The 106951-nt window shown below is 39.3% G+C and carries 96 protein-coding genes and 1 pseudogene (1 of these 97 only partly in view); 49 read left to right on the top strand and 48 right to left on the bottom strand.

Annotation, left to right across the window (positions count from 1 at the left end; genetic code table 11):
• The 4 genes and pseudogenes from QNI22_RS13175 to QNI22_RS13160 form a co-directional block, all read left to right on the top strand.
• Positions 1-315: pseudogene (locus QNI22_RS13175) on the top strand (integrase core domain-containing protein); the annotation flags it as partial.
• 568 nt (positions 316-883) lie between these two features.
• Entirely contained in the window at positions 884-1741 is an 858-nt protein-coding gene (locus QNI22_RS13170; RefSeq protein WP_314511142.1) for a hypothetical protein, read from the top strand.
• Between the two features lie 377 nt (positions 1742-2118).
• Entirely contained in the window at positions 2119-2481 is a 363-nt protein-coding gene (locus QNI22_RS13165) for a hypothetical protein (protein ID WP_314511141.1), read from the top strand.
• A 62-nt stretch (positions 2482-2543) separates the two neighbouring features.
• Entirely contained in the window at positions 2544-2717 is a 174-nt protein-coding gene (locus QNI22_RS13160; RefSeq protein ID WP_314511139.1) for a hypothetical protein, read from the top strand.
• 19 nt (positions 2718-2736) lie between these two features.
• On the opposite strand, the gene QNI22_RS13155 is transcribed toward QNI22_RS13160, so the two are convergent.
• Both QNI22_RS13155 and QNI22_RS13150 read right to left on the bottom strand, forming a co-directional pair.
• A complete protein-coding gene (locus QNI22_RS13155) occupies positions 2737-3753 on the bottom strand; it encodes a sensor histidine kinase (protein WP_314511138.1) in 1017 nt (338 codons plus the stop codon).
• The gene (locus QNI22_RS13150) at positions 3735-4652 is read right to left on the bottom strand and encodes a tetratricopeptide repeat protein (protein WP_314511137.1); all 918 of its coding nucleotides are present in this window, start codon (positions 4650-4652) and stop codon (positions 3735-3737) included. Before QNI22_RS13150 ends, QNI22_RS13155 begins: the two co-directional genes overlap by 19 nt.
• 621 nt (positions 4653-5273) lie before the next feature.
• Between QNI22_RS13150 and QNI22_RS13145 the strand changes: the two genes are divergently transcribed.
• Entirely contained in the window at positions 5274-6203 is a 930-nt protein-coding gene (locus QNI22_RS13145) for an amidohydrolase family protein (RefSeq protein ID WP_314511153.1), read from the top strand.
• 81 nt (positions 6204-6284) lie between these two features.
• Here QNI22_RS13145 and QNI22_RS13140 read toward each other — a convergent pair whose 3' ends face one another.
• Entirely contained in the window at positions 6285-6500 is a 216-nt protein-coding gene (locus QNI22_RS13140) for a peptidoglycan recognition protein family protein (RefSeq protein WP_314511135.1), read from the bottom strand.
• 440 nt (positions 6501-6940) lie between these two features.
• Between QNI22_RS13140 and QNI22_RS13135 the strand changes: the two genes are divergently transcribed.
• Positions 6941-8611, top strand: coding sequence for a sensor histidine kinase (locus QNI22_RS13135; RefSeq protein ID WP_314511134.1), 1671 nt, complete (start codon positions 6941-6943; stop codon positions 8609-8611).
• A gap of 474 nt (positions 8612-9085) precedes the next feature.
• Here QNI22_RS13135 and QNI22_RS13130 read toward each other — a convergent pair whose 3' ends face one another.
• The 4 genes from QNI22_RS13130 to QNI22_RS13115 all read right to left on the bottom strand — a co-directional run bounded on the left by QNI22_RS13130 (position 9086) and on the right by QNI22_RS13115 (position 13982).
• On the bottom strand, positions 9086-9400 hold the full coding sequence (locus QNI22_RS13130; protein ID WP_314511131.1) for a hypothetical protein: 315 nt from the start codon (positions 9398-9400) through the stop codon (positions 9086-9088).
• Positions 9401-9823: 423 nt separating this feature from the next.
• Positions 9824-11839: a sigma 54-interacting transcriptional regulator gene (locus QNI22_RS13125; protein WP_314511129.1), complete on the bottom strand. Its 2016-nt coding sequence runs from the start codon at positions 11837-11839 to the stop codon at positions 9824-9826.
• A complete protein-coding gene (locus QNI22_RS13120; protein ID WP_314511127.1) occupies positions 11820-12968 on the bottom strand; it encodes a sensor histidine kinase in 1149 nt (382 codons plus the stop codon). The genes QNI22_RS13125 and QNI22_RS13120 overlap by 20 nt, the downstream gene beginning before the upstream one ends.
• 135 nt (positions 12969-13103) lie before the next feature.
• Positions 13104-13982 carry a tetratricopeptide repeat protein gene (locus tag QNI22_RS13115; RefSeq protein ID WP_314511125.1) on the bottom strand — a complete coding sequence of 293 codons (879 nt, stop codon included), beginning with the start codon at positions 13980-13982 and terminating at the stop codon, positions 13104-13106.
• Positions 13983-14617: 635 nt separating this feature from the next.
• Here QNI22_RS13115 and QNI22_RS13110 point away from each other — a divergent pair.
• Positions 14618-16435, top strand: a complete 1818-nt coding sequence (locus tag QNI22_RS13110; protein ID WP_314511123.1) for a M61 family metallopeptidase — start codon at positions 14618-14620, stop codon at positions 16433-16435.
• Between the two features lie 272 nt (positions 16436-16707).
• Here the strand turns inward: QNI22_RS13110 and QNI22_RS13105 are convergent, their stop codons facing one another.
• The 6 genes from QNI22_RS13105 to QNI22_RS13080 all read right to left on the bottom strand — a co-directional run bounded on the left by QNI22_RS13105 (position 16708) and on the right by QNI22_RS13080 (position 21898).
• Positions 16708-17118: a cupin domain-containing protein gene (locus QNI22_RS13105; protein ID WP_314511120.1), complete on the bottom strand. Its 411-nt coding sequence runs from the start codon at positions 17116-17118 to the stop codon at positions 16708-16710.
• A 256-nt stretch (positions 17119-17374) separates the two neighbouring features.
• Complete coding sequence (locus QNI22_RS13100; RefSeq protein ID WP_314511119.1) at positions 17375-17887, bottom strand: RidA family protein; 513 nt, start codon at positions 17885-17887, stop codon at positions 17375-17377.
• Positions 17888-17959: 72 nt separating this feature from the next.
• On the bottom strand, positions 17960-18940 hold the full coding sequence (locus QNI22_RS13095; RefSeq protein ID WP_314511118.1) for an alpha/beta fold hydrolase: 981 nt from the start codon (positions 18938-18940) through the stop codon (positions 17960-17962).
• A gap of 175 nt (positions 18941-19115) precedes the next feature.
• The gene (locus QNI22_RS13090) at positions 19116-19991 is read right to left on the bottom strand and encodes an alpha/beta fold hydrolase (protein ID WP_314511117.1); all 876 of its coding nucleotides are present in this window, start codon (positions 19989-19991) and stop codon (positions 19116-19118) included.
• 446 nt (positions 19992-20437) lie between these two features.
• Complete coding sequence (locus tag QNI22_RS13085; RefSeq protein ID WP_314511116.1) at positions 20438-20668, bottom strand: hypothetical protein; 231 nt, start codon at positions 20666-20668, stop codon at positions 20438-20440.
• A gap of 102 nt (positions 20669-20770) precedes the next feature.
• On the bottom strand, positions 20771-21898 hold the full coding sequence (locus QNI22_RS13080) for a PAS domain-containing sensor histidine kinase (protein ID WP_314511114.1): 1128 nt from the start codon (positions 21896-21898) through the stop codon (positions 20771-20773).
• 262 nt (positions 21899-22160) lie between these two features.
• On the opposite strand from QNI22_RS13080, the gene QNI22_RS13075 reads away from it, so the two are divergent.
• Together QNI22_RS13075 and QNI22_RS13070 are read left to right on the top strand one after the other, a co-directional pair.
• On the top strand, positions 22161-22481 hold the full coding sequence (locus QNI22_RS13075) for a hypothetical protein (protein WP_314511112.1): 321 nt from the start codon (positions 22161-22163) through the stop codon (positions 22479-22481).
• A gap of 402 nt (positions 22482-22883) precedes the next feature.
• Complete coding sequence (locus tag QNI22_RS13070; protein ID WP_314511111.1) at positions 22884-27281, top strand: PAS domain-containing protein; 4398 nt, start codon at positions 22884-22886, stop codon at positions 27279-27281.
• Between the two features lie 70 nt (positions 27282-27351).
• Here QNI22_RS13070 and QNI22_RS13065 read toward each other — a convergent pair whose 3' ends face one another.
• The 4 genes from QNI22_RS13065 to QNI22_RS13050 all read right to left on the bottom strand — a co-directional run bounded on the left by QNI22_RS13065 (position 27352) and on the right by QNI22_RS13050 (position 29208).
• The gene (locus QNI22_RS13065) at positions 27352-27834 is read right to left on the bottom strand and encodes a hypothetical protein (RefSeq protein ID WP_314511110.1); all 483 of its coding nucleotides are present in this window, start codon (positions 27832-27834) and stop codon (positions 27352-27354) included.
• Positions 27835-28144: 310 nt separating this feature from the next.
• Positions 28145-28447, bottom strand: a complete 303-nt coding sequence (locus QNI22_RS13060; RefSeq protein ID WP_313977814.1) for a hypothetical protein — start codon at positions 28445-28447, stop codon at positions 28145-28147.
• A 54-nt stretch (positions 28448-28501) separates the two neighbouring features.
• Positions 28502-28918: a hypothetical protein gene (locus QNI22_RS13055; protein WP_314511107.1), complete on the bottom strand. Its 417-nt coding sequence runs from the start codon at positions 28916-28918 to the stop codon at positions 28502-28504.
• A gap of 98 nt (positions 28919-29016) precedes the next feature.
• On the bottom strand, positions 29017-29208 hold the full coding sequence (locus QNI22_RS13050; RefSeq protein WP_314511106.1) for a cold-shock protein: 192 nt from the start codon (positions 29206-29208) through the stop codon (positions 29017-29019).
• Between the two features lie 381 nt (positions 29209-29589).
• On the opposite strand from QNI22_RS13050, the gene QNI22_RS13045 reads away from it, so the two are divergent.
• Complete coding sequence (locus tag QNI22_RS13045) at positions 29590-30042, top strand: cold-shock protein (protein ID WP_314511104.1); 453 nt, start codon at positions 29590-29592, stop codon at positions 30040-30042.
• Between the two features lie 44 nt (positions 30043-30086).
• Here QNI22_RS13045 and QNI22_RS13040 read toward each other — a convergent pair whose 3' ends face one another.
• Positions 30087-31280, bottom strand: a complete 1194-nt coding sequence (locus QNI22_RS13040) for a 3-oxoacyl-ACP synthase III family protein (RefSeq protein WP_314511102.1) — start codon at positions 31278-31280, stop codon at positions 30087-30089.
• 285 nt (positions 31281-31565) lie between these two features.
• Positions 31566-31757, bottom strand: a complete 192-nt coding sequence (locus QNI22_RS13035; protein WP_314511100.1) for a cold-shock protein — start codon at positions 31755-31757, stop codon at positions 31566-31568.
• Between the two features lie 246 nt (positions 31758-32003).
• Here QNI22_RS13035 and QNI22_RS13030 point away from each other — a divergent pair, with 246 nt between their 5' ends.
• The 3 genes from QNI22_RS13030 to QNI22_RS13020 all read left to right on the top strand — a co-directional run bounded on the left by QNI22_RS13030 (position 32004) and on the right by QNI22_RS13020 (position 33912).
• Positions 32004-32372 (top strand): hypothetical protein, encoded by a 369-nt coding sequence (locus tag QNI22_RS13030; RefSeq protein ID WP_314511098.1) that lies wholly within the window; start codon positions 32004-32006, stop codon positions 32370-32372.
• A 1044-nt stretch (positions 32373-33416) separates the two neighbouring features.
• Positions 33417-33593, top strand: a complete 177-nt coding sequence (locus tag QNI22_RS13025; protein WP_314511097.1) for a hypothetical protein — start codon at positions 33417-33419, stop codon at positions 33591-33593.
• Between the two features lie 61 nt (positions 33594-33654).
• The gene (locus tag QNI22_RS13020) at positions 33655-33912 is read left to right on the top strand and encodes a hypothetical protein (RefSeq protein WP_314511095.1); all 258 of its coding nucleotides are present in this window, start codon (positions 33655-33657) and stop codon (positions 33910-33912) included.
• A 203-nt stretch (positions 33913-34115) separates the two neighbouring features.
• Here the strand turns inward: QNI22_RS13020 and QNI22_RS13015 are convergent, their stop codons facing one another.
• On the bottom strand, positions 34116-34322 hold the full coding sequence (locus tag QNI22_RS13015) for a hypothetical protein (protein WP_314511094.1): 207 nt from the start codon (positions 34320-34322) through the stop codon (positions 34116-34118).
• Positions 34323-34624: 302 nt separating this feature from the next.
• Here QNI22_RS13015 and QNI22_RS13010 point away from each other — a divergent pair, with 302 nt between their 5' ends.
• From QNI22_RS13010 to QNI22_RS12980, 7 genes are all read left to right on the top strand, one after another.
• Complete coding sequence (locus QNI22_RS13010) at positions 34625-36124, top strand: acyl-CoA dehydrogenase family protein (RefSeq protein ID WP_314511092.1); 1500 nt, start codon at positions 34625-34627, stop codon at positions 36122-36124.
• Positions 36125-36296: 172 nt separating this feature from the next.
• On the top strand, positions 36297-37640 hold the full coding sequence (locus tag QNI22_RS13005; RefSeq protein ID WP_314511090.1) for a hypothetical protein: 1344 nt from the start codon (positions 36297-36299) through the stop codon (positions 37638-37640).
• Between the two features lie 88 nt (positions 37641-37728).
• The gene (locus QNI22_RS13000; RefSeq protein ID WP_314511088.1) at positions 37729-38439 is read left to right on the top strand and encodes a hypothetical protein; all 711 of its coding nucleotides are present in this window, start codon (positions 37729-37731) and stop codon (positions 38437-38439) included.
• A gap of 41 nt (positions 38440-38480) precedes the next feature.
• Positions 38481-39362, top strand: a complete 882-nt coding sequence (locus QNI22_RS12995; RefSeq protein WP_314511087.1) for an alpha/beta hydrolase — start codon at positions 38481-38483, stop codon at positions 39360-39362.
• Positions 39363-39634: 272 nt separating this feature from the next.
• Positions 39635-40033 (top strand): hypothetical protein, encoded by a 399-nt coding sequence (locus tag QNI22_RS12990; RefSeq protein ID WP_314511086.1) that lies wholly within the window; start codon positions 39635-39637, stop codon positions 40031-40033.
• A 40-nt stretch (positions 40034-40073) separates the two neighbouring features.
• Positions 40074-40292, top strand: coding sequence for a hypothetical protein (locus tag QNI22_RS12985; protein ID WP_313977837.1), 219 nt, complete (start codon positions 40074-40076; stop codon positions 40290-40292).
• A gap of 153 nt (positions 40293-40445) precedes the next feature.
• Positions 40446-40820: a hypothetical protein gene (locus QNI22_RS12980; RefSeq protein WP_314511084.1), complete on the top strand. Its 375-nt coding sequence runs from the start codon at positions 40446-40448 to the stop codon at positions 40818-40820.
• 271 nt (positions 40821-41091) lie between these two features.
• Here QNI22_RS12980 and mreB read toward each other — a convergent pair whose 3' ends face one another.
• The gene (gene mreB / locus QNI22_RS12975; RefSeq protein WP_314511083.1) at positions 41092-42114 is read right to left on the bottom strand and encodes a rod shape-determining protein; all 1023 of its coding nucleotides are present in this window, start codon (positions 42112-42114) and stop codon (positions 41092-41094) included.
• A 318-nt stretch (positions 42115-42432) separates the two neighbouring features.
• Entirely contained in the window at positions 42433-42675 is a 243-nt protein-coding gene (locus QNI22_RS12970) for a hypothetical protein (protein ID WP_314511081.1), read from the bottom strand.
• A 621-nt stretch (positions 42676-43296) separates the two neighbouring features.
• Between QNI22_RS12970 and QNI22_RS12965 the strand changes: the two genes are divergently transcribed.
• The 5 genes from QNI22_RS12965 to QNI22_RS12945 all read left to right on the top strand — a co-directional run bounded on the left by QNI22_RS12965 (position 43297) and on the right by QNI22_RS12945 (position 46783).
• Positions 43297-43857, top strand: coding sequence for a helix-turn-helix domain-containing protein (locus QNI22_RS12965; protein WP_314511080.1), 561 nt, complete (start codon positions 43297-43299; stop codon positions 43855-43857).
• Between the two features lie 612 nt (positions 43858-44469).
• Entirely contained in the window at positions 44470-44802 is a 333-nt protein-coding gene (locus QNI22_RS12960; RefSeq protein WP_314511078.1) for a hypothetical protein, read from the top strand.
• A gap of 82 nt (positions 44803-44884) precedes the next feature.
• Complete coding sequence (locus QNI22_RS12955; protein WP_314511076.1) at positions 44885-45214, top strand: hypothetical protein; 330 nt, start codon at positions 44885-44887, stop codon at positions 45212-45214.
• Positions 45215-45280: 66 nt separating this feature from the next.
• Positions 45281-45589 carry a hypothetical protein gene (locus tag QNI22_RS12950; protein ID WP_314511073.1) on the top strand — a complete coding sequence of 103 codons (309 nt, stop codon included), beginning with the start codon at positions 45281-45283 and terminating at the stop codon, positions 45587-45589.
• A gap of 324 nt (positions 45590-45913) precedes the next feature.
• The gene (locus QNI22_RS12945) at positions 45914-46783 is read left to right on the top strand and encodes an STAS domain-containing protein (protein ID WP_314511071.1); all 870 of its coding nucleotides are present in this window, start codon (positions 45914-45916) and stop codon (positions 46781-46783) included.
• A gap of 70 nt (positions 46784-46853) precedes the next feature.
• Here QNI22_RS12945 and QNI22_RS12940 read toward each other — a convergent pair whose 3' ends face one another.
• From QNI22_RS12940 to QNI22_RS12880, 13 genes are all read right to left on the bottom strand, one after another.
• Positions 46854-47093 carry a hypothetical protein gene (locus tag QNI22_RS12940; RefSeq protein WP_314511070.1) on the bottom strand — a complete coding sequence of 80 codons (240 nt, stop codon included), beginning with the start codon at positions 47091-47093 and terminating at the stop codon, positions 46854-46856.
• 42 nt (positions 47094-47135) lie between these two features.
• The gene (locus QNI22_RS12935; RefSeq protein WP_314511068.1) at positions 47136-47399 is read right to left on the bottom strand and encodes a hypothetical protein; all 264 of its coding nucleotides are present in this window, start codon (positions 47397-47399) and stop codon (positions 47136-47138) included.
• Positions 47400-47565: 166 nt separating this feature from the next.
• Positions 47566-49152: a WGR domain-containing protein gene (locus QNI22_RS12930; protein ID WP_314511066.1), complete on the bottom strand. Its 1587-nt coding sequence runs from the start codon at positions 49150-49152 to the stop codon at positions 47566-47568.
• Positions 49153-49201: 49 nt separating this feature from the next.
• Positions 49202-50287 carry an ATP-dependent DNA ligase gene (locus tag QNI22_RS12925; protein ID WP_314511065.1) on the bottom strand — a complete coding sequence of 362 codons (1086 nt, stop codon included), beginning with the start codon at positions 50285-50287 and terminating at the stop codon, positions 49202-49204.
• 211 nt (positions 50288-50498) lie between these two features.
• Positions 50499-50624 carry a hypothetical protein gene (locus QNI22_RS12920; RefSeq protein ID WP_314511064.1) on the bottom strand — a complete coding sequence of 42 codons (126 nt, stop codon included), beginning with the start codon at positions 50622-50624 and terminating at the stop codon, positions 50499-50501.
• A 55-nt stretch (positions 50625-50679) separates the two neighbouring features.
• Positions 50680-51480 carry a lipoyl domain-containing protein gene (locus QNI22_RS12915; RefSeq protein ID WP_314511063.1) on the bottom strand — a complete coding sequence of 267 codons (801 nt, stop codon included), beginning with the start codon at positions 51478-51480 and terminating at the stop codon, positions 50680-50682.
• Between the two features lie 342 nt (positions 51481-51822).
• On the bottom strand, positions 51823-53214 hold the full coding sequence (locus tag QNI22_RS12910; RefSeq protein WP_314511062.1) for a hypothetical protein: 1392 nt from the start codon (positions 53212-53214) through the stop codon (positions 51823-51825).
• A gap of 144 nt (positions 53215-53358) precedes the next feature.
• Positions 53359-53997: a hypothetical protein gene (locus tag QNI22_RS12905; protein WP_314511060.1), complete on the bottom strand. Its 639-nt coding sequence runs from the start codon at positions 53995-53997 to the stop codon at positions 53359-53361.
• A 193-nt stretch (positions 53998-54190) separates the two neighbouring features.
• Complete coding sequence (locus QNI22_RS12900) at positions 54191-57181, bottom strand: DUF4132 domain-containing protein (RefSeq protein WP_314511059.1); 2991 nt, start codon at positions 57179-57181, stop codon at positions 54191-54193.
• Positions 57182-57930: 749 nt separating this feature from the next.
• Positions 57931-58305 carry a hypothetical protein gene (locus QNI22_RS12895; protein ID WP_314511057.1) on the bottom strand — a complete coding sequence of 125 codons (375 nt, stop codon included), beginning with the start codon at positions 58303-58305 and terminating at the stop codon, positions 57931-57933.
• Positions 58306-58400: 95 nt separating this feature from the next.
• Positions 58401-59081, bottom strand: coding sequence for a response regulator transcription factor (locus QNI22_RS12890; RefSeq protein WP_314511055.1), 681 nt, complete (start codon positions 59079-59081; stop codon positions 58401-58403).
• A gap of 116 nt (positions 59082-59197) precedes the next feature.
• Positions 59198-59428, bottom strand: a complete 231-nt coding sequence (locus QNI22_RS12885; RefSeq protein WP_313982265.1) for a hypothetical protein — start codon at positions 59426-59428, stop codon at positions 59198-59200.
• A 108-nt stretch (positions 59429-59536) separates the two neighbouring features.
• Positions 59537-60910 (bottom strand): HAMP domain-containing sensor histidine kinase, encoded by a 1374-nt coding sequence (locus tag QNI22_RS12880; protein ID WP_314511053.1) that lies wholly within the window; start codon positions 60908-60910, stop codon positions 59537-59539.
• 276 nt (positions 60911-61186) lie between these two features.
• Here QNI22_RS12880 and QNI22_RS12875 point away from each other — a divergent pair, with 276 nt between their 5' ends.
• From QNI22_RS12875 to QNI22_RS12860, 4 genes are all read left to right on the top strand, one after another.
• The gene (locus QNI22_RS12875) at positions 61187-61873 is read left to right on the top strand and encodes a hypothetical protein (RefSeq protein ID WP_314511051.1); all 687 of its coding nucleotides are present in this window, start codon (positions 61187-61189) and stop codon (positions 61871-61873) included.
• A gap of 123 nt (positions 61874-61996) precedes the next feature.
• On the top strand, positions 61997-63439 hold the full coding sequence (locus QNI22_RS12870; RefSeq protein WP_314511050.1) for a hypothetical protein: 1443 nt from the start codon (positions 61997-61999) through the stop codon (positions 63437-63439).
• Positions 63440-63787: 348 nt separating this feature from the next.
• Positions 63788-64588: a DUF5684 domain-containing protein gene (locus QNI22_RS12865; protein WP_314511048.1), complete on the top strand. Its 801-nt coding sequence runs from the start codon at positions 63788-63790 to the stop codon at positions 64586-64588.
• Between the two features lie 42 nt (positions 64589-64630).
• A complete protein-coding gene (locus QNI22_RS12860) occupies positions 64631-65170 on the top strand; it encodes a hypothetical protein (protein ID WP_314511047.1) in 540 nt (179 codons plus the stop codon).
• Between the two features lies 1 nt (position 65171).
• Here QNI22_RS12860 and QNI22_RS12855 read toward each other — a convergent pair whose 3' ends face one another.
• From QNI22_RS12855 to QNI22_RS12845, 3 genes are all read right to left on the bottom strand, one after another.
• Positions 65172-65717, bottom strand: coding sequence for a hypothetical protein (locus QNI22_RS12855; RefSeq protein ID WP_314511046.1), 546 nt, complete (start codon positions 65715-65717; stop codon positions 65172-65174).
• 396 nt (positions 65718-66113) lie between these two features.
• Positions 66114-66986 carry an NAD(P)-dependent oxidoreductase gene (locus QNI22_RS12850; RefSeq protein WP_314511044.1) on the bottom strand — a complete coding sequence of 291 codons (873 nt, stop codon included), beginning with the start codon at positions 66984-66986 and terminating at the stop codon, positions 66114-66116.
• 255 nt (positions 66987-67241) lie between these two features.
• Positions 67242-69623 carry a T9SS type A sorting domain-containing protein gene (locus QNI22_RS12845; RefSeq protein WP_314511043.1) on the bottom strand — a complete coding sequence of 794 codons (2382 nt, stop codon included), beginning with the start codon at positions 69621-69623 and terminating at the stop codon, positions 67242-67244.
• 833 nt (positions 69624-70456) lie between these two features.
• Between QNI22_RS12845 and QNI22_RS12840 the strand changes: the two genes are divergently transcribed.
• From QNI22_RS12840 to QNI22_RS12800, 9 genes are all read left to right on the top strand, one after another.
• A complete protein-coding gene (locus QNI22_RS12840; protein WP_314511041.1) occupies positions 70457-71344 on the top strand; it encodes an NAD(P)H-binding protein in 888 nt (295 codons plus the stop codon).
• Between the two features lie 78 nt (positions 71345-71422).
• A complete protein-coding gene (locus tag QNI22_RS12835) occupies positions 71423-72337 on the top strand; it encodes a helix-turn-helix domain-containing protein (protein ID WP_314511039.1) in 915 nt (304 codons plus the stop codon).
• Between the two features lie 148 nt (positions 72338-72485).
• Positions 72486-73064, top strand: a complete 579-nt coding sequence (locus tag QNI22_RS12830) for a Crp/Fnr family transcriptional regulator (protein ID WP_313982280.1) — start codon at positions 72486-72488, stop codon at positions 73062-73064.
• A gap of 174 nt (positions 73065-73238) precedes the next feature.
• Positions 73239-74096 (top strand): SDR family oxidoreductase, encoded by an 858-nt coding sequence (locus QNI22_RS12825; protein ID WP_314511037.1) that lies wholly within the window; start codon positions 73239-73241, stop codon positions 74094-74096.
• 29 nt (positions 74097-74125) lie between these two features.
• On the top strand, positions 74126-74491 hold the full coding sequence (locus QNI22_RS12820; protein WP_314511035.1) for a nuclear transport factor 2 family protein: 366 nt from the start codon (positions 74126-74128) through the stop codon (positions 74489-74491).
• A 333-nt stretch (positions 74492-74824) separates the two neighbouring features.
• Positions 74825-75196, top strand: coding sequence for a VOC family protein (locus QNI22_RS12815; RefSeq protein ID WP_314511033.1), 372 nt, complete (start codon positions 74825-74827; stop codon positions 75194-75196).
• A gap of 131 nt (positions 75197-75327) precedes the next feature.
• On the top strand, positions 75328-76143 hold the full coding sequence (locus QNI22_RS12810) for an SDR family oxidoreductase (protein WP_314511032.1): 816 nt from the start codon (positions 75328-75330) through the stop codon (positions 76141-76143).
• Between the two features lie 97 nt (positions 76144-76240).
• Positions 76241-77143: a helix-turn-helix domain-containing protein gene (locus QNI22_RS12805; protein ID WP_314511031.1), complete on the top strand. Its 903-nt coding sequence runs from the start codon at positions 76241-76243 to the stop codon at positions 77141-77143.
• A gap of 152 nt (positions 77144-77295) precedes the next feature.
• Positions 77296-80586 carry a S41 family peptidase gene (locus QNI22_RS12800; RefSeq protein ID WP_314511029.1) on the top strand — a complete coding sequence of 1097 codons (3291 nt, stop codon included), beginning with the start codon at positions 77296-77298 and terminating at the stop codon, positions 80584-80586.
• 85 nt (positions 80587-80671) lie between these two features.
• On the opposite strand, the gene QNI22_RS12795 is transcribed toward QNI22_RS12800, so the two are convergent.
• Complete coding sequence (locus tag QNI22_RS12795; protein ID WP_314511027.1) at positions 80672-81400, bottom strand: hypothetical protein; 729 nt, start codon at positions 81398-81400, stop codon at positions 80672-80674.
• 200 nt (positions 81401-81600) lie between these two features.
• Here QNI22_RS12795 and QNI22_RS12790 point away from each other — a divergent pair, with 200 nt between their 5' ends.
• The 3 genes from QNI22_RS12790 to QNI22_RS12780 all read left to right on the top strand — a co-directional run bounded on the left by QNI22_RS12790 (position 81601) and on the right by QNI22_RS12780 (position 85341).
• On the top strand, positions 81601-83592 hold the full coding sequence (locus QNI22_RS12790; RefSeq protein WP_314511024.1) for an amidohydrolase family protein: 1992 nt from the start codon (positions 81601-81603) through the stop codon (positions 83590-83592).
• A 57-nt stretch (positions 83593-83649) separates the two neighbouring features.
• Complete coding sequence (locus QNI22_RS12785) at positions 83650-84519, top strand: AraC family transcriptional regulator (protein ID WP_314511022.1); 870 nt, start codon at positions 83650-83652, stop codon at positions 84517-84519.
• A 102-nt stretch (positions 84520-84621) separates the two neighbouring features.
• A complete protein-coding gene (locus QNI22_RS12780; protein ID WP_314511020.1) occupies positions 84622-85341 on the top strand; it encodes a siderophore-interacting protein in 720 nt (239 codons plus the stop codon).
• A 250-nt stretch (positions 85342-85591) separates the two neighbouring features.
• Here QNI22_RS12780 and QNI22_RS12775 read toward each other — a convergent pair whose 3' ends face one another.
• Positions 85592-86662, bottom strand: coding sequence for an alpha/beta fold hydrolase (locus QNI22_RS12775; RefSeq protein WP_314511018.1), 1071 nt, complete (start codon positions 86660-86662; stop codon positions 85592-85594).
• A gap of 198 nt (positions 86663-86860) precedes the next feature.
• On the opposite strand from QNI22_RS12775, the gene QNI22_RS12770 reads away from it, so the two are divergent.
• The gene (locus QNI22_RS12770) at positions 86861-87580 is read left to right on the top strand and encodes a GNAT family N-acetyltransferase (protein ID WP_314511017.1); all 720 of its coding nucleotides are present in this window, start codon (positions 86861-86863) and stop codon (positions 87578-87580) included.
• A 107-nt stretch (positions 87581-87687) separates the two neighbouring features.
• Here the strand turns inward: QNI22_RS12770 and QNI22_RS12765 are convergent, their stop codons facing one another.
• Positions 87688-88494 carry an alpha/beta hydrolase gene (locus QNI22_RS12765; RefSeq protein ID WP_314511016.1) on the bottom strand — a complete coding sequence of 269 codons (807 nt, stop codon included), beginning with the start codon at positions 88492-88494 and terminating at the stop codon, positions 87688-87690.
• 361 nt (positions 88495-88855) lie between these two features.
• Here QNI22_RS12765 and QNI22_RS12760 point away from each other — a divergent pair, with 361 nt between their 5' ends.
• On the top strand, positions 88856-91000 hold the full coding sequence (locus QNI22_RS12760) for a glycoside hydrolase family 43 protein (RefSeq protein WP_314511015.1): 2145 nt from the start codon (positions 88856-88858) through the stop codon (positions 90998-91000).
• A gap of 80 nt (positions 91001-91080) precedes the next feature.
• Complete coding sequence (locus QNI22_RS12755; RefSeq protein WP_314511014.1) at positions 91081-91758, top strand: acyl carrier protein; 678 nt, start codon at positions 91081-91083, stop codon at positions 91756-91758.
• Between the two features lie 13 nt (positions 91759-91771).
• On the opposite strand, the gene QNI22_RS12750 is transcribed toward QNI22_RS12755, so the two are convergent.
• From QNI22_RS12750 to QNI22_RS12735, 4 genes are all read right to left on the bottom strand, one after another.
• Positions 91772-91987, bottom strand: coding sequence for a hypothetical protein (locus QNI22_RS12750; RefSeq protein ID WP_314511013.1), 216 nt, complete (start codon positions 91985-91987; stop codon positions 91772-91774).
• Between the two features lie 56 nt (positions 91988-92043).
• Positions 92044-92958 (bottom strand): helix-turn-helix domain-containing protein, encoded by a 915-nt coding sequence (locus QNI22_RS12745; RefSeq protein WP_314511012.1) that lies wholly within the window; start codon positions 92956-92958, stop codon positions 92044-92046.
• A 91-nt stretch (positions 92959-93049) separates the two neighbouring features.
• Positions 93050-94129 carry an aldo/keto reductase gene (locus QNI22_RS12740; RefSeq protein ID WP_314511011.1) on the bottom strand — a complete coding sequence of 360 codons (1080 nt, stop codon included), beginning with the start codon at positions 94127-94129 and terminating at the stop codon, positions 93050-93052.
• Between the two features lie 158 nt (positions 94130-94287).
• Complete coding sequence (locus tag QNI22_RS12735; RefSeq protein ID WP_314511010.1) at positions 94288-94506, bottom strand: hypothetical protein; 219 nt, start codon at positions 94504-94506, stop codon at positions 94288-94290.
• A gap of 397 nt (positions 94507-94903) precedes the next feature.
• Between QNI22_RS12735 and QNI22_RS12730 the strand changes: the two genes are divergently transcribed.
• Positions 94904-95077, top strand: a complete 174-nt coding sequence (locus QNI22_RS12730) for a hypothetical protein (RefSeq protein WP_314511009.1) — start codon at positions 94904-94906, stop codon at positions 95075-95077.
• A 14-nt stretch (positions 95078-95091) separates the two neighbouring features.
• Here the strand turns inward: QNI22_RS12730 and QNI22_RS12725 are convergent, their stop codons facing one another.
• The gene (locus QNI22_RS12725) at positions 95092-95697 is read right to left on the bottom strand and encodes a hypothetical protein (protein ID WP_314511008.1); all 606 of its coding nucleotides are present in this window, start codon (positions 95695-95697) and stop codon (positions 95092-95094) included.
• Positions 95698-95751: 54 nt separating this feature from the next.
• Here QNI22_RS12725 and QNI22_RS12720 point away from each other — a divergent pair, with 54 nt between their 5' ends.
• Positions 95752-97146: a hypothetical protein gene (locus QNI22_RS12720; protein ID WP_314511007.1), complete on the top strand. Its 1395-nt coding sequence runs from the start codon at positions 95752-95754 to the stop codon at positions 97144-97146.
• Positions 97147-97630: 484 nt separating this feature from the next.
• Here the strand turns inward: QNI22_RS12720 and QNI22_RS12715 are convergent, their stop codons facing one another.
• Positions 97631-100546, bottom strand: coding sequence for a M1 family metallopeptidase (locus tag QNI22_RS12715; RefSeq protein ID WP_314511006.1), 2916 nt, complete (start codon positions 100544-100546; stop codon positions 97631-97633).
• 81 nt (positions 100547-100627) lie between these two features.
• Positions 100628-101818, bottom strand: coding sequence for an AraC family transcriptional regulator (locus tag QNI22_RS12710; protein WP_314511005.1), 1191 nt, complete (start codon positions 101816-101818; stop codon positions 100628-100630).
• Between the two features lie 227 nt (positions 101819-102045).
• Here QNI22_RS12710 and QNI22_RS12705 point away from each other — a divergent pair, with 227 nt between their 5' ends.
• The 3 genes from QNI22_RS12705 to QNI22_RS12695 all read left to right on the top strand — a co-directional run.
• Positions 102046-103182, top strand: coding sequence for a WD40 repeat domain-containing protein (locus QNI22_RS12705; RefSeq protein WP_314511004.1), 1137 nt, complete (start codon positions 102046-102048; stop codon positions 103180-103182).
• An 827-nt stretch (positions 103183-104009) separates the two neighbouring features.
• Positions 104010-105053, top strand: a complete 1044-nt coding sequence (locus tag QNI22_RS12700) for a LacI family DNA-binding transcriptional regulator (protein WP_314511002.1) — start codon at positions 104010-104012, stop codon at positions 105051-105053.
• Between the two features lie 133 nt (positions 105054-105186).
• Positions 105187-106951 carry the 5' portion of a SusC/RagA family TonB-linked outer membrane protein gene (locus tag QNI22_RS12695; RefSeq protein WP_314511001.1) on the top strand. Its footprint extends 1265 nt past the window's final position, so the window shows 1765 of its 3030 coding nt (coding positions 1-1765); its start codon is at positions 105187-105189; the stop codon falls past the right edge of the window.

The following is a 106951-nucleotide window of genomic DNA, read 5'->3' as shown; positions in this document are numbered from 1 at the left end:
TAATCCGTGTATTGGAACGTATCATTGAGGCGTATGGCAAACCAGAAAAACTTCGTTGTGACAACGGTCCAGAATTTATTAGTACCAAATTAAATGAATGGTGTGAGGCTCAAAAAATTGAATTATTGTTTATTCAGCCAGGAAAGCCAACTCAAAATGCTACTGGATCTGAGATGATGAATTGAACGGTTTAATGGCACGTTTCGCAGGGAGTTTTTAGATGCTTATTTATTTTCAAGTTTAAGACAAGTCAGAGTGCTATCTGAACAATGGCGGTTGGAATACAACACCTTGCGTCCCCATCAAAGTTTAGGGTTTGTAGCTCCTGTTGAGTTTGCCAATGCCAGCTAGGCTCTAATTATGACTGGCTCACTTTATAGGGAAGCTTACAGGTGCTCATATTTAAACTGATACCAGACCCATCCTCATCAATTGCGAAAAATTTATGGATTTTATTATAGGAACACATATAGCCATACTTCTCTATTATTCTTTGTACCTCTGAGGGATTTGCTTCTCTGAAAAAGTTTTTGTGGGAATGTTTTTCAAAAAGGGAATCAAACCTGTTTTTAAAGTCTATTTTTACTAAAGTTCTTTTTAACCTTTCGTTCATATGGTCTTCTTCTGTTTTAAACCTTACTCTACTACTTTGGCTAGTAGCTAAATGAATGTATGCATCTGATCTGAACCCACTTAAAGCCGGAAAGGTATTAAATTAAACCAATACTACTATGCAAAATCATTGTATGTGACCAGATCTACAGTATATTTTAAGTAGGATACACAAAAGCTTTACTAATATGCAATAAGGCTTTTTATCTTACTATAGGTAACTTTGAGGAAAAATATTCCTCAAACATAGTCCTGTAACTTATATAGTAGAATGATACAAATAGATGACAAGCTGCAAAATATCACTTTCGCTACCGCTTTTCTTTACTTTCTTGCCCTTTTAAGATTAACAGTTTACTATAAGTTTTTTGGATTAGATATTATTCCTTTCTTAACAGTGTATGAAGTAATCAAATCTATTTTTAATGCAAATCTGTTTATTGCAAGCCTCTTGTTGTTTGGCCTATATCTTGGGGTCAGATTTGTCCTTGCTGGAAATAAGAAGAAGGAAGAAAATAGGCCAGAGGAAAATTCTAACCTATCTGAAAGCGGCTTCCCCAAGCCCTCCCAAACAACCTTAAAAGATCTAAAAAGTAAACTACAACATTTGGTATATGCATGTATAGTAAATGTTGTGTGTTTTTGGGCTTTGTTCACCTTTGGAGATTTTCCTATAAAGCTCTTTGGACAGGATATTCGCATACTTACATTCACCGCATCTATGGTAGGACTTTTGGTGTATCTATTGAATAGTACCTCCAAAGTATCTAAACGAGATGTTGCGTACTATGCGCATATGGGATATAATTTTACGATGATATCAAATATAATGTATATCATATTTCTGGTGAATTTAACCACTGTTATTGCTTTTTATGAAGCTGAGTTTGTAAAGAAAGAAGAAAAAAATGCTATCAGTTTTAAAATAGATAATACTACAATTTCAAGTAATACAACGAATAGATTTATTGGGGTTACAGAAAATTATATTATACTATATAATCTGAAAGAGCATAAAACAACCTTGTATTTCAGAGAAGAAGTAAAGGAGCTGGAGTTTACAACTGCTGATTTACGACCTGCAACTAAAAAGGAAGAATCTGTAGACAGCATGCATCATCCACACTAGATGTGCTACATTACCAGAAGAAAATCAAAAAGCCCTCTATAAAATAGGGGGCCTTTAGTGAGTTAACCACTGAGCAGGTATTTCCTGCTTATTTTTTACGTATTTCTAAAAAAATAATACCTAGTATCGGAAATTACCGTCAGAATAAATACGCATTTTGCAAAACAGGTATTTATTCTCTTCTGTAAAGAGTATTTATTTCATAACTTTGTCCTAAAGCTTAGCCAGAAAACATAGTTCCACTTAGAGCCATTAAAAGCTCTTATTCAATTTACTATAGCTCCTATATACAATTGCCAGCTATTCCATTAATCCGCTGATTAGTTTTCTAGTTTGCATCTTTACCTATATACCGAGCAATATTCTCCTTGATGAAAATGAAAACTGGCTACCCGCTTGCTTGTGGCAGACTGTATGAGGTCTTTATACGGTGTGTATATTCAGATAATCCTGAATTGCTCAGAAATCACAATTCAGGTCGGATGATGGATTTGATTGTTGCGGAACAATGGACAGAAGAGAAAAAGCTTTCGGATGCCTTGCTCTCTGTTGTCAAACGAGATGTAGACAAAGCGTTGAATTATTTACTGGCTTATTTCCACAACAAGGACTCTTCAAAATTCAAATTGCAGGAGTTACAATCCAAAACGACTCAGGCTACCAACTATAATGAGATTATGCCTATTGTTTTAACTGCATTTGGGCTAATTTGTGAAGCTCAAGAGGTTGAAGAAAGATAAGGTATTTTAAAACCTTTCTGACATCTTAGTCTGTCCCGGACAATGGCTATCATATAAAAACAATGTCACCAGTTATACAATCCAGGATGTTTCCGGCTATTGCTATGCAGCTACTTTACTTGCTACCAGCCTTGTTTCGACTTACAACGCTGGCCCTTACGGATTCACATATTTCTATCAATAATGCTATGTCAGGTGGTTTTCAACTATGTGTAAACCACCTGATTTGTATTTAGGTGCTTCTGAAGCAGCATCTCAGGCAGATATTTTGAAGCTGAGTGTAATTTTCGTTCCCTGACCTACCTGCGAATCGATGGTAAGCTTTCCACCCAGTTCATGGGCTCTGGTTTGCATGTTATTTAACCCATTGCCTCTTTTAACTTTGACTTGGTCAAAGCCTATTCCATCATCGGCAATCTCCATATGAATCCAACCTTTGCTTTCACGCAACTGAACCGTTACTGAGGTAGCCTGTGCATATTTGGCGATGTTATTGATCGCTTCCTTAAAGATCAGGTATAAGAACTTACGAATGTTCATATCCAGTTGCAGATTTGCTAATGCATGATCAGCCCCAAATACAAAAACAATGTTGCGTGATTCCAGAAGCGGGTAGGCAAACTCTTTCATTCTCACAAGTGTATGTCCGAGGGCAGCATTGTCAGGTTTGATAGTCCAGATCAGATCATTAATGGAAGAAATGCTAGTATGAGCCTGTTGGCTAATGTTTGTCAGAATAGGCAAGGTTCGTTCTTTTTCTGCATTATGGTTGTTGAGTAACAAGTCTGAATACAAAGCAATGCTACTTAGATTGGCACCCAACTCGTCATGAAAGTCAGCCGCAATACGATTCCGAATCCGTTCCATTTCCAGTCGTTTATGGAGTCTGTATCTTCGATAGCCTACTATGACTGCTATACCAGTCAACAACAAACCGGCAATCAGCAGAAATACATTGCGACGCTGTACAGCCAGTTCCAGCGATTGTGAACGATTTTTCTCGTTAAGTAAAGCAATTTCCTGCTGGCGTTTTTCGGATTCATACTGAGCCAGTAGCTGCTGGCTTGTTTCAGCCAGTTGTAAGTGAAAGGTAGAGTCTTTGGCTTTTGCCGCCTCTTCCATAAACTGGACAGACTTCTCAAACTTTCCCATATTGCTATACAACTCAGCCAGAGCCTGATTGGATTTATACAATTCATCAAAGTCATTGCTTTTCTGAGCCATCGCCAAACCTTCCAGATAATACTTTTCGGCTAAATCAAACTTCTGCATTTCCCGGTACATTCCGCCTGATTATGCAGGTTTATCCGCAAAGCTATCGGAGCTTCCAGTTCACGAGATAGCTTTTCTCCCCGTTTCAGATAGATTTCTGCCTGTGTATAGTTTTTGTTGTTGATCAACATACGACCCAGATTGACTAACAAATCGGTTTGCAGCAAAGCATAGTCACATTGTTCTGCATGGAGTAATCCGCGTCGGTAGTAAACAATCGCAGTATCTGCCTGATTGATGTTATCATACAGATTGCCTATCAGATTTTCTGTAATTGCCATGCTTTTTACATCTTTGTCTCGTTGGCCAATTTTTAAGGCACGCTGGTAGTAGGGCAATGCCCGGTCATATTGCCGATAGGATGAGAGGATATTGCCTATACTCTGGTATTCACTTGCACTTTCCTGATGGTATTTTTCCTGAAGTTTAATCGCCTTCAGGCTATATTTCATAGACATATCCAGTTTATCGAGCCGTCTATACGCAGCGGCAATATTGCCTGGAGCAGCTATTTTAAACATGGGGTCAAACTTTGTCGGATTTTGTTCAATTACCTTTTCCGCTTTCAGGTAATACGCCAGAGTCGCAGCCTTATCACTTTTATGATAGGCCATTGTCCCTTTGAGAAAAAACAGGCAATAGTCAATAAATGCTTTTTGGGCTGACTGTTCTTGTTTTAGCTTGTATAATATATTGATTAACGAGTCTGCCCGGTTATATTCTCCCCGGATCATATATTGAAAGCCGCAATTTTTTATTGAGAGTATATATAGTGAATCCTTGGGTTGGGTATGCAGAAACCACTCTAACGAATCCAGAGACTTTGGAACATAACGGGTACGCTGGGCTTGAGAAGGATAAGTTAAACTAAGAAGGCAAAGAAGTAAGAGATATCTCACTGTTTTCTTTTTGTAGGTAAACTATTTATAAACATTTTAAATGTATCGAAGCTGAGGCAATGGCATTTGTATCGTATGTATAACTAGTCACAGAATAATGCATAGTCTATCTGTGAAAATAAAACTATTATGCGGTTTTTTCAGCTTTTAGTAAAGGATCCTATATAAAAGTAAGCACATTTACCTTTTCTTTCTAAGGCATACCTTATCAGGAAAATCTATAAATCCCTGATTTATATCCTACGCTATTCAATGCATTGTGATAATATGCGATAGTTGGGAAGCTACTCATTGCTCGGTTTTTCACGTATAGTATAAAGGTTTGATTTTAAGAATAGAAAAAAGTAATGAGATACAATCAATTGGCTATACTTGCTCACTAACAATCAAATAGAATTGCAAAACATGCACAAAAGAACTATTTTTAGTTCTTGCCCTGATTTGACAAATTGCTCGTATAGATGTCTCGGTTTAATGGAACCGAACTTGATAAGTGTTTTTTAGACAGCCTTCCTCTTTATCGTAAATCTTCCTATAACAAAAGGCATTTTTCTGCTCCTGTTTTTACTAACGGGACTGTCTTGTTTTGCTCAAACTAAAAAAACTTTACCTGTGATTGACATGCATTTGCATGCTATTGGTGCCAATGATCAGGGACCACCGCCTTTGAAAATGGGCGTACCATTTGATAATTTTGGTTACCATAACCCAAAAAATGAATATGGTTCTACCTTTATGGAGGCTCTGAAAACAGGCAAATGGGCCAAACGGTCAACCTCTTCACCACTCACTGATGACTCACTGCAAGTCCAGACATTACGAGCTCTCAGAGCCAATAATGTATATGCAGTAACGAGTGGCGATATGGGCACAGTTCGAAAATGGCATACTCAGGAGCCAAAACGAATTATGAAAGGGGTATACTGGGACTTCAGATCGGTGAAAAAGAATGGATTAACTGTTGACTCCTTACGAAAACTTTTTCAATCGGGTGAGTTTGTCGTATTTAGTGAAGTAGCCATTCAATATGAGGGTGTCTCGCCAAGCGACACCGCTTTTGAACCTTATTTAAAGATGGTCGAGGAACTGGATGTTGTAGGTATTCATGTGGGGCCAGGTCCTCCGGGGGGTATCTATCTGGGGGCACAAAAGTATAGAGCTTCTCTTCACAGTGCGCTTGTGTTGGAAAATGCTCTTGTTAAACACCCAAAATTAAGACTATATGCCATGCATACAGGCTGGCCTATGATAGATGATATGTTGGCCGCCTTATATGCACATCCGCAATTATATGTCGACTTAGGATTGATTAGTTATCACATTTCTGATAGAGAGTTTTATTTCTATCTGGAACGATTGGTCAATGCCGGATTTGGTAAACGAATTATTTTTGGCTCTGATAATATGGTTTGGCCACAGACAATAAAAATTGGAATTGACAGGATAAAAAATGCAACTTTTTTGAGTGAGGAGCAAAAGAGAGACATTTTATTTAATAATGCCACCCGTTTTTTGAGACTGACCCCTGAACAAATCAAAGCGATGTACTAATCCATTGTTAACAGAAGAATATCTATCACCATCAGATAGCTCAATAAAGCCGATCTTGTACAAGATCGGCTTTTGTATGTATTACCTTTTCCTCGCCTGTTTGAAATACCGTTTATACTCAAATGGATCACGCCACTCGATGTTATGCTTGGGTATGCCTAGCTGCTTGAGCCATGCTGGGACAAAGAAGCTCGGACAACCTTTGTTGTCAAACTGGTTATGTCCGGCAATCTTGACATTGGGCGCATAGCCTAATAGTTCACTGTAATTAGTGCATACTATCTTCAACTTTCCCAAATAAATTTGCTATTACGCTTTTATCCTTTCAGGAAAATCTCATGTATATCGAATCCGATTTTGTATGCTGTAAGTTTAAAGACTTCCATCTCCAGATTGACCAGAACAGTTATATTCAGATCCCACCTTTTGTTAATATATCAGAGGTATACTTTTTTTACAGATAATTATACAAGCAATAGACATAAACCAGATAATCTATCGAACCAGAAAAAATATGTCATACTTTTCTCCAGTCTGAGAGTATTTATTGTTCGTAGGGCACTACTGCCTTATTTGTAACACAATACGTTAATAAGGCACTATCAGATATCCCTGTATAGTGGGAAGATGTGGATGTCATTTATAACGGGGAACTATCCATCAAGGTGATTCAGATAATAGAAACACATTTGAGCTTATAGAAATTACTACCTTATCGTTTAACTCTTCTGTGCTATATGGAAAATGCCGAGCAGACCGGAGAAGAACAAAACGTTTTCCCACTGAATGTTGCTTCAGAGAGCATTCCTTCACGAAACGAATCAGCGCGGGTTGAGCAATTGGAAAGACTGCTTGCACAGAGTTATACCCGTTTTGCACTCATTGCTAAGGCTACCCGTCAGGCAATCTGGGACTGGAACCTTGTCACCAATCAGGTTTGGAGAAATGAAGGTTTTGCTACCTTATTTGGCTATACAAGCCAAGATATTGGCCCTGATATAGAATGGTGGTTTGCCCATATCCATCCTTATGACAGAGCCCGTATCAGAGACAGTATTACTGCTGTAATAGCCAGTAAAGGGCATCAGTGGATAGAACGCTACCGTTTTTTTGATAAAACAGGCATCTATCACTTTATTCTTGATCGGGGGTATATCGTATACAATGAAAAAGGTGAGTCTTATCAGATGCTTGGCTGTATGGAGGATATTACCAAGCAAAAAAAGGCTAAGGATGAACTGCTGGAAAGTCAGCACAAGTTTAAGCTGCTTTCCGAAACTATTCCGCAACTGATCTGGACAGCAACACCGGATGGACTGGTAGACTATGTCAATTGCCGATGGATAGAGTATACAGGATTAAGCATGGAACAATCTAAAAACTATGGATGGGCAACGGCTTTCCATCCTGATGATTTACCCACTTTACAAGAACACTGGCAGAAAACCCTGTATACTACCAATCCCCATCAGGTCGAAGCCCGAATCCGGAATGCAGAGGGTATTTATCGCTGGTTTTTGATTCGGGCAATGCCTCTGAAAGACTCCCATGGGCAGGTCATTGAATGGTTTGGCACCAATACCGACATTGAAGAACAGAAAAGACTCGCTGAACAGTTACAGACGCTTACCGAGCAGCTTTCTGTTGCCAATGACACGTTGCAGCTTACCAATGATCGCTTGAGCAGAACCAATGAAGAACTGGATCAGTATGTGTATAAGGTATCGCATGATATCCGTTCTCCAATAGCTTCTATTGTGGGTCTGTTATCACTACTCGAACAGGAAGAGCTTTACGGACAGGCACGAGTCTATGTAGATTTAATCCGGAACCGGATTGGACGTCTGGACGAGTTTATCCGGTCTGTACTGACCCATTCGCGCAGTGTCAATACCGCAGTGACAGCAAAGCCGATTGACTTTAACCAGATTATCGAGCAGTGTCTGGAGGAGATCTCGTATATGCCGGATATGGATAAAGTAGAAATCTATCGGCAATTGCCTGCATCACGTAGTTTTTATGGAGATGAACTTAGAATCAGCATTGTCCTGAAAAACCTGATAGCAAATGCGATTAAATACCGCAGAGAAGAGGTCAGATGTATAATCAGTATTCGTGTGTGCCTGCAGGGAAGGGAAGCTGTTATTGAAGTAGAAGATAACGGACAGGGGATTGAAGAAATCTACCAGCAGAAGGTATTTACTATGTTTTTTCGAGCCAATGAGAAAGCAGAGGGATCAGGATTAGGACTGTATATTGTTAAACAGGCTGTAGAACGTATGGGTGGGAGCATTACACTGAAAAGCCATCTGAAAAAAGGCTCTCTTTTCACTATTACATTACCCAACTTACAGGAAGATGATAATACTCAGGTAAGTGATAAAACGGATGAATGCAATGTAGAATGAACGTAGTATGAAATCTACATTGCATTTGTTACTAGGTGCAAAGGCATCAATGGAAAGACAGTTTTTTATCACTCTGCTTACAGTCTCACTACATTTAATTTTATACAGGCATCAATCACTATATATGCCTGATTGCTAATATCATACATATCATAGAGTCTATCAGATGTAGTACTTTCATAGTCTGCAATAGCTTTTTGGCTCGTTGTAGACCTAAAAGTAATCTTTTCGTATAAATGGAGTTAATACTTGTAATAGCCGCTTGTTCTTTATGAATGATAGCAAGCAACGCTTTCGTATCTGCCTTTACAGGTAGATTGTATTCTATCTGTATAAAATCCAAAGAAGCTTTGTGAGAAGTAATTGGTTTTCTGAATCCAATATATGAGAGTTTTATTGGTACAATTAGTTGGCAGGTTATTGATATAATCTTGCTTCTAGGCCTTTATACCTAAATTGGAAAATAGCGAGATACTACACTTCTTTACTAAGAAATCTGGACATAAATAATTCAAGGATTACATATACTGGATTTGTTATATCTATTAGATTACTATGTATGGTTGGATTATTCTGATAGTATACCATCTTCTCTTTTATCTTTGAAAGATCATATAAAAATCTATCTCTTATAGCTTCCTGATCATTCGTTTCAATTAGGATCTGTACATTTTCAATAATCTCCAACATACCTTCGGGATCTGTCTCTCTCACTTCAATACTCTCAATTTTTCTAAGTAGCTCTTTTATAAAGAGCTTTGTGCTATGGTTATTAGTATCCAGTAACATTTTGACTTATTTTAGATAAAGACCTTTTAATTTTTTAGACTGCGGGCAAATTCTATCTTATTCTATAACATCGTACACCCTTATTGCTAGTTATACTAGCTGTTAGCCAATTTTTTGACTTAAATTGAAGAATGACTGCTTTTGTTTTGATTCGCTCCCTATTTTTGTCGATAGGAAGAAGTAAATCCTTCAACAACGTACAGGTTGGGATTTTTTCAATGAGAATAGGCTAATAAAACCAAAGAAGTATAAGCATATTTTGGCCTCCATTAAAAATCTGGTTCAAAACCTGTCAAGCCAACGGCATGAGTTGATTTTAAAAGAGATAGCTCACTGATTGATAGAGAATTGAATGCTTTTTACTCAATCACCATTTTGAGTAAATCCTTCAAATTAAATTGGATAATTCATTTAATGAAAGCCTCAGATGTCTACTTTACGGATACCCAGTTTTTCCATACGTGATTCCAGCGTGGTTGGTTTTAAGTTGAGTAGTTCAACCGCTCCGTTTTTCCCACGTATACGGCCGTTAGTTTTCTTGAGAACAGATAAAATATACTCTCTTTCTGTTTCCTGCTGCAACAGCTTTACATCAGATAGGGTCTTAGGCGCCCCAAAAGCAGGTAATATGCCCTGCTCAGGAATGGAGATCTTATTGATCAGTGGACGTCCCAGGTCTAATGGGCTTTGTCCGTCATTGATGATAACTGCCTGTTCAATTATATTTTCCAGTTCCCGAATATTTCCCGGCCATTGATAGTGTAAAAGTTCACCCATTGCCTTTTCTGTGATTCCATAGAATTGTTTACCAATTTTCTTACAAAGCTTCTGAGCAAAAAAGCTGGCTAATAAAGGGATATCCTCGCTCCGGTCGCGGAGAGCAGGCAATGCTATAGGAAATACATTCAGACGATAATATAGATCCAGCCGGAACCGACCTTCTGCTACTTCTTTTTCAAGATTGCGGTTGGTTGCCGCAATGATTCGTACATCAGTTTTAATGGGACCTCTTCCTCCCAGACGTTCTATTTCTTTTTCTTGTAATACCCGTAGTAGCTTGGCCTGTAGTTCCAGAGGCATTTCTCCAATTTCATCCAGAAAGATGCTTCCCTGATGGGCTAGTTCAAACTTACCGATCCGCTTATCAATAGCACCGGTAAACGCGCCTTTCTCATGTCCAAACAACTCTGATTCAATTAGGTGAGCTGGCAGAGCTGCGCAATTTACTTTCACCAGTAACTTGCTTTTACGTGAAGATAGATTGTGAATAGAACGGGCAATCAGTTCTTTTCCGGTGCCGCTTTCTCCCAGAATCAGCACCGACGTATCGGTACAAGCCACTTGTGTAACCTGATCGAATACCGAACGCAGAGAGTGGCTTGCTCCTACCATCTCCTCAAAATTGGCAGAAGTTTTTACCTGTTCCTGTAAATAGTGATTTTCCTGTTCCAGTTTTTCTTTTAGCTTTTCTATCTGCTCAAAGGCTAGTAAGCGATCCAGTGTAAGTGTTAATGGATTTTTTAAGTGTTCGAGTAAAGAAAGATGTCCGGAACTGAATACATGGGCTTGACGGCTAAAGAAAGAGAAGATAAAAATGCCTCTCTGAGTCAGTTGCAAGGGCAGTATCAGATTTGATTCCAGTCGGAATGTTTTGGCCAGTAGTTGAGTAAAGGAGCAGCTTTGGCTTAGTGCCCTGAAAGCATCTCCGTTATACAGGCCAGCGGCCATGTGGGGGTAGCTAGCCAACAGAGCGTTAATTTTCTCCAGAGAAAATCCGCTCATTTGGGATAGCTCACTCATACCTATGCACTGATATTCTTCAAAACCGATTCGGAAGAAACCACTTAACGGGTAGGCTTCCTGATCAGTGATTATCCCGGCCAGTAGAAAATCAAAGGGAATGAATGTCTGGAAGAGTTGGGCAGCCTGCAGAAATTTCTGTTTCCATTCGCCTGATAAAGAAAAGGTATCGGAAAGAGCAATTTGGAGCGTCTGTTCCTTACGCAGATACGTTTCCACACTGTGTGCATGCCGGTAAAGAGCCATCTGTAGAGTTATTAATACATCTTTTTCACGAAAAGGCTTCACCAGAAATCCATACGGATGGGTGGCTTTAGCTGCCTCTACTATGCTTTGGTTGGAGTTGGCAGAAAGATAAATAAAAGGGATACTCATCATACTCAGTTGCGCAGCTAAATCAATTCCTGTTTGCTGTCCTTGCAATACAATATCAAGTAAGACAACATCGGGTTTCTGTGTGGCAATCAGCTCCACGGCTTCTTGTACCGAAGATGCAATTCCGGTAACCTGATATTCCGCTTTTTCGAGGATAATCTCCAGATCATTGGCTACTACAAATTCATCTTCCACAATGAGAACATTCCGTCCTATATGAGTAGCCAATAAAGAAAAGTCTGTTTTATTTTGCCTGGATGCCATAGGAATGCGAGAGTGAAGAATGGGTGAAGAGTACACTAATTTTTAAACCGTCTGTATTTTCAAGAGTAAGGATTCCGCCTAACTGTTTGCTTAAACCTTTCATTAGCTTCATGCCCAGAGAGCGAGTAGGAAAGATATCGGCAGTATTTACCAGACCAACTCCATTATCAGCAAGAGTAAGCAGATAATTTGACGGGCTAACCGCACGTAAAGAAAGATAAACTATACCCTCTCTATCCTGAGGAAAGGCATATTTAAGGCAATTGGTAACTGCTTCGTTTATCAGCAAGCCCAAGGGAACCGCAATAACTACATCCACTTCGATGGGGATAATTTCTAACCGAAACCGGATACGTCCATGCAGGCTATACGAATCACCCAGATTCTCTACAAGTTCCTTTATATACTCCTCCATAGCTATTGTAGCAATTTTATCAGACTGATAGAGCTTCTGGTGAATAAGTGACATAGCACGTACCCGATGCTGACTATCTACAATGGCAGATAACGCTTTATCATCTTCCAGATAGGCCGCTTGGGAGTTGAGCAGACTCATTACTATCTGCAGGTTGTTTTTTACTCGGTGGTGTATTTCTTTCAGCAACCATTCTTTTTCTTCCAGTAACTCATCTTTATTGATCAGTAAACTTTCTTTTTCGGCCAGAAGCTGGCTCAGCGACTCGTTTTTCTGATTGATTTCTTGTTGTTTGCTCTCCAGAAGTTTATTACTTTGCTGCTTGATATGATAACGGCTATAGACAAGTACAAGCAAGAGAAGTAAAAGGAGTGAGCCAATAATAAAAACGGCTTGCTGAAAGTCTTTCTGCTTTAGCATGGCCTGCTGTATTTCATTCTTTTTGGTCAACAATTCGATGTGCTGCACCTTTGCCTGGGTTTCATATTGAATCTGCAGACTGGCAATCTGTTTGCTTTTCGCTTCGTTAAAGATAGAATCATTTAACAGTTTATAGTGCTGGTAGTGTCTGAGTGCTTCTTTAAAATTGCCCTGGGTAGAATCCAGCTTAAATAATAATAGCTGATGAAGTACAGCTTCGTTTAAGTAGTTAACCTGCGCATTGACCTGAACCATTTTAGTGAAATAATACCTGGACTTTGTGTATTCTTGCATAGACAGATATAATTCACCAGCCACCTGGTAGACTCCCATTTTGTAAGAATCATTAAAAAAAACAGGATCTTTACTTTTGTCTATTTCCTGTAAATACTGCTCAGCTAATAGAATATATTTTCTGGCTACTAAATACTATTTCAAAGCACTATAACACTGTGCTTTGAAAAGAGTAACCATTGCAACACTTTTGAGGGAAGCTGGTGGTGTATCTTTGGTAATCTTCTCAATATACAGCAGGGCATCTTTTGATTTTTGCTCTTCCAGCAGAACATTGACAGCCAACGATAATGTATTGAATACATCCGACTCTCTGTTGGACTTCTGAACATGTAGGAGTGCTTTTTCACAACTTTGTAAAGCCTCATCCGGTTGCTTTAGATCGTGATACAAATAGCCTAGCTGGATGTAATAAAAAGAGAGGCGTGTAGTATCCTTTGTCTGCAAGGAATTTTCCAAGGCAGCTAATCCATACCGTAAGGCCTCCGGATAATTTCCTAATGTTCTGTATACACCCGAAAGCAAAGCGTATGTCGGGTGAACAGAGCTGTGATGGATAGAGCGAAAGAGGGTAAGCGTATGCTCTAGCTCTGCAATTGCCAGTTTATGATTTCCTTGCTGATGGTGCATTGCTGCAATTGCTTGTAATGTACTGGCTTGCTTTTCTGTGTTACCTGCCTTCCGATAGAAAACAAATGCCTGCCTGTAATATTTAATTTTTGAGTTTAACTCCACACCTGAGTTCGCATAGATATTACCTTTTTTCTGAAAGGCCTCTGCTGTTTGATTCGCGTTAAACTGTTCTAATTTACGTACCTGATTTTCGCTTCTGAGAGAGTGCTTCTGAACTGGATGTGGATCGGTTTTTCTTTGTGCGTGACTTCGCCTTAGGCTAGCGGTTAAAGTCTGGCTTGAGGCTACAGGTTTTAATAGTATAAAGAAATTTACCTGTATAAGGAAAATAGATAGCATCCCTGCGAGAAACAGACAAATGGTGGAAAAATAAGAGTTCATGGATAAACTAAAATCATTGGAATATTACTAGAAGGAAGTTTGGATTTGAATTTTCTCAAGTATACAAACAGGGAAAGGTTTGAATGAATACGAATACATTGGTTTTTATTTTCAAAAAGAATTTTGTTATCCATGTATCCACATCAAAAGCAATACCTTAAAAACATACTGAACTTTTGAAAATCATAAGAGAGAGCAACTGCTATCACTCTCTGCGAAAAACTAGTAAACCTGCACACTTAGCCCTTATTCGGAATGCACTTTATGAGAGTCAGCAAAAAGTATTGATTTGGAAAAAAAACAGTAGACTCCAACAAACTCTGATGGATTCGTATTAAAGTCCGAAAATATCGGAGTTTTTTGGATTTCTCCAATCATTTATTTTAAAAGCATTAATATTTAGTCAATCAATACATCCCTAATACATCCATTTATAGCTTTTTAAAAGAAAACAAAAGTAGATCCTGACTTTAGTAATCTTGGCATTCTGGTTGATTATAGGAGCTAAAGGTTTTTAACATCTTGATTTCTCTTTGATTTTGCTTTCTTATTATTCTACTACATAAAACAGTCTGTTTAGCTTACTATTTATACTAGTTGCTATAGGTTATATAAAGCATTTCTATGATAGCCTTATGAAAAATATTTTTTTGGTTTTACTATTTACCCTTTTTATCTCAAAATTATACCTTGCCTTTGCCGCACCAATACATCCACTTGTGTATGAGGTTAATTTGAATGACAGGGCCGATGACTTATTTAAGGTGACCTTACAGGTAAAAGGGTTAACAAAAGCCAATGCAATTTATCAATTTGCAGTAACGGCTCCGGGCACGTATCAGATTATGGATATGGGGAGATATATTCGTTCATTCCACTCGTTTGATAAAGATGGCCGAGAGTTGAAGGCTGTCCGACTTTCGACCAATCAATGGCAATTGTCACAGCCAGAGAAAGTTCGTCAAATTCAATACACGATAGCAGAAACCTGGGATAAGCCAGTAACAGATCACCAGATATTTACTATGTGTGGCACTTCTTTAGAAGAAGACCATGTGTTGTTAAATGGACAGGCTGTTTTTGGCTTTCCTACAGGAATGCAGACTCTTCCCATCCTTCTGAAACTACACTACCCAAGCGATTGGAACGTTGGAACTGCACTAGAAAAAAATGCAGGGGGGTATTATATGGCCCATAATTATGATCATCTGGCTGATTCTCCCATTTTAGCAGGAAATTTGTCTACAGCTTCTTTAGTAGTTGCAGGTACACAGGTGGATTTGTATGCATATTCACAGACGGGAAAGATTCAAGCTGGTCAATTGCTTCATAGTATGGAGACAATGCTACAGGCTGCCAGACATTTTCTCAGGCAGCTACCCGTTAATCGGTATACCTTTCTGTTCCATTTTGGGGATCAGAACGGTGGTGGTTGGGAGCACAACTATAGTTCAGGCTATGTGATCAAAGAAGAAATGTTTACAAACGCCTTTGCCGAACGGATCACCTATCTGGCAACGCATGAGTTTCTGCATATTGTAACTCCTCTTCATATTCATAGTGAGGTAATTGCCCCCTTTAATTTTGTTATCCCTACACCTTCCCAACATCTGTGGCTTTATGAGGGCGTAACCGAATGGGCTAGTCACATGATGCCATTAAGAGGAGAGATGATAGATCTGGATACATACCTGAACAGATTATCAAAAAAGGTTGAGGTAGACAAAAGCCTGGATACAACCATGAGTCTGAGTAAAATCAGTTTGGCTTGTTATCTTCCTCAAGGCCAGCAACAAAGTTGGAATGTATATAACCGGGGCGCACTGCTGGCTGGGCTACTGGATATACGTCTACTGGAACTCTCCGGAGGCAGAAGAGGGTTACGGGAAGTCATCACCGAACTAATTAAAAAGTATGGACGAGACAAACCTTTTCCGGAAAATGAATTTTTTACCTTACTTGTCGAAATGACCTATCCGGAAATAGCAGATTTTTTAAATCGCTACGTGAGAAATGCAGAACCTCTGCCATTCACAGACTACTATTCGAGGTTAGGGATTTGTTACATTCCAGCGCTGGCTACTGGTAGGAAGACTTCTTTTCTAGGTGTGAAATTTGAGATTGTCGCGGGTAAGTTACTTGTATCCAACCTAAGTAAAGCTTTACAGCAGGCTGGATTACAGGTACAGGATCAGGTAGTTAAGCTAAATAATATTCCATTGGATCTGGCTACACCACAGGGAATAGCGTACTATAACAGTCTAATGGATCAACTAAAAAAACGGATAGCCGGACAGACTTACTATCTGACCATTCGGAGAAATAATAAAGAAGAAACGATTGTCTGTCCGATACTTGAGCAAGAAGAGATTAAAAACTATGTATTTCAGATTAGCTCACATCCTACCCCTGAGCAGCTACATTTACGCAGTATCTGGCTCAAAAATTTATGATCGTTGGCAAAACTCTTATTTGGAGTACTCACACGTATACCTATCAGAAAGTAAGGAGTTTATTTGGCGTTGAGTAATTTTTGATCCGTCTCACAATGCTTTTCCAAGCTGAATTCTATTCCAAAGTAAAGCCATTATATAGTGATATGATCTGACCCATACGACTATATAATGGCTATATACTAACACATATATCCGGATGGATAGGCTAAGCCAGACCTTCAGCGACAGGTTAGAAAGCCCTTTATCCATCATATCACTCTCCTGAACCCTTATTTGACCAGATCCACCAGAGGTTTGCCTTTTTCTACAATATAGGTTGCCAGCTCTGCTCCGTTACCACTACCCACATTCCTGGCCGAATGGATCGTTCCTGCCGGAATAAATAATGTCTCACCAGCCTTCAACTTCACAGGTGGCTTGCCTTCCACCTGATATTCCAATGTACCTTCAAGAACATAGATCATCTCTTCACCGGGATGTTTGTGTCGGGCAAACGATGTTCCCGGAGCAAAGTCGATACGCACCTGAATAGCTTCCCATCCAGGGTGGCTCAGATCATACCGTTGAAGCTCTGTGCGTTTAATGCCAGGTTGCTGTCCCAGAGCTGAATCGCAAATAATCAGTGTAGTTAGTACAGTCAGCACCAGTGTCATAGCCAGGCTATTTTTTATCTTGTTCATTTATGTAATTCGTAAAAGGTTAACGTATAAATTAAAAAAGAATGAAGTACTTTTGAATAGGTATCAAAATAAGATTGCCTTTTTGCTTTTCACAATCAGATTTTATTCAAGGCCGAAATATCTAAGGCTGAGATGGACATTTTGAGGTCTGTATCATACAACAGGAGGAGGTTATATAAAGCTGTTTTGGATATACGTTTACAACGCAAATACCTGCACTAGTACAAGATGTATTATCTTCCTTACTGGAAAGGCCTTATTCTACCTCTACAATCATTTCTACTTCCACTGCCATATTTAAGGGCAAAGCAGCTACACCCAGTGCAGTTCGGGCATGTTTGCCTTTTTCTCCAAAAACCTGTACCAGTAAATCGAAAAAACCATCCATTACTTTTGGATGATCATAGAAACTACCTTCACTGTTGACAAACCCGTTCACTTTGATAATTCTTTTTACCCGACGAAGATCCCCTAACTCATTTTTCAGAACTGCTAGTTGGTTAATTGCCGTTAAGCGGGCAGCCTGATAGCCGCTTTCAATAGAAAGATCTTTCCCCAATTTTCCTTTTATATATTGTCCATTAGTCTGAATCGGCCCTTTACCTGACAAGTAAAGTAAATGATCTACCTTAACCACAGCCACATAACTAGCCAGAGGTGTTTGTAGGGAAGGCAGTTCAATACCTAGTTTCTGCAAATTGGCTTCAGGAGCTTGAGCCAGGCAATGAAGAGGTAACAAGAGTATAAGCCGTAGCAGAATACTTTTCATGATTGGTTGAAAGAAGTTAGTTTAGAAAAACAACAGGTAGGCTTTTGCCTACCTGCTCAAGCATGTGTTTTATTAGTTTTTATGTACAACAGCCTGACTTTCCAGAAACTTAATCAACTCACTGTTAAACTTTTCCCGTTCCTCAATGAATAAGGCATGTCCACTTTTTTCCAAAGGAACCAGTTTTGAATTAGCCAGAAGTTTATGTGTCTGCTCTGCCAGATCATACGAACAAATTTTGTCCTGAGTACCATGCAGAATCAGAGTAGGTACTTTGATCTTTTTTAGATCTGGCCTTAAATCACCATCTCTGAGTGTAGCCAGACATTGTCCCATAGCATAAGCGGATGCTTGCCAGTTAATTCCACCTAACCAGGCTGCCATACCCGAAGAAACAGTTGTTTCATTGGCAGCGAAAATCTTTCCAAAGTTCTCCAGCAGTTGTGGCCGATTGGTATTGTTTAGAGTGATGAGTCCGTTAACATCTTCTTTTGACCAAAGTCCATACGGAAAGTCGTCTCTTTTTGTCCAGACAGGAGCTGCAGCGCCAAATAAAGCCATTTTATCTATGTGGGCAGCATTGTACTTAGCAACATAATGAATCACAGTAGCACCTCCCATGGAAAATCCACCAATAGTGGCATGCTCAACTCCTAGTTTGTCAAGTACCACTTTAATATCATCGGCGAATACATCATAATTATATTTTCCATATGGTTTATCTGACTGCCCAAATCCACGTAATGTAATCCCAATTACCCGGTATCCTTTCTGGATTAACTCGGCATATTGATATTCATACATAGCATCACTTAAAGGCCAGCCATGAATCAGTACAACAGGTTTGCCTTCGCCTAAATCGGTGATGTGGAGTTTTACATTCTTTTCTACTTCTATAAATTCAGCTCGTCCTGCCGAAGCCCGAACAGTCTGAGCATTAGTATTTAAGGAAAGAGCGATAAATACAATCAGAAAAGCTACTTTTTTCACGTTTTTAAAAATGGTTTGGTTTATCATATGGGTTTTGGGTTGAAGATTAACTGGTGTTTTCATTATAAGGACCAGCGTTTTTTATTAAGAGTTTATTTTAATAAGAGTTTAACTTTAAAGTCTGAAAGATGTAACAGACTATATCATTTGGCTATTACTTTTGTGTACTACATAGGTCTATATATGTCTGCGAATAGCAAGTGCCAGCCTATTGAATGAAAGAATACAACCAGGTTTACTACCGGGTTTCCAGGAATGTAATTAGCTCCTGGTTGAATTTCTCCCGTTCTTCGACAAACAATCCATGTCCACTGTTTTCAAACCGGACTAAGTATGCGTTTTCAAAGAGTTGTTGAGCTTGTTCTCCAATGGAAAAAGGTACAATCTTATCCTGTACCCCGTGAAAAATAGCAACAGGTACTTTGATAGCTGATAGCTCAGCACGCTGATCCCCATCCCTGAGTGCAATCAAGCACTGAGTTACTGCATATGGGGAGGCTTCCCATTGAATGGTAACCAGCCACCTGTCCAATCCGGCAGGCAAAGAGGTTTCAGTGGCTGCGAAAATACTGCCAAACGTAGTATATAAAGCGGCTCGGTTTGTCTGGCTTTGTTCAATCATTGCATTTACCTCTTCCTGAGTAAAACCAAAGGGATAGTTCTCTCCGCTTGTCCATTTCGGAGTTGCTGCCCCAAATAGCGCAAGCTTGCGGATGTGTTCACCGTTGTGCCGTACCATATAGCGGGTAGCAATCGCGCCTCCCATAGAGAAACCTCCCAATACAGCGTCCTGAATGCCCAGTTCTTCCAAAGTTACTTTGATATCATCTGCAAAAATGTCAAAGTTATACTGCCCATATGGTTTATCTGATTTGCCGAATCCACGTAATGTAATCCCAATTACCCGGTATCCTTTCTGGATTAACTCGGCATATTGATATTCATACATAGCATCACTTAAAGGCCAGCCATGAATCAGTACAACAGGTTTGCCTTCGCCTAAATCGGTGATGTGGAGTTTTACATTCTTTTCTACTTCTATAAATTCTTTACGACTAGTGGAATCTCTTGATCTGGCCTGAGAAAGAGAGGAAAATTGATGAACGGTTGTCATATTTGAAATGAGTTAAATGAAAGATTCATCAGTTTGCTACCAATGGTTTTTAAAGCCAGCAGCAATTGAATTATAAATCTGAGTAGAAATATTTCTATTTTGGTGCCAGAGCCAGTAGGGTATCTTAAAAAAGCACATGAGGGCTTTTGGAGGCTGCCAGCAAGATCTTCAGGCTTAGATATAAGTAATGCTAGGCAATCATTTCTCTGATATTTTCGGAGAAATCAGAAGTTTCTCCGAAAATATCGGAGACTATGCTATATATGAGGAAAGTTTTCGCTTATCGGATGATGAACCTATTTATGCTAGGCTACCAATACAAAAAAGTCTAGAAATCAATTGCAGTATGCTCTAGGTTTCAAGTGGCAAAAGGTAGATCAGGAATAAGAAATTGACATAGTTTCAATAGCAGCACTAAAAAATCCGGATAGGTACAAGTAGTTCGGCTAGGCTTCAGTTTCAAGTTTTTGTATCTGGAAGTACAACAACGTTTTTTGCATTTCCAGTAAAACTATATACTTTTCCATTGTTTTTATCCACCGATAATGCAAATCGGGTTGGTGTGATTCTGAAAGTGTATTTTCTTTCAATTGATTCAACTGCCTGAGTTCGTTGGCTATCTTTTCATCCAATTCTCCGATTTGCCTTTCTATATCGAGTACAAGTTTTTTTTCCATCGGTCATAGGGCTGTTCTCTCATTAGTAGTTGCTACTCCATTCTGTAAACATCTCTTGCCACTTTTTACGACAACAAGCTACCCTATAGCTATCGTAAAATACTATTTGTGAGAGGCTCCATAGCGTGGAATTTCCACAAAAAACGTAGTTCCTGTATTCTCCTTACTTTCAAACCAGATTTTTCCCTGATGCCACTCCACAATGGTTTTGATAATAGACATACCCAGCCCAACCGTTACTTCCTTTCGCAAGCCAGGTCGGCGTGCTTTGGTAAACTTATCAAACAATGAAGCATGATACTTTTCAGGAATGCCAATTCCATTGTCTTTGAATGTGAGCAGGATAGTATCGGTTTGTTCGTTATCGTCGATAGAGACCGTAATGACCCCATCATCATGGGTAAACTTGATGGCATTGGAAAGTAGGTTATTAATAATCTGCACAAACTTCACTTCGTCAATCACTGCATAAATAGTCGGGTCAGAATGGTTAAAATGAAACGTTTTCTGCATGTATTGCTCAGATCGCTGCATTTCTTCCAGCATCTGTCCCACAATTTCCACCAGATTCACTCGGGTCTTCACCAGATCCACCTCTGCTGATTCCAGAAATTCCTGCTCCATAAAATCCCGGATTATCTTAATACTACGTTTACTAGTCTGGGTAATCAGGTCGATTAACCTGCTAATGTCTTCATTCTTATACGGTTGAATAGCCGTGGCTATAAGCGAAGAGAGCGACTGAATGGTAGCCAGTGGACCTGCCAGATCATGCGAAAGGATTTGCAGAATGGCATTCTTCTTATTGGCATGTCGGGTTTCCAGCTCTGCATAGTGTCGCCTGGCGGTAACATCTTCAGCAGTTCCTCCGATCAGGGTTCTATTGTGCTCATCGGTAATCAACACAGGTTTTACCTGTATCCATTTGGCCGTTTCATCAGATAGCATAATCTGGAACTCAAGATACTTATTCGCATCACCTGTTGGATTATCTTCTCCTGAAAGTAACTTTTGATAGGCCTCTTTCAGATATGATTGGTCATCAGCATCAATAAAAGGAAGTAGATCTGTATACGAAAGGCCTTCAGGAGTCCGGTCAAAAATCTGCTCAAATGCGGGGCTTAGGTAAAGGAATTGCTGTGTGGCTGGTTCAAAAATGAAAACCACCAGATCATTCTGCTCTGCAAGCTGATACAGCGCATTGCCTATTGAGGAATTATGAGACTTCATATACAATCTTTGATTTGTATCCCAGTTCACTTTATTCCAATAGCATACACTATAAGAGTAGAGGACGGGAGTGTTACCTGGCAACATGGCCTTTTCATAATCAGTTCATACCAAATGGTTAAAACTACGCTATTCGGATGTCTAACGCCGCTACCTGCTGTGTAATGACTTGCAAACGGATATAGTCGGGTAAGCAGTCACCTTATACAGTCAGCCAGGGTATGATATTTTACATCAGCATTATAGAGATTTTCCCTGACATATGTTTGAAAACGAAATTGATAAAATAGCAAAACAGTTGCAACTATTTTTGTTAAGTGATACACTTCGTCCTCTTTTTTGTTCTTACCTTCAATACCAGATTGAATACAACTCCATTGTGCAAGGCCAGCAGACTTCTCTGTCTGTAGAAAGGCGTCTGGATATTGAACGGCAACTCCATACTATCAAGCCTATCTTGCAGCATGCACTACTGCAGGTAGATCTGACAGCTGCAAAAAGCAGCGTTATTTCTTCTCTTTCTGATTGGCCGGATCTGCACTTAATCGCACTCTGGCAATTATTCAAAGAGGTAACACCCTAACTATTCACTACCTAACCAAAAAACCGGTTGGAAACCATGCACAAACAAACGGTAGATACTGGCTATGTATGAAACACTCAATTATGAAAATGGGTATTTCACGCATAGCTACATTTTCTTTGCTGGCAGAAAGTACATAGAGCTTATAGAAAAAAATACAAAATTTACCTGACTACAGATATTTTATAACTCTCCCTGAAGGGGGATATAGTTGCAGCCAGCTATCTCTGGCAGGTTTTAAGGCTGCATAGAAATATTTATCCAGTGCAGATACCGCCTGAATCTATAAACCGAAAAGTTATATTCTTTCTCTTACTTACCCAATGAGTAGTTAACGCAATTTATTTACCGGAAAAGAGTTCTTTTGTACAGCGTTAGGATATTACTTTATTTTCAATAAATTTGTATATAATCTTACTGAAATACAGCCCGGTGTATGATTGTCCAGGTATACCGCTCTCCGGTAAACCATCTATTTCGAAAGGTCATTCGGTCTCACAACGCAATCTGTCTCTCCGTCCTTCCTCTCGCTTTGACCGTTCCTTTACTTTTTACTTTTTTATTATGTATTCACAAGCTGGCCTTCCTGAAAGTAATGCGGATTTCACCCGTCTTATACAAGCCGAACAAATTCTCAACACCTTACCTATTGGGTGTTATGAGCTCAATGTGCAAAACCAATTTATCTATATAAATCATCAGGCGGAAGTTTTCTTTTCGCTTACCAAAGAAAAGATGCTGCAAAAAAACATATGGGAGGTATTCCCACAACTGGTACCAACTCCTTGTTTTTCAGCTATTCAAAAAGCCTTAACTCAGAAAGAAATATTTACCTGTGAGTCTGTTTCTCTTCTGAACAGACCACCCGTTACACTGAAGGCAACTCCCAGCGAACAGGGCGTTATCGTTTCTTTTGAAGAAACACAGGAAACAGCATACAAACAATCAAAAACTCGTAGCGGACAACATCGTTTGCAAATAATTCAACGTCTGAGCCGTATTGGGTATTTTGAACATTCTGTTCCAGAGATGTCCTGGTATTGGAGTGAAGAGTTATATCGCATGCATGGGATGGCTCCACAAAGTGAATGGATTACGCAGGAAAAACTTTTATCTCTGATTGATCTTTCACTGATTCACCCACAGGATCAATCACATTTTCGTCAACTGTTGGCGGAGATCCATAAACCTGAATTTGCCGAAATGCAGTACCGTATCCTTCAGCGTAATGGAGAAGAAAGAGTGTTGCACTGGCAAAGCGAACTGGCAACTGCTACGCCCGAAGAAAATATTTATTACTGTGGCATTGTGCAGGATATCACCCAGCAGAAAAGAGCCGAAGCAGAACAAAGTCAGCAATCTAACCTTATCCGGCAGATAGCAGATGCCGTACCCGGTACCGTTAGCATTTATGATCTGGTTACCAAACGTATTGTATACAAAAACCGGAAGCAGTTTACCCGTCTGGGATACTCCGAAGAAGAGCTTGAACAAATGGATAATATGCAATGGGTTAATACCATTGTGCATCCTGACGATGTACCTTTACTCAGACAGTTGTTAGATACAGTGGCTGATTCTGACACAGATAAACTACAATGCCTTGACTACCGCATTCAGCACAAAGATGGGACCCTTGAGTGGCGCAGGATCCGGGCCAAGCCCTTCAAACGGGATCAATCCGGAAAGCCACTCCAATACATCAGCCTGATTCATAATACTACTATCGAAAAAAAGGCACAGCAACACCTACAGGAAAACAAAGATCTGCTCCAGTCTGTCTTTGATTCTTCCAGCAATGGCATCAGTGTGCTAAAGGCAGTACGGAATGCGGAAGATGCCATCATAGACTTTGACTATCTGCTGGTAAACAAAACTATCGAAAACTTTCATAACCGATATGATCTGGCTGGAAAGCCCTACTCAAGCATTCATAAAGGATTTCAACGAACAAAATTTTTTAGTGCACTCAAAAGTGTGGTGGATTCGGGTACACTACAGAAAGTAGAACTCTTTACCCGGCAGCAGCGTATGCATCGCTGGTTTAGTATTACCGCTGTCAGATTTGAAGATGGCGCTGTCGTGTCTTTTGAGGATATTACCGAGCGCAAGCAGGCTGAACAAAAACTAAGAGCACAATACGAACAACTCAGTGAAGCCGAGTCTATTGGACGCATTGGCAGCTTTCAGTACTACACGGCCCATGATAAGGTTATCTGGAGCCAGCAGATGTATGAGATTATGGGGGTGGATCAGGGAGAGGAAATGAATTTTGAGAAAGCGATCTCTTTTTACACAGAAGAAAGCCAGACACAATTGAAACAACTGTCTGCAAAGGCCCTGCAAACCAAACAGGGATTTGAAATGGAGGGTATATTGATCCGTGACAACGACCAGCAACTCAGGCATGTACTGATTCGGGCACAGGTCATGCATAGTCCATTATCTGGTGTCACTGGCCTAAGGGGAGTAGTACAGGATATTACTCAGCAAATACAGAAAGAGCAGGCACTAGCCGAGAGCCGGGATCTGTTGCAATCAGTATTTGATACCAATCTGATGAGTATGTCAGTAATGAAGGCTATTCGGGATGAAGGGGGAAACATCCTCGATTTCCGGATTCAAATGGCAAATAAAGAGCTTAAGCGGGAAACAGGCCGTACAGATCTGGAAGGTAGTTTATATGCACAGGCCTATCCGGGCATTAAACAAACCGGAATTTTTGACCTGATGCTTCGGGTAATGGAGACAGGCAAAGCCGAAGGCATGGAATACTACTATCCGTATGACGGATTTACTAAGTGGTTCTCGTGTATGTTTGTGAAACTAGAGGATGGTGTGGTGGCTACCAATCTGGATATAACCAAACGCAAGCAAGCCGAACAGCGACAGGCTTTTGTACTAAATTTGACTGATGCGTTAAGATCCTTAACAGATACGGCTCAGATTATGGCTACAGTTAGTGAATCTGTTGGATCTCATTTTAAGGTTAGCCGCTGCGGGTACGCCCAGCTTCCGCCACCTTATGACCATTTGGTAGTAGAGCGAGACTGGACCAAGGGTGTGATGCAAAATTTGCAGGGAATAGATCCTCTTTCCGGTTTCGGAGATCAGATCCTAAGAGAGTGCCGTAGTGGGAAAACCATTGTGGTGGAAGATATCTTGGAAGATCTTCGGACTAAGGAAAAGGAAGAAGGAATTAAAGCTCTGGGGAATATTCGCTCCACCCTATCGGTCCAACTGATGAAAAAAGGAATTTGGGTGGCTTCATTCTATATTCAGGATATGGTCAAACGTATCTGGAGACAAGACGAAGTGGACTTGATGGAAGAAATTGCTGAGCTTACCTGGGCAGCCGTAGAAAGAGCAAAAGCAGAAGAAGCATTGCGAGAGTCGCAAAAACGCTTCCAATCGATTGCCAACCTGGTGCCCGACCTGCTTTGGGATAGCGAACCGGATGGCTCAACCAACTGGTATAACCAGCGTTGGCTGGAATATACCGGACAGAGTCTCGAACAGGCTATCGGCTGGGGCTGGACAGATGCCATTCACCCTGACGACAAAGAAGGTTCTGCACAGAGCTATGGTGAGGCAGTTGAAACTGGCAAGCCTTTGCAACAGGAGCACCGGATACGGCGCTACGACGGCGAGTATCGCTGGTTTGTTATCAGTGCGTTGCCACTCAAAGATGAGAACGGCCATGTGTTCAAAATGTACGGTGCCGCTACTGACATTCACGACCGAAAGCAAGCCGAAATTCAGTTTAAAAAACAGCTTACTATTTTGCAGCAATCCGAACAGGTAGCCTCAATAGGAAGCTGGGAATATGAATTAACAACTGAAGAATTTCAATGGTCAGAGGGTATGTATCGTTTGTTTAGCTTGCCACTCAATAGTCACATTAGGCCTGAAGTGTATCTGGACTATGTTAGTGAGCAAGACTATCCGATGGCAGAGAAAGTAGTGGAATACATCCGAAGTGGCAAAGGACCGTTTGAGGAAACATTGCATTTTGTGATCAATCAAAGGCTGGTAGCCCTTAAGGTCAAAGGTGTACTTATGTATGATATATGGGAAAAACCCATAAGGGTAGTAGGGGTGGATCTGGATCTATCAGAGATTAAACGGCTGGAAGAAGAAAACATTAGCATCCGGGTAGAGCAGCAAAATCAGCTACTGCTGGCTATTCTGGAAGCGCAGGAAGAAGAACGCCGGCGTATATCGGAGTCGTTGCACAATGGTGTAGGCCAGATCTTGTATGCAACACAACTGAACCTGAATCTACTTACCCACCTATTAGCACAACCTGAATACCAAAATAGCTCTATACAGGAAGCTCTGAAAAGTACCGAATCTATGTTAACCCAAGGCATAACTGAAACGCGCAGGGTATCGCATGAAATGGTGCCGGTTCTGTTAAAAGAGTATGGATTAAACTATGCGATTGCCGACATTTGCCGACGCTTTCAAAACAGTGGCATTGCTTTTACCTGTCACAGCATAGAAGAACGGTTAAAACCCTATCAGGAAACAGCTATCTTCCGGATTGTACAGGAACTTGTCAACAATATTGTCAGACATTCAAAGGCTACCCGTGCCCGTATCGAAGTAACCAAAGAACAAAACAATATCTATATCGAAGCTCAGGACGATGGCAAGGGAATGGCTGAAAGCCAGACATCTACTGGCATTGGTATGAAGTCGATCCGGGACAGGTTAGCCCTGCTCAGAGGAACGATAGAAATTGAGTCAACACCTGGTAAAGGGACGTTGATTATTATCTGTTTTCCTGTTCATTAATAGTATCATTATCATCGGAAGGTAACCCGGCAAAAAGCTCAGTAGGCCATTGCCACATCCGCTTTGTTGTTCAACTGCTGAGCTTTAGTTTTTTCAACGAAGCAAATGCGTTACTCGTATTTATATCAGGTATTATCTCCAGTTCAAGAATCTGTACATTCGTTAGGTCTACCTGATAAACTTCAAGCTGGTTTGTAGTATGTGGTGGACTAAAGGTATATTGCTGAAGGACAATATTGTGAAAGGACTCTTTTCCAGCAGACAAATAGCGCAGAACAAACTCTTGTGTGCGGGCCTGAACGTTTTCTTCAAAAAGCAGGAAAATCTTGTGAATAGTTTGTGGTGTATCAAATACAATACGAATGGATTGCTTACCAGGCAAAGCAGAACGCCATCCTTTTCCTCCTTCTACTTCCAGAGCCTCTTCAATAGGATACTCCGGTGATTCGGACGAAAACTCTACCTGTGCTAGTGTATTCAGATTCAGCCACTCAAGCTGAGCAGCAGCCTGACTGTCCTGCGATGTATCCAGGATTTGTTTTTTGCGCATCATTTGTTTCCTTTTCTAATTTAAATAACCCAATGCAATAACTCTCTTTAGTAGCTGATGAGATAGATAAGCAATATAGATAAGCTCTTACTAAATGTATCTCTCAGTATAAGGCAATCCGGCATAGCCGTAAAAAGTACGCAACAGGCATAAAGAGAAATGCCTTATCTGTGTATTTAATCTGGGAGAGTAGTGTAGGAAGTGAAATTTCTGGTATGGATGAATAGTCTACAACGCCACTGCCTGAGTATGATACTTTAAGCAAGGCAGGAAGTTCAGCATGGATTATTGCCTGTGTTGAGCAAGAATGTAATTAATTGTCTTTAAAGATTACAAAAGGCCCGTCATTTTTCAGAACGAAAGCCGCGCCTCGTGTCATATCTTCCATCTTTACAATATAAAACAATCCACTATATCTGCCTGTAACTTTGACCCGCATGGATTGACGGGCCTGGAGACATTTACTCATTTTGTCCCAGGTATGGTGATCTTCCACTACTACCCATAAGGTCAGTTTGCGTTCATAAGGTTGCGTGCCCAGATCTGCATGTGTTGTCAGGCCCATATAGGTTTCGCCATCTATGCGTATTGTGGTTTGTTGGGTGAGGGTTTCCATTTTTAGTTGAGATAAAAGGTTGTTGGTATGAGACGTATATTACTGATAGATAGATTACCGAAGGGAAGCAAAAATAGATAGTTCCTGTCCGGTAATAGCAAAAAAGACATTCTGTAACTGATGAAAGTATTCAATGCGATAGTTGACTACAAACACTGGGACTGACGGGGAACTAATAGGCTGAAGCTGCGCATTCAGGTATAAGCACTGGGCGCCCTGCCGTAAAATAAAATAGTGGGTAAGTGACAAATGGCTATGCTTTTCCATGGTAAATCCAAAGTTTTCCAGCAACGGACTTGTCATTGTAATAGGTTGTAAGATCCGATAGGAGGCAATCCTTGATTCAGCTTTAACCGTTGGCGAAACAGAACATTCTTCCGAATATAATTCCAGTACATTAAAAAACTGATTTTCCCATAGCTCCGGAACCAGTACCAGATTGCCAATTCGTAATTCACGGGATACTATCATGAGACACCTGGTTTAATTGGAAGACAGGACACTATTAAAAGCACAAAAGTCTCTTTGGCAGAGACTTTTGTTTAAAGGGATTATATATACCAGATATATTAAACCAACTGAACATTAACCGCATTCAGACCTTTTTTACCTTTTTCTACTTCAAAAGTTACCTGATCATTTTCACTGATTTGGTCAATCAGGCCTGAAACGTGAACAAAAATATCTTCGTTTGAAGAGTTGGATTTAATGAATCCGAACCCTTTCGCTTCATTAAAAAACTTTACTGTACCTTGTTGCATTAAATTATTTTTTTAAGATGTTTTATAAAGGTAGCCCTATTTAATGAGAATAAAAAATATAATCCAATAAATATTTCATAATCAGGTAAATATATTTTATAATCTCTATTCTGGAGCTATGTAAGCTGTTTTGCAGGAAAAAATAATAAAGAGAATTTTTATCAGGAATTTATCGTAACTTGCTCCCCGTTTTACCGGGCTTTTAGCGCTACTCAATCAATACCCTCTGCTTGCGTATCCTCTTTTCTAATCCCTCTAAAATGCAGTATAGCAGGTAGTCCGGAATATACTTTTATAGGGTAAAAAGTTTCTCTGTGCATTCTTATCGTAACAGCGTTTTCAACGCCTGCCTGTTATTTTCTCACCTAAACCCATTATCTTATGGCAAGATCCAGTGAAACATTCAGTAAAAAAGAGAACATAGCTAAAAAGCTAAGGAGAAAAAAAGAAAAAGCGGAAAGAAAGGCTGAGCGAAAAACACACTCCGACAAAGGGAAAGATATGGAGGCAATGTTTGCCTATGTAGATGCAGATGGCTACCTTTCTTCTACACCACCAGATCCCAAACAAAAAAAAGTGATCAAAAATGAAGAGATCAGCATTGGGGTAAGTCGTCAAAGTACTAATCCGCAAGACAATATCCGTACAGGCAAGGTTACTTTCTATAATGAAACCAAAGGGTATGGATTTATCAAAGATTTACAAAGTCAGCAAAGTATCTTTGTCCATGCTAATGGATTGTCACAACCCATCCGGGAAAATGACAAAGTTACCTTCCTGATTGAGAAAAATGAAAAAGGACCTAGCGCCATACGGGTAAAGCTGGCAAGTTAGATCAGTGCTGACACCCACCCACATGCCCTAGCTTATCAGATAAATTAAAACTGATAAACCAGGGCATTGATATTCATACCAGCCCCCACAGAGGCCATAACCACTTTATCTCCAGGCAGAAACTGCTGACCTTCCATATGTCCCTTATAGATCTGGTCAAGTAAAGTAGGTATAGTGGCTACAGATGAATTACCCAAAGTAGCAATGGTCATAGGCATCAGATCTTCCAGAGACGCATGGTCTGGCTGAGGCATTTCATAGAGTTGAAACAACCGTTGCACAATGGCGGTATCCATTTTTTCATTGGCCTGGTGGATCAAAACTTTTCTGATCTGTGAGAGATGGAGTCCTGCTTTGTGCAGGGTGGTTTCAATAACCCTAGGCACATGAGTAATGGCAAACTCGTATAATTTACGTCCATTCATTTTTAGAAAAACATCTTCCTGTCCGGTATAGTCCGGATTATAGGAGTGGTCCATTTGTAAGAGTTGAGCATATTCATGAGCATAGGTTTGTGTTTTATGGCTGATAATACCTGAACCATTACAAGGAGAGGCACTTAAGATAACCGCTCCACTTCCATCCCCAAACAACATCGAATTTCGGTCGTGTGGATCGATTACACGAGACAACGTCTCAGTACCAACCACCAGACAGTGGCGCGCCTCTCCCGATTGAAGGTAATAATGTGCCTGAATCAAGGCCTGTAACCATCCCGGACATCCAAATGCTATATCATAAGCAACACAATCCGGGTTGATAATTGCCAGTTGTTGCTTGATCTGTGAGGCAAGTGAGGGAACCATCCGGCTGCGATTGCTTTGGTAGGTAATATCCCCAAAATTGTGAGCAACAATAATATAATCCAGTGTTTCTTTATCAATACCCGAACTATTAAGGGCATCTGCAGCTGCCAGATAACCTAAATCCGAAGCTTTCTGTTCTGGCTGAGCATACCTGCGCTCACCAATACCTGTGATTTCTTTAAACTTATTGATAACACGGCTATTTTCGTTCTGCAAACTTTTGCCTTCTTTCTCAAAGAAGGTATGGCTGAGAAAATAGTTATTGGCAATCTGGATAGAGGGAATGTAAGAACCTGTCGCTGACAGAGTAGATGAGAAAGCAGAAGTCATGGTATAAGAATGGGTTAATGAGTTTTTATCAAAACTCAGCGTTGTATGGCAGCGGTAAAACGTATATATAGAAGAGATGATGGCATTCAATTTGAGTACCATCTTAGCTAGTATAATAGCAGATGAGAGTAAAGGCTTTTGCTACTCTTTTATAGAGATAAGGGATACTAGATTAGCGACATGATGTCTTATATCAGAAGCGTACGGAGGTAGGATCGTAAGACTGATTAAACAGTTCCTGTGGGTAAACCTGTGTCTTTAAAAACTATAATGAGATACTCTTACTTACAATCCATTAGTGAGCCAAATCTATGAAAATAAATACTAAAAGCACAAAGCCCACTGCAAAGGGGCTTTGTTTAGAGTAAGACTACCTGAATAATACAATTAGGCTAACTGAACATTAATAGCATTTAAACCTTTTTTACCTTTTTGTACTTCAAAAGTTACCTGGTCGCCCTCTTTGATTTTATCAATCAGGCCTGAAACGTGAACAAAAATATCTTCATTGGAAGAGTTGGATTTAATGAATCCAAAGCCTTTTGTTTCATTAAAAAATTTTACTGTACCTTCTTGCATTAAATTAATTTTTAAAGTGACTTTCTAAAGTTAGATAGAGGAATTGAGTATAAAAAGCTTTTGCCTGGAAATATGTGAAATTAGCCATTTATCCCTTATATTCTTTTCAAAAGTGTAAATAAGGAAAGGTTTACATTACAAAAAACAGCAGGTGACTACAAAGAAGTTTTTATGATTGAACGAATTGTCAGGTAATACTATTACCTTTAAGAAGTAGGCGTGCTACATTCACCAAACAGATATAGAATGGGGGGATATGATTCAGTCAGAGAGTTTAAATGTGAACTAGCTTCCCTGCGCACAAAGCTTCTGCTTTGTAGAGGGCAAACCTATGGACAACAAGACCTTGCTTCCATTCAGGTTGGTGAGCACATTCTCAATTGTCTTCAGTATTATGAAAGGCCACAATCTGAGCTTTTCCTGTATCAGCTTCAAATTCATAGTTGTATAGAACAAATCGATGACAATCTGATTTGGGCCAGATGTCAGTTGCTATACATCATCGATTTTGATAGTTCTCCCAATAGCACAAATATGTATCGGAATGATTGCAACGAGGAACTCATTCAATGCAACCGTAAAGTGCTTCTGAACCTGTCTGAGACTATTCTTTGACATCAGATGTAGTATCCTTTGGTTAGTAAGCAGCATATATGTGAATAATATAACAAATCAGTAGACATATGTAATAGTTGCAGCAAACATTCTTTATACCTTTACCTGACGCTGATTAGTGTTTATGGATGAGTAAAGCAGTATGGTACTGATGACAAAAAATAGAAGCTAAGAGAGGGTATGATCATAAGACAATTGGTTGATAGATGTTCAGTATATTTATGTTTATGTGAAAAGGTGCAGTGCAATTTTTAAACGCTAGATATTCTATAATAAAAAATAAAACAGAGCCTGCTACTCATACCTGGTGTATTAGTAAGAATGGTATCCTGTTTATAGAAAATCTTTTTTTAGTTGCACATGCTAACTAGGTTTCCGCAAAACACAGGCAGATTTTCTGTCTGTGTTTTTTTGTATCAACTAAACTCAAACCCGGTAAATCAAAAAGCCTGGTTAAATTAGCCAGGCTTTAAACAGCTTTCATATACATATGTGTCTCTGGTCAACTGCGCACCAGATAACACGGCATTTCATATTCTGAGACTAAATACAAAATACTAGTTCAATCAGGAATTATCTTTGTAGGCTGTTTTCTCTGGAATGCTTTTTCTACTGTATAGTAACCTTTATCAAATTCCTGACTCGTATTCAGCCAAGATACACTTGATGCAGCCATGAATTGATGTAGCCACGACTTTGCCCTAAAGCGTCATTCTATAGTAGCAACAAGACTTATTGTTTTTCACAAAGCTTGCTTCTTTTGCAGGATAAAGTTTTACATATTTTTAAAAAAAGTTATATAAATCACACATTTTATCAACGTATAAATCCTTCTGTAAACGAATACATACCTAATGAAGCGCAGCCCAAAGTTTTAATAAATGCCCATTCCGTGCCTGTAAGCCACAAAATGCTATATGGAGGTAAGCGTAAAGTCGAGGGGAAGTCAATTTGGTTAAAAATATGAAACAGAGCAGAGAAAAATATAGTCAGAACGAATCCGGGATAATACTGTTATAGAGTATACAGATAAACCCTACCCATATGACAATCGAACGCTATATTTCCACACGCATGTCCTGGGCCTTGGTTGATCTGGAGAAACAAGACTTTCAAATGAACCGGCTTGCCTCACAATATGGTGTGACAAAGGAGTATATTGTAAATCTTATTCATCTGACGCTTACTTCACGAAAAAGAGACGACAATCTCCCTGAGTAGAGCGTTTATCATGGCTATACCTTTTCACTAGAGAAGGATTCATTTTTTACCCTCACTAATTATGCAAAATCGCCTCACAACTAAGATGTTGGATTGGGTTCATACACAAATCATTTCCTTGACAAGACAACGAATAGCTGCCATCCAAATCCGGATAGATTTTCTGGAAAATCAACTCAGGGCAGGAAGAAAAGACATACTTACACCTTATCACGGAAAAAAGGCAGAGCAACGTTTGTCGAACATGGAAGAGAAAATCTGTTCTTTAGAAGCTTTGCTAGCCCGTGAGTATTATCTTATAGAAGAATTTGGTGAATAACCCATCCGGTTATGTAGCAATATGCTAACAGATTGCTGAAACTAATTGCCCCTGCCTTTTATAATCAATCCTTTCTTTAGTCTATTAACGCCGCTGGAGCAAAATAGCTTGTCAGCTTGTAGTATAGATGCAATTCTTTGTGTTTGCTTCTATCTTCCATAAACTACCTGTTTGCTCTTACTGCCATTGCTCAATTACATGAGTCATCCCGAATTTGAAGGAATAGATGTTATTGAGAGAATAATAACAAACTTCACAAAGAGAGCAAAGATAACTTCAATCGTGTGTGGGAGTGTAGGTGCGTTGGCAATCTTTTGCTCGCGAGGTTGACCTTTGGCCTGTGGCAGAAGGATCGGGAAAAAGGGTCCTTTTTTGCGGCTGGCACACATCTTGGCCCAATAAATTCTCATTTGTTGTCCTCTTCTGGACAAGCAAAAAATGAAGAGGTGTGTGAAAGAGCAAAGAGAGGGACAATACATAAATGTAGGCAGAGTGATTCTCAAGAATTAGCTAAAGCCCACACTTTCAAAAACATAGGATTGGATTTTATTAAAATCCAAAATATGGGATGACTCATGAGATTACCCAAATAGAGAACTATCTGATACTACTCACTTACCTGCAAGTTGATTTTTTCTTTTTGTAGTTAACCCAGGAAACAATCAGATACTGAGAATAATATTATTAATCAACTTATAAATTTAGCTCATGCATGGACGTAGCAATCAACCACATTGAGTTTGATAGTTTTATAAAAGACTTCAAACTAACTTTACAACAGCTTTTTCGGGGAAAAGAAAGCGATGCTGTTTCCAATAGAGATCTATCGGCAGAGCTGGTGCATACTGTACTGACTGAAAATCCCCTGGCGGTTGCCATTCCAGAGCAATTTGGAGGAAGAGGTGTCATTACAAAAGAGTGTCTGTCACTTCTGGCTGCAGCTTCTTATGAATCGTTGTCTCTTTCGCTAATCTTCGGAATCAATATTGCCCTCTTTCTGCAGCCTGTTACAAAATATGCAAATGAGCAGGTTAAAGAGGAAATCTTTGATCGGTTTCTCCAGCACCAAAATATGGGAGGACTTATGATTACCGAACCTGCCTATGGCAGTGATGCCTTAAATATGAAAACCCGCTATACAGAGCGGGAGGAAGGATACCATATTACAGGAACCAAACATTGGCAGGGACTAACAGGCCTGGCCAACTATTGGCTGATTGCCTGCAAGAAAGAAACACAAACAGGTGATTTGGGCAGAGATATTGACTTTTTTATTTGTGATACTACTCAGCCCAAGCAGCATATCCGCGTAAAAGAATATTATGACAATCTGGGACTTTCTCTCATTCCATATGGCCTCAATATATTAGACCTACAAGTGCCTTCAAATTATAGGTTACAGCCTCAGTCTACAGGCATACAGATGATGCTGGACATTCTGCATCGCAGCCGGATGCAGTTTCCTGGTATGGCGATGGGATTTATACAACGGATGCTGGATGAAGCCACCAGCCATTGCACTACCCGCAAAGTAGGAGCAGGTAGCCTTCTCTTAATGGATCAGATTCAGTTTCAGATCGGGCGGATTCAATCGGCATATACATTATGTTCTGCTATGTGTGTACGAAGCAGCCGCATCAGTGGGATAGATCAGGATCTGGCATCCGAAGGCCTGGAAGCGAACAGTATCAAAACAGTAGTTACGGATTTGATGCAGGAGTCTGCTCAGGTGCTGGTTCAGCTTTCAGGGGCAAGGGGATATCGTACCAGTCATATTGGCGGAAGTGGCATTATTGACAGCCGTGCCTTTCAGATTTTTGAAGGAGCTAACGAGATGTTGTATTCACAGATCGGAGAAAGTATTATCCGAATGATGAAAAAGCAAAAACAAGAGAATTTATTTGACTTTCTGAAAGACTTCCCACCAACAGCTATTGCCTGTCTATATTTCAAAAAAGAATTAAGCTTTCAGATCCATTGTACCTTATCACAACGGAAACAGGTAGAGCTTGGCAAGATTCTGGCCAGAATTATCTGCATGGGATATGTAATTGATCTGGGTGAGGATGGATTCAGAAAAGAACTGGCAGAGAATTGCTTATGTATGGTACAACAGGAAGTATCGGCTTTGTTTTGCTCTTTTCGGTTTGAAAATAAAGTAAAAGCCGTTGAGGAATATTCAGATGAAAGTTCCTGGATGAATTTTGTGTAAGGAAAATGGATGAGTACCACTTTTACATTCTCGCCAAGCCTTTGATAATCTGAAAGTTTCAGCAGATTGTTAAAGGTTAGGTACATTTTTTTTTAGAGTTCTCAACGTATAGGCAGGTATAGCAGTGAGAAGGATAGTATAGTCAAAATAGTATAGTCAAAGTGGATAAGGTATGGTGATAGAAAAAAAGACAGTTAAGCAAGATGCTTCTCCGAAGACAACTTCAGAGAAGGCGATTCCTTTGCAGGAAACTTCAAAGGATTTCTGGTTGCGGTTGGATAATGCGGCTAAGATTTATCCAGCTATTCAAAGCAGAGAGCTAACGACTGTCTTTCGTCTATCAGCAGTTCTGAAAGAGAGAGTGAAAATCAAGCCGTTTCTAGAGGCTGTACAGCGTCTGGAAGAACGGTTTCCCTATTATAAGATGAAGCCTAAAAAAGGGTTTTTCTGGTATTATCTTCAATACTATAATGAGAAGATGACTGTCAGACCGGATTTGGGACTGCTCTGTCGTTCGTTTGAAAAGAATGAGCTTATTTTCCGTATTCTGCTCAAAGAAAATAAAGTTAGTGTTGAGTTTTCGCACATTCTTACAGACGGAAAAGGAGCATTTGAGTTTTTAAAATCACTCTTGCTGACCTATTTTGAGGTATGCTGTCTGATTGATACAGATGAGCTGTCCTATTTGAAACCTGGAGAGACTCCATCTGCGGAAGAATTTGAAGATGCCTTTTCTACTCATTTCCAGGAACGTTTACCCTTCCCACTAAAGATTCCTACAGCTTTCCATTTACCGTTTTCACTTAAACCTCCGCCCCGATTTGAAGTACTCTCTTTTTCTATTCCTGCAAAGGAAATAATAGCTATTGTCCGAAAATATAATGTAACTCTTACTGTTTATCTGGTTGGAGTCTATTTGTCTGCGCTTCAAACCATCTATAATCGACTTTCACCAACTAAAAAACGCAGAAGCAGAAAGGTTTTCCGTATACAGGTACCGATTAATCTACGAAAGCTTTACCACTCAAAAACAATGAGGAACTTTTCTCTGTTTGTGACTCCGGAGATTGATTTACGTCTGGGGAAATATACATTCGAAGAGATTCTGAAAACGGTTCATCATCTGATGCAGCTGGAAACAGATGTAAAGCTGATCAATAAAATTATTTCAAGAAATGTAGGAGCAGAGCGAAATGTATTGCTGAAGAATACACCTCTTTTTATCAAGTCGCTCATCTTATATTTTACCTATAGCATTGAAGGAACCCGCAAATACAGCGGGGTGATAACGAATCTGGGAAAGGTATCGTTTAGTCCGCAGGCTGATCGGCTTATTGAGTATTTTCAGTTTATTCCTCCGCCACCCAACAAAGTGCTGAAAGTAAATTGTGGCGTTATTGGATTCGAAGATAAACTGATACTCAGTTTTGGCAATATCACAACTTCTCATCAGCTGGAACGAGAGTTTGTTTCCATACTCATAGGAGAGGGTATCCCCGTAAAAGTCATTAGCTAGGATCTATCAGAAAAGTATGAGGGTGATTGAGTGAAGATGATGAGTTATAAAGGTATGAGTAAGAACAAAACAACCCAACCAAGGCCCTATGATTAGTTGCAAACAATGTGGTGTGGAACTGGAAACCCAGATGAAAAGCTGTCCGCTTTGTGGTACAGTGGTGGGAGAAGCAGGGTATAAAGGAAGCACTGCTACCGAACTTAGCCTGACCAATGTATTGCAGTTACCTGCAGAAGATAAATATGTGCTGAAACACCTTTTGTGGCAAATTGTTGCGATTCTTTTATTCTCAGGTATAGTGGCTACTTTACTCATTGATCTGATGATCAATCAACATGTTACGTGGGCTGTGTATCCGCTATGCTTCTGTACTATTTTACTTTCATATGCGGCATTACTTGCTTTCTGGCATAAAAAAACCATGTATCAGATTCTGGTAGGCTGGTTGGCATCCACATTGGTCCTGTGGCTGTTATATTATTTGTTTCCTTTTGCCGGATGGCTTTTGTATCTAGGGATACCCATCCTGTTTTCTGTTAATTTTATCTTGCTTGCTCTTATGAGCTTATTTCACCTTACAGGCCAAAAAGGACTGTACCTGTTGGCATACATCTTTGTTGCGATAGCTCTTCTGGGTTTGTTGCTGGAAGGAATTATATCTTATTATGTGAGTCGCCAGATACATTTAAGCTGGAGTGTGATTGTTGCCGCCTGTTTATTTCCGGTTATTACAGCATTGTTCTTTATGTTTTACCGGATGAAGAATCAACCTGTTTTTCAAAAAATCTTTCATACCTGACTTTCTGAGGTTGGCCATGATCGTTTAACCCTTTCCATTCTATGGCCAGTATAAAAAGCAAAGCTTTTATTATCTTTCTAAGACTTATCCGTAAGAAAAGTTTCTTAAAGATGCAGTTTGACTTTGGGAAATTCGATTTCTATCAGTGTCCCAAACCTCCTAAGAAAATATATGATATCTGTTTGGTAGAACAAAGCTTTATACAGGGACGTCCTGTTTTTACATTACATCCCAAACACCGTCGGTCAGGCAAACACATTTTATACCTTCACGGTGGAGCCTATGTACAGAACTTTGTGAGACAACACTGGACTTTTATGGCATTCCTGGTGCAAAATCTTCAATGCAGCATTACCACTCCTGATTACCCACTTGCTCCCGGTTTCACTTACAAGGATGCCTTTCAAATGGTGATTCCATTGTATAAAGAACTACTTGATCATGTACCTGCTCACAATTTGATTCTTATGGGAGATTCTGCTGGTGGAGGATTTGCCCTGGCACTCTGTCAGCAACTGCAACAGGAAAAAGTTACCCAACCCAGGCAACTTTTTCTCTTATCTCCCTGGCTGGATATCTCTCTGACCAACCCTGCCATACAGGCTATAGATCCGCTGGACCCGTTTCTAGGCATTGAAGGATTGCAAAAAGCAGGTATTAGTTACGCAGGAGATACAGATGTGCATAATCCTATGGTTAGCCCTATCAATGGCCCTTTAAAAGGACTGCCGTCTATGTATCTATTTATTGGATCACGGGATATATTGGCCGCAGATGCGCGCAAATTGATGGTTCTGATGCAGAAAGAGAAATCAGCTATCCATTACTACGAGTATGCGGAGATGGTGCATGTATGGATGCTTATGAACTTTCCCGAATCACGTAAAGCAAGAGACCAGATTATATCCCTGATAAAACAGTAGAAGGATACTGTCTGGAATCAATACCCTGTTATTTATAGTAGAGTCTCTCTTTGCTCTAACTGTGATATATGTAAACTTACTTGAGACATATATAACACATCGTAGAATAAATGGCAGTACATTTATAGTCTATCCATTACTAGTTTTAAGAAATATAGTTATTTAGTTATTCAAAAAGACGATGAACAATAGCCTGACTCATCAATGAACAGAGTAGAACCTGTTAAGTAAATAAGAGGGAAAAAAATTAAAACATATTAAACCGAGAAAGAATGGTAGTGGAGAATACAGTCAATGGATTTAAATCTGAGCTGGCTTTCTTAAGCTCCAGACTTATTCACTGTAGGAATCAAACCTGGGACCAGGGAATTGAGCCTATCTTTGTCTGTGAACAGATTCTTGTCTTTCTGCTCAATTCAGAGCTTCTTTCTTATCAGCTTCAGATCCACACCTGTATCGAACAAATCGATGAAACTATAGTCTGGACCAGATCTCAACTGATTGGGATGCCTCAAAAACCTGACTTTATGCATCCGGATAAAACAAGCACTATCTATAAGCTACTTTATAAAAAATCGACTAATGAGTTGATCAATAATACACTAAAAGCAATGATGGAATTATACGATTCCATACCGGCAGACTCTTTGGATACACCTGCCAAAAGATAATTCAGGATCTCATGTCGGCAAGAATAGTAACAGGACAAAAATGGATGAGTGGAAAAAATACACAGGAAAGTGCGGAAACCAGTTTTATGATCTGAAACTAAAAAGTGGTAGAGTTATCATTCATTGCTGGCCCTGGAAAGGAAACTTTAATCTTGTAGATGGGGTGAGCAATACCTGTATCGAAGGAGACTACGTAGATTTTATCCGTGTTTGTCACCAGCAATGGGACTGGGATCAATCTGCTATTATCTTTAACTAAACGTTATGTTTATAAAAAGCAGTTTCAATACTTTTTCTGTTTCATCTTTCACTCTCTCCTATTATACAGTAGGGAATTATCATTTTTCCTGCACACGTTCAAAAACGTATTACCATCGAAACAGATACACCTTTAAGATATATCACTATTAAAATGGAAACGAATAATTTTAAGCATGGCCTACAGTTGCTGAAGTCTCAATTGTTGTTGCATCAGGGAAGGCCAGAAGGAGATATTTACTCTTCTATGCAGATTTGTGAGCAGATACTAGGGTATCTACAAAATACAAAGCTTCTTCTGTATAATTCTCAGATACTACTCTGTATTGAGCAGATAGATGATAATCTGAAGTGGCTGGAAGGAGAGTTGGTTCATACCTGCTATAGAGAACAATCTTTTCCAGGCAATTACTCAGTTACGAATACAGTTCCTTTTTCATATGGATCGATGTCAAACGGATCATTAAATGAAAACCTGCTTTATACCAGTGTGACATCTGTGGAAAGGTTGCTTGAGTCTATTCCATAATATTTACTTTAATATTTACTTTCTTTATTCATACATCTGTCTATTTAACTTCATTTCTATGATTTACTTCAAAAATCTGAGCACAACACATTTAGCAGCGACAAACGGAGTCGAGTTAGCCAATACTATTACTGACTTCCTCAGCTCTCATACGCACTATATTCTGGTGGATATCAAATTCGTTTCTGATACCTCGGCTTTTATTATTTATCAGATAATCTAATAAACCAGCAGAAAAAGATAGGATTTGATAGTTGTTTGCCAGGATGTCTTACTTCATTAAAAAGGAAAAGTTTTTACTATTTTTTAAGGCTATTGAAGTTCCTTTCATCACTACCCGTAATGGGTCATCTACCACATGTACTGGCAAATGAGTTTTGGCAGCAATTCTCTGATCTAAGCCCCGCAGCATAGCTCCACCACCAGTCAGGTAAATACCTGACTGATAAATGTCAGAAGACAGTTCAGGGGGGATATTTTCCAACACCCTCATGATAGCCTCTTCGATCTTTGAAATTGATTTTTCAAGGCAATGAGCTATTTCCTGGTAACCAACCTGTACCTGCTGTGGCATTCCTGTGAATGAATTACGGCCTTTTACACTAAAATCGGGCGGAGGGGTCTTTAGATCATAGCCAACAGCTCCCACAGCAACTTTAATTTGTTCAGCCGTAAATCTTCCAATCAACAGGTTATGTTTTGTTCGCATGTGATCAATAATATCTTCATCAAAATTCTCCCCAGCAACCCGTAAAGATTCGTCACAGACAATTCCACCCAGTGAAATTACAGCAATCTCTGTAGTACCTCCTCCAATATCGATAATCATATGTCCTGTTGCCCCTTTTACATCCAGTCCGATTCCGATAGCAGCCGCCATAGGTTCATGAATCAGATATAATTCTTTGGCACCTGAATATTCTGCTGAATCCTGCACAGCCCTTTTCTCTACTTCTGTAATACCGGAAGGAATACAAATGGCCATACGAAAGCTGGGAGTTGCCCATCTGTTTTTCAGAGGAATCATCCGTAGCATTCCTTTGATCATCTGCTCGGCAGCTTTGAAATCAGCTATAACGCCACCCCGAAGCGGACGTATTGTTCGAATTGATTCATGGGTCTTTCCCTCCATTAAATAAGCCTGATGTCCAAACGCAATCATTTGATTGGTGCGACTATCTACTGCTATGATTGAGGGTTGCTCTACTACTATTTTCTCATTTTGCTCGATTAAAAAATTGGCAGTACCTAAGTCAATTGCTATCTCCTGTGTAAAAAAATTAAGAAACCCCATTGTATACAATTCAGTTGAAAAAAGAGAAAAATCAGATCCATTACATTGCTGTCCGCTTTAGTGTAAACGTTTTTAAAAAAGTATTAGTATGTAGCATACTGCGGATAAATATGTTACAATGAGATAGTTATGTTGTGCCGGTTTTCTGTCTTATTTCTACTTTTTCTTCTTTCAGAGATACTATTACCAAAAGAACTTTTACATGAAACAATACCTGTTATGTGAATGTACAGCCTCAGCGGGTATAAAAGCGATGAAGTTTTGATCAGTTATATATTGCTACTAAAAGATTCTATGGAGGGGGGAAACAGTTTCCTGTTAAATTACTCTCTTTACTTGTCCTTTTCGAATGATCTCTATTACTTCTATCCGTTCCTTATTGAGACGGTTCATTACTCTTGCAAGCAGGAGCTCTTCTTTGCCTGTTTGAAAATGCAGGTCAGCATTGGTCAGTTGCGGAAATATTTCCTGTAGTTTTTTTAGCTGATAATTCCAGTCACCAATAATTTTAAAAGATTCGGTTAAGGTCCTGGAGTGTTTGTTTTGGTATGGATTGTTCATAAAGTTGAGTAAAATGAATGATAAAGATGAGAACATCTGAGCTATAAAACGTTACATACAATTCCTGCAGCCTTATATATTTCACAGGTGTTGAATCAATCAGGCTTGATTGAAATGCCTGTTACTTGTTTTATAGAATTTGCGTCATGGAGAGTTCTTCTACATACACCCATCTGTTGGCTTGTTGCTATCTTTAAAAGATACTAATCAATTTCATAGTAAATCTTAGAATTTGTCTGTATATTCAAGGAATAGTTTTTTCAGAGGATATACTATCTGGTAAAGGTGGGTTTTCTTCTTCGGGAAAGCATTACATAGTTCTGAAAATTTCTTATATCTTTCACTGATTAGTCTGGCAGATATACTACAAACAGATACAAAAAACAGGATAAGCTGTAAATAGTGGTGATAAATTAACAAGGTGAGTCATCACTATGTGTAACGATCCGTCAGAAAGAAAGAGGTATTCAACTACTCATTATTACCCACCATCCTGATCCCCACTCTTTCAGCACAGTTAGTTTCCTTCGTTTACAGATCCTGATTTATATGGAGGAAGGCGATACAAGACAAAGAAGCAGGAGAGTATAAACACTAACGGCAGGAGTTACAGAGAAACATATGAGACTTTATATTAAATACATGGTCAGTTTGCGGTGTAAACTGATTGTAAAGGAAGAACTCCGGAAATTAGGGCTTGACTACACTGCACTTGAATTGGGTATGGTCGAAATCAGGGAAGATCTTTCTGCTAAACAACACGATCAGCTAAAGAGAAATTTGTTTCGGTCAGGACTGGAATTAATGGATGACAAAAAGAGTATTCTGATTGAGAAAATCAAAAATCTTATTACCGAAATGATTCACTATTCAGTGAAGTTGCCTACCATAAATTATTCAGACTATATCAGTGAAAAATTGGGGTATGATTATACCTATCTTTCAAATATCTTCTCACAGGTAAAAGGAATAACCATTCAGCAATTTATTATTCTGCATAAAATTGAAAAAGTGAAAGAGCTCCTACTCTATAACGAGCTTACTCTTACTGAAATTTCCTACCAGTTGCATTACAGCAGTGTAGCACATTTATCAAATCAGTTTAAGAAAATAACGGGATTCTCTCCATCTTTCTACAAAAGACTTAAGCAAAAACGAAAAAGTAATCTGGAAGATTTGTAGTTACTACCAGCATTGGTATGATACACATACTGCCTATCAGTGTCAGTGGTGTTACCCTATTTTTGCTATTCATTTTACTACCATCTGCAAATATTTTTTGTGTTTTGTGTTCTTATTGTATTTTTTTAAGTTACATTTGACATTACTAAACAAAAGCATGTGACAAAGAAGCCTTAAAAAATCAAAAATGACCTCAGATGAGTCATTGGCTGTCATAACTTTTACGATACAATATCAAAAGAATTACCCGCCAAGTAGAACACCCGATAGTGAGCATCTCTGATAGCCATTATCCACCTCCTTTTAGAAAATAAAACTCTCTGAACAGGATCAGTAAAAGCATGGAAAGAATACCTGCTAGTTTCCACTTTATCATTGAGTGCTCAAGGTAGAGAAACACGTAAGGACAACAGGAATGAGCTTGATCAGATAGTGATCCGTTTGAGTATGCATACATACATAAATTCATGGCGAAAGTCTATACATTAAGCTATGCCTCTTCTCTTGCAAAGAACCATAAAAAAGTAGTCTGCCAGTTGCAGATTCAATGACTAGTACATAAGCAATAGCATTTTAGCGACTTCTAATTTAATGTAGGTAATCGAAAGCAACATGGCTAATGGAAAAGCAAGTAGTGTTCTCAGGTCAGAATTGATTACATCACTAAAAGAAATTGAAGGACTAATTGATAAGGATGAAAGCTACCATACCTGTATTTTATATTTAAAAACGATTATTGAGCATGTAGTAGAAGCGATCAGTCAATCAGAAGCAGGCAAGAATGAATCTGTAATTGCATTGAAACTAAATACGCTGACCACTCTACATACTATACTGGAAAATATCGAAACCGAGAAACCCTCCACAGACAGTGCTTCTCTTTTCTTTATCTACCTCTCAGCTAAAGCCTATACCACAATTGTGAGTTTTACCAGGGCTATTTAATATTTTATATGCCTTCTAAATCAAACAGCCACTTTGCTTATTGAATCAAAGGAAGTTACCATTAAAAAGGAGGAACCGTCAAATGCCGAAAGAGGAAAGATTCAGTACACCCAGAGCAGAGCTTGTTGAGTTACTACCCGAAGTGAAAAGTCTGATTCATAGAGCCGATGATGCTTCTGTCTGTGATGAATTGCGAATGATTATGATGCATGCAACCTTATTGATTAAAGCTCTGGAAATGGACGAAAGAGGTGCGGCTCACATACTGAAAACTAAGGCATTGTCTTTCTTTGATACTGTCGAAACAGGACTTTCTTCCTATGAAAACGAACCGAATAAAGACCCCGTATTTTTGGTAGAGATGATAGCCAGAGTGTATGCCTCTATTGAAAGTTTTACTCTGAGTATCTAAAACCAAGTATCTAACTATACCATCAACCATCGAGAATAATAAATGTTCAGTATATGTATTTGAGCTGTGCTACATTCGACAACCCATGAAAAAAGAATTCTTTTAGAAGCGATTCTTACAGAAATAGAGAGTATTGAAACAGGCACAATCGATTCAGATTCTATGTTTGATATTATCAACAGGGCGCAAATTGTAATTGCTAGTGCGACTTCTCCATTGCTTAGGGAACGTGCAATAGAGAATCTTTCACGAACAAAAGAAAAGATGCTTAATTATCAGAAAAGCAAGTCTTCAAGTAATCCGGATCTGCTGGAAATAACCAGCTCAGCCTATGTAACGATTGAAGCTTTTCTGTGGATGAGTCCTTTTGGTTGAAACCTATAGGTTTGTATGAGTCTAAACCCTGTACGTTTGGGAATGTTACGAAAAGAATGACTGTATGTGTCTGATGTAAAATATACCATCTGACTCCGGGCAAATCTGTCAACACCTTCGCCAGTTCCTCTGGTGTAGCCATCGTATTGGGTTAATGCTGTAAGAAATCTGCGTGTGGGAACATGTCGTAAAATACAGCGATTTTTCGACTTTGGCACCTGCTATATTCCTGTTACTGCGCTTAATTTTTATTTAATTAGTGATAGCTGTTTTTTTTCAGTACGTTTATAGCCTTCTGATCCATTTAACTTTATACCCATTTACATGAAATTGGATATTTCCAGATTCTTCCAGAAAAAAAAGAAACAAATCCTCGAGCAATGGATGAATGCTCAACTAACAGACGAAGGCTTGCGGGAAGATCTGATAAACAATGAAGAACTGAGAAACCAATCTGTAGAACTGGTAGAGTTATTAGGCAAAACGATTTCCGATCAGAGTCTTACTGACCTGGAGTCACCTGTGTTCAACCCAGTCTTAGAGTTGCTTGCAGATATTTCCTATTCACGTGCTCTGCAAGGATTTTCACCCAGAGAGACAGGCGTCTATATCTTTAGCCTGAAAGATTCTATACTACAGACATTGCAACAGGAAATCAGTGAAGATCCGACTGCTTTGTATGAATATAGCCTGAAACTAAGTAAACTCATTGATTCTTTTGGGATTAGCACCTTCGAAACTTTCATCAAGGGACGGGAAGAAGTGATTCTGCGCCAAGCGGATGAAATGACGGAAATATCTACTCCTGTTATCAAAGTTTGGGATGGGATTCTGGCTTTGCCCATCATTGGCACCCTGGACAGTTCCCGGACACAGATAGTGATGGAAAGTCTGCTGGAGCAGATTTTAGCCACAGGTAGTACTATAACTATTCTGGATATATCCGGTGTCCCGTCTGTAGACTCTCTGGTAGCACACCATCTGATGAAAACTGTCAGTGCAACACGCCTGATGGGGACCGAATGCATCATTAGTGGCATTCGGCCTGAAATAGCCCAGACTGTAGTACAGTTGGGCATTGATTTTTCACATATCATAACTAAAGCTACTCTGGCAAGTGCCTTAAAGTATGCTTTCACCATATTACAACTGGAAGTGAAAAAAACAGTAAAAGGTAATCAGGGCTTCTACTAATACTATGGTACTTTTCAATAGATTATGGATTGTATTCTGATTGTATAGATGGGCATGTTTCTGCTGGTAACTATACCGGTAGATCTGTATGACCAGCTTGCATACAGCCTGGAAGCTGGTGACAATAGTGCTGGTATTTTTCTTCGCTTATTCCAAGTCGCTTTAGCCAGTTAGCAAAGTAAATTGTTAACTCCTCAGATCGTGCATGGGATTGTTGATGATAGCGTTCAAAATCTTTTCGATTCTGTATTTTATCAGCTATCAGCATCTGATTCACTTCATTCAGCGGGCTGAGTCTGATCTCTTCCAACTAGGTAATAATGTGGGTAGAAAGGTATTGATTGGCAATATTTCAGTATTCCATTACCAGCAGAATAGCTCTGTTTTCCAGATTGTCTAACGAAACGTTTTTATAGTTTTCCAGTAGTGAGTCATCTCCCTGAAATATCGGATGCAGACAATACGCACGCTGAATAGTTAACTCCGCCTGTTCCCATACCAGAATCTGTATACCTTCGTCAATGTGATTTAGTAACGGTACCTGACTTCTGGTTGCTTTTCGGTCTCCATATATAGTTTTAATGAGTTGGTATTCGGGTGTTTCCTGTATTTGCATAGGATTAAATAACTCTTTCTTTTATCGAATAGTATTTTCCAGTCTGGTAAAACAAGTAACTCACAATGGCCTTCCAGGTGTTGTAAAATACCTGCATTTCTTTTTATCTTCTGGAGTAAAGGAGTATCAGTTGGATACTAGTTGGTTTTATCTGCAAGCAAAGCACTTATATCTTCAATATCGCTTTCAATGGGGGATAGGCGCGAAACTCCGCAAACATGGCAAGTGTCTGTATCTGGTTTTTCATGCTTTTGATGTTGTTATACAGGTGATCAATGGCATGTTGTACACACTCTGTTGCTTTATCCAGTTGATTCATCTCTACATACAGGCAGGCTGCATTAAAAAAGATAGCTGGATTGTTAGGGCCATATGGCAAACATTTGGCTAGAAACTTCTCATTTAACTCATGGTTAACAGGCAAGCCCGTATTGTCGTTTTGCAATACCCATAAGGCATTACAGAACATTTCCAGACGATTGGTGCACGGTTGAGGAGGCTGGATGTCCAGAGCAATCTCATACATACGTTGTGACTCTCTATACGTTGGCTTTCTTTGTAAGGAAAATGCAAATCCACCAATATTATTCATCACGTCACAGGATATACAGTCGCCACTAAAAGTATGGAAACCAGCAGATAATTCGGCCGATTGCTGATTGGAGAGTCGCTGTATCAGATGGTCAATCAATCCTTGATTATTTACTTTCAGTGCAGCATATAAAATCTTTCCAACCTTGGATGTGATAAAGTGATAATCTTCCATGATCGTATCCAAGACCTGTTCGGCTAGTTGATTGACTTTTGCGTAATTCTTTTCCTCAATCAGATTTTCCAGTACCTCCTTGCAAGCCTTAAGTATACCTTCATTTTCTTTATGCTGCTGATAATAGGCAATTGCTTCTGAAAGGTCTTCATTGGCAAATAACCGCTTCAATTTTACATCAGGAAAGATATAGTCACCCAGCTTTTCAGAAGGAGTATCAGGCTCTACGTTGCCAAAATTAAAAATACCCAATACTGCATACTTAAACAGATTCTTCTCTTTTTCGGATTGGGTGTAGGTATCCGGGTCTTGTTCCCATTGCTCAAGCAGTTCCGGAATAGACTCCAGACTGATCCGATGCCAGGCAGATAAGGTAGAACCACCTGCTTCCCAGTCTTCCCTTCTGAAAACAAACTCAATGGGACAGAACTGATGAATTTCGAGCAACCAGCGTTCAATGTCCTGTTCGAAAGCATCCAATGCGCGTGGTGTAGCTGAATACAGCTCACTTTTGTCTGTGTAAGGTATTGCTTCTCCTGGAGTAATGTCTTCTATTTTAAACGGTGATCCTTCGTATGCTGCCTGAATATACATATTCACAAACTGTTCACTGGCAGCATGTAACATGCGTCCAGTAAAGTCTTCTCTGGTAGGCTTGATTGGAGCAGGAGCCGACTGCATGATCTTTTCTGTTTGTTCATAAGTGGGTTGAGTAGTAAAACGCACTAGTATCTCTGCCCATTCAAAATAACGTCCATGCCCAGCACCAAAGAAAGGAAATGGAAAGTCCCGAAGCTCATACCCTTCCTTTATCTTTTTCTGGCGGATTTTTTCAAACTGTGCCAATGTGGTTTTCTCATCAGTGAACTGTTTAACAGTAGCCCGACCCCGTGTTCCGATGCGACCACTGATAGTCGTAAGAATAGTGGCAATTTGTCGGATCTCGTAAAATTTTGTGTGTTCTGGTAATTCCAGATAAGCAATCATACTAAAAAATGTTTGTAGATAGTGAAATAGTAGAAACGACCTCTGTATTTTACTCCTCTTCCTGATCTGCTTTGTACTTGAGTTGAGAAACGATACAATCATCATAGTCTAGATCAACACGCTTACCCAGATAAACGGGCTGGTACACAGAGCCTGACTCTTTGAATGCATACAGATAGCGTACTTCTACAATATCACCTTCTTCGGGAATATCAAAGTTGATCGAAATGGTTACGTTTCCTGCTTTTACCAGTGTACCCTCTTTGTACAAGCCCAGAGCTACACTGCGTTTATTATTGACTGCTGCGACTACAAATGACGCCGTTGCATAAAACTTATGCTTAAGTTGCGTCCCTCCGGATGCTGGTCTACCAGGAGTATAGACTGATGATTTCAGCTTGAAAATAATTCCTTCTTTTTTCTGCGTATGCAGTTTGTCATACAGACTTTTCTTAGAGGCCAGATCCTGAGCAGAAGCGGTTTCAACCAGGAATGGAGCCTGCAAGTCTTTCTGCAAGGTTGTTAGCTTCTCCAATCGGCTGGAGAGTGGCAGAGGCCGAATGTCTTCATTATTTAGTTCCAGCAGGTCAAAGGCATAAAACGTTTCGCCAATGGCTTCTCCATCCAAAATAAAGTCTGTTGAGTGAGATAGCAAGCCTTGAAATACTGCCGGAAAGCCAACAGATAATCCTTTGCGGTTAATAGCAATCAGTTCTCCATTGCGTTTGGCAAGTAGCAACCGTTTACCATCGTGTTTTTCCTGTGCCAGGTACAAGTCATCTTGTATATATCTGTCTACATCCTCTATCTCAATAGAGTTTAGTAACTGACAATAAATACCTGTATCATTTTGTTCACGGTCAGTGCGTTGGTAGGCTGCTACAGGTGCTGAAAGATCACCCGCATCAACTACCTCCTTGTATCCTTTGGCAGTCTTTTCCTTGACCAGTTTATCAAAGATCTTCTGGGCTGCTGGTAAATCTACTGGCGTCTGAGTTTTAGTTCCAGTTTGAAGAGTTGTACCTCTTCGCCCAAAGGCAAAATTAACCAGATAGCCTGTGCCATCTGGTTCTAGTGTAACCTGATATATTTTGTCAGAAGAACCCTCCCGATAATGAAGTGAAATAGACTGCATAATTTTTTAGTAGGATAGAATGGTGTAGTATTTGAAATTGAGTTACTTGAATTTTTATTGAGCCACTTCTTCTTTTAGTACAATCTGCTCCAGTTCACTAAGCACCTCTGAGTACAGAGGGACCTGTCCTAATGGTATATGAGGTTCTTCATACTATTCGCCTGAAAGTTTCAGGAAATAGAGATTACCAAATTCAGCTTCTCCACTATCTTTATACCCCTTCGTCCAATACTGGATAGTGGTATTGTTTTGTTTGATCACTTGTGTAGGGATAGGTCTGTATTTGGTGATGAACCTGATTTGCCGTCTGCTCAAGTTGTTGCCGGGTAAATGCCATAGTTGAATATAGACTGATTGGTATAGTAAAAAATAAATGACGGGGTTTGTATATTTTAGAGATCGCTTGCTATAAGTGCTATGCATTGATCTGACTGAGCAATCGTACCTTCAGGAAGTAGCCATACAAGCTTACCTGTTGTTGCCGACCGAATTTCTATCATTACTTTGTCTGTGGATAGTTCGCAGAGAAGTTCAGTTTCGCGTATATTCTCTCCAATGTCTTTAAACCATCTGTCAATGATTGCTTTATAGCCCGGTTCTAGAGGGCTTTCCGGATAGATAGGTGTGGCTTGTGGAAACTTCAAACGGGCTATTTCATAGGAATGCAGATTTAACCGAGGTTTTCGCAGGATTGGGTCCCCATAAGGGTTATGAATAGGTACGTATCCTTCCATTAGCTTTTGTTCTATAGCCGCCTGCCGCGCTTTCTCAGCTTCTTCTTTTTCTTGTTTGCGTTTCAAAGCCAGCTGGTCAAGAAAATCAGTATCACCATTCATGATATCGGTTGCGTAGTTTTCCAGATAGTGAGCATACCCATAAAGTTGTTCAGTCTGACTTCCTGTTACAGGTACTGTGGGTATACGCAGCCTGCAGATATATTCAATGTTGAACCACTCTGTGTCTGAAGTGTTTTTGCCTACACATACATTTGCATTCATTCCCCAATGAATGCCTTCTGCTAAAATTCGGATCTGAGGAGATTCAAACTGGATTTGGAAGGGATTCTGGTATTCTTCCGGTGAGTAGTCTGTTTCTTTAAAACCGAAGTTAAGGCAGATGTGAGCGAAGGCTTTTCTGGCTTCGGTTTTAAAGTGATTTATTGCTTCTATATGTTCTTTGTGAAAGTTTTCCATAGCGGTGGTTGAAAGATCATTGGGGGTATTTCTATTGTATCTGGTTGTGCATAGTTATTCAAAATATGGTATTGTTATGTTTGAATGTAAGAAGTTGGGTTATATTTATCTGTCGTATTGCTACTACTTTCTATGTTTATTTATTTGTTCTTCATACAATCCCTCAAAGATTTTTTTCTTTCCTGTCCTTCTGAAAGAATCTTGTGACAAATAGAGTGATCTGTGTTTTGGAGAGAAAGACTATTCTCCAGTCGGAAAAGCCGCCGGTTTTGTCACAAGTTCCTTTCAGAAGGACAAAAAGGGAGTGCTCTCCAGAGGGAGGACAAAATGTCTATCATTATCTTACCAGACAAGGGGTGGATTTTCTTTCCAGAATAGGTAGCGTTTGATGTCTTTGTAACAGGTGTTGGTAATGGCGAAGTCATCTTTACGTCTTTCCTGACGGTTGGCTTCATCCCGGAACAGGTCTTCATTTTCCTGGAAAAGTTCGGTGCAATCGTATACTGTTATCTGTCCGATATAGCTGGCTACTACCATTTTGGTTCTGTCTGGAGAATAGTCGATGTCCATAACGGTTCCTCCTATATGCAAATAACCATATAGGTTACCATAATAGTCTCTGAACCACATATACCCATCGTTACAGCCCAATGCATACCCCCACTGGTAAAGTCCTGCAGAGAATACCCATTTACGGTCGTCTATATAATTGAGGGTAGGGTCAGCATTATAACCAGATGCGTAAAAGTTGGGAGTAAGATTAGTAAGTGGCAGCGCAATTGATGCACTTCTTGAAATATGGCAGGAACACAGCAGAACTTGTGGGCCTGAGTTTTCAGTATCTGGCTCTTCCTCAATAGTTGTATTGAAACGTGCCAGATTTGGATAGGATGAACGAGGTTCTACAGTAGCGATAGTTGTCCATTGTCCATTGATTTCTTCGAATAAGAGATGAGGGGAGGATTGACTACCTGTTATCATATATTTTCCATCCGGAGAAACATCTACATGTGGGTAGTCATACCGAAATGTAAATTCTTCTCTATGAGTATGGGAAGAGTTCTCTTCCGTTTCAATGAAGTGTGATGTTTGTTCCTCCAATACAAAAATACCTTTGGAAGTGGCTATTGCAACCCGTTGCCCGTTAGGAAAAACTACTATCTGCTGAATCCCAAATTCTGTAAAGTTGAGATTCGATAACCCATCTTTTGGACCCTTCAATCCATAAGTAGAGGGTGAGGCAAACGTTTTAATACTGTGACCATCCCATCCTTCAGTTACTTCAATGTAGTCAGCATATACCCGGGCAATGTATTTTTTATCGAATGATTTTCCAATCATCAATACATCAGGCTGTAGTTCAAAGGTATTTTCGGAAATGAGATAGACCCGTCTTGGTTCATACCAATCACCTACAGTAGCTACCAACCGCATATCAGGTAATACCACCACCTGAGACACACATTCCGTGATTCCAGTCCAGTCTATGGGATCGTTGTCCGGAGGAAATAACTGACGGAGTTTATCAAACTCCCCATCTTCATTATGGTAATAAATCTGGTCCATCACAAAGGCTGTCATATCTTTCCGTGTATCTTCCGGACACGGAGTGACTGGTTTTACTTTATCAATGTAGATTTCGTCAAGCCAGTTGTTTAGCTTGTCCTTAAAGGACTTTCCTTCATTGATCCAGCGCTGTGAAGCTTCTGTGATAGAGGCAAATTCTGTTTGCATAGTTGTGTATGAAAAGTTAGTTGTACAGGTGATTTGGAAAGGAGAAGTCGATGATTTTATTTCGGTGATACCTTAGCTGGTTTGCTGATGTATAGGAAAGATAAAGATTGTTCCTGGATAACTCTGATAACAGATGGCTTTGAGTTAATCAGGCTCATTGTTGTATTTGGTTTCAAGGTCCTTCCAGATTTTATCCAGATAGAGTGAAGCTAGTCTTTGGTGTTGCTGATCGGTTTTATCTGCAAAGTAGCTTTCATTGTCTTTAAACCGGATGTAAGCCTGTACTGTATCATCACCCCAGACAAAAGGATAGACAATGACAAAGTCAGAGTCATCCAGGTTCTTGTAGGTTTCTATGTTACGCAGAAATCCTAGTACAGGGATCATCTCCTGATAGTTTTCAGAAAATTGAAAGATAGAGAAGTACCAGGTTTGTGTGTGTGGATTGTATTCTGAATGGGAAATAGATGGCTTGTATTCTATCCAGTCAGTAACAATTCCCTGATTGGTACTCTCTTCATTATAAGCGTCCAGAAGATCAGTTGTAAACTCAGATTTTCCATACATTTCACGGCTATCCCACCATTCTTTCCAGCCAGGCTGCCTTTCGAATGTCGCTACTGGGGCTGCCAGGAATTTATTCAGGTTTTCCTGTGTGATACTGATTTTTGCCAGCAAGGAGCTGAGTTCGGACATAGATGTATTTTTTATGAGTGTAGTACTAAGTATTGATTTGTAGTGGGTATTTGCTTTACTTTCTATAGCTGGTAGTTTATGTTTCATAGCTTTGGAGGAATAACAATAGCTTCAGGAGTAAACATCCTCCTAACGCTATTGGCTTCAGAAAAAATATCGTTTCTACTGTTCTCCAGAATGTGCTTCCCGCTGTAGTGGGAAAGTCACTCCTGGAGGACAGTAGGAAAGAATCCTTTAGAAATAATAAAAGCGAAAAGTTCTCTCAATAGGATAACAGATGTTACTCCTTGCCTTCTTTGCTCTCTGCCGGAGGTAAAATTTTGCGCAGGTCTGCCATTACCTCTGAATATACAATACCTGGAATGTTGCCAAAAGCTAGTTTGTTTCCATAATTTTCAGATGCATATGATTCAAAATGTAATCGACCCAGATAAGCATCCTCATCATAATAGCCTACTGTAATGCCTTCTGTTTCAATTTCTGCACGTACCCGTAGGTGAGGGAATGCTTTTTCATAAGCAGGTACATAGCCACCATCACTTACTTCTGCACGACGCCAGCCGAGTTTTTCCAGTGTCTTGGCCAGATAAAGAGCTCCCTGTTCGATTTTTTTGCCTGAGAATGTATTGGATTCTACAGCTGCTTTTTCTTTTTCATCAATTGTAATAACTTCCCGTTGCATCTGAGGGAAAATAGGCTCGATATGCAGGTCAAAAAACTTCTGATTCCATGCTTCCCGTTCTTCTGGAGTGATCATCAGCGGATGTATCATACCAATAGTAGCCGTTTCTTCCGATAGTTCTACTTCCTCATCTTCCAGACTCATCAGACTGGTATCTTCTGCACACCAGAAGGTGGTGAGTAATTGTCCGTTTGCATCAAATGCACCCCACACCAGGCGGGTAGCATAGACAAACATAATTGGGTTGCCCAGAAAAAATTTCTGCCATGCATCCAGTTCCCATCTGCGTCCAGTTACCATGTATTGCTCCAGACGAGGTGACTGCGATTTTACTACATCACGAACTTCTTTGGTGATTAGTTTGAACTCATCCTGAACTTCTTTAGCTGTTCCTTTAGGGGCTGACTTTAGTTTTTTGCCATCTTCATCCAGGAATGCCATTTTAAAGTTGACATCAATAAAGGCACGGTATTCAGAATCATTGACAGTGAAGGTTTTGAACATACCATCAAAATCGAAGTCTGGGATAATGCTGTCGGCCAGTTCGTTCATATCCATACCTAGTTCTTCGGCGGCTTCTTCCAGTGCGGCATGGGCTGCACTTCCTACATTGCTGTTTTTATTCTGGTATTTACGGCTAAAAAATTCCACTGTCCGTAGAGCTTTGTTGCTGCCAATCATTGCCAGAGCTCCTACAGCGTATTCAGCCATTTTACCTCTTGAGTTATCTACCCAGGTATTTACCTGATTACGCAACAGATTTACCGTTTCGTCATCTCCTAGGAGCCCTGCCAGTGTGAGACAATATTTTTGTTTGGCATCAGCACCATTGTCGATGTAAAGCTTGAATAGTTTTTTAGCAAAATCTCCGGATTTGCTTCTATCTATCAGTGAAAGCAACACTTTTGCTTCCAGATCAGGACGAATACCTTTGGCACGGCTCATACGATACAACAGGAATATTACCTCATCAGTAGTTACTGCTGTGCCGTCAGTTTTGTAAAGAGTTGGTAATGCATTTGGTTTTATCCAGCTAATGGGTGATTCAGAAATTTTACCACGTTGTTTGGCAAATTCTACCATATCTGCCAACAGCTTATCGTTTGCTTCGCCATAGAGCTTGTTTGCCAGTGATTCAAGCATTACATCACGGGCATCATCATTTTTCTCAGAGTTAAATGCTGCAGACAGAATAGCAATAGATTCTTCTGTATTAATTTTGGCAAGGATCAAAGCTGCTGTTTGACGAGTGTCGGCTGTTTTGGCGTTAAGAAGGTCTTTTGACCGGGCTATAGCTTTGTCTCCCTGCTTGCTTAACACTGTAGCGAGCATAAAGCGTATCCGTTTGGATTTGGTTTTGGTTAAATCCCAAAGGCTATCTTCAATAGAAGAAAAGTCATATTTCTCTATGATCTCAAATAAAGTTTTGAAATATTCATTTCCTACATCTTTTGGGTTTTTACCGAGAGCATCAGGCCAATATTTCATAGCATCCGCACCAAACTTTTCATCCAGGAATGTCAGGAAGTCAGGTACCAGAAAAGGGGAGTTCTTTATAAAAGGAACTAGTCGTGCCTGTGCGGCAACAGGATCACGCTCCAGCATGTCCTCAAATGACAATACTGTCAGGTACTTGCGTTGATTATCGTCCCAAGAGTATTCATCGCTATACCCCCAGGTGCCTTTAGTGGCTCCTGTTTCAAAGTGATCCAGGTAGTCTTTATAAAACTTTGTTAGTTGAGACTCATATTTACCAGGAAATGCCTTGTCCAGTTTTTTCCAGTTTGAGTAGACATCAATCGGATCAATTTGTTGCTGCTTGATCTGCTTTTCTATTCCTTTGATGATTGCTTTTTCAAAAGAAGCTGCATCCTTTTCCAGTAAGAAGTTGACTACATCGCTGTCAAGGCCATTGTGGTGATACCCGCTTTTGGGTACGATAAATTCATCTACATATTCATTGAGTGTTTCGCGGTGGTGATAATACAGAAGACGGCATAGTTCAAATCGGCTGTTGTCTTCGTCTGCATTGGCATCCATCACCAAACGAGCCTGTTGAGGCAAAAAGGATAGGACATATTTTCCAAAGGATGACGGCTTGTCTGTTTGTGGATTTTCGGTATCGTTAGCACCCTCTTCATAGAGGAAATACGGATCATCGTAATTATCCATGCCAAACATGAGAATATCTTTGTCCTTCATGCCTGATTTTTTCAGGATAGGTGCTAGTTGTGCCATTACATCAAAGTCGCCTGATTGTGCAATCTGATCACGCATCCAGTATTCCATCCACCAGGATAGATCTTTGTTGTTTTTATGAAAGACAAAAGATAGAATACGTTCTTCATATATCCCCCAGGATTGCGCAACGGGTATCAGGTTAGGAAGGTCATGAAGTCCCCAGGAGTGAAAGTTCCAGCCTACATTGCGCATATTGGGCATGGTAGTGGTTTTTCCCAGGATAAAGTCTTCTACTTCCTGCATGTGTTTGATATAGTCAGCATCATTGATAAATGAATTTTTCTGCTGAGCATCTTTTGCATGACAGTCGCTAAAAAATGCCTCGACCTGTTGAGTTGTGAGCGCCATAAAAATGAAAGAGTGTAATGTATTGAATAGATATAAAAATAGGATATAGTAATCGGTGCGACAATATTATATAATGAGTTTTAATTATAAAAATATTTTTAAAACAAATAATAAAATAATTTTTGGTGTTAAATAGGTAGCTATTAGTTGAAATATATAATAATATAAAATTTAATATCATTTATTAAGCAGGAAACTGCTGTATGGCAGGTAGTTAATATTTGTACATACCACTACTTCCTATTTTATCTGACGACGCAGATACATAGAGTTTAATTTTCTCTAATGGGTTGATTTCCGGAAAGGAATAATTGATTAGGTGCAGGATTTTTGTTAACTCCGCAAGCTTTTGCTGAAAGAGTTCAACCGAAATCCTGTCTGTATGAGTTGTAAGGAGAAGAGTAATTCTGCAGACCTGTATGTTGAAAATCCGGAACATAAGTATACTGAGCAAGACGATGTAAAATAAAGTACAGTGGTTCTGTCTCTTTCTGAAACAGTATCTTCCAACTTTGCGGAAGATGCATAAAACAAACCTCTGACTCTATTATCAGCATCAGATCATGCAGGGCTGCTATACCTGATACGATTATACTCTTCTGCACATTTTTGTTTTTCCGGAATGGAAGCAGAACATGTCTTTAAACGAGAACTTGCATTAGAAGGTTTACTGGTAAGACATGTTTTCTCGATACCAGAATTTGTTGTTGAAAGGTGTGATTAGGAGATAAATTATCTATACCTGATAGCTATCTATAGTAAGCCTGTAGAAAGTTTTTTAGCTGATTTTTTACTTTTGACCGCTCAAGGGAATGTATAGAAAGGAGTAAAGGACGTATAGATAAACTATTTCCTCTTGGGTTCCACTCAATGATAATTGATTGCCTTCTTCGTTCTCTTGATTTTTTTCTGAGTAGTGGGATCGGAATGTTATCAGATAATTCGATTGCTTTTTCTCGGGGGCTGTACCAGATAGTTATACTACTAAACCTGGACAATTGTAATTCAATAAATTGTTCCCAGTTCCCTTGTCTTAATATAAATACATACTCTGGAAAAGCTCCCTGAAGATCTGCTAGTATTATTTCCAGGTTGATAAATGGTTTCTCTATATCAATAAGCATATAAAACATCTGTTGAGCCGACACACAAAGATACACTATATGCAACTTTACTGCTGTGATTAAAGATAACAATAGAACCAGGTTCTGAGCACAGTTTATTCCTGTATACTGTATCCCATTCCAATAATGGTATGTATTAGCTTATGTTGCTGCCCGTGGTCAAGTTTTTTACGCAGAAAATTGATATAAGTGTCAATCGTATTGCTGGCAGGGTCCATATTGGCATCCCAAACCCGGTCAGCAATATCTATCCGTGATACAATTCGGTTACGGTTGCGCATCAGGTATTCCAGTAACATATATTCTTTGGCTGTTAATGCAATGTATCTGCCCCCTCGTTGCACTGTACGACTTGTCAGATCCATTTCCAGATCCGCTACTTTTAACAGATTTTTCCGACTCTGAATCTGGTTTAAAGAGCTACGACGATGCAGAGCTGTCAGGCGCATAAGGAGTTCTTCAAACTGGAACGGTTTAACCAGAAAGTCGTCAATGCCAGCTGCGTATCCAGTTGCTTTATCTGCCAGACTACCCATAGCCGTGAGCATTAGAATAGGAGTTTGCTGGTTTTCATTACGTAGTGCCTGAGTCATAGCATAGCCATTCAGCTTAGGCATATTGACATCTGCTACAATTACATCATATTCATTGCCAAATGCCAATTGTAGTCCTGCTTCCCCATCGTTGGCAATGTCAACCAGATGGGCATTTTCTTCCAATCCTTTCTGAATGAATGTTGCCAGGCGCACTTCATCCTCAACTATCAGAATTTTCATAGCTTTTCATTTTATAGACGAAAACAAGACATTTTCCTGTTTTCGTCTGGACCAATTAAATGTCTATATCAGCAGAGATTTTCACTGTATATTTTCATACTGTGTTACAGAATGCATTACTGTTTTTTTGCATGATCTGTCTTCTTGTGTACAGAGGTTTTGTGGTATTCTTTATGTACAGTGCTTTTCTCTGTGTTTTCCATATTTTTTTCGGCCTTATTGCCTTGATTTGTAGCCATGTTCTCTTTCTTCTCCTGCTTACTGTTTTTAGCAGGGGTAGTTTGCGCAAACATAACGCCACTGAACAGAGCAGCTACCAGAGTAGCCAACATGAATCTCTTTTTCATACGAAACGGATAAGTGTGAGTGAATCGTGTCAGAACGTTTGTCTGACATTCTGTGATAAAACTACTTCTGCCTTCTAAAAATGATTTTAAATTCAGATTAAAAAGACATTAATCTTCTTTCCAGGTAGGGAGAGTAACTGTAAATACAGATCCTTTGTCTTTTACAGATTGTACCACAATGCTTCCTCTGTGAATCTCCAGAATACGTTTTGCCAGGGGTAGACCAATACCATATCCTGCAATTTTACTGTGTTGACCATTGCGGTAAAATGCGTCAAAGATATGTTCCAGTTCTGCAGCAGACATACCTATACCTTCATCACAAACATTTACCAACACCTGTTGCTGACCAGCCTGTATGTTTACAACCACCTTTTTATTGCTACTATACTTGCAGGCGTTTTCCATAAGATTTTTAAATACCAGCATCAATAGGCGGGCATTGCCCATGACCAGCATTGCCTCATCTGTATCTCCTATTGTGGCAAAGTCAATATGAATCTGATAGTCGGGGTGATTCTCCTTAAGCAAATCGGACGCTGCCCAAAGTTGTTCATCCAAACGCAGGCAGGAAAAAGAGACAGACTGGGCATCTGCATTGAGTCGGGCCAGTTCCAATAGACTATTGACCAGAAGTATCATCTGGTTTACATCATCCTGAAACGATTTCAGGGTTTGTACATATTCTTCTGTAGTCCGTTCTTTAAACAACGTTACCTGTGAATTGCTGAGTAGGATAGCCAGTGGAGTGCGTAGTTCGTGACTAGCATAGGAGATAAAATTAAATTGTTGTTGATACGCTTTCTCTACTCTATCGAGTAGTTCATTAAAAGCATGAGACATCTGTCCGATTTCATTATTGAGATTGGCTTCTGATAATCGTTGATGAAAGGTAGGCCCCGAAATCTGCTTCATCTGACTGGCAATACGACTCAGTGGAAGTAGGTCACGTCGCATGAAATACCAGGTGGCTAGCCCTTGTAATACAATCAGAATCAGAGAGCCAAGAATCAAGGTAGTTCGTAGTTTTTTCTGTTTATTAAAACCTCCCAGATCATATCCGGCTGCTTCCAGAATAAGAAGTTTTCGGGAAGGATTATTCCTGCTTACAAATAAGGTACGTTCATAGCCATCTTTTCGAAATTCAACTTCCTTCCTTAAAACCTGTTTCTGGTAGGCTTCATTCAGATGCGCCACTGCACCTGTTGATCGGAAAAGTATGGTTCCAATAGAGTCATAGATAATGATCTGTCGTTTGCTGTAAGGGTCATCCTGTAAGGCTTCCAGTAAACGGAGCTGTTCTTTGCTGCTTCCTTTGGTAAAAATAAGTTGTTCCATGTTCAGTGCAGCCTGACGTAACCGATGATAGAATTCATCTTCCCGGTAGTTCGAATAAAACCAGTAAATGTTTACTGAAAAAAGGACCAAGCCTGTAATCAGTAACAATGACATGCTTAACGAGTGTTTTTCAACTATACGCATACTATAGCTTCAGGTAATAGATGGCGGCGTAAGGTAGCATATAGTTCGTTTTGTACTTTCCTGAGATTCTTCTCTTTCTCAAAATTAATTGCATTTTAATCTGGGTTCAATCAGAATTTGAGACACCAGACCCAACTTAGCCTTATCAAACAGGAGATTTCAGAAACGGTCTATCCATGCAGAATATCTCCTCTTGGTAGGAATCAGATAGGTTTGGCATCCTGTGTTTGTGATGCTAAACGATCTTACTAAACACAACCTTATTTTTTATCAGATATGAAAAGCACTATTCTTTGTGAAGTATTGCTGGCAGGTTTGCTGGTAACTTCTGCCTGTGAACAGAAAAAACAGGAAAGTCAGGGAAATACAGCTTCTAAAGAAGTAATAGATACCACCGGAGCCATTCCAATGGATGAACTGCAAACGCAGGTTATGGCCGTTGATGAACGTCCTTCAGATGTGCATCTGATGACAGCACTGGATGATTTCAGTCATAAAAATACACAAGGGGCAGCTACACAGATTCAGGAAGGAATACTGGCGCTGAAGGAAGAAACGGCCAGGTATACCGGACAGGGCAAACAAGCTGTACAAAGTGCCATTCAAACGCTCGAAAAACTGAAGGAACAAATTGAAGCTGGAAAGCTGACAAATATAGGACCATTGCAAAATGCTGTTGCACAGGCTCAGAATACTGTGACACATAATTTGTTCTTTGCCGTAGAGGAGACCTTTGTTCCTGAAAAACAAAATTCGACAGCCCGATTGCTTACCGTTGCTGTAGCACACTTGAGACAGAGAGTCAACAAGGATACTTCGTCTCTTAAACAGGAAGGAGAGGCTTTACTCAAGGATGGTGAAAACTTTGAAACCAGATTACAAAAGGGGGAGAAGATAAGTACTACTCAACTAAAAGACTATACTGCCCGTTGCCACAACTGGCTGGAGAAACATAACAGCTAGACGATAGCTTTTGTACAGGAGTTTTTGTAACAGATTAATTAACAGAGAATTAAGTGCTGCAAAAAGATTCTTGGCTCCTCCTGTATCTTCTATTTCCGTTTATTGGTTTTATTTTTTAAGCATATGAAAATTCATTCATTTCAATATTTGATTACTAGCTTATTGTTGATAAGCTGCCTGCAAAGTACTATGGCTCAAAATGCAGAGTCTCCTGCGACTAATCAGACAGAGCCAGTTGCCACCCTGACTCAGCAATTGCAAAATCAGGATAAGGATATTGTTTCTTCCATAGCTCCCTATGATAGTGCTACACGTGAGGCTATTCTGACTGCGAGTGAAGCACCTCAGTTACTGGCACGTATTTCAAGGATGCAGGCTCAGACAAGCCAGCAGTTTCAGGATTTGATTCAATCACATTCCCAAAGAGAGCAGGATTATTTTTACCAGGTTGCCCGTTATCCTCAGGTAGTACATACCCTGGCAGGTCTGGGAAAAGGCAGTTCTGAGACCAGTGTGAAGGCAATGGTAGAAGATCAGAATGCCAAAGAAGCGTTATGGAATATCTATCATCACCATTTTGCGGATCTGGTAAAGATAGATCAGATGAATCAGAATGCGGCTCAGGCATTTGATCAGTTGACTGCATCGTATAGTCCTGCAACTCAGAATGCATTCAATAAATTAATTGATATGCCTGAAGTATTGACACTGTTAACAGATCATATGGACCTGACCATGCAGTTGGAGGATAGTTTTAAAGCAGATCCGGAACAGGTACGTAACCATCTGGCTGAGTTACATACTACCTTGCAGGCAAAAAATCAGCAGGAGGTATCCGCTTATCGCCAGCAACTGGAGTCTGATCCGCAGGCTTTGCAGGAACTGCAGAAGTCGTCAAAAGAATTTGCTGCTGACAATCACTATGCCTATACCGTATCGGATACTGTTATCCCCAATGCAGCGACTACAACCAATTACTATTATGGGGTAAGTCCTTATTCGTATTGGTTTGGCTATCCCTACTGGTATGATTATGCTCTATGGTATCCAATGCCATTGTATATGCAAACTGGCTTTTATTTTGGTGCGGGTGGCAATCTGATGGTTTTTGGGCTACCTTCCTTTGCGTATTCAAACTGGTTCTTTACCTACGGATATCACCGCTATCCGGCATTGTATCACGCATATGGTAATTTTTATCATCAATATGCCCCTCGTGTGCCCTACATGCCTTTTCATAATGCCTTCTGGAATGTTGCCCGTAATCACTATGTGCATAATCCTGTAGCTCCTATGGCTAACCGGACTGATCTGAACAGACGAAATTTCCTGCCTCAACATCAGGCTATTGTGCCTCAGGGAAATGTACGGGAGCAACCTCTGCGTTCTGGACGAGTTCCTGCATTTGAAAATTCCAGTCGCATGGATCATTTCCGGGCTAATGAATCACATGCCCAGGCATGGGGATCGTTTCGAGGAGGTCAGGGATTTTCAGGTGGATTCGGTGGTGGCTTTGCCGGAGGCGGTTTTCATGGCGGAGGATTTCATGGGGGTGGACGACATTAAGACACTTTTTAGATAGATTTTTGTATACTGTGATAATGGAGGAGAGAGTAAGTCGTATTTCCTCTGTTATCACGTTTTTTGTTATATTTTATTCTTCCCATTTCTCTTAATCTTTTGAGAAAAGGGCATATATGTAAAGGTGAGTTAGAGTACTTCTAATGTAAGTTGTAGTATCTATATACATTCATGAAAAATACTTTCTCAAATTAATGTATTCTTCTTACAAATACCTTTTCACTCCACAGTAACCCTTTCAGATTAATTCTATATTTTGTCTTATGTGTGATTGTTGTGAAACATGATTGTTGGTAGTGTTTTATCCGAAGTCCATAAGTCAACATATATCTCATGAAATATTATCTGAAAATTGCCTCAGTATCCAGTTTGGTGTATGCATTATTTTCTATCATAGGAAATATAGTTCTGATGTTTTTGTATAAGCCAGAGGAACAAAACTGGATGGATGCACTCATGGTAGTGGCTTTGCCTACAAATGGTATGTCTTTTCTGCTCTTGCTCTTTACGCATCTGTATTATTTCCGAAATACTACTCACATCTCACTGAAGGATATACTGATTATCTCTATTTTGGTGATTTTTCTTTCTTATGTAGTGGAATACCTGATTAATGTGGCTTTTTATGTAGGCTACTTTGAATCGTTACCTAAAATCAGACATGATACCCAAGGAATATTGGGTTTAATAGACTCCTTTGTGCATAATGAACCTTATATGCCTGCCTTTGCTGCCTTTCGCTATATGACTGGGCTGATTACAGAGCCTCTTAGTGCATTGTTTTTGAGATGGGATCTGGTAGGGTTTATAGGAGGACTTACAGGTAATAGACTTTTTTATACATTGATATTGATCTATGGTGAAAGTTTATTCTTTCTGTTCAGGAAATACAACAAAGAGCCCTGGCTGGCTATTGTTCCCTTTCTGAATAACTGGATATTGGTTGAGATTACCAAAAAGCCCAAATGGTGGAATCTGGTGTTGTGGATTCCTTTTGTCAGACATATATTCCTGTATTTCATCAATGCAGAGCTCGCCAAAGATGTTCAGCGCGATTCATTGTATGCAATGGGTATGACGCTGATGCCACCTCTGTTCTATGGAGACGTGTATTTGAATGAGCAAAAGAGGTAGGTTTTTTATCTATTTTGTGTCTTCATTCATTACACCAGTCTTGTGATAGACTATTTTGCTTCTCTTATTAGTCAGGGATATTCTTTTTTTCTGATTTGGCTAATCGTATTTATTCTTCTTGTTAAAGTCTATTTTGATGCTTATCAAAAAGAAGCTGTTACTATGTTGGAGGCAATGAATCTGCTCATGGCTGTGTGCGGCTTATATGTCTTTTACTTTTGGTTTCATGAAGCGTTTACTTACTTCATGAGTAATACCTATGCGGAGCGGTATGTATTTATAACGCACATTAAAGAGCCTTATGGCTCTGTCGTATGGATTACAACAATAGTAGGGAGTGTCTTGACTCAACTTTTCTGGATACCAAAGCTTCGCCATAACATGGTGTTATCACTATTTATATGGCTATCTCTTCATCTTGAAGCCATAATTATATTTATAACCTCGTTTTTTAGTGATTACTTGCCATCTGGCTGGGTTACAAAGCCAGTTTCTGTAGGGGAACAGATTCTATCCAGAGTACTTTATGTAGGAATGGTCACTGGAGTTTATTTCTTTTTGTGGAAGCGAAAGAAGAAATAGATCAATAATTAAGCATTCTATTCTTATTGAAAGTCTTTACTTTATTAATTGCAACAATTAGGACAATCATACTCAACACTCCTCTAATACCCCATTCTTCCAAATGGAAATAGGGGATCCAATATTTATAAAAGTATTTTGGGTCAGGTTGCCTTGTATATGTCATAAATGTTAGACGAAGCAAGCCAATCCGAATGAGCATTCCAAGCCAGTAGCCTATGAAAAGCAAGCTTGTATAAATAATCCACCATTTCCATATGATTTGTTTTTTTAGAATATATATCAATCCTAAGCCACAATAAGGGATAACAAAGAAAGATGTAAGAGCATAATACCAACGAGTCTCAGTACTATCAGGCTCATCCCGGATAATATGATAGCTGTCTGAGTCATTGAATAGAAGGCCCTCTATCAGGAAGTGATACATCTGAGGACGCAGTTGTTTGAAAAAGCTTATCATACAGCATGATAAAAAGAAACTAGCTACTAGCAAATACACTATTTTAAGTAGTGGGTTAGGATGTGATGAAGAAGATGTTGAATTCATGTTTTGTTTTGCTTGTTTCAGATCACATCTTACTGAAATTTCTATTCTTTCCCATGAACGTAATCCGAATATTTTTCCAACATGACTGGAACTCCGGTCAACTTGATAAAAGTAAAAACTGTGATTTGTTTTCGAATCAAACTACAAAGCGACCATACTTCGGATCGCTTTGCAAAATGACCGGAACTCTGTTCACTTTCAATTTTGGCTGGAGTTCCGGTCGCTTTTCAGAAATATTCGAATAATGGTCACGTTTTCCTTTGACCGGAGTTCCGTTCACTTTCGTCAATAACCGGAACTCCGGTTGCTTTGGGAAACTATCCTACTTCCGGTCAGTTTTTATTTTGACCAGAACTCGGATAGTTTGGCTGTATCGAATAAGAACATTTTATAAATCTATTTGGTAAACATGCGTACGACAGAAGTCATATTTTCCTGGCCGAGATTCTGAGCAATAGCTTTCTGAAATACATGTAGGGCAGCATCTGTCATTGGTGCTGATTCTGATGATCCCGCTGTGGTGAGGATATAAGAAAAGTCTTTTTCGATTAACTCTACCGGAAACTGTGGCGTAAAGTTCTCTGTTAGCATGGTGCTTGTGAGGTATCCAGCTACTGGGCTCCATACAGAAGTTTTAGAGATGGCTGCCAATGCACTTTGTGCATCCATACCTGACCGTTTGAGCATTCCGATTAATTCGGCATAGGCTGTTACCTGAATACCCAGTAATGCATTGGTTGTTAGCTTTACCAATGCTCCTGAACCCCAGGGTCCTACATATTGAATAGTAGATCCCATGGCTTTCAGGATGGGTTCTGTCCGGGTAAAGATTGTGTGATCACCTCCCACAAAGAAAACCAGTTGGGCTGCATCTGCCTGAGGACGTGAGCCAGATACAGGAGCTTCCAGAAAAGAAATGCCTTTTGCTGTTAATGTGCCCGCTAGTTCTTTGATCCAGACAGGTGTTACTGTCGAACTTTCAATCGCAATAGCTTCTTTTTTCATTCCCTGAAGCGCCCCATTTTCCGGGTCCAGCCATACTTGTCGGGATGCTTCGTCGTCTCGAACCATTGCCAGCACAAAGTCAGCCTGTGCAGCAGCCTCTTTGGGAGAGTTTGCCTGTGTGGCTCCTTCTTTAACGAGGTCTATAGTTGCTTGTGGTGTACGGTTCCACACTATGACCCTGTGACCAGCTTTGATAAGGTTTTTAGCCATACGAGAGCCCATAGCTCCGAGGCCCAGTACGGCAATGGTTGATGTAGTACTCATTGTTTTATCGTTTTTATAGGTTTAAGAGGTGTAATTGTTTTCAGGAAATTTTACGAGACAAGTCTGATTGTAAATTTATATACCATCCATTTCTGTATTTGTATAATCTGTCAATACATCTTTGTAAAGCTTGCATTTTTATAGTCAGATTCCAAGTGTGTCTGAGGACTTATCGTATAGCTGAAAAATAAACTGGGTGGCTTGTCAGGCCACCCAGTTTAACTTCGACAATTCTATGAAAGGTAATCTGTTTGCTTACTGCTTCACAATCTTAAACTGCTCGCGCAATCCTGCATTTCCAGTAATACGCACCAGATACAAGCCTGGTTTTAAGGAAGATCCATTCATCAGAACAGCGTGATTTCCTTCTGTTTCATAGTTGGCAATAATGCGTCCTTCCAGTGAGACTATCTCTACCTTAGCTTTGCCATAGCCACTATGCAATTGTACCTGAAAATCTCCGGCAGACGGATTTGGCGAGATAACCGATTTCTGAGGCAATTCAACTTCTGGTGAACCTATCCGGGCTGCTGATTGTGAACATCCTGTTGTAAATACAGTGAAGTATTGCTGACGTAAAATAGTACCGGACGCATTCTTCGTGGTTGCTTCAATCAGATACTGTTGATTAGCTAACAGTTGTTGAACGACACCCGCCATAGAAATTGTTTGAGTTGCGGTTGTTCCATTGAGAGCATACATATAGTCCTGAACAAGCTGACGCGGATCATTTTTCAATACTTTTACAATAAGCGTACGGGCAGTGGAGTCATTAGCGTTTACCAATACATCCTGGTTGTTACAGATAGTTACACTTTGATTGTTTGCTGGCCATAGTAACAGAGAATTTGTACCTTGATCAGGGGCTGTTGTAAAAATGGTTTTCACCGTTTTACCTGTTCCTGAAATATCTCCTCCAGCTCTTTCTATCACATACAAAATTTCCATTTCATAGGTAGTTCCTGGCTTCAAACCTGGTATTTGCCATGTAGAAATGGATGGAGTACCTTGTAATGTGACAAATCGATAATCTTCTCCCTGATTATCTGCCGGATACTTATCAATTTTATAGGAATATAAGCTCACTGTAATACCATGACGATCTAACCCTGCTGGTCGTTGAACAGTAATTGATGGAGAAGTAGATACATTTGTCTGACCATTAACCGGACTGGTGATAGTAAGAAAAATGTCAGCTGCCAGTGGAAGTGGTTTGATAATGATAGGATACTCTCCCTGTCCGATAATGTTTTGTAAAGAGTCTCTGGTAATCAACACCAGACGTGCAGCATAGGGCTCCTGACGTAAATCCTGTATGAATGACGTCATCTTTACATTGTTTAATGCCGTTTGCGCTGTAAGACCTACTCGTGTAGGGAACGGATCATACTGATAATCTATCTGGGTACCAGTTGCTACATCAAAAATCTGGGCAGTAATAGAACGCGCATTAGGATTATTGGAATTGACCGTCCATTCTACCTCTGTGTGATAGATTGACTTCTTTACATATAACGTATCTCCCGGACTTGGCGAGACCAACAGGGGTTGAGGTGCTGTAGTAAAAGTAATTCTTACATTTTTACTCGTTCCGGAAGGATTTCCTCTAGCCCCAGATACGAGATAATGGATATTGAGTTCATAGGTAGTTCCTGGTTTCAGATTAGGTATCTGCCAGCTGGTAATGGTTGATATATTTGATACCCATACCATGCGATAATCCTCCCCCTGAGCATCCATGGGATATTTATCTATTGTATAAAAGTCTACCAGGATACCTACTCCATGTACAGCTATATCTGATGGTTTTTGAACAGTGACAGTTGGTGATGTCGACACACCTGTTTGACCATTAACTGGGCTAATGATGGAAAGATTGACATCTGTCCCTAATGGCCGCGGCTTGATGATAATAGGATATTCACTTTGTCCAATGATATTCTGTAAAGAGTCCTTAGTTGTTAACACTACCCGAGCCGCATAAGGTTGCTGACGAATATAACTTACATACGATTGTAGTTCTACATTAGTTAATGCTGTTTGTGCTGTGAGGCTTTTACTTATAGGAAACGGATCTCCTGGAAACAGGGAGGTAAGCTCTTGACCAGTTGCTACGTCAAAGATTTCAGTAGAGATTGAACGAGCATTCGGATTATTGGCATTTACTGTCCACTTTGCTGCATCAAAAGTAATTGCACCTGTCAAATACAATGTATCTCCCGAACTTGGAGAAACCAGCAATGGGCTGGTCTTTTCAGCAGATGAAGTAAAGAACGTAAAATATTCCTGACTTATTAGAGCGTTGGCGGCATCGACTGTTTTTAACTCAACCAGGTATTGATGATTAGGTTCCAGTGGATTACCATTGGAAAATGGAAAGAGAAAAGGTTCTGTTGTTTGATCGGTAGATGTAAAGGTATGAGAATTTTCATACACCAACTGCCGGGGATCGTTTATAGATACCTTAATGTAAAGCTTCCAGGTTGTAGGTTCATTGGCATTAACATTAAACCCTGACAAGGTATTCAGATTGATGGTGGCTCCATTCTGAGGTGCGAGCAATAAGGGAGAATTTACTCCATAGCTGGACATAACAAAGCTGCCAATAAATACCAGCAGCAGATAAAAATGTTTCATAGTGTGTTTAACTAAATAAGATGGATGAAAGGATGAAAAAAGTGCTTATTGTACTCCATAGACGTTCACAAAAAAGTAAAATATGAGCATGTAGTAAGTTAGTGTGATAGTTTCATCCTTTAATGACTTTTCATTTTTAAAATAAACATGCTAAATGATAATTATTTTTGATGAAATTTTATGCCTAACAAAACTCAGCATGTTTGCATAGTTTTAGTTTGTCTTGCGTTTGTAAATGGCCAGTAATAAGTGTTGTTGTAGGCTTTTCTTCAAAACAACAGATGTTCTATCTGTATTGGGTATTTGTTACTTTTCTTGTCTATCAACTGATAAGGAGTGAATGGAAATTAAGTATTGTTGTAACAGGTTTTAGTTTTAGTAGAATATGAAAGCTGGATTTTGGTTAAAGGTAACAGTATATATTTTTAACTTATTTCAAGGTGCAGAAACTCGATATTATCTACAGATTCAGATCCTGATACCAGACAAAAAAGTTTTTAGTTTACTTATTGCTGAATAAAATCGGTTGATTATACAGCTAGTAAAGCTGATTCGGCCAATCCGGTTAAGAGCTTGCGTTCAGAGTAATTTTTTCTCTATTTGAGACTGAGTATGTTTTGTATTCAGCCTCAAATAGATGGTATGTAGTGTTACAGTGTTAGATTTATTTTTTCTTTATTACCCTAAACATTTCCTTCTCTGCCACCTATTACTTTTTTGATTATCCATAAAATTCTTGTTTTGACTACAACAACCATGAATTAGACTACAGTTAGTTTTTTCATGTTGAGGACCTTTGTGATACAAACGTTCACAACACAAAAAACAAAAATATGAAAGTTGTCATCACAGGTTCGTTAGGAAATATTAGTAAACCACTGGTAAAAGAACTGGTACAAAAAGGACATACAGTTACCGTCATTAGCAGCAATTCAGACAAGCAGAAAGACATCGAAGCACTGGGTGCTACTGCAGCTATTGGAGTATTGGAAGATGTAGATTTTCTGGTGTCGATTTTTACAGGGGCAGATGCTGTATACGCTATGATACCACCCAACTTTGTTACAACAGATTCGCGTGCATATTATCAGCAGATTGGCAGAAATTATATGCAGGCTATCCGGCAGACAGGCGTAAAACGTGTAGTGCATCTGAGTAGTTGGGGAGCTCATCTGGATAAAGGCACCGGATTTATTTTGGGTTCACACGATGCAGAGTGTTTGTTGAATGAATTGAAAGATGTGGCTGTTACACACCTGCGGGCTGGGTTTATATACTATAATCTGTATAACTTCGCAGATATGATCAAGAGAACTGGTTTTATTCGTTCAAACTATGGGGATGATGATAAGATCGTCATGGTTGCCCCTGAAGATATAGCCAGTGCTGCTGCTGAAGAACTGGTAACTGTTGGTACTGGTGTAAATGTACGTTATGTGGCAAGTGGAGAATATACAGCCCGTGAAGCCGCTTCGATTCTGGGTGCCGCTATTGGTAAACCGGATTTAAAGTGGATCACTGTCAGCAACGAACAGATGCAGGCTGGTATGGAGCAACATGGAGTTCCTGCTCATATTATCACAAATTCTATTGAGTTGGGAGCCAGTATTCACAATGGTACCCTGAAAGAAGATTATGAGCTACATAAACCGTTGACTATCGGAAAAGTGAAGCTGGAAGATTTTGCGAAAGATTTTGCTGTGGCTTTTGCAAAAAACTAAAGGTACTTATCCTGGAGGAGATACTATTGTTATTTCCTCCAGGATTTATTTAAAGTCATATTATTTATCTGCCAGGCAATGAAAAGTATACAACCCTATTCCTTCCGGACCATAACAGAGTATCATCAGTTTATGGATTTACCCAAACCCGAACATCCATTAGTGAGTGTGGTTGATTTTAACCATATCAAACGATTGCCAGACAACAAACCTAACAAATTTGTTCAGCAGTTTTATTCCATTGCACTCAAACGGAATTTCAATGGTAAGATCAAATATGGTCAGCAGGAATATGATTTTGATGAAGGTGTAATGATTTTTATTTCACCTGATCAGGTTTATTCAATCGAAGCAGATAAAGAGTCGCAACATACAGGATGGTTGTTGCTTATGCATCCTGACTTTTTATGGAATACACCTTTAGCCAAGGCCATCAAACAATATGAGTATTTCAGCTATTCGGTCAGTGAAGCCTTGCACTTGTCAGAGAAGGAGGAAATTGTTGTTACCAATATCATGCAAAACATTGAGCAGGAATATCATGCCAACATCGATACCTTCAGTCAGAAAGTGATGATTGCTCATCTGGAATTACTGCTGACCTATGCGGAACGGTTTTATCATCGACAGTTTATTACCCGAAAAGTAACTAATCACAAAATTCTGAATCGGCTGGAAGAGATTCTGGCTGAGTATTTCAACAATGAGACATTAGCCGAAAAAGGATTGCCTACAGTACAATACATTGCGGACGAATTACATATGTCACCCAATTACCTGAGTTCAGTTTTAAAAGTACTAACCGGACAAACTGCTCAGCAACATATACACAATAAATTGATAGATAAAGCCAAGGAAAGATTATCAACTACAGATTTATCTGTAAGCGAGATAGCCTATGAACTGGGGTTTGAACATTCACAGTCTTTTAGTAAGTTATTCAAGAACAAAACTAATCTCTCTCCACTGGAATTCAGGCAGTCTTTTCAATAGGTTAGACAAAATAAATGAGAATATACATACACTCAGGTGGGGGTAATTCTAGCGAGAACTGTATCTCTTCAAAATCAAAAGGTATATTTGCAAACAGAATACCTATAGATTGGATAAGAGATTAGTTGTATGTTAGTGCCTGTTTTGTATGTACGATATTTTTCATAAATACCTTGAGGAGAAAATAACCCTGACTTCAGAAGAATCTGAACGCATTCGATCATTTGCTATTCTAAAAAAGTTACGTAAAAGACAGTATCTGTTACAGGAAGGCGATGTTTGGCAATATCATGCATTTATTACCAAAGGCTGTGTACGGACTTATTCTGTAGATGACAAGGGAAACGAACATGTAATCGGTTTTGCTAGTGAGAACTGGTGGACAGGCGATAGGGAGAGTTTGCTTTCCGGAAATCCTTCACGATTTAACATTGATGCTCTAGAAGATAGTGAAATCATTTTGTTTACCAATGCTAATTTTGAGTTGCTTTGTTCAGAAATTCCAGCCTTTAATAATCTGATTAATACTATCCTGCAACGAAGCTTTGTTGTTGCTCAGAATCGTATTGAAGCAGCTTTGAGTTATACAGCCGAAGAAAAGTATCTAAACTTTGTAAACAAATACCCTGGATTTGCTACGCGGATACCTCAGAGTATGATTGCATCCTATCTGGGTATGACACCCGAAACATTAAGTCGGATACGAAGTCAGATTACCAGGAAATAGTATTTTTCTGTAGAGTAGCTTTTATTGAGGCTTCTTTTTTATCTGTTTTTGGCAGGCACTTTTCTCTTGATCCAGATCAAGAACTTTCTTATTCTACATCAATGTGAAGGTCGGACTGTTGTGGCACCTTTGTAACATCAAACAACAATTACAAAACGTAAAACAACAGAAATCATGTCAAAAATAATTTTTATTACAGGCACCAGCACCGGATTTGGTAAACTTACTGCTATCACATTAGCCAATGCAGGTCATTCAGTTATAGCAGGTATGCGTAACGTAGAAACTAAGAATGCAACTGTTGCACAAGAACTGGCTGCATTACCCAATATTGAAGTTGTAGAAATTGATATCACTAGTGACAGTTCTGTACAACAAGCCTTTGAAAAAATTCTGGCTAAATATGGCAAAATAGATGTCCTGGTAAACAATGCAGCTGTAAGTGGTTTTGGTTTGCTGGAAGGCTATTCACTGGACCAGATCCGTCAGATGTTTGAAGTAAATATGTATGGAGTGATACGTACCTATCAGGCCGTGTTGCCTTCTATGCGTAAAGAAAAGAATGGTTTAATTATCAATATCACTTCCGGAGCCAGTGGACATACACTACCATTTATGGTTCCTTACTTAGCTTCCAAGTTTGTTGTAGAAAGCATCACAGAAGGAGCACAGGACGAACTGGCAGCCTATGGAATTGAAAATGTAAGTATTCAGCCGGGTGTCTATCCTACAGAAATGACCAATGGTGCAAAAGCAGGTTTTAATGCTGACAAAGAATCTATAGTAGCTGAATACGGAGAAGAGGCCACAGAGAAGTTTAATGCATTGGGACAGGCCTTATTTGGTAAGATGGCACAGTTCAATATGAATCCGCAAACTATTGCTGATGGTATTCTGGAACTGGTAAATATGAAAAAAGGCTCTCGTCCGCTACGTTTTCCGCTGGATGCAATTGCTCAGGGTACTGATAAGGAGTTTATCCAGTCCCGTGCGGATATCAAGGCTAAATGGCTAGCTGCTTATAATGGCTAATACATTCTTGTTTAAACTATTCTACTAAAATGACAACTGCTAAAATAGAAAGATTGGTAGAGCGTCATCTTGAACTCTGGAACCAAAAAGACCAGACTTCACGTAACGTGTTGATGCAGGAAGTGTATGCGACTGATATTGAAATGGTAGATCGTCACTTTATTGCTGTCGGCCATGCCCATATCAATGAGTTTATACAGAATCTCCAGCAGAAAAATCCCAACTTCCGGTTTTCTCATAGGTACCCTATTGATACACATCATAACATTGCCCGTTTGTACTGGCAGTTTGGATCAAAAGAGAAGCCAGACGTAGTGACAGGTATGGATTTGTTTGTGATTGAAAAGGATAAGGTGCAAAAGCTGTATGTGTTTGTTGATGAGCCGAATAAATAAGTAAAGCCATTATTATTTTAACAAAACCTATACTAACCTCAGTCAGATAATAAATTAGTTATCTGACTGAGGTTTTTTACTCTGAGAAGATAACAGAAGTATTATGCTCAGGAAGGAAATATTGGTTAGCTTAGTGTTGAGGTAGCTGATTGTCAGCGTAGTATATGGAGCGTTTGTATCTGAATACAGAAAAGAGGGTAATACTATACCGGAAATTTTATAAATTGTGCGTCTAATTGCCTCTGTGGCAAATGGTCATTCTACTATAAACAGGAGAAACAGCAGACTCCATTTACTACTATTAAATTTACTCAATAAGTAAGAATGACACTTATGGAACACAAAGCTATTTCCATCCGGCCCTTCATCGGAGCCGAAAACTTCCAGTTATCACGCAGTTTTTATCGGGATCTGGGATTCCAGGAAGGCGTTATTTCTCATGATTTTTCCTATTTCTATACAGAAGGAATAGGCTTCTATCTGCAAGGACATTATGTCAAAGACTGGGTAGATAATACTATGCTTTTTCTGGAGGTAGACAATGTGGAGAGATACTGGAATGAACTGCTGGCTCTGGATCTTACTAGTAAATACAAAACGGTAAAACTCACACCGATCCGAAATCAGGATTGGGGACGGGAGTGTTTTGTGCATGATCCTTCTGGCATACTCTGGCACTTTGGGGAATTCTTCAAACAAAAATGAGGAGATACAGTGCGTATACATACTATTCGGTGAAATGTATAATTCCTGCCGTGAAAGATATAAGGTCTTAAAGCCGTTGTTGGTACATCTTTGTATTGTCAATTACGATACAAAATACAACGATCAACAACATGAAAAAGACAGTATTAATCACAGGCACCTCATCAGGCTTTGGCCGGGAAACTGCTAAATTGTTTCAGCAAAACGGATGGAATGTTATTGCCTCTATGCGCTCACCTGAAAAGGAGCAGGAGTTGCGCAATTTAGATAACGTATTAGTTACTCAACTGGATGTGCAGGACTCTCAGTCTATTGAAGACGCCATAAAAGCAGGTGTAGACAAATTTGGAACAATCGATGTGTTGGTAAACAATGCTGGCTATGGCTTGATGGGTGTTTTTGAATCTGCCACCAGAGAGCAAATCCAGAAACAATTTGATGTCAATGTATTTGGGATGATGGAAGTGACACAGGCTGTGCTACCTTATTTACGCAAAAACGGCAAAGGAGCCATCATAAATATTTCCAGCTTTGGAGGGATAATTGGGTTTCCGTTTACAAGTTTGTATGCCAGTTCGAAATTTGCTGTAGAAGGTTTTTCAGAAGCTTTATCCCATGAACTGGTAAAACTGAATATAGCAGTTAAAATCATTGAGCCCGGTGGTGTGCATACAAACTTCCGTAATGGACTGGATCTAATTAAAAATGAAATAGCTGAGTACAACCCAATCATGGGATCATTCTTCAGTCGATACGCAAAGCCTACCGAGCACCTGGCTAAAGCAACGCCAGAAGATGTAGCCCTCACCATTTACAAAGCGGCAATAGATGAAAGCACTCAGCTTCGCTATGTAGTTGGAGAAGATGCTCAGTTATACATTGATACAAAATGGAAAAATTCCGAAGAGAAGTTTATCCAGTCAGTGCGAGATTTCTTTCTTAACTGAGAAGAAGTATCACATGATTGATAAAACCAGAAAGATTTGCCTATAGCGCGGGTCTTCTGGTTTTGTTCCAGAAGAGAAAACAATGAGATTGTCAGGCATGAAACCGACATATATAGACATAGAATCCATCGCCGCAGTTCATAGGTTTTACAATTGTGGTACGCCCCAACATCCACTGATAACCATTATTGATCTGGCAGAAACAGCACCTGATAGACCCAAAGAAGAAGTATATTACAGAACAGCCTTTTATACGGTGATGTGCAAGCGGTTTGAAGGAACAATGAAGTATGGTAGATCCTATTACGACTTTGAAGAAGGGTCTCTGATGTTTACTGCTCCTAACCAGGTAATTGCTTCCAGTCCGGATATCCGGGTTTTGGAGGGATGGGGTTTGTTTTTTCACCCGGATTTATTGGCTGGAACCGAACTTGGAAGAAAGATTCATGAATACTCATTTTTTCAGTATGATACAAATGAAGCATTGCATATCTCTGCTGAGGAAAAAACTATATTGCTCGATTGCCTGAATAAAATAAAAAGAGAGTACTCCCAGAATATGGATAAGCATACCAAAAGTCTGATTATTGACAACTTACAAGTGATGCTTACCTATTGTAATCGATTTTATGACAGACAGTTTTTTACGAGAGAGTATGTAAACCATGATATAGTGCAGAAGTTTGAGCGAATGCTAATTGACTACTTCGCTCAGGAAACACTTGTAGAGGCTGGCTTACCCGATGTGAAATACTTTGCCTCACAACTGAATTTATCTCCCAACTACCTGTCAGATCTGTTAAATCGTTTTACAGGTAAAACCACACAAGAACATATTCATTTGCAATTGGTAGACAGAGCAAAAACGCTGCTTTGGGGAACTGAAAAGACCATCAGTGAAATAGCCTATAATCTGGGCTTTGAACATCCTTCCCATTTTACAAAGCTTTTTAAATCCAAAATCGGGATTTCACCCAAGGAGTACAGGCAGTTGAATTAAGGTGTAGATAGAAAAGTAGTATTATACTTTTCCGTTAAACAGCCTTTTCCGGTTTCTTATCATTATCAAATGCATATTCTTCAAAAAATAGATTGATAATATACGATGGTTTGTGGAAATTTGAAGTTGACTTATTTGCAAACTAATCTACCATGCACCGCCTTTATCAATTTCTGCTCGGCATTGCCATGCTAATGCCTGTGGTCGTGAAAGCCGACCAGAACCCACTATGGATGCGCTACCCGGCTATTTCACCGGATGGCCAGTTTATTGTATTCAGTTATCAGGGCGACCTATATAGAGTCGCTGCTGCTGGTGGTCAGGCTATTCCGCTGACATTAAGTGAAGGACACGATTTTATGCCTGTATGGTCACGCGATGGCAAACAAATTGCTTTTGCTTCGGATCGTTACGGTAACTATGACGTTTTTGTGATGCCATCTACCGGAGGTGCAGCTACTCGTCTTACGTATCATTCGGCCAATGACCTTCCCAGTGATTTTACCCCAGATGGAAAGCACATTATCTTTTCGTCATCACGTACAGATGCAGCCAGCAACGTACAGTTTCCTTATGGTATCCTGACAGAACTGTATAAAGTGTCTGTTGCCGGAGGCCGTGCGCAAATGTTGTTGACTACACCCGCCGAACAAGCTCGCTACAATAGGGCAGGTAACCGATTGGTATACCATGATAACAAAGGATATGAAGACCCTTGGCGCAAGCATCACACTTCCTCTATCTCACGTGATGTATGGGTATATGATGTGCCAACAGGCAAACATACACAGCTTACCACCTTTAATGGAGAAGACCGAAATCCGGTATTATCACCTGATGAGAAAGATATCTACTTCCTTTGTGAAAGCAGTGGATCATTTAACGTACACAAAATGTCGGTAGATAAACCTGGACAGGCTACTCAGGTAACCAAGTTCAGTAAACATCCGGTTCGTTTTCTGACTATGGCTGAGAGTGGTACTTTGTGTTATGGTTATGATGGAGAAATTTATACACAGACAACAGGTAGTGAACCCAAAAAAGTAGTTATTCAGATCCTGAATGATACCCGCAATGTGTTGGAAAAGGTAGTGCCGATCAACAGTGGCGCTACTGAAATGGCGCTTTCTCCTAATGGGAAAGAGATTGCGTTTGTATTTCGTGGAGAAGTATATGTTACTTCTGTAGAAGGAGGAGTAACCAAACGTGTGACCAACACCTCAGAACAGGAGCGTTCTGTTAGTTTTAGCCCTGATGGTCGTACGTTATTGTATGCCGGTGAGCGAAATAACAACTGGAATATATACAAAAGCTCTATTATACGTAAAGAAGAGCCTTATTTCTATTCTTCTACAGTACTGAAAGAAGAGCCCGTAGCCGCTACAACCGCGGAAGAGTTTCAACCTTCTTTTTCTCCGGATGGTAAAGAGGTAGCTTATCTGGAAGAACGGGTTACCCTAAAAGTGATTAATCTGGAATCCAAAGCGACCCGTGTTATTTTGTCTGCTGATAAAAACTATTCCTATTCAGATGGAGATCAATATTATACATGGTCACCGGATGGCAAATTTTTCCTGGCAACCTACTCTCCAAGCAACATGTTCAGTGCGGAAGTCGCTTTGATTCCGGCTGATGGTAAAGGTAAACTAGTGAACCTGACAGAAAGTGGATATAGCGACGAATCACCCAAATGGATGATGAATGGCAAAATGATGATCTGGTTTTCTGATCGTGATGGTATGAAAAATCACGGTAGCTGGGGTGGTGAGAGTGATGTATATGGTATGTTCTTTACCAAAGAATCATGGGATCGCTACAAGTTGAGCAAAGAAGACTTTACATTGTTGAAAGAGAAAGAAGAAAAAGAACAGAAAGAAGCTGCCAAGGCTAGTGAAGCAGAGAAAAAAGACGATAAGAAGAAAGCTGGTGAATCGGCTAAGAAAGAAGATAAAACAGTAAAGATTGAATTTGAAGGACTGGATGGTCGTAAGTCTCGTTTGACAATTCACTCTTCCAATTTGACAGATGCTGCCGTATCACCTAATGGAGACAGATTATTTTATATGTGTCGTTTTGAGAAAGGCTATGATTTGTGGGTGACAGACCTGCGTTCCAGAGAAACCAAAATTCTGGCGAAGCTGGAAGGCGGACCTGGCAGTATTGATATGACTAAAGATGGTAAATCTATTTTTGTGAGCTCTGATGGCAAAATCATGAAGATCGATGCAGAATCAGGCAAAAGAGAAGCTGTTACCATCAATGGTGAAATGAACCTGAATACAGCTGCAGAGAGAGCTTATATCTTTGATCATGCATGGCGTCAGGTATTGAAAAAATTCTATGTTACAAATCTTCATGGCGTAGACTGGGATTTCTATCATACTGCCTATGCTAAGTTCCTGCCTCATATCAACAACAACCGTGACTTTGCAGAGATGCTGAGTGAAATGCTGGGCGAATTGAATGCATCCCATACAGGTTGTCGGTATGCACATCCTCAGGTAAACCTGGATGCAACCGCTTCGCTAGGATTGTTTTATGATCAGGAATACGACGGCAAAGGGCTGCGTGTAGTAGAAGTGATGGGCAATGGGCCACTGGCTAATGCTCAGTCCAAGGTAGAGACAGGTACCATCATAGAGAAAATAGATGGCGAAGAAATCACTACTGAAATGGATTATAATAAGCTGTTGAACCGGAAAGCGAATAAGAACGTACTGTTGTCCTGCTACAACGAAAAAACAAAGGTGCGCTGGGAAGAAACTGTTAAGCCAATTACTTTGCCTCAGGAAAGTGAACTTCGCTATCAGCGTTGGGTGACTACTCGTCGCAAAGAAGTAGATAAAATGTCAAATGGTAGTGTGGGATATGTACACATACGTGGCATGAATGATGCGAGCTACCGCACCGTTGTAGAAGAAGTGTTAGGAAAATGTGCAGACAAAGAATCGCTGATTGTCGATACCCGTTTCAACGGTGGCGGGTGGCTGCACGATGATCTGGCTACATTCCTAAGTGGTAAAAAATACCTGGATATTGTTCCTCGTGGTGTTCATATGGGACACGAACCCTTTCGTAAATGGATTAAGCCTTCTGTCGTATTAGTAGGTGAAGGTAACTATTCTGATGCTCATATGTTTCCGTTTGCTTTCCGTGAAAACAACATTGGTAAAATCATAGGTATGCCTGTACCAGGTACGGGCACTGCGGTATGGTGGGAGACTCAGATTGATCCAACGTTGGTGTTTGGTATTCCTCAGGTAGGTATGGTTGCACTGGATGGCAAGTATCTTGAGAACAATCAGCTTGAGCCAGATGTAAAGGTGATGAACCAGCCTGAAGTTGTTTCCAAAGGTCGTGATCAGCAGCTGGAAAAAGCGGTGGATGAACTGAAGAAGTCTGCACCAGCCAAAGTTCAGTCTAAAGTGATTGGTGGTAATTAGTAAAAGCTTGTAAGTTTGTGTATACAATGGCATGACTGTCTTTCAGCCATGCCATTGTTTTATTTAGACCACACAACCATGACTCTTATCTTTGCCATCCTTCAATCTTGTAGATCTTCTCTGTGAGTTTTCTATCCGGATTTCCATTGTCAGGATGAAACCATACTTCAAATCTGGCAGCATACGGTTTACCCCAATCTCCCTCATAGATAGTAAAATGATCTTTGGTTCCAAATTGTATAATACTATCTGTATCATTGATTATCTTAATAGAACTGCTTTTCGCCAGATTATCTGTGGAGAGTGGATACTCCTGCGTCACTTCATATGCTTTTAAGTAAATAGTTCCAGGTTCTGTTTTCCCTATCCAGATAGCATATTCATACAATCCTGGTTGAAAAGAATTGTACAGCTCAAAGTCAAAAGCTTTCCCTGTACTATGGCCTATAGAGTCAGAGCTTATGATTGATTGCTCCTTAGGAGTGTTCAGCGTAATATTGGTGGGTATAGTTAGATTATCAGCCCATTTGTCTCCATCTAGTTGTTCCATAGCAAAAATAAACACGGCATACAGAATGATTCCTGCTATTGTTCCCACTCCAAGTAACCCTGTGAGGATAGCTTTGAGCCAGCGACGATACACTAGGTGATAGACTGCCGATCCAAAAAGGAATAGTAGTGATAGGGTTAGAAGGATAAAGCTTGCTATTCCCAGGAAAGGGACCGGTGTCCAGTTGCTTACTATAACCAACCCAAGTGCAGCAACCCAAAATACAATGGGTATCCACCATTTTTCAAAGCAAGATGTAAGCATGTTTGTCCCTATGTAAAGTTATTGTTTTTTAGTGTGAGAGCTTATTTAAAAATTATCTTTACGAATCAGATACTATTTCTGGTATATAGATACTTTGGCCTTACCAATGGTAAGTTAGACTATCAGAATAAGAAGGCCACAAAATAATAAAGTCCAACAAAATAGTATATAGCTTTTACTCAGAGAAATTTACAACCACTATGAAAAGAATCGTCTCCCTGTTTTTGTTGCTAAGTCAAACTTATTTATTCGCTCAGGGTAAGCTACCAATTGGTGATACATTAAAATATGACATCCTTTTTAATGGCAGGAAGGCTGGATATAGCTGGCTTTGTCAGACTGGACCTCGTCAGTATGCTTCGTATCAGGAATACAATGACAGAGGGCGTGGACCTAAATTACTAACTACATTCAAGGCCTCTCCGCAAGGTATTGTGACCTTCCTAGATGTAGAAGGCAATAACTATATGAAAGGCAAAGTGGCTGAGACTTATGAATTACTAAATGGTGTTGCTCGCTGGGAAAATACTGCTGAGAAACAGCAAGTTTCTGTCACAAGGCCTGCTATATATCTAAGTACTGAAGCGGATGCTCCTTATTTACCATGGGCATTGCTTGCCTCTCCTGAGAAAAAGATTGATTTGTTACCTGCCGGACAGTCATCTATCCGATTGCTAAAAGAACATATACTTAAAAATGGAAAGAATGCCTATTTGTATTCAATCACGGGACTGGGTTTTGATCCTTCACTTCTCTGGCTGGATGAGAATCAGATGAGTTTGGGTTCTTTCAGTGATTCTTTTAACGAAGTTCGTGAGGATGTAAGGGATGATGTAGGCGATTTGTATCAAATACAAAAAGAAGAGATGGATGGCTATTATAGCAAACTGACCAGTCAGCTTGTCAGTAAGTCCAGAACAGGAATTGCTTTTCACAATGTCAATGTCTTTGACTCCGAAAGAGGGAAGGTTTTGCCTGCAAGAACCGTTCTGATCAGAGATGGGAAGATCCAGGATGTAGGAGATGCCAGTCTTAAATTACCCAAGGGGTATACGATTATAGAGGGAAAAGGAAAGACCTTATTGCCTGGCTTATGGGATATGCATACACATTATGGTGGTGGATCTGAAGGTTTGTTGAATATAGCTTGTGGAATTACCAATATTCGTGATATGGGCAACTCACTGAGTTTGCTGGAACTCCAGCAGCAGATTGACAATGGAGAGGTGATTGGTCCGAGGATTGTGTATCGTAGTGGAATTATTGATGGAGACGGACCCTATACTGTTCCACTTGGTATATCTGTTTCCAATCTGGAAGAAGGACTTCGTGCCATACGAAAATACGATTCACTAGGATACCAGCAGATCAAGCTGTATAGTTCTATTAAACCTGAATGGGTAAAGCCAATGGCTGATGAAACACATCGGCTGGGGCTGAGAGTAGCAGGACATATTCCCTCTCATATGACTGCGACACAGGCTATTAATGCCGGGTATAACGAAATTACCCATGCCAACATGTTGTTTCTGAATTTTTATGGTGATACAGTAGATACCCGTTCAATGCGTCGGTTTACGCTGGTAGGGGAGAAGGCCGCTTCGCTGGACTTTGAAAGCCAGGAATTTAAAGACTTTGTGAAACTGTTTCAGGACAAACATATCTCCATAGATCCTACACTGGGAGTTTTTGAGGGAATGTTTACCAGTAGTCCCAGTAAACCCTCATTGGGATATTCTAAAATTATGAGTCGTTTGCCTGCGACCATGCAACGCAATGCCTCCTGGGGTGCATTAACACCACCTCCAGGTCAGGAAGAAACCTATCGGAATGCAATGAAGGCAATGCAAAAACTTGTCAAAAAATTTTATGATGCAGGTATCCTGATTGTATCTGGTACAGATGATCTGGCAGGATTTATTCTGCATCGGGAACTGGAACTATATGCAGAAGCTGGCATTCCTACTACTGAAGTATTAAAAACGGCTACATACAATGCCGCAAAGCTTTGTGATAAACTGGATGTATTAGGTACTATCACCAAAGGCAAAATTGCCGATGTTATTCTGATAGACGGAGATCCAGTCCGAAACATTAGTGATATTCGCAGAGTATCACTGGTTGTAAAAGATGGTAATCTGTATGATCCTAAAAAACTTCTGGAAGCTATCTCTGTGAAGTATTTTGAGTAGGTGTAGACTCTACTCGTAAGAGATAGCTTTGTAGACAATTTATTGCCTAAAAAAAGAATGGCCAAAAAAGCAAAGTCAATACCTGTACGATCCTATATTGAGCATTTCGAAGCAGGAGCAGCAGTCGGAAAGATAGTATCTGAAGATTTTTCTTCCTATCAGGAAGCTGGATATCCTCATCGACACGATTTTCATTTTTTTCATGTATTGGAAAAAGGGAAAATTTGTATGGAAGTGGATTTTATAGAATATAAAATGGAAGGTCCTGTCATTTTATATATTCATCCCAGCCAGGTACATCGTACTGTAAGCGTTGAACATTCAGAGGGCTATATGTTAGGTATTCTCAATGAAAAGCTGAATCCAGAATATCTACAACTATTCAATGAGCTTGTTTTGCCTGCCTCTCCTTTGGCATTGACTTCAGATATGGTTACTCTTTTTGATCAGGCTATTCGGTTATGTGTTGCTGTTTCTGAGCAAAAGGATAATAAACTATATACATTACTGGTAAAGGACTATATCAATGCTTTTGCAGGAATGTTTCTGTCTTTTCATCTGGAACGGAAAAGTTCAAATACCACTATCTCTCGCTTTAGTACGGTTACACATGAGTTCAAACTACTTCTGGAACGTAGATTTGCTGAGATAAAGCGTCCAGCAGAATACGCCAGCCTATTACATATTTCAGTCCCTTATCTGAATGAATGTATCAGAAATATGACTGGCCATTCTGTTTCTTATCATATTCAGCAACGGGTGATTCTGGAAGCAAAACGGATGTTATTTCATTCCAGCAAATCTGTAAAAGAAGTGGCCAGTGAATTGGGCTATGAAGATTACGCTTATTTTTCTCGACTTTTTACAAAGATTACCGGAATAACCCCAGTCGCTTTCCGGAATAAAAACCTCGATTCGTCTAAGTAATACCCTCCTTTCTGCATTGCTGCCACAAAGGCAATAACCGTACTTTGCACTGTACAACATACACTGACATACGAAAAGTACAACTGCAAACTTGTTTGAAACATGCCAAAAGTAGCTAAGTGGCTAGGTAATACCCTAGAAGGTTTATTTGCCTCCAAATTTCCTTTGATGACAGTAATAAATACTGAATACATAACGCCGTTTGTTAAAAAGATATGTTTTCAGGGAGATGTGTCTGGGATGGATTTTCAGATTGGCTATGCCATCATTATCCGGGTAAGTGATACGGAATACAGAAACTATACGGTATCCTATAGTGATACCGAAAAAGGTGTTGTTGAAATTATTGTGCATTTACATGGGGAGGCTCCCGGAAGTCGCTTTATGCATGCTTTGACAACTGGTGAACAAATTCGGATAAGTGCTCCCAGAGGAATGAAACAATATAATCCATCTGTTAGGCAACATGTAATTATTGGAGATGAAACATCGTTGGGATTAGCTTATTCCTTTTTGGATGCAGTAAAGTATAAACAACATGACTGTCATTTTTATCTGGAGTTGGACGAACAGAATAATACTGTTCCAGAGTTGTTAGGTCTGGATAATTACACTGTATTTTCAAAGGATGGGACGTTTCAGAATGAGAGCTCTGTTGCCAGTTTGCCTGTCTTTCATTTGGATACGTGGCAGGATAGCAACTTTGTCTTGACAGGGAATGCCAGATCTATTCAAACAGTGAAACGTGTATTAAAGCAAAAGAACTTCAGAGGAAGAGTCCTGGCAAAAGCCTATTGGATGGAAGGTAAAGTAGGCTTATAAGTATTCAGTACCATACAAAAAGAATCAATGTTTATGATTTATGTGTTTAAGACAACTGTAAAAACAAAGAAAGCTGTAAGGTCTCTTAAATCTCGTCTAGATACATTGTTAGCTGATGCGAAGTGGAATTTTGATTTAGCAGATTGTGACCATATTTTACGTATTGATAGTCATACCTTACTGACCGCGAAGGTAATTGAGTTATTAAAGCAGCAAAATTTTGATTGTATTGAACTGGAATAAGAAATGACTATCTTAAGTGATTGTACTGCTTTATACGTTTCAGGAAATTGATCACATCCTTTAGAAATTGATCAGGGTGTTCGTAGTGAACATTATGACCTGTATTAGGATATATCTTGTGTTCAATTAAAGCAGGATGTTGTTTTTGTAGTCGAGCATTTTCTGTTTCAAAAGGAAACAAATCATCTGAATGGGTCGGATCAATAATTAAAAGAGGGACGGATAGATTGCGGTAAATAATTTTAGGTTCTAAAATTGCCATTGATTCTGCAAAGAGTGGCATGCGAGTAGGATAGAGAATATTTTCAAGAAATTGTTCAGGCGTTTGCATATGTAATAGTTGCAGTACACCTGGACTCAGTGCCCATTTGCCATTTTTTGTGGGACGAATCCATGCCAGAAGGCTAAACTGATTTCCTTTTTCTGCTGGATCATAATAGGCTTGATAGGTTTCAAACTCGCTGTTAAAGATTTGCTCCTGTAAACGATCTTTGAATAGCTGATCTATTCGCTGAGTTAATTGGGCGGAATCCATTTTATGATAATAAGTATTGCTTGAAACAGAGCCTCCATCTTCCAAAATTATACCTAATACCCGGTCAGGATATGTATCATAGAAAGCTGTACTGACCATAGCGCCTCTTGACCAACCTCCAATTACAGTTTTTCTGATTTTTAATTCATCCAATATGCATTTAATATCATCGGCTATATGATAAAGTGATACTTCATGATCCGGTATAGGAGTTTGTCCATGTCCGTAATAATCTATTGCAATAACATAATAACCTGCTTTTACTAATTGGTCAACAAAGGGAAGTACTTCAAAGGCATTAGTCAAACTACCATGTGACCATACAAGCGGAATTCCCGATCGATTACCCCATGTCAGATAATGCATACGGCCATTGGGAGTTAATGTGACGTGTCCATGCACTTTTTCAAAGTGGGAAAATTCAGATTTGGCTTCCTGAAAAAGTGTTTTCAGAGGTATAATAGTATCTGATTTTTGTTGAGCCAGGATTGGTATCTTGCAAACCAATAAAATTGTTAGAAGAGTAGTTAATTTCAATAACATATGTTCTACGGTCTGGAGTGAAATTAGGTGATATTCAATGTTATATACCTACTTTTGACAGGATTTAGAACGAATAGGTTGTAAATTCATCGGATCTGTCTTTCAGTATAGGCTTCTTGACCATATAGTGACTATCTTAAACCATGAACAAATTATCTCTGTAATGGGTTAAGATTTTTTATAGACACTTTTTGTAAAATGGACAAACCTATTGTTAAAAATCTATACGAATTCTGGACTCATATTGGGCAACTGACACATACCCTAAAGAAGACAACGTTATGCTCTGCTGTTTCTGTACCTCACTCTGATTGGCCAAACAGAATCTTTGATTTTGAAGTTTCAAAGTTAGTTATTGATGAGATCTGTCAACTAAGCCATGGAGGCGAACTATCTGATATAATCACTACTCAGAAGCCTAATATACTAAACGATAATCCCAATTTTGATTTTTTGTCTGGACAAAGAAATATGGCAATCGATCTGAGGTCTTTGGAGGCAAAATCAACAGATACTACAACTATTCGACAGGTAAAAACAGATGCAGAATCAATAGCTTTTGCTAAAATAGCATCTGAATCGTTTCGGTATCATGTAGGAGATCACGTTATTTCTACTATTATTTCTCAGTCAGAGCAGATTCGTGTGTTTATATACACAGAAGAGAATGAAACTATAGGTTGTGGAATTGTATTTTTTGATTCAGACAATAATGCCGGATTGCATATGATAGGGACAACTCCTAATGGGAGAGGAAAGGGTATTGCTACGACTATGACCAGATATTTACTACAGGAGGCCAAAGCAAATGGAAGTATCTATTGTGTACTTCACGCATCATTGATGGGAGAACCCATTTACAGAAAGTTAGGATTTACAGCTTATGGAGAAATTGAAACCTACCGAATCAGAAAATAGAGGTATATATTTTGTGACGTAGTGAACGTATTTATGTAATAACGAATCCCTCAATATGTTTGTAGGCAACACGTTGAGGGATTTGTTATTGAGGTAGGTTGTCTATCCTATTTGGATAATAGTTTCTCAATACGTTCAGCATATTCCGGTCCTGCTACTTTAGCTGCATCAATATGCTTTCCTGTAGTCTCCCAGAACGTTTTAGGATCTTTTGCTGCATTGAAAACTACCTGACCTTGTTCAAATGGAACTTCCTTGTCTTCTTTGCTATGAATAATCAGTTTAGGAACCTCAACAGAGGCGATATCTTCTTTGGCTGAGTAAGGAGAAACGAGGTATTGTTTAATAACGTCTTGTTGTTCCTTGGGTGCATAGAATGCGGCTATGTCCGTAAAAGAGCTCAGCGGACTGTCAAGAACAAGGGCACTGACACTGTTTTTATTATCCTTTGCCAGACGTGTAGCCACCTGAGACCCGATAGAAACACCTAGTAAGATTAATTTAGTACCTTTTACATCATTTCTTTTGATAAGATAGTCAAGCACCAGTTGACCATCCTTTAGAATATTCACATGGGTGGGCTTTCCTGTAGATTTTCCATATCCTCTGAAGTCAATCATAAAGACCTGAAATCCTTTGTCTACCAGCGGTTTTGCGATATAGGTGTAAGAAGATACATTTCCGCCTGCTCCATGAAATAATAATATAGTTGCTTTGGCTTTCTTTTGTGGTTTTACAAAGATACCATTCAGTTTTATAGTGTCTGTATCCAGAAATACTTCTTCATATTTCAGGTCTGCTATTGGTTTCCATTCTTTGGATGGGAAGTAAAATTTGTCATCAAACTGAGCCTGGCAGATTGTGATTGAAAATATAAAAAGGAAAAAGAGTTGAGATAGTAATGTTTTTTTCATGAGTATAGTAAGAATAATTAAGCCAATAATAGTTCTATTTGAGTAATATTCTAGTAACCATAGAAAAATTTTGAATGAATTTGGTAATGAAATGGGTATATGTTCTTCTCTTTTTAGTTGTATAGATGATAGCTTTGGCTTCATAAAGCTGTCATCTATACAACTTATTGGAAAGAGATGGTCCAGTCTATATGGAACGTAACATAATACAGTTAACAGGGTTTTATTTCTTTTGCCGAAACATACAGTGAAGTTTACACAAAAGTGCATCCTGTGCTATCTTGTTTTTATTATTAGGTAAAAGATTTTTCTTTGTGCTTTCTCGTTCTTCATGTGTTTCACACCAAAGCAACCTTCTCATATGTTCAAACGTCAAATCTGCCTGATGTTCTGTCTGTGCATTTATCTTTACGCTCATTCCCAGCAGACAAAAACAAAAGGCTATAGTGCCTATCTATTCACCTATTTTACAGGGAGCGATGAAGCTATCAGGTATGCCGTAAGTAGCGATGGATATCATTTTAAAGCACTAAATGGAGGCAACCCTGTACTTAATTCTGCAAAAATCAGTGGCAGTGGAGGGGTTCGTGATCCACATATTTTGCGTGGAGCAGGTGGAAAGACGTTTTATATGGTGGCAACGGATATGAATACTGTCAAGAATGGCTGGGGGCCTAATCAGGGAATTGTGCTTATGCGCTCTAAAGATCTGATCGATTGGGAATCACATCCTGTTGATGTTGCAAAGATATATACTGAATATGCTGCCTCCGATCGGATATGGGCTCCACAGACAATCTTTGACCCTGCAACCGGAAAATACATGATTTATTGGTCTATGCGATTGGGCAAAGAAGATCGGGACAGGATTTATTATGCTTACGCCAACAAAGATTTTTCAGCTCTGGAAACCAAACCTGCTGTATTGTTTGATCCTCCCGGCAATACGGTGTGTATAGATGCAGATATTATTGCCAAAGATGGCAAGTATCATTTGTTTTTTAAACATGCAGGTAGTGCAACTCCTGGAATTAAAAAAGCAGTGTCAAATAAATTAACAGGTGGATATGTTTTTCAGGATAAACAGCTGGAACAAACCAAAGATGAAGTAGAAGGCTCTGGTATTTTTAAGTTGAACAATTCTTCCGATTACATTCTGATATATGATGTGTATCGGAATGGTCGCTATGAGTTTGCTCGTAGTTCAGATCTGGAGAAGTTTACAGCTATTAATGCTGACATACAGATGGACTTTCATCCCCGTCATGGAACAGTAATGCCCATAACAACTACAGAGGCAATATCTTTGACTACCCGATTCCTGACACCTGAACAGGTAATTATGTCTGCTGAAAGTAAAGACATTAAAAAAAATAATACACTATTGGATACTGCGGCTCATGTTGTGACATGGCAGGTAAAACCTGGTACAGATCTGACAAAGTTTAAGCCAACGTTTCCAGAGATAGCTGGTGTAATTGTCACTCCAAAAGGAAATACATCCTTCTCAAAAGGTACGGTTAGTTATGTTGTAAAGATTTCCGGACAACAACCTATTACTTTTACAACAAAGGCTTTGGAAACACATAATCCGGTATTGGATGGATTGTATGCTGATCCGGATATTATTTATGCAGAAAAAACAGGCAAATACTATATCTATCCTACCAGTGATGGTTTTACCAACTGGTCTGGTAATTACTTTAACGTTTTTTCTTCGAGTGATCTGGTAAACTGGAAAGACGAAGGAACAATTTTGCAACTGGGAAAAGATGTAACCTGGGCAAATACAAAAGCCTGGGCCCCTGCCATTGTAGAAAAAAAGATAAATGGACACTATCAGTACTTCTACTATTTCTGTGCAAATGGTCAGATTGGAGTAGCGGTTGCAGAAAATCCTACAGGACCGTTTAAAGATTTGGGTAAGCCGTTACTTGACAAGTTACCCGAAGGTGCTACTCATGGACAACAGATTGATCCGGATGTATTTATTGATCCCGTTAGTGGCAAAAGTTATCTGTATTGGGGCAATAGTTATATGGCTGTTGCTGAACTGGCCGAAGACATGACGTCACTGGTGCCTGGTACTACCAAAATACTAACTCCTACTAAGACCTACAATGAAGGAACTTTTGTCTTTTACCGCAAAGGAAAATATTACTTTACCTGGTCAGAAAAAGATACCCGTGATCCTGACTATCAGGTAAGGTATGCGGTAGCTAATAATCCTATGGGACCTCTCACAATTCCTCAGGATAACCTGGTTATAATAAAAGATACTACAGCGGGTATTTATGCGACCGGGCATCATTCCGTGATTCAGATTCCGGGAAAAGATGAATGGTATATAGTCTACCATCGCTTTAACTATCCGAAAGGAATTGGTATGGGACGGTCTGCCGGCTATAATCGTGAGGTGTGTATTGATAAACTTGAGTTCAGAGAAGATGGCAGTATCCTTCAAACCAAACCAACTCATGTAGGGATTGAACCTGTAGCTAAATAGATATCCGGAGTATGCAGGAGATTAGTAAACTACCTGCATACTTTCTCTATTGTTTCATCTTAATGCTAATAAGAACTACTATGGATATAATACGTCTTGAAAATACTGATCCGGATGATATAATGGATATACTTTGTCGTCTGGAAAAATCGTTTGGGATCAGGTTTGGAGAAAATGATTTTATGCATGTTGATACGTTTGGAGATTTGTGTGATGTCATTGAAAAAAGCATCTCATCTGAGCACAGAAATGATTGTACTACACAACAGGCCTTCTACAAAGTCCGCAATGCTCTCAGGCAAACTATTCCTGATTGTGTTACTGTTATTAGTCCTGATACAAAGCTGGAAGACCTGTTTTCCAGATCTGATAGAGCCAGACTTGTTAGACGTTTTGAGAAAAATCTGGGTGTTAAGGTAGGTGTTCTGAGCATGCAAGGCTGGTTATCCTTTGTGATCACCTTAGGGTTTCTGGCTTCATTTGTATGCTTGTTTTTATACTTAAAGGTGGCTGTCATGGGATTTTTGATTTTTTACCTGATAGTGAAGCTAGCTAAAAGAGCGGCAAAGGAGCTAGCTATAGAAACTGTAGGAGAGCTGACTAAAAAACTTACCCGAGAGCATTATCTGTTTGTAAGGCGATCACCATGCACTGTTAATCTAAATGAAATTTTTGCAGTCATTCAGGATGTGTTTAGTGACTATCTTTCTCTGGATAAACAATACCTGACAAGAGATGCAAGTCTTGGATGGGGTTAAAATCAGATGTATTCTAAAAAAAGTCGTCTTCATCAATAAGGCCATCCAGGTATAAAGAACGCCAGGCTTCTGCTTCCTTTAATGCTGCCTCAAGGCTTTCTGTGGAATAAAAAGTTTTTCCTGATCCTTTTATGCTATATTCCAGAACAGTTACATTGACAACATACAGAGTATCATCACCACCTTCATAATTAGTATAAATACGATAACCGATGGTAACCTCTTTCATGAGATAAGGGTAAATGAGTTTAGTTGAAGGCAATATAGTAAAATGATCGTTTTCAACTAATTAAAAGAATGCCTGAATACCATAGGAGATAAATCTGTTTTCTGCTTGAATAACTTGGTAAAAGATTGTGGGTGCTCGAAACCTAGTTGGTAAGCAACTTCTGAAATAGTCAGATTGCTGGTGCTGATCAGTTCCTTGGCAACCTCGATCAGTTTGTTATGAATATGTTGCTGTGTGCTTTGACCTGTATAGGTGCGTAACATATCGCTTAAATAATCCGATGAAAAGTTGAGTTGTTCAGATACAAACTGAACAGTTGGCAAACCGTTATGCAGAGCTTTGCCACTTCGGAAATAGTCTGAGAGTAACGTATCCAGCTTGTCAAGAAGGTCGTTATGGGCTGTTTTGCGGGTAATAAACTGCCGGGTATAGAATCGGTTGCTGTAGTCAAGCAATAGTTCTACATAAGAAGCCAGCAGTTCCTGACTAAAGGTATCAATAGCTGAATCTAACTCCATCTGGATCTGATGGAATAAGCCTAGTATGATATTCTTCTCTTTTTCAGATAGATGCAGTGCCTCTACCATGGAGTAGGAAAAAAATCCATAGTCTTTTATCTTTTTGCCCAGATTGTGGTTGCGTATCAGATCAGGATGCAGATAGATGGTTAAGCCACATAGATTTTCTGTTGGACTGCCAACAGAGATTACCTGTCCTGGAGAAATAAAGAAAAGTCCTCCCTCATCAAAGTCAAAATATGTTTGTCCGTACCGTATCTTTCGGTTTCCACCTTCAATAAAGGATATCTTGTAAAAGTTTAGTGCGATTTTCGTTTCAATCCTTTTTGCACTAAATCGAATATCTTCCAGTCTCACTACACTTATCAATGGATGCAGCGGTTTGGGAAGGCCCATATCTCGTTGAAACTCGGAAATGGAATTGTATATATAGGGTATATCTTCAGCTTTCATGAGTGATAAAGGAATGAATGCTCTGAATAGAACATTCATTCCAGAATAAAGATTCTTAATAACTGCCTTTAGAAATTGATAGTATATAGTATCAATACACTTCCTGACTATTTTGGGGTAGTATAGGAGATAGCACTGAGGTTTTGCCGTTAATGGTAGTACCACCCATTCCATTGTGATAAGCTGCCCGCATAAAGGGTATAGGGAAGTTCAGTACTGGCTCAGATACTTCATTCAAATATGTAAGGTCATCAGGTGTTAGTGATACAGAAAGTGCTTCAAGATTTTGTTGTAATTGATTTGTAGTTCTTGCTCCAATAAGGGTAGAAGATATACCTGGTTGTGCCATTACCCAGGCAAGAGCTACTGCTGCGATAGTGGTGTTCTGTTGATTTGCAATCTCTCGTAGCCGATCAATGATTGTATGTGTGCTTTCTGGAAGATCTGGTTTAGTATATCTTCCGGTTGATTGATCATTCTGATTTTCACGAGTATATTTCCCTGTCAGGATACCTTGTTTCAGTGGAGACCAGGGCATTACTCCCAAACCAAGTTCCTGTGCCATTGGGATGAGTTCGCCTTCGGACGTGCGCTCCAGTAGTGAATATTCTATTTGTAAACCAATAAACGATGCCCAACTCCGAAACTGGCTAATCATTTGCGCTTGTGCTACCTTCCATGCAGGAGTATCCGAAACAGCTATGTAACGAACTTTGCCGGACGTTACCATATCCTGTAGAGCTGATAATGTTTCTTCAATAGGTGTAAATTCATCAAATGCATGCATCCAGTACAGGTCAATATAGTCAGTCTGAAGGCGTCTCAGAGACTGCTCCAGTGACTGGATGATATTTTTACGGCTGGTTCCACCAGCATTGGGATCACCCGGATAAAGGTTTCCATAAAATTTGGTAGATAATACCAGACTATCTCTTCTGATACCGGTTTCTTTTAGATAGTCACCAATGATCTTTTCTGAATGTCCCTTGGTATATAAATTGGCTGTATCAATCGTATTTCCACCTTTGTCGAGATAGAGTTTAAGAATAGACTTTGATTCTTCTGTTGAAGCTCCCCAGCCCCATTCTTCACCAAATGTCATAGTGCCAAGTGTGAGAGGGCTTACCCGCAATCCGGATTTTCCAAATGTACGATAATGTGTCAGTTCCATAATTATTTTGAATGGTTTGTAAATACTGACACAAAGGTCCGGCATTGCGATGAGAGCTACTTCGCCGGATACAGGAAATTCTTAGCCAAAAAAGGAAAAGGGTTGAAAATAAGTATGAGTTTGTTTCAGACGTGCCTTAAATGGGTGATTATAGTTATTTAATTGGAGGTTTTAGGCTTAGGCTTTACCATTACAATACCAATGGTGAGAAGAATACCACCTAGCAAAAGCAGGAATAACCCTACAAATATTGCTGCCTGGACTATACATCCATCTCCGGAACAAGGTCTTGTACCTTCATACATGAGTGGAATAAATAAGATGATACCTAATGTACCTACTAGAATAAATAGATATCCAACTATCTTCTTTATCATTTAAGTTTCTATAGTGTAGTGAATACTTTTGTATATATACACTATAGTCAGTTATTGTAATAATAGGAAGGATTGTTTTTTGAGATGTGCAGAATAGAGTTATGCTAAAAATAAAGTCTTTTAGCTGGACTGTAGTGTTTAGCATAATTTACAATCATTCCACATATAGTGTGATCAAGACCATACCATTGACACCATAATAATACAACAAAATATCCTTTGATTGTGGGCAAGTCGTCAATGGTTTCACAGTTTTTCAGATCAATACAATTTTTAGGATAAAGATTGGTGTTTAACATAAAATCGTCTACAATGTAGGTATCCCAAGCTTTTCCATATACTAAGTAATGACTTGTATCGTTTTCTTATAACTCAAATCAAACAAACCTATAAAATTATGGAAACGATTCAAATGCACGGAGGCTCTCTTGCGGAGAAAATTAATCTGGGCAGATTAGAACATACCCTGGCAGTAAAGATTATCACAGCATACATTGTACAGTTTATGGCAATGGCCACCACAGTTGTTGCATTGGTGACAATTCTGTTTCGCAGGAAGTTATTAGTGTAGAATCTCGGTTAATGTTATTCCTCCAATTTGACTAATTGGGTGGGTATCTCGTTTTCTTTTAGTGCTTCATTAAGTGACCATGCATCATGAATATTGCCTTGAAAAAGAGGAGTCTCTATTTGCTTGATGTGCTTCATCAGTTCTACCGGACTGAGTTCTAATAACATCCTCAGTTTTGCCATCTTTTGTGACTGACCTGTAAGCGATTCGGTAAGATAAATACACCATACACCTTTTCTTCCAATTTTTTCTTCCCGAATCGCTTCTAGCTGGACTTTCATGGGGATATAATGCAAATTCTTTAATAGTCTTATCTGTCGTGTTTGTTTGTCAATGAATATAGGGGCTGTTCCTACAAGTCCTACTTCTTTACCCTCATGCTCTCTATCTTCATCGGTGAATGATGTTTCAATTTGGGGAAGAGACAGACCATCGTCTAACATCTGCTGTACTTTTTTCTCAAATGGCCGTAGTCCTAAAGCATGTTCTGTATCAAAAGAAAATACCCATCCATACTCAAATTCGATGGCTGGTTCATAAACGGCCAGGCGATAACCATGCTGTACTACGTCTTGATTTATGTACTCCAATACAAGTTGTTTCGCTTCCTGATAATCCATTTGGATAGTAGTAAACAGTAATATGTTGGTCTAATTGCAATTTGTAGAACCTATATGTACTTTACAAAAGTGTATGTATTTGTTTCTCCCGGTTCAGATTACATGAGTTTATTATTCTGGCATAAGAAAAAAACGTTATCAACTGAATATACAATTTCGGATAAGATAAAAAGCCTGCTTGTTGATTTGGGTTTTAGTGTTGAGGTTGTTATACATAGTGTAGGATTAGATATCCTTGGCAAGCCCATACAACCTGATCGTTCTTCATTTTTTATGAGAGTGTTGAGCCAATATGATGAGGTTACGCAAGATCAGGAGCTTGTCTATCAAGGTATGCTTCACACAATGAAACAACGAGAAGGAATAGAGAAAGACTTTTTGTTGAAAGGCCTATGTTATCAGACTGTTCCTGCATCAGGAAAAGATGATTTTTTAGATGAGGATGAATTAATAATTAATAAGCCAGCTTTTATCAAGGCTTTGGTAGATGTAACAGATCCATTGATGCAATTTTCTTATTTGGGATACATTGCTTTGAAGATGAACACATATCAAACAAGTATTACCGATTTACAAGAATGGTTTAAAAGTATTAACAAGGAATTGCCTCAATCTATCTTTCATTGTCCATTTTTTATATGGAATGAAACAAAGGATACATTTTCTTTCTTACCTGGTTTTGCAGAATATTTTTGGATTCAGGAGTTTAATCGATTTGAGCAATCATTATATAAAGGTTCTGTTCATGTTTCATACAATCAGATTGCTAATTCTATTGACTTGTCAATGGCACCTCCTCATGTTCCATTGTTAAAGCAGTTACTAGATATACGAATTAAAGATGCCAAAACGCTTTTTGTTAAACTTCGGCAGTATGAAGGTGCTGCAATTTTGCGAGATGCAGAGCGACAACTGTATAATCAATTTCTGATTGCACCCTGGCCAGATTATAGTTCTGTGGCTGGATTTGAAATAATTCAGGTTCTGAATGCAATTGATAAAAAAGCCAAGTCTACTCTCTCTAAAGAAATGTGTGTTCAGATTATACTTGAACAGATAAAATCTTCTGAGTTTGCAGGTAATAATTGGATAATCCTGGATGAGTTACTTAGCCAGTTATGGAAAACAGATACACCTGAAAAGGGATTACCTGTGATTTTTTCTTTGATAGAGCGGTTTCCAGAAGAAGATAGAAGACGAGGGTTCAGATCAATTGTATATGGTGTAGGACGTTTGCCAGGTTATACAACTATGCTATTGGAGTCGCTTCAACGTCAACCTTCTATTTTGGGAATCGCTCTTCTGAATAGAATACTTCATGCAGGGCAAAAATACATTGAAAATGTCTCTGTTGTGGATCTCTTGCATAATTTGCTCCAGCATCCTAAAATGACACCAGCTATCAGAATTTGTATAGAAGATATACTAAAGGATAATCAGCAAGCATAAAACAATGGTGTATCTCAATCAACATGCGGCATCCTGAACTTTGGGAAAAGGATATTATTGAGAAAGTAAGAATGGTTTCACAAAGAGAGTTGTGATGACTTTACTTACGAGTGGTAGTGTAGGTGCGTAGGGAATCTTTTTCCCGTGAGGCTAGCCTTTGGCCTGCGGGCAGAAGGATTGGGAAAAAGTGCCTTTTTTTGCTACCACACAAATCTGGCTCACCAAATTCTCGTTTGGTGCCCCTATTTTTGGGCAAGCAAAAAAGTAACAGGTGATAGGAAGAGAAATATGCTGGGCAATAAACAAAGATGGATACTAGCAAGCAAAAAATGAAGAGTCTTGTGGAAGAACAACAAAAGGGCAATAAACCAACTCAGAAAGAAATATTTCTGAAAAGTTAACCCAAGCCCATATTTTCAAAAATATAGACTTGGGTTTTATTTAAATCCAATATCTGAGATGAGTCATAGTGAAGTTATAACAGTTAGTATATCTCCTCTTCTTCCACATTCACATAAAACCGAGTATCATCCACATCAAAGTCTGTCGGTTCCATATCGGGTAAAGTCAGGGTTTTCCACTGAGTAGTAGGATAAATGAGTCCAAACTTTTCTCTGGCAGTGGTTACACGAATTGGCATACGGAAGTCTGTTACATCTGCAATCCATTTATAAGAAAGCACCAGTGAACTTCCTTTCATTTTGTATTTTACGGATAAAGCTGGAATGGAAGCATATCGAAGGTACTGGTTGAAAAAATACGTGTAATCTGTATTGGTTTTGGTATTGATGTATTGTACAATGTCATTGGTGCAAACAGTCTTGTTTCGGAAATCCTTCTGAATACCCTGCAGGATTTCTGCCCAGCAGGCGTCATTGTTGAGCACATTTTTGAATGTATATAACATCAGTGCTCCTTTTTCGTACATATCACCGATATTGTAATGAATATGGTTTACATCATATACCCCAATGATAGGTTGCTGTTCAATAACTTGTCCTGTTAAACTTTCCATGTATTCCTGTTCCCCTTTTTTGCCAAACTTTTCTGCAAAAGGTAAACTTTCTGAATATGTAGCAAAGGCTTCATGAATCCACATGTCGGCAAGGTCGCTGCAACTAACCTGATTACCCCACCATTCATGAGAAACTTCATGCCATACTATACTTAAGGGAGCAGTTGACATCTCCTCACTATCTCCTTCTGGCATTTTTCCAAATGAAACCGCACTCTGATGTTCCATAGCATGTAACGATTCCATTAGTTTGAATCCATCACGTGGGAAAGGATATTTGCCGTATTGCTTTTCAAGAGTCGCTAACATAGGTTTGATACGATCAAAAATTATCTTTCCTTTTTCCAGATTATAAGGCATTACATAGAAGTCCAGTGTCAATGTATCAGACGTAATATAATGGCCCTGCAGATGGGCATACTTTCCAATATTCAGTGTTACATTGTAATTGTTAATAGGATAGCTGACAAACCATTCGTAGCGGGTTTTGTGATTGGAGAGTTGAGTGGTCTTTCGGAGGCGTCCATTGGAAATATTCAGCAGGCCTTGTGGTACTGTGACGGCAATGCTAACACTATCTGGTTCATCTGATAAGTGATCTTTGTTTGGCCACCATAGACTTGCTCCTGATCCCTGGCACACTACCTGCACCCAGGGATCTCCATTGGCATCTTTAGACCATAAGAATCCCCCATCCATAGAAATATCCCGATTGGGCTCTTTCGGATTGCCTGAATACTGAATCGTAATCTCCTGATTCGTATGTATAGGCAGCATTTCCGGAAACTGAATGAACACTGCATTGTATTCTCGTATATACGGTAACGTTTTTCCTTTGTATACAATCTGATGAATCTGCATGTTATCATATAAGTCTACCTGCATCTTTGTAAACGGCTGTTGTACACTGAACCGAATGACAGTACTCCCTGAGATAAATTTGTGTTCTATGTCTACATCTATATCCAGCTTGTAAAAGGTGACATCGTAACAGGTACGTAAAGGAGTGAGTTTGCCTCGCAAAGTATCTGCACGTGTAAAGCCATTTTCGCGGTTTGATGGCTTTACTGGAATAGCCTGGCTCATTTTTTTGACAGGGATGGAATCTGTTTTTTGTCCAACTGTTCCAAGCGTATCTTTAGAAGCAGGTTGAATGATATTGAATTGTCCCCAGAAATCACCTTTGTTTAGTTTTGGGCTAACAGAATCGGCAGAAGTATAAATCTTTGTTTCAGGTGTGGCAGATCTGGCAATATCTGTCACTGTCAGAAGCAAATCTGTTTTCCAGACACTGTTTTCCAGATGACGGCTTTTGCTATTGACATCTGCCAGAAAATGGCGTCGTATATCTTTTATATACCACTTGCCTTGATACTGATCAAAATGGAGAACTTCTTTAAAGCTTGATATTTTTAAATTCGCTTTCATAACCATGCGCCCAATACTCTTCCAGAAAAAGTTCCGATTGTTTTCCAGCTCAATCCCTTGAGGAGACAATTCGAGATCCCATTGGGTAAAGGCTAGCGATTGTATATCTATATATAGTTTCCCTTGTATATAAGCTTTACTACTTTTCTTTTTCGGAGTAACTTCAATTACATACATCCTCCGTTCTCTATCAGAAACAATACCTTGGAGCGTAAATGTATAGTGTTTAAAATTCCGGCTATTTAGAAAGAATCGTTTGTGACGCTTTATATCAACCTGAAACACATTACTGGAAGTTAATGTGTTTCGAGCACCATTATTTAGCTGTATCCAATAATAAAAACGGGGGTCTTTGGTATAAAGCGTAGTATCTGGTCTACTTTTTCGCTCTTTCAAGATTTTTATCTTTAAACCCTCCTCTTTTTCTTTACCGGGATGTTGTTTTACTTCCAATACAGATTCTGTATGAGTAATCTGGCTAGTATCTAACTGGATCGTTTCTCTATAAAAAGCCAGAAGTTGAATAGCTGAGGTATCATAATTGGTTGGAATAGCCGCAATAGCTTCCTTTATGATTTCCAGACCTGTTTTGCTTTTGGCATGTACATGAACTTCAGCCAATTGGATGGGAGCTTCCTGTAATGTAATATGGTTCTTTTTTCCTTGTACATCTTTAACAGCTCTGGTTACAGACTCATAGCCAATCTGTGATATTTTCAGACTATCACGACTATAGGACGCTGGTATCTTAAAAATAAAATTTCCTTCTGCATTGGTGACTGTACCGAGGCTCTTGCCGATAATACCTATGTTAGCATAGGGGAGAGGCTGGTTGGTTTGTTGGGAAGTTACTCTGCCTGTAATAGTCAGAAAAGATTCCTGAGACATTGCAGGGCTGATTGCAGTGAATAGCAGGATGATCCATAAAAAGAGTGTAAGCCGATAATTGGGTTGCATAGTATACATGGGTTGTGTGTGCAGCAATACAACCAAAATGGCGACTCGAAATCTACTCAAATCCGGATTTGATAACTACTTTCAGGCAGATTCCTGCGATTGTATCGATAAATATTCTCTGGGAGATACACCTGTGCTATTTTTAAAGGCACGTTGAAAAGTTGCCTGAGAGTTAAAACCACAATCTAGTGCAATACCCACGATGGTGAGATGTGTATTGTCTTTTTCCAACAGGCGTTTTTTTACTTCTTCAATCCGGTACTCATTGATAAACTCATTGAAACTTTTGTGGAGATAGTTGTTAAGGATATAGGAAATTGTTTTCTGCGGAATAGCTGTATGAGTAGCCAGCATTTGCAGATGAAGAGTCGGTTCCAGATAGAGTTTCTCTTTTTCCATAACCTTCCTCAGTGAATCGATATAATCAGTAATTTCTTCTGATGTAAAGGATGGCGTAGTAACCAACATAGGCTGTTGTGCAATTGTCTCTGGCTGTGATGGGGGTGCTTCTGTTTGTAGTCTGATATGTATATAACTTTTAAAACCAAGCCAGTACACCAGAATCGCCAATGGAATATAGATAGGATAATAACTCATATCATCCAGCAAGGTATTTCGGGTAGAAGGATTGATATAGGGAATAAGAAATAGTAACCAAATACCTTGAAATAGCAAAAAAGCATTCAAAAACTGGCCCAACCATTTTCGCTGACTATTGTCAGACTCTGCTTGTGATGGTAGCTTACGAATAAGATAGTGTCTGGCAACTAATACATATACTGTCAGCGAGAGCCAGCGAGGAATATCCATATATGTGTTATATGCATCAATAAAATCACCCCAGCCTTTGACTGTTTCTTCTTGCAGTTGTTGCATTAGAAGCCCTGCCAATGCTATCCATACCAGTAGTTTGGGAAATAAGTCAATACCGGTAGGAAGAAAGTGCAGCCAGCGTTTTGTATCCAATTGAAAATTTACCTCTGTGACAGATTGTACATAGAAATAGATCAAGGGACCTACTGGCATAATAAGAATGAGTGGTAGCAACTGTTGTATAACCTGAAGGGTGGCATACTCTTCTTCCATGCCGGATTCACTAATGTATAAGTTAGAGCAGGCCAACGCCAGCAGAAAAATAAGTGTAGCCAGTAAGCGATTGGATAACTTACTGCTTCCTTTGCCCTTCCATACAAGGAAACTTAAAATAAATCCCTGAACAGCGCCCAGTAGAATAATGATGTTCCAAAAATCTGAGCCATTGATAAGTGACATACACGTTTGGTTTATCTGAGAGTGGTTGGGATATTATGTGTATTTATCAAAATTAAGAAAATATTTCTCTTCAAAAAGAAGTTTTATGTGAGCTGAGTTTTATAAAAACAGATAGAGTAGTATACTGGTCTTTGTACTTCTCTTATCTCAAGGACTTTGTGGTGTGTTCATAATTATTTTTTAGCTTTCCACGATCTCACATTGTTATTCTCTATCTGTACAGGACAATGAACATTGAAAAAAAGCATACACTAGTTGATACCCAATCTGGAAAAGAATGTATTCTTATTCTCTATTCCAATAAGGTACTAATTGAAAATATAAAGGACAGCAAGTCAAAGGCTACAGAAAAAGAGTTCGCCACTTCAGCAGAGGCATTAACTTTCTTTTCTAAAAAGGAATGGGAACTACTGAAGAAGGGATTTGTATTAAGAAATAAAAATGCTTCCATAGGAGAACCCGTTTTACATTATTATGTAGGCTCCGGATATACAGGTTGTTTAGCTTTTGATACTACTCCCAATGGAATTTATGTATATAAACATGGCTGGTTTAAGACCGCAGCTGATCAGAAAGATTTTTTGTCACTGATAGATATAGAAGGGAATCTCATAGAAACCATCGAATTGCCCAAGATACTTGCATGGGATATACAGTATAATGCTGTAAAGGATGCACTATTACTGGATACAGATCATTTTATTTTTGAGTATTCACTAGCCACCAAAAAGTTCAATAGTTTGACAAAAGGATTTAGTAAACCAGTAAGCTTTATTTCTGTTTCATCTGAAAGATACGCTTTTGGTTCTCATCCCCAATTATATGTTTTTGATAAGGATACAGTTCTTCTTAAACATACTTTTGATGTTGAAATTGTTAGAGGACATCTACCATTTGAAGTTGTTTTGTCAAAGAATGGACAATGGATTGCATTTCACAATCAGGAAAATGAAATTAAAGTGATACAGGTATCGGATGATAAAGTAGTGAAGCACATCACAGGTGAATTTGGCGTAATCTCTCAAATGGAATTTGCCGAAAACGATACCATCCTGGTTGTTAGATCATATGGGTGGCCATGGAGTATCCGTTATTTTGACCTTGTCAACGGTAATGAATTAGCAATGTCTGAATTACAAATTCCGTCACATTCTCAGCAAGCTAGTTGGTTTTGTTTCAATGGAGACCAATCCAAATTGGTTATAGTTCAAAACAAGAAAGCCTTTGTTTTTGACTTTCTGAACAAGACCTTTCTATACAACTTTCAGATAGAACATAGTGTAAAAACTGCAAGACCAAAGTTTGTAAACGATTTGCTGGGTTTTCGGACGGACTATGGTTGTTTTAGTTTATACCAAGTATAAACGATTATAATCTTTGAGTGAATGATGATAGATTCCGTAACAGACTGATAATGTTTTGTTTATGTAATTAGGTTTTGTAGAAAATATTTGTTAGTATTAAAGTATACCTAATTTCTAAACAATCTTGTTTGTGACAAGTTTACTTGTATGAGTAGATTGGTTGGATTCTCTTATTAAATTACGGGCTCTCTACTACTACAAACGTGATTGCGGGCAATTCGCATACAGGCTAAGTGCCTGGTAATTCACAGATCTGAAAGATAGGATAAACTAATCTATAGTTTAAGTAAAACGTACTTAGCAGACTTAGATTTCTTTAGAAGAAGCTTATCAAAAAAATAGCAATTATAAAACTTTACATAAAAACTCAGATATTCTTAATTACAGAATCATTTTGACCATACCCTATATATGGTTATGGGTGTAAGATTCTTCTGTTATTGTATGTAAAATGCGTGCTATCTTATATTCTAGGTAGAATATATGCTTCCCCTATAACTCATTATTTTTAACCAGTTACACATACTTTTGTTACTAATACTCATTTACCTTCTGATTATCAAGGTTATCCTTATCAATAGTAGCCTAATATATTACCAATATGTGTTATCTAGATAAAATACAATTTTTGTCTGAATATATTATTTTGGATAAATTGTATTTATTGTAATAAATTCATGGCAAAAGAAGTTGATTGTTCTATTGGGTATTTTTTGGTAACAGAGAATTAGTGCCTGTATAGGATCTGGCAATTTGTTTGAGCTGTTACCACGATACAAATATTCTTGAGAGGGATTAAGTCTAACAAGTATTATTTCATTAAAAGTATGTCATTGCATTCAACGCCAAAAATAATTACGATTAAAGATATTGCTCAAAAGTTTAAGTGTTCTCCTTCTACTGTATCGAGAGCATTAAACAATCATCCTTTAATCAATATTGAAACAAGAAATACTATACAGGAATATGCCCGACGAATGGGATATCAAAAAAATTCCGTTTCGTTGAGCCTTCTGAATAAATCAACCAAAATAATAGGAGTAATTCTGCCCAATATCAGCCATTTTCATGAAGCTGCTATGGTAAATGGACTGCAGTCTGTGTTGCAGCCATTGGGATATCTGGTAAATATATGTATCACCAATGAGAGTCAGATACTGGAAAAGGAGTATGTAGATCGACTTCTGTCCAATCGGGTAGATGCCATTTTTATGTCTGTGTCTCAGGAAACCTACGATTCCAAAGATCATTCCCATTTGGAACAGGTACTAAAACGGAACATTCCACTGGTATTTATAGATCGTGAATATGATCATTTTTCAGCTTTTGGAGTTACAATAAATGATTATCAGGGGGCTTACAGAGCTACTCAACATTTGATTGAAGTAGGTTGCAAGCGAATTGCACACTTACGAGGGCCGAAGGGGCTTACAGTAGCAGAACAGCGTTATAAAGGATATATTGATTGTCTGAATGATCATCACTTGCCTGTAGATAAGGCATTGATAACAGAGACTAATTTCAATATAGAGAGTGGCTTAAAGCCTACACAATACCTTTTGAATCTGAAAGATAGGCCAGATGGCATATTTGGTGTAAATGATCAGGTTTGTTTTGGTGCATTAAAAGTCATTAAGGAATATAAGTTGAATGTGCCAACAGATATTGCTTTAGTTGGATTTGATAATAGTCCTATAGCAGAATATTTTCAGCCACCACTCACTTCTGTGAAACGTCAGAGCAAGCAAATTGGAACAGAAGCGGCCCGTCTGTTTATCGAGTCCCTGACATCAGGTTCTTCCTCTGTCTCTCCTCAAAACTGTGTCCTGGATTCGGAATTAATTGTGCGGGATTCGTCCCGGAGATCATGATAATTTCTTTTCGGAGTTGGACAAAAACGATTTCAAACGTTTGCATAGAAATTAGTTATTCTAAAACTTTTATTTAAAAAGTACTATATTGATATTCGGTGGTTGATTTGAATTAAACCCATTTTAACTGCCAATGAAAAAACATCTACATTTCAAATCCATTCTCTTTCTGCTTCTGTTTCTGTCTCTTACAATGCATTCGCAATTGTTTGGACAGTCTGAAGTAACTGTATCAGGGAAGGTTACATCAGCCAGTAATGGTGAGACTTTGCCTGGAGTATCCATTCTTGTAGAAGGGACTACTACCGGAACTGTTACAGATGTGAATGGCGAGTACAAGTTGAAGGCTGGAGCCAACGCTCAATTGATTTTCACCTTTGTAGGGTATGTACAGGAGAAAATAGCTGTTAGTAACAGAACTACTATTGATGTAGCTCTGGTACCAGATATCCAGACATTAGGTGAAGTTGTAGTAGTAGGATACGGAACTCAATCACGTAAGAACCTGACCAGTGCCATCAGCAATGTTAAGCCTGAAGAACTTAACAGAGGAGCTATTACAGATGTAGGCCAATTACTACAAGGGAAGGTCCCCGGTTTAAATATCACAGCCAGTGGTGACCCAAACAGAACCGCTGCCGTTGTTTTGCGTGGTGCCTCCACACTGAATAGTTCTCAATCCCCTTTGTATGTGATTGATGGTGTTGTGGGTGCTGATATCTCTATTATTGCTCCTGATGATATCGCATCTATTGACGTATTGAAAGATGGTGCTGCTACCGCTATTTACGGAAACCGGGCTGCTAATGGGGTTATCATGGTGACTACCAAAAGAGGAAAAAAAGGTCAAATGCAGATTTCATATAATGGCTATGCCGGTATTGAAAAAGTGTCCAGAAAACTGGATATGATGACTGGAAATGAGCTAAGATCATTTCTGGAGGCCAATGGTCGCTCTCTTTCTGCTAATGATGATAAAGGTGCCAATACCAACTGGCAGGAAGCTATTCAGCGGAAGTCAGCATTTTCAACTAATCATAACCTTTCATTTAGTGGAGGTAGTGAGCATAGTACATACAATGCAAGTTTAAACTATGTACATAGAGAAGGTATCCTGTTAGGTAGTAAGTTGGAACGTGTTATTGCAAGATTAGCTGTAGAGCAGTCTGCATTGAATGATCGAGTAAAATTTGGTCTGAATGTTACTAATTCAAATACAATATCTAATAACACTCCTTTACGAAACAGTGTATTACAGCAGGCGGTTACGTACCTACCTGTATCTCCTATAAAGAATGCAGATGGAAGTTATTTTGAGAATTTCACTTATACCAGCTATGTCAATCCTGTAGCGATGATTAATCACGCAAAAGATGATACAAAGTATAACAATCTGGTAGGTGCATTCACCGCTCTGGTAAAACTTCCATTTGGTCTTTCCTATAACTTAAACGTTTCCTATCAGAATACAACTTCTTTGCATGGAGAGTTTTACGATAGTTATTACTCAAAATATAATGGCATTAACTTATATAATAACCCTGATCCTCCCTCAACCAAAACTCTGCTTAATTTTGGTACAAATGGGTTAGCATTGCGCAATACGTATCAGGATATACGCAAAGTGTTAGAAAGTTATATAACATGGGATAAGGAATTTGGTGTTCATTCTGTAAACTTCGTGTTAGGTTATTCCTGGCAGGATAACCAGTTGGGTGATGGATTTCAGGCAACTGCAACAAACTTTCCTGTAGATAACATTGGGTATAGTAACTTTGCTCTTAGCAACCCCTATGCTATAGCTTCTTATCGTATCAACTTTGGATCAGATGGAATCTATCAGCATTATCGTTGGATATCTGATTTTGCCCGTTTAAACTATAGCTATAAAGATAAAT

Origin of the sequence: Xanthocytophaga agilis, assembly GCF_030068605.1 — a bacterium.
Lineage (GTDB): Bacteria > Bacteroidota > Bacteroidia > Cytophagales > 172606-1 > Xanthocytophaga > Xanthocytophaga agilis.
Note: the sequence above shows the minus strand (reverse complement) of the source record. Positions and strands in the feature narration are given on the sequence as shown.

Coding starts and splice junctions, on each gene's coding strand:
- QNI22_RS13135 (WP_314511134.1), top strand. CDS start 6,941: ATGGAAAATGCCGAGCAGACCGGAGAAGAACAAAACGTTTTCCCACTG.
- QNI22_RS12755 (WP_314511014.1), top strand. CDS start 91,081: ATGGATATAATACGTCTTGAAAATACTGATCCGGATGATATAATGGAT.
- QNI22_RS13105 (WP_314511120.1), bottom strand. CDS start 17,118: ATGAACAAGATAAAAAATAGCCTGGCTATGACACTGGTGCTGACTGTA.
- QNI22_RS13145 (WP_314511153.1), top strand. CDS start 5,274: ATGCATTTGCATGCTATTGGTGCCAATGATCAGGGACCACCGCCTTTG.
- QNI22_RS13165 (WP_314511141.1), top strand. CDS start 2,119: ATGAAAACTGGCTACCCGCTTGCTTGTGGCAGACTGTATGAGGTCTTT.
- QNI22_RS13055 (WP_314511107.1), bottom strand. CDS start 28,918: ATGATAGTATCCCGTGAATTACGAATTGGCAATCTGGTACTGGTTCCG.
- QNI22_RS12925 (WP_314511065.1), bottom strand. CDS start 50,287: ATGCAGTCTATTTCACTTCATTATCGGGAGGGTTCTTCTGACAAAATA.
- QNI22_RS13000 (WP_314511088.1), top strand. CDS start 37,729: ATGATTAGTTGCAAACAATGTGGTGTGGAACTGGAAACCCAGATGAAA.
- QNI22_RS12725 (WP_314511008.1), bottom strand. CDS start 95,697: ATGGATTATCAGGAAGCGAAACAACTTGTATTGGAGTACATAAATCAA.
- QNI22_RS13030 (WP_314511098.1), top strand. CDS start 32,004: ATGGGGGGATATGATTCAGTCAGAGAGTTTAAATGTGAACTAGCTTCC.
- QNI22_RS12815 (WP_314511033.1), top strand. CDS start 74,825: ATGGAACACAAAGCTATTTCCATCCGGCCCTTCATCGGAGCCGAAAAC.
- QNI22_RS12980 (WP_314511084.1), top strand. CDS start 40,446: ATGGAAACGAATAATTTTAAGCATGGCCTACAGTTGCTGAAGTCTCAA.
- QNI22_RS12870 (WP_314511050.1), top strand. CDS start 61,997: ATGAAAATTCATTCATTTCAATATTTGATTACTAGCTTATTGTTGATA.
- QNI22_RS12705 (WP_314511004.1), top strand. CDS start 102,046: ATGAACATTGAAAAAAAGCATACACTAGTTGATACCCAATCTGGAAAA.
- QNI22_RS12875 (WP_314511051.1), top strand. CDS start 61,187: ATGAAAAGCACTATTCTTTGTGAAGTATTGCTGGCAGGTTTGCTGGTA.
- QNI22_RS12735 (WP_314511010.1), bottom strand. CDS start 94,506: ATGATAAAGAAGATAGTTGGATATCTATTTATTCTAGTAGGTACATTA.
- QNI22_RS13080 (WP_314511114.1), bottom strand. CDS start 21,898: ATGAAGTCTCATAATTCCTCAATAGGCAATGCGCTGTATCAGCTTGCA.
- QNI22_RS12840 (WP_314511041.1), top strand. CDS start 70,457: ATGAAAGTTGTCATCACAGGTTCGTTAGGAAATATTAGTAAACCACTG.
- QNI22_RS12830 (WP_313982280.1), top strand. CDS start 72,486: ATGTACGATATTTTTCATAAATACCTTGAGGAGAAAATAACCCTGACT.
- QNI22_RS12765 (WP_314511016.1), bottom strand. CDS start 88,494: ATGAAAAAAACATTACTATCTCAACTCTTTTTCCTTTTTATATTTTCA.
- QNI22_RS13050 (WP_314511106.1), bottom strand. CDS start 29,208: ATGCAACAAGGTACAGTAAAGTTTTTTAATGAAGCGAAAGGGTTCGGA.
- QNI22_RS12775 (WP_314511018.1), bottom strand. CDS start 86,662: ATGTTATTGAAATTAACTACTCTTCTAACAATTTTATTGGTTTGCAAG.
- QNI22_RS12795 (WP_314511027.1), bottom strand. CDS start 81,400: ATGCTTACATCTTGCTTTGAAAAATGGTGGATACCCATTGTATTTTGG.
- QNI22_RS12800 (WP_314511029.1), top strand. CDS start 77,296: ATGCACCGCCTTTATCAATTTCTGCTCGGCATTGCCATGCTAATGCCT.
- QNI22_RS12805 (WP_314511031.1), top strand. CDS start 76,241: ATGAAACCGACATATATAGACATAGAATCCATCGCCGCAGTTCATAGG.
- QNI22_RS12960 (WP_314511078.1), top strand. CDS start 44,470: ATGGCTAATGGAAAAGCAAGTAGTGTTCTCAGGTCAGAATTGATTACA.
- QNI22_RS12825 (WP_314511037.1), top strand. CDS start 73,239: ATGTCAAAAATAATTTTTATTACAGGCACCAGCACCGGATTTGGTAAA.
- QNI22_RS12790 (WP_314511024.1), top strand. CDS start 81,601: ATGAAAAGAATCGTCTCCCTGTTTTTGTTGCTAAGTCAAACTTATTTA.
- QNI22_RS13160 (WP_314511139.1), top strand. CDS start 2,544: ATGTCACCAGTTATACAATCCAGGATGTTTCCGGCTATTGCTATGCAG.
- QNI22_RS13130 (WP_314511131.1), bottom strand. CDS start 9,400: ATGTTACTGGATACTAATAACCATAGCACAAAGCTCTTTATAAAAGAG.
- QNI22_RS12970 (WP_314511081.1), bottom strand. CDS start 42,675: ATGAACAATCCATACCAAAACAAACACTCCAGGACCTTAACCGAATCT.
- QNI22_RS12850 (WP_314511044.1), bottom strand. CDS start 66,986: ATGAGTACTACATCAACCATTGCCGTACTGGGCCTCGGAGCTATGGGC.
- QNI22_RS12745 (WP_314511012.1), bottom strand. CDS start 92,958: ATGAAAGCTGAAGATATACCCTATATATACAATTCCATTTCCGAGTTT.
- QNI22_RS12810 (WP_314511032.1), top strand. CDS start 75,328: ATGAAAAAGACAGTATTAATCACAGGCACCTCATCAGGCTTTGGCCGG.
- QNI22_RS12760 (WP_314511015.1), top strand. CDS start 88,856: ATGTTCAAACGTCAAATCTGCCTGATGTTCTGTCTGTGCATTTATCTT.
- QNI22_RS12855 (WP_314511046.1), bottom strand. CDS start 65,717: ATGAATTCAACATCTTCTTCATCACATCCTAACCCACTACTTAAAATA.
- QNI22_RS13155 (WP_314511138.1), bottom strand. CDS start 3,753: ATGCAGAAGTTTGATTTAGCCGAAAAGTATTATCTGGAAGGTTTGGCG.
- QNI22_RS12930 (WP_314511066.1), bottom strand. CDS start 49,152: ATGATTGCTTATCTGGAATTACCAGAACACACAAAATTTTACGAGATC.
- QNI22_RS13035 (WP_314511100.1), bottom strand. CDS start 31,757: ATGCAAGAAGGTACAGTAAAATTTTTTAATGAAACAAAAGGCTTTGGA.
- QNI22_RS12785 (WP_314511022.1), top strand. CDS start 83,650: ATGGCCAAAAAAGCAAAGTCAATACCTGTACGATCCTATATTGAGCAT.
- QNI22_RS12895 (WP_314511057.1), bottom strand. CDS start 58,305: ATGCTTATTGATATAGAGAAACCATTTATCAACCTGGAAATAATACTA.
- mreB (WP_314511083.1), bottom strand. CDS start 42,114: ATGGGGTTTCTTAATTTTTTTACACAGGAGATAGCAATTGACTTAGGT.
- QNI22_RS12740 (WP_314511011.1), bottom strand. CDS start 94,129: ATGGAACTGACACATTATCGTACATTTGGAAAATCCGGATTGCGGGTA.
- QNI22_RS13015 (WP_314511094.1), bottom strand. CDS start 34,322: ATGAGAATTTATTGGGCCAAGATGTGTGCCAGCCGCAAAAAAGGACCC.
- QNI22_RS13125 (WP_314511129.1), bottom strand. CDS start 11,839: ATGGCATCCAGGCAAAATAAAACAGACTTTTCTTTATTGGCTACTCAT.
- QNI22_RS12965 (WP_314511080.1), top strand. CDS start 43,297: ATGAGACTTTATATTAAATACATGGTCAGTTTGCGGTGTAAACTGATT.
- QNI22_RS12710 (WP_314511005.1), bottom strand. CDS start 101,818: ATGTCACTTATCAATGGCTCAGATTTTTGGAACATCATTATTCTACTG.
- QNI22_RS12990 (WP_314511086.1), top strand. CDS start 39,635: ATGGTAGTGGAGAATACAGTCAATGGATTTAAATCTGAGCTGGCTTTC.
- QNI22_RS12730 (WP_314511009.1), top strand. CDS start 94,904: ATGGAAACGATTCAAATGCACGGAGGCTCTCTTGCGGAGAAAATTAAT.
- QNI22_RS13095 (WP_314511118.1), bottom strand. CDS start 18,940: ATGAAAACACCAGTTAATCTTCAACCCAAAACCCATATGATAAACCAA.
- QNI22_RS13040 (WP_314511102.1), bottom strand. CDS start 31,280: ATGGTACTCAAATTGAATGCCATCATCTCTTCTATATATACGTTTTAC.
- QNI22_RS13085 (WP_314511116.1), bottom strand. CDS start 20,668: ATGGAAAAAAAACTTGTACTCGATATAGAAAGGCAAATCGGAGAATTG.
- QNI22_RS13090 (WP_314511117.1), bottom strand. CDS start 19,991: ATGACAACCGTTCATCAATTTTCCTCTCTTTCTCAGGCCAGATCAAGA.
- QNI22_RS12780 (WP_314511020.1), top strand. CDS start 84,622: ATGCCAAAAGTAGCTAAGTGGCTAGGTAATACCCTAGAAGGTTTATTT.
- QNI22_RS12885 (WP_313982265.1), bottom strand. CDS start 59,428: ATGAAAAAGAGATTCATGTTGGCTACTCTGGTAGCTGCTCTGTTCAGT.
- QNI22_RS13060 (WP_313977814.1), bottom strand. CDS start 28,447: ATGGAAACCCTCACCCAACAAACCACAATACGCATAGATGGCGAAACC.
- QNI22_RS12900 (WP_314511059.1), bottom strand. CDS start 57,181: ATGGCGCTCACAACTCAACAGGTCGAGGCATTTTTTAGCGACTGTCAT.
- QNI22_RS12935 (WP_314511068.1), bottom strand. CDS start 47,399: ATGCAAATACAGGAAACACCCGAATACCAACTCATTAAAACTATATAT.
- QNI22_RS12715 (WP_314511006.1), bottom strand. CDS start 100,546: ATGCAACCCAATTATCGGCTTACACTCTTTTTATGGATCATCCTGCTA.
- QNI22_RS12915 (WP_314511063.1), bottom strand. CDS start 51,480: ATGGAAAACTTTCACAAAGAACATATAGAAGCAATAAATCACTTTAAA.
- QNI22_RS13010 (WP_314511092.1), top strand. CDS start 34,625: ATGGACGTAGCAATCAACCACATTGAGTTTGATAGTTTTATAAAAGAC.
- QNI22_RS12865 (WP_314511048.1), top strand. CDS start 63,788: ATGAAATATTATCTGAAAATTGCCTCAGTATCCAGTTTGGTGTATGCA.
- QNI22_RS13100 (WP_314511119.1), bottom strand. CDS start 17,887: ATGAAAAGTATTCTGCTACGGCTTATACTCTTGTTACCTCTTCATTGC.
- QNI22_RS13020 (WP_314511095.1), top strand. CDS start 33,655: ATGCAAAATCGCCTCACAACTAAGATGTTGGATTGGGTTCATACACAA.
- QNI22_RS12720 (WP_314511007.1), top strand. CDS start 95,752: ATGTACTTTACAAAAGTGTATGTATTTGTTTCTCCCGGTTCAGATTAC.
- QNI22_RS12985 (WP_313977837.1), top strand. CDS start 40,074: ATGGATGAGTGGAAAAAATACACAGGAAAGTGCGGAAACCAGTTTTAT.
- QNI22_RS13065 (WP_314511110.1), bottom strand. CDS start 27,834: ATGATGCGCAAAAAACAAATCCTGGATACATCGCAGGACAGTCAGGCT.
- QNI22_RS12820 (WP_314511035.1), top strand. CDS start 74,126: ATGACAACTGCTAAAATAGAAAGATTGGTAGAGCGTCATCTTGAACTC.
- QNI22_RS12920 (WP_314511064.1), bottom strand. CDS start 50,624: ATGGCATTTACCCGGCAACAACTTGAGCAGACGGCAAATCAGGTTCAT.
- QNI22_RS12955 (WP_314511076.1), top strand. CDS start 44,885: ATGCCGAAAGAGGAAAGATTCAGTACACCCAGAGCAGAGCTTGTTGAG.
- QNI22_RS12845 (WP_314511043.1), bottom strand. CDS start 69,623: ATGAAACATTTTTATCTGCTGCTGGTATTTATTGGCAGCTTTGTTATG.
- QNI22_RS12910 (WP_314511062.1), bottom strand. CDS start 53,214: ATGCAAACAGAATTTGCCTCTATCACAGAAGCTTCACAGCGCTGGATC.
- QNI22_RS12880 (WP_314511053.1), bottom strand. CDS start 60,910: ATGCGTATAGTTGAAAAACACTCGTTAAGCATGTCATTGTTACTGATT.
- QNI22_RS13170 (WP_314511142.1), top strand. CDS start 884: ATGATACAAATAGATGACAAGCTGCAAAATATCACTTTCGCTACCGCT.
- QNI22_RS13005 (WP_314511090.1), top strand. CDS start 36,297: ATGGTGATAGAAAAAAAGACAGTTAAGCAAGATGCTTCTCCGAAGACA.
- QNI22_RS12750 (WP_314511013.1), bottom strand. CDS start 91,987: ATGAAAGAGGTTACCATCGGTTATCGTATTTATACTAATTATGAAGGT.
- QNI22_RS13120 (WP_314511127.1), bottom strand. CDS start 12,968: ATGCAAGAATACACAAAGTCCAGGTATTATTTCACTAAAATGGTTCAG.
- QNI22_RS12700 (WP_314511002.1), top strand. CDS start 104,010: ATGTCATTGCATTCAACGCCAAAAATAATTACGATTAAAGATATTGCT.
- QNI22_RS13025 (WP_314511097.1), top strand. CDS start 33,417: ATGACAATCGAACGCTATATTTCCACACGCATGTCCTGGGCCTTGGTT.
- QNI22_RS13045 (WP_314511104.1), top strand. CDS start 29,590: ATGGCAAGATCCAGTGAAACATTCAGTAAAAAAGAGAACATAGCTAAA.
- QNI22_RS13115 (WP_314511125.1), bottom strand. CDS start 13,982: ATGAACTCTTATTTTTCCACCATTTGTCTGTTTCTCGCAGGGATGCTA.
- QNI22_RS12835 (WP_314511039.1), top strand. CDS start 71,423: ATGAAAAGTATACAACCCTATTCCTTCCGGACCATAACAGAGTATCAT.
- QNI22_RS12905 (WP_314511060.1), bottom strand. CDS start 53,997: ATGAAACATAAACTACCAGCTATAGAAAGTAAAGCAAATACCCACTAC.
- QNI22_RS13075 (WP_314511112.1), top strand. CDS start 22,161: ATGTTTGAAAACGAAATTGATAAAATAGCAAAACAGTTGCAACTATTT.
- QNI22_RS12770 (WP_314511017.1), top strand. CDS start 86,861: ATGGACAAACCTATTGTTAAAAATCTATACGAATTCTGGACTCATATT.
- QNI22_RS12995 (WP_314511087.1), top strand. CDS start 38,481: ATGGCCAGTATAAAAAGCAAAGCTTTTATTATCTTTCTAAGACTTATC.
- QNI22_RS13110 (WP_314511123.1), top strand. CDS start 14,618: ATGAAAAATATTTTTTTGGTTTTACTATTTACCCTTTTTATCTCAAAA.
- QNI22_RS12945 (WP_314511071.1), top strand. CDS start 45,914: ATGAAATTGGATATTTCCAGATTCTTCCAGAAAAAAAAGAAACAAATC.
- QNI22_RS12890 (WP_314511055.1), bottom strand. CDS start 59,081: ATGAAAATTCTGATAGTTGAGGATGAAGTGCGCCTGGCAACATTCATT.